The 115,343-nt window shown below is 45.1% G+C and carries 115 protein-coding genes, 3 tRNA genes and 1 pseudogene (2 of these 119 cut by a window edge); 59 read left to right on the top strand and 60 right to left on the bottom strand.

The features are described from left to right. From BUB52_RS03615 to BUB52_RS03535, 17 genes are all read left to right on the top strand, one after another. Positions 1-1,324: the 3' portion of a DDE-type integrase/transposase/recombinase gene (locus BUB52_RS03615; protein WP_009122623.1), read on the top strand. 734 nt of this gene lie to the left of the window's left edge; the window shows 1,324 of its 2,058 coding nt (coding positions 735-2,058); its start codon lies off the left edge, out of view; it ends in the stop codon at positions 1,322-1,324. A gap of 36 nt (positions 1,325-1,360) precedes the next feature. Then, on the top strand, positions 1,361-2,254 hold the full coding sequence (locus BUB52_RS03610; protein WP_009122622.1) for an AAA family ATPase: 894 nt from the start codon (positions 1,361-1,363) through the stop codon (positions 2,252-2,254). After that, on the top strand, positions 2,251-2,928 hold the full coding sequence (locus BUB52_RS03605) for a hypothetical protein (RefSeq protein WP_009122621.1): 678 nt from the start codon (positions 2,251-2,253) through the stop codon (positions 2,926-2,928). The genes BUB52_RS03610 and BUB52_RS03605 overlap by 4 nt, the downstream gene beginning before the upstream one ends. A gap of 31 nt (positions 2,929-2,959) precedes the next feature. Continuing rightward, a complete protein-coding gene (locus tag BUB52_RS03600) occupies positions 2,960-3,433 on the top strand; it encodes a hypothetical protein (protein ID WP_009122620.1) in 474 nt (157 codons plus the stop codon). Beyond that, on the top strand, positions 3,430-4,038 hold the full coding sequence (locus BUB52_RS03595; protein WP_009122619.1) for a helix-turn-helix domain-containing protein: 609 nt from the start codon (positions 3,430-3,432) through the stop codon (positions 4,036-4,038). The genes BUB52_RS03600 and BUB52_RS03595 overlap by 4 nt, the downstream gene beginning before the upstream one ends. Positions 4,039-4,040: 2 nt before the next feature. Beyond that, complete coding sequence (locus tag BUB52_RS03590; RefSeq protein ID WP_009122618.1) at positions 4,041-4,325, top strand: hypothetical protein; 285 nt, start codon at positions 4,041-4,043, stop codon at positions 4,323-4,325. 19 nt (positions 4,326-4,344) lie between these two features. Beyond that, positions 4,345-4,872, top strand: coding sequence for a host-nuclease inhibitor Gam family protein (locus tag BUB52_RS03585; RefSeq protein WP_009122617.1), 528 nt, complete (start codon positions 4,345-4,347; stop codon positions 4,870-4,872). Then, positions 4,850-5,023, top strand: a complete 174-nt coding sequence (locus BUB52_RS15705) for a hypothetical protein (RefSeq protein WP_157183392.1) — start codon at positions 4,850-4,852, stop codon at positions 5,021-5,023. Before BUB52_RS03585 ends, BUB52_RS15705 begins: the two co-directional genes overlap by 23 nt. Positions 5,024-5,374: 351 nt before the next feature. Next, on the top strand, positions 5,375-5,659 hold the full coding sequence (locus tag BUB52_RS03575; protein ID WP_009122615.1) for a hypothetical protein: 285 nt from the start codon (positions 5,375-5,377) through the stop codon (positions 5,657-5,659). Continuing rightward, positions 5,656-5,916 carry a hypothetical protein gene (locus BUB52_RS03570; protein WP_009122614.1) on the top strand — a complete coding sequence of 87 codons (261 nt, stop codon included), beginning with the start codon at positions 5,656-5,658 and terminating at the stop codon, positions 5,914-5,916. The genes BUB52_RS03575 and BUB52_RS03570 overlap by 4 nt, the downstream gene beginning before the upstream one ends. Further along, the gene (locus BUB52_RS03565) at positions 5,913-6,140 is read left to right on the top strand and encodes a hypothetical protein (RefSeq protein ID WP_009122613.1); all 228 of its coding nucleotides are present in this window, start codon (positions 5,913-5,915) and stop codon (positions 6,138-6,140) included. Before BUB52_RS03570 ends, BUB52_RS03565 begins: the two co-directional genes overlap by 4 nt. 20 nt (positions 6,141-6,160) lie before the next feature. Further along, positions 6,161-6,799, top strand: coding sequence for an HNH endonuclease signature motif containing protein (locus BUB52_RS03560; protein ID WP_009122612.1), 639 nt, complete (start codon positions 6,161-6,163; stop codon positions 6,797-6,799). A gap of 21 nt (positions 6,800-6,820) precedes the next feature. Beyond that, a complete protein-coding gene (locus BUB52_RS03555; protein WP_009122611.1) occupies positions 6,821-7,264 on the top strand; it encodes a hypothetical protein in 444 nt (147 codons plus the stop codon). A 56-nt stretch (positions 7,265-7,320) separates the two neighbouring features. Beyond that, positions 7,321-7,659, top strand: coding sequence for a hypothetical protein (locus BUB52_RS03550; RefSeq protein WP_009122610.1), 339 nt, complete (start codon positions 7,321-7,323; stop codon positions 7,657-7,659). Then, a complete protein-coding gene (locus BUB52_RS03545) occupies positions 7,656-7,838 on the top strand; it encodes a hypothetical protein (RefSeq protein WP_009122609.1) in 183 nt (60 codons plus the stop codon). Before BUB52_RS03550 ends, BUB52_RS03545 begins: the two co-directional genes overlap by 4 nt. A gap of 17 nt (positions 7,839-7,855) precedes the next feature. Beyond that, positions 7,856-8,074 carry a high-potential iron-sulfur protein gene (locus BUB52_RS03540; protein ID WP_009122608.1) on the top strand — a complete coding sequence of 73 codons (219 nt, stop codon included), beginning with the start codon at positions 7,856-7,858 and terminating at the stop codon, positions 8,072-8,074. Between the two features lie 123 nt (positions 8,075-8,197). Continuing rightward, positions 8,198-8,605, top strand: a complete 408-nt coding sequence (locus BUB52_RS03535; protein ID WP_239419920.1) for a hypothetical protein — start codon at positions 8,198-8,200, stop codon at positions 8,603-8,605. Position 8,606: 1 nt separating this feature from the next. Here BUB52_RS03535 and BUB52_RS03530 read toward each other — a convergent pair whose 3' ends face one another. The 6 genes from BUB52_RS03530 to BUB52_RS03505 form a co-directional block, all read right to left on the bottom strand. After that, positions 8,607-9,056: a hypothetical protein gene (locus tag BUB52_RS03530; protein WP_009122606.1), complete on the bottom strand. Its 450-nt coding sequence runs from the start codon at positions 9,054-9,056 to the stop codon at positions 8,607-8,609. Next, a complete protein-coding gene (locus BUB52_RS03525; RefSeq protein WP_039950949.1) occupies positions 9,053-9,529 on the bottom strand; it encodes a phage virion morphogenesis family protein in 477 nt (158 codons plus the stop codon). The genes BUB52_RS03530 and BUB52_RS03525 overlap by 4 nt, the downstream gene beginning before the upstream one ends. Positions 9,530-9,730: 201 nt before the next feature. Continuing rightward, positions 9,731-12,298, bottom strand: a complete 2,568-nt coding sequence (locus BUB52_RS03520; protein ID WP_009122604.1) for a phage portal protein family protein — start codon at positions 12,296-12,298, stop codon at positions 9,731-9,733. 11 nt (positions 12,299-12,309) lie between these two features. After that, positions 12,310-12,735 (bottom strand): hypothetical protein, encoded by a 426-nt coding sequence (locus tag BUB52_RS03515; RefSeq protein WP_009122603.1) that lies wholly within the window; start codon positions 12,733-12,735, stop codon positions 12,310-12,312. Between the two features lie 23 nt (positions 12,736-12,758). Next, entirely contained in the window at positions 12,759-14,378 is a 1,620-nt protein-coding gene (locus tag BUB52_RS03510; protein WP_009122602.1) for a hypothetical protein, read from the bottom strand. Positions 14,379-14,382: 4 nt separating this feature from the next. After that, positions 14,383-14,826 (bottom strand): hypothetical protein, encoded by a 444-nt coding sequence (locus BUB52_RS03505; RefSeq protein ID WP_009122601.1) that lies wholly within the window; start codon positions 14,824-14,826, stop codon positions 14,383-14,385. A gap of 167 nt (positions 14,827-14,993) precedes the next feature. On the opposite strand from BUB52_RS03505, the gene BUB52_RS03500 reads away from it, so the two are divergent. The 14 genes from BUB52_RS03500 (at position 14,994) to BUB52_RS03435 (ending at position 28,824) form a co-directional block, all read left to right on the top strand. Then, positions 14,994-16,013 (top strand): peptidase, encoded by a 1,020-nt coding sequence (locus BUB52_RS03500; protein WP_009122600.1) that lies wholly within the window; start codon positions 14,994-14,996, stop codon positions 16,011-16,013. A 30-nt stretch (positions 16,014-16,043) separates the two neighbouring features. Continuing rightward, on the top strand, positions 16,044-17,075 hold the full coding sequence (locus tag BUB52_RS03495) for a hypothetical protein (protein WP_009122599.1): 1,032 nt from the start codon (positions 16,044-16,046) through the stop codon (positions 17,073-17,075). A gap of 19 nt (positions 17,076-17,094) precedes the next feature. Further along, complete coding sequence (locus BUB52_RS03490) at positions 17,095-17,448, top strand: hypothetical protein (protein WP_009122598.1); 354 nt, start codon at positions 17,095-17,097, stop codon at positions 17,446-17,448. Then, the gene (locus tag BUB52_RS03485; RefSeq protein WP_009122597.1) at positions 17,445-17,846 is read left to right on the top strand and encodes a hypothetical protein; all 402 of its coding nucleotides are present in this window, start codon (positions 17,445-17,447) and stop codon (positions 17,844-17,846) included. Before BUB52_RS03490 ends, BUB52_RS03485 begins: the two co-directional genes overlap by 4 nt. Before the next feature lie 29 nt (positions 17,847-17,875). Then, a complete protein-coding gene (locus tag BUB52_RS03480) occupies positions 17,876-18,319 on the top strand; it encodes a hypothetical protein (protein ID WP_009122596.1) in 444 nt (147 codons plus the stop codon). After that, positions 18,285-18,593 (top strand): hypothetical protein, encoded by a 309-nt coding sequence (locus BUB52_RS03475; protein ID WP_167317659.1) that lies wholly within the window; start codon positions 18,285-18,287, stop codon positions 18,591-18,593. The genes BUB52_RS03480 and BUB52_RS03475 overlap by 35 nt, the downstream gene beginning before the upstream one ends. Positions 18,594-18,606: 13 nt before the next feature. After that, positions 18,607-19,104 (top strand): hypothetical protein, encoded by a 498-nt coding sequence (locus BUB52_RS03470; RefSeq protein WP_009122594.1) that lies wholly within the window; start codon positions 18,607-18,609, stop codon positions 19,102-19,104. Positions 19,105-19,109: 5 nt separating this feature from the next. Next, complete coding sequence (locus tag BUB52_RS03465) at positions 19,110-19,568, top strand: hypothetical protein (protein ID WP_009122593.1); 459 nt, start codon at positions 19,110-19,112, stop codon at positions 19,566-19,568. Between the two features lie 20 nt (positions 19,569-19,588). Then, a complete protein-coding gene (locus BUB52_RS03460) occupies positions 19,589-19,840 on the top strand; it encodes a hypothetical protein (protein WP_009122592.1) in 252 nt (83 codons plus the stop codon). A 33-nt stretch (positions 19,841-19,873) separates the two neighbouring features. Then, a complete protein-coding gene (locus BUB52_RS03455; RefSeq protein WP_009122591.1) occupies positions 19,874-23,539 on the top strand; it encodes a hypothetical protein in 3,666 nt (1,221 codons plus the stop codon). Beyond that, positions 23,536-23,994: a hypothetical protein gene (locus BUB52_RS03450; RefSeq protein WP_009122590.1), complete on the top strand. Its 459-nt coding sequence runs from the start codon at positions 23,536-23,538 to the stop codon at positions 23,992-23,994. The genes BUB52_RS03455 and BUB52_RS03450 overlap by 4 nt, the downstream gene beginning before the upstream one ends. Before the next feature lie 22 nt (positions 23,995-24,016). Beyond that, complete coding sequence (locus BUB52_RS03445; RefSeq protein ID WP_009122589.1) at positions 24,017-27,745, top strand: collagen-like protein; 3,729 nt, start codon at positions 24,017-24,019, stop codon at positions 27,743-27,745. A 106-nt stretch (positions 27,746-27,851) separates the two neighbouring features. After that, the gene (locus BUB52_RS03440) at positions 27,852-28,211 is read left to right on the top strand and encodes a hypothetical protein (protein ID WP_009122588.1); all 360 of its coding nucleotides are present in this window, start codon (positions 27,852-27,854) and stop codon (positions 28,209-28,211) included. 76 nt (positions 28,212-28,287) lie between these two features. Further along, the gene (locus BUB52_RS03435; RefSeq protein ID WP_009122587.1) at positions 28,288-28,824 is read left to right on the top strand and encodes a hypothetical protein; all 537 of its coding nucleotides are present in this window, start codon (positions 28,288-28,290) and stop codon (positions 28,822-28,824) included. Between the two features lie 31 nt (positions 28,825-28,855). On the opposite strand, the gene BUB52_RS03430 is transcribed toward BUB52_RS03435, so the two are convergent. The 3 genes from BUB52_RS03430 to BUB52_RS03420 all read right to left on the bottom strand — a co-directional run bounded on the left by BUB52_RS03430 (position 28,856) and on the right by BUB52_RS03420 (position 30,325). Continuing rightward, entirely contained in the window at positions 28,856-29,392 is a 537-nt protein-coding gene (locus BUB52_RS03430; protein ID WP_039950944.1) for a hypothetical protein, read from the bottom strand. Between the two features lie 72 nt (positions 29,393-29,464). Next, on the bottom strand, positions 29,465-29,830 hold the full coding sequence (locus BUB52_RS03425) for a hypothetical protein (protein WP_009122585.1): 366 nt from the start codon (positions 29,828-29,830) through the stop codon (positions 29,465-29,467). Positions 29,831-29,908: 78 nt separating this feature from the next. Beyond that, on the bottom strand, positions 29,909-30,325 hold the full coding sequence (locus BUB52_RS03420) for a hypothetical protein (protein WP_139259686.1): 417 nt from the start codon (positions 30,323-30,325) through the stop codon (positions 29,909-29,911). Between the two features lie 73 nt (positions 30,326-30,398). Here BUB52_RS03420 and BUB52_RS03415 point away from each other — a divergent pair, with 73 nt between their 5' ends. The 6 genes from BUB52_RS03415 to BUB52_RS03395 all read left to right on the top strand — a co-directional run bounded on the left by BUB52_RS03415 (position 30,399) and on the right by BUB52_RS03395 (position 34,027). Next, positions 30,399-30,992 carry a master DNA invertase Mpi family serine-type recombinase gene (locus BUB52_RS03415; protein WP_009122583.1) on the top strand — a complete coding sequence of 198 codons (594 nt, stop codon included), beginning with the start codon at positions 30,399-30,401 and terminating at the stop codon, positions 30,990-30,992. A gap of 220 nt (positions 30,993-31,212) precedes the next feature. Continuing rightward, the gene (locus BUB52_RS03410) at positions 31,213-31,455 is read left to right on the top strand and encodes a hypothetical protein (RefSeq protein WP_039950943.1); all 243 of its coding nucleotides are present in this window, start codon (positions 31,213-31,215) and stop codon (positions 31,453-31,455) included. A gap of 71 nt (positions 31,456-31,526) precedes the next feature. After that, the gene (locus BUB52_RS03405) at positions 31,527-32,171 is read left to right on the top strand and encodes a thymidylate synthase (RefSeq protein ID WP_039951008.1); all 645 of its coding nucleotides are present in this window, start codon (positions 31,527-31,529) and stop codon (positions 32,169-32,171) included. A gap of 164 nt (positions 32,172-32,335) precedes the next feature. After that, positions 32,336-32,461 (top strand): hypothetical protein, encoded by a 126-nt coding sequence (locus BUB52_RS15935; protein ID WP_009122580.1) that lies wholly within the window; start codon positions 32,336-32,338, stop codon positions 32,459-32,461. Next, positions 32,458-33,564, top strand: a complete 1,107-nt coding sequence (locus BUB52_RS03400; protein ID WP_009122579.1) for a GNAT family N-acetyltransferase — start codon at positions 32,458-32,460, stop codon at positions 33,562-33,564. Before BUB52_RS15935 ends, BUB52_RS03400 begins: the two co-directional genes overlap by 4 nt. Continuing rightward, a complete protein-coding gene (locus BUB52_RS03395) occupies positions 33,539-34,027 on the top strand; it encodes a formyltransferase family protein (protein ID WP_009122578.1) in 489 nt (162 codons plus the stop codon). The genes BUB52_RS03400 and BUB52_RS03395 overlap by 26 nt, the downstream gene beginning before the upstream one ends. A 343-nt stretch (positions 34,028-34,370) precedes the next feature. Here the strand turns inward: BUB52_RS03395 and BUB52_RS15700 are convergent. The 6 genes from BUB52_RS15700 to BUB52_RS03365 form a co-directional block, all read right to left on the bottom strand. After that, positions 34,371-34,474 (bottom strand) — tRNA-Gly (locus BUB52_RS15700). A 146-nt stretch (positions 34,475-34,620) separates the two neighbouring features. Further along, entirely contained in the window at positions 34,621-34,917 is a 297-nt protein-coding gene (locus BUB52_RS03390) for a nucleotidyltransferase family protein (RefSeq protein WP_004289515.1), read from the bottom strand. Beyond that, complete coding sequence (locus BUB52_RS03385; protein ID WP_009122576.1) at positions 34,896-35,282, bottom strand: HEPN domain-containing protein; 387 nt, start codon at positions 35,280-35,282, stop codon at positions 34,896-34,898. The genes BUB52_RS03390 and BUB52_RS03385 overlap by 22 nt, the downstream gene beginning before the upstream one ends. 142 nt (positions 35,283-35,424) lie before the next feature. Next, the gene (locus BUB52_RS03380) at positions 35,425-36,534 is read right to left on the bottom strand and encodes a hypothetical protein (RefSeq protein WP_009122575.1); all 1,110 of its coding nucleotides are present in this window, start codon (positions 36,532-36,534) and stop codon (positions 35,425-35,427) included. A 534-nt stretch (positions 36,535-37,068) separates the two neighbouring features. Then, entirely contained in the window at positions 37,069-37,707 is a 639-nt protein-coding gene (locus tag BUB52_RS03375; RefSeq protein ID WP_009122573.1) for a recombinase family protein, read from the bottom strand. Between the two features lie 364 nt (positions 37,708-38,071). Next, entirely contained in the window at positions 38,072-39,094 is a 1,023-nt protein-coding gene (locus BUB52_RS03365) for a DUF3871 family protein (RefSeq protein ID WP_009122571.1), read from the bottom strand. A 648-nt stretch (positions 39,095-39,742) separates the two neighbouring features. Here BUB52_RS03365 and BUB52_RS03360 point away from each other — a divergent pair. Further along, positions 39,743-39,988 carry a hypothetical protein gene (locus BUB52_RS03360; RefSeq protein ID WP_004289524.1) on the top strand — a complete coding sequence of 82 codons (246 nt, stop codon included), beginning with the start codon at positions 39,743-39,745 and terminating at the stop codon, positions 39,986-39,988. 210 nt (positions 39,989-40,198) lie between these two features. Then, the gene (locus BUB52_RS03355; protein WP_004289525.1) at positions 40,199-40,999 is read left to right on the top strand and encodes a hypothetical protein; all 801 of its coding nucleotides are present in this window, start codon (positions 40,199-40,201) and stop codon (positions 40,997-40,999) included. A 167-nt stretch (positions 41,000-41,166) separates the two neighbouring features. On the opposite strand, the gene BUB52_RS03350 is transcribed toward BUB52_RS03355, so the two are convergent. The 9 genes from BUB52_RS03350 to BUB52_RS03315 all read right to left on the bottom strand — a co-directional run bounded on the left by BUB52_RS03350 (position 41,167) and on the right by BUB52_RS03315 (position 47,873). Beyond that, entirely contained in the window at positions 41,167-42,969 is a 1,803-nt protein-coding gene (locus BUB52_RS03350) for a DEAD/DEAH box helicase family protein (RefSeq protein WP_009122569.1), read from the bottom strand. Beyond that, positions 42,947-43,120: a hypothetical protein gene (locus BUB52_RS15695; RefSeq protein ID WP_009122568.1), complete on the bottom strand. Its 174-nt coding sequence runs from the start codon at positions 43,118-43,120 to the stop codon at positions 42,947-42,949. The genes BUB52_RS03350 and BUB52_RS15695 overlap by 23 nt, the downstream gene beginning before the upstream one ends. 68 nt (positions 43,121-43,188) lie before the next feature. Then, the gene (locus tag BUB52_RS03345) at positions 43,189-43,671 is read right to left on the bottom strand and encodes a hypothetical protein (RefSeq protein ID WP_004289528.1); all 483 of its coding nucleotides are present in this window, start codon (positions 43,669-43,671) and stop codon (positions 43,189-43,191) included. Between the two features lie 256 nt (positions 43,672-43,927). Further along, positions 43,928-44,923: a hypothetical protein gene (locus BUB52_RS03340; protein ID WP_229094540.1), complete on the bottom strand. Its 996-nt coding sequence runs from the start codon at positions 44,921-44,923 to the stop codon at positions 43,928-43,930. Between the two features lie 69 nt (positions 44,924-44,992). Next, on the bottom strand, positions 44,993-46,207 hold the full coding sequence (locus BUB52_RS03335; RefSeq protein WP_073212600.1) for a site-specific integrase: 1,215 nt from the start codon (positions 46,205-46,207) through the stop codon (positions 44,993-44,995). A 116-nt stretch (positions 46,208-46,323) separates the two neighbouring features. After that, positions 46,324-46,396 (bottom strand) — tRNA-Gly (locus tag BUB52_RS03330). A gap of 8 nt (positions 46,397-46,404) precedes the next feature. After that, positions 46,405-46,487 (bottom strand) — tRNA-Tyr (locus tag BUB52_RS03325). A gap of 71 nt (positions 46,488-46,558) precedes the next feature. Then, positions 46,559-47,053, bottom strand: coding sequence for a 6,7-dimethyl-8-ribityllumazine synthase (gene ribH, locus BUB52_RS03320; RefSeq protein WP_009122566.1), 495 nt, complete (start codon positions 47,051-47,053; stop codon positions 46,559-46,561). Positions 47,054-47,189: 136 nt separating this feature from the next. Then, complete coding sequence (locus tag BUB52_RS03315; RefSeq protein WP_009122565.1) at positions 47,190-47,873, bottom strand: tetratricopeptide repeat protein; 684 nt, start codon at positions 47,871-47,873, stop codon at positions 47,190-47,192. 322 nt (positions 47,874-48,195) lie between these two features. On the opposite strand from BUB52_RS03315, the gene recF reads away from it, so the two are divergent. Beyond that, positions 48,196-49,332, top strand: coding sequence for a DNA replication/repair protein RecF (gene recF / locus BUB52_RS03310; RefSeq protein WP_039950939.1), 1,137 nt, complete (start codon positions 48,196-48,198; stop codon positions 49,330-49,332). Further along, on the top strand, positions 49,329-49,619 hold the full coding sequence (locus BUB52_RS03305) for a DciA family protein (protein ID WP_009122563.1): 291 nt from the start codon (positions 49,329-49,331) through the stop codon (positions 49,617-49,619). The genes recF and BUB52_RS03305 overlap by 4 nt, the downstream gene beginning before the upstream one ends. Positions 49,620-49,646: 27 nt before the next feature. On the opposite strand, the gene BUB52_RS03300 is transcribed toward BUB52_RS03305, so the two are convergent. The 7 genes from BUB52_RS03300 to gap all read right to left on the bottom strand — a co-directional run bounded on the left by BUB52_RS03300 (position 49,647) and on the right by gap (position 56,889). Then, positions 49,647-50,432 carry a histidinol-phosphatase gene (locus tag BUB52_RS03300; RefSeq protein WP_039950937.1) on the bottom strand — a complete coding sequence of 262 codons (786 nt, stop codon included), beginning with the start codon at positions 50,430-50,432 and terminating at the stop codon, positions 49,647-49,649. Continuing rightward, complete coding sequence (locus BUB52_RS03295) at positions 50,429-50,938, bottom strand: 5-formyltetrahydrofolate cyclo-ligase (RefSeq protein ID WP_009122561.1); 510 nt, start codon at positions 50,936-50,938, stop codon at positions 50,429-50,431. The genes BUB52_RS03300 and BUB52_RS03295 overlap by 4 nt, the downstream gene beginning before the upstream one ends. Further along, complete coding sequence (locus BUB52_RS03290) at positions 50,880-52,622, bottom strand: S41 family peptidase (protein WP_009122560.1); 1,743 nt, start codon at positions 52,620-52,622, stop codon at positions 50,880-50,882. Before BUB52_RS03290 ends, BUB52_RS03295 begins: the two co-directional genes overlap by 59 nt. A gap of 78 nt (positions 52,623-52,700) precedes the next feature. Continuing rightward, entirely contained in the window at positions 52,701-53,138 is a 438-nt protein-coding gene (locus BUB52_RS03285) for a dCMP deaminase family protein (protein WP_009122559.1), read from the bottom strand. Between the two features lie 14 nt (positions 53,139-53,152). Further along, on the bottom strand, positions 53,153-53,671 hold the full coding sequence (locus BUB52_RS03280) for a DUF4847 family protein (RefSeq protein ID WP_009122558.1): 519 nt from the start codon (positions 53,669-53,671) through the stop codon (positions 53,153-53,155). Beyond that, positions 53,668-55,725 carry a M3 family metallopeptidase gene (locus BUB52_RS03275; protein WP_009122557.1) on the bottom strand — a complete coding sequence of 686 codons (2,058 nt, stop codon included), beginning with the start codon at positions 55,723-55,725 and terminating at the stop codon, positions 53,668-53,670. The genes BUB52_RS03280 and BUB52_RS03275 overlap by 4 nt, the downstream gene beginning before the upstream one ends. 153 nt (positions 55,726-55,878) lie before the next feature. Further along, positions 55,879-56,889 carry a type I glyceraldehyde-3-phosphate dehydrogenase gene (gap, locus tag BUB52_RS03270; protein ID WP_009122556.1) on the bottom strand — a complete coding sequence of 337 codons (1,011 nt, stop codon included), beginning with the start codon at positions 56,887-56,889 and terminating at the stop codon, positions 55,879-55,881. A gap of 141 nt (positions 56,890-57,030) precedes the next feature. Between gap and mscL the strand changes: the two genes are divergently transcribed. Then, positions 57,031-57,465, top strand: a complete 435-nt coding sequence (gene mscL, locus BUB52_RS03265) for a large-conductance mechanosensitive channel protein MscL (protein WP_009122555.1) — start codon at positions 57,031-57,033, stop codon at positions 57,463-57,465. Positions 57,466-57,567: 102 nt separating this feature from the next. On the opposite strand, the gene BUB52_RS03260 is transcribed toward mscL, so the two are convergent. Next, positions 57,568-58,281: a DUF5039 family protein gene (locus tag BUB52_RS03260; RefSeq protein ID WP_009122554.1), complete on the bottom strand. Its 714-nt coding sequence runs from the start codon at positions 58,279-58,281 to the stop codon at positions 57,568-57,570. A gap of 254 nt (positions 58,282-58,535) precedes the next feature. On the opposite strand from BUB52_RS03260, the gene guaA (BUB52_RS03255) reads away from it, so the two are divergent. Beyond that, entirely contained in the window at positions 58,536-60,089 is a 1,554-nt protein-coding gene (gene guaA, locus BUB52_RS03255; protein WP_009122552.1) for a glutamine-hydrolyzing GMP synthase, read from the top strand. 40 nt (positions 60,090-60,129) lie between these two features. Next, the gene (guaA, locus tag BUB52_RS03250; protein WP_009122551.1) at positions 60,130-61,437 is read left to right on the top strand and encodes a glutamine-hydrolyzing GMP synthase; all 1,308 of its coding nucleotides are present in this window, start codon (positions 60,130-60,132) and stop codon (positions 61,435-61,437) included. Positions 61,438-61,524: 87 nt separating this feature from the next. Here the strand turns inward: guaA (BUB52_RS03250) and BUB52_RS03245 are convergent, their stop codons facing one another. Next, on the bottom strand, positions 61,525-62,211 hold the full coding sequence (locus BUB52_RS03245) for a Crp/Fnr family transcriptional regulator (protein WP_009122550.1): 687 nt from the start codon (positions 62,209-62,211) through the stop codon (positions 61,525-61,527). A gap of 176 nt (positions 62,212-62,387) precedes the next feature. Between BUB52_RS03245 and BUB52_RS03240 the strand changes: the two genes are divergently transcribed. Next, on the top strand, positions 62,388-62,984 hold the full coding sequence (locus tag BUB52_RS03240; RefSeq protein WP_009122549.1) for a MarC family protein: 597 nt from the start codon (positions 62,388-62,390) through the stop codon (positions 62,982-62,984). Here BUB52_RS03240 and BUB52_RS03235 read toward each other — a convergent pair. After that, positions 62,978-63,631, bottom strand: coding sequence for a rhomboid family intramembrane serine protease (locus BUB52_RS03235; protein WP_009122548.1), 654 nt, complete (start codon positions 63,629-63,631; stop codon positions 62,978-62,980). The genes BUB52_RS03240 and BUB52_RS03235 overlap by 7 nt on opposite strands. 172 nt (positions 63,632-63,803) lie before the next feature. Between BUB52_RS03235 and BUB52_RS03230 the strand changes: the two genes are divergently transcribed. Genes BUB52_RS03230 through BUB52_RS03220 form a run of 3 tightly spaced genes read left to right on the top strand, consistent with a single transcriptional unit; the run spans position 63,804 to position 68,457 of the window. Beyond that, positions 63,804-65,744 carry a glycogen debranching enzyme N-terminal domain-containing protein gene (locus BUB52_RS03230; RefSeq protein ID WP_009122547.1) on the top strand — a complete coding sequence of 647 codons (1,941 nt, stop codon included), beginning with the start codon at positions 63,804-63,806 and terminating at the stop codon, positions 65,742-65,744. A gap of 14 nt (positions 65,745-65,758) precedes the next feature. Then, entirely contained in the window at positions 65,759-67,024 is a 1,266-nt protein-coding gene (locus tag BUB52_RS03225; RefSeq protein ID WP_009122546.1) for a glycosyltransferase family 4 protein, read from the top strand. 17 nt (positions 67,025-67,041) lie between these two features. Next, entirely contained in the window at positions 67,042-68,457 is a 1,416-nt protein-coding gene (locus tag BUB52_RS03220) for a glycoside hydrolase family 57 protein (protein ID WP_009122545.1), read from the top strand. 448 nt (positions 68,458-68,905) lie between these two features. Here BUB52_RS03220 and BUB52_RS03215 read toward each other — a convergent pair whose 3' ends face one another. Beyond that, a complete protein-coding gene (locus BUB52_RS03215) occupies positions 68,906-70,522 on the bottom strand; it encodes a BamH family beta-barrel-assembly machinery protein (RefSeq protein WP_009122544.1) in 1,617 nt (538 codons plus the stop codon). Positions 70,523-70,545: 23 nt separating this feature from the next. Next, positions 70,546-71,370 (bottom strand): glycogen/starch synthase, encoded by an 825-nt coding sequence (locus BUB52_RS03210; protein WP_009122543.1) that lies wholly within the window; start codon positions 71,368-71,370, stop codon positions 70,546-70,548. Positions 71,371-71,615: 245 nt separating this feature from the next. On the opposite strand from BUB52_RS03210, the gene panC reads away from it, so the two are divergent. Both panC and panD read left to right on the top strand, forming a co-directional pair. Beyond that, positions 71,616-72,461 (top strand): pantoate--beta-alanine ligase, encoded by an 846-nt coding sequence (panC, locus tag BUB52_RS03205; protein ID WP_009122542.1) that lies wholly within the window; start codon positions 71,616-71,618, stop codon positions 72,459-72,461. 22 nt (positions 72,462-72,483) lie between these two features. After that, positions 72,484-72,837 (top strand): aspartate 1-decarboxylase, encoded by a 354-nt coding sequence (panD, locus tag BUB52_RS03200; RefSeq protein WP_009122541.1) that lies wholly within the window; start codon positions 72,484-72,486, stop codon positions 72,835-72,837. 75 nt (positions 72,838-72,912) lie between these two features. Here the strand turns inward: panD and BUB52_RS03195 are convergent, their stop codons facing one another. The 13 genes and pseudogenes from BUB52_RS03195 to miaA form a co-directional block, all read right to left on the bottom strand. Beyond that, positions 72,913-75,219 (bottom strand): bifunctional dihydroorotate dehydrogenase B NAD binding subunit/NADPH-dependent glutamate synthase, encoded by a 2,307-nt coding sequence (locus tag BUB52_RS03195; protein WP_009122540.1) that lies wholly within the window; start codon positions 75,217-75,219, stop codon positions 72,913-72,915. Between the two features lie 483 nt (positions 75,220-75,702). Further along, the gene (gene tnpA / locus BUB52_RS03190) at positions 75,703-76,155 is read right to left on the bottom strand and encodes an IS200/IS605 family transposase (protein WP_009122538.1); all 453 of its coding nucleotides are present in this window, start codon (positions 76,153-76,155) and stop codon (positions 75,703-75,705) included. A 440-nt stretch (positions 76,156-76,595) separates the two neighbouring features. Continuing rightward, complete coding sequence (gene serS, locus BUB52_RS03185) at positions 76,596-77,870, bottom strand: serine--tRNA ligase (RefSeq protein ID WP_009122537.1); 1,275 nt, start codon at positions 77,868-77,870, stop codon at positions 76,596-76,598. Between the two features lie 159 nt (positions 77,871-78,029). Then, positions 78,030-78,299 (bottom strand): 50S ribosomal protein L27, encoded by a 270-nt coding sequence (rpmA, locus tag BUB52_RS03180; RefSeq protein WP_009122536.1) that lies wholly within the window; start codon positions 78,297-78,299, stop codon positions 78,030-78,032. 22 nt (positions 78,300-78,321) lie between these two features. Further along, positions 78,322-78,639, bottom strand: coding sequence for a 50S ribosomal protein L21 (gene rplU / locus BUB52_RS03175; protein WP_009122535.1), 318 nt, complete (start codon positions 78,637-78,639; stop codon positions 78,322-78,324). Between the two features lie 404 nt (positions 78,640-79,043). Then, a pseudogene (locus BUB52_RS03170) lies at positions 79,044-79,751 on the bottom strand (HAD family hydrolase); the annotation flags it as partial. A gap of 61 nt (positions 79,752-79,812) precedes the next feature. Then, positions 79,813-80,325, bottom strand: coding sequence for a C40 family peptidase (locus tag BUB52_RS03165; RefSeq protein ID WP_009122532.1), 513 nt, complete (start codon positions 80,323-80,325; stop codon positions 79,813-79,815). 2 nt (positions 80,326-80,327) lie between these two features. Next, positions 80,328-81,086, bottom strand: coding sequence for an ABC transporter ATP-binding protein (locus BUB52_RS03160; RefSeq protein WP_039950934.1), 759 nt, complete (start codon positions 81,084-81,086; stop codon positions 80,328-80,330). A 25-nt stretch (positions 81,087-81,111) separates the two neighbouring features. Next, a complete protein-coding gene (locus BUB52_RS03155; protein WP_009122530.1) occupies positions 81,112-82,599 on the bottom strand; it encodes a DUF5687 family protein in 1,488 nt (495 codons plus the stop codon). Positions 82,600-82,677: 78 nt separating this feature from the next. Beyond that, positions 82,678-85,497 (bottom strand): M16 family metallopeptidase, encoded by a 2,820-nt coding sequence (locus tag BUB52_RS03150; RefSeq protein ID WP_039951007.1) that lies wholly within the window; start codon positions 85,495-85,497, stop codon positions 82,678-82,680. A 75-nt stretch (positions 85,498-85,572) separates the two neighbouring features. After that, the gene (kdsA, locus tag BUB52_RS03145) at positions 85,573-86,373 is read right to left on the bottom strand and encodes a 3-deoxy-8-phosphooctulonate synthase (RefSeq protein ID WP_009122528.1); all 801 of its coding nucleotides are present in this window, start codon (positions 86,371-86,373) and stop codon (positions 85,573-85,575) included. Between the two features lie 52 nt (positions 86,374-86,425). Continuing rightward, positions 86,426-87,352 (bottom strand): diacylglycerol/lipid kinase family protein, encoded by a 927-nt coding sequence (locus BUB52_RS03140; RefSeq protein WP_009122527.1) that lies wholly within the window; start codon positions 87,350-87,352, stop codon positions 86,426-86,428. A gap of 69 nt (positions 87,353-87,421) precedes the next feature. Further along, the gene (miaA, locus tag BUB52_RS03135; protein WP_009122526.1) at positions 87,422-88,342 is read right to left on the bottom strand and encodes a tRNA (adenosine(37)-N6)-dimethylallyltransferase MiaA; all 921 of its coding nucleotides are present in this window, start codon (positions 88,340-88,342) and stop codon (positions 87,422-87,424) included. Positions 88,343-88,749: 407 nt separating this feature from the next. On the opposite strand from miaA, the gene BUB52_RS03125 reads away from it, so the two are divergent. From BUB52_RS03125 to BUB52_RS03115, 3 genes are all read left to right on the top strand, one after another. After that, the gene (locus tag BUB52_RS03125) at positions 88,750-90,609 is read left to right on the top strand and encodes an SLC13 family permease (protein WP_009122525.1); all 1,860 of its coding nucleotides are present in this window, start codon (positions 88,750-88,752) and stop codon (positions 90,607-90,609) included. 226 nt (positions 90,610-90,835) lie between these two features. Further along, positions 90,836-93,589, top strand: a complete 2,754-nt coding sequence (locus BUB52_RS03120; protein ID WP_009122524.1) for a heparinase II/III domain-containing protein — start codon at positions 90,836-90,838, stop codon at positions 93,587-93,589. A gap of 13 nt (positions 93,590-93,602) precedes the next feature. Continuing rightward, positions 93,603-94,988: a glycosyl hydrolase family 28 protein gene (locus tag BUB52_RS03115; protein WP_009122523.1), complete on the top strand. Its 1,386-nt coding sequence runs from the start codon at positions 93,603-93,605 to the stop codon at positions 94,986-94,988. 34 nt (positions 94,989-95,022) lie between these two features. On the opposite strand, the gene BUB52_RS03110 is transcribed toward BUB52_RS03115, so the two are convergent. The 9 genes from BUB52_RS03110 to BUB52_RS03070 form a co-directional block, all read right to left on the bottom strand. Next, on the bottom strand, positions 95,023-96,240 hold the full coding sequence (locus tag BUB52_RS03110; RefSeq protein WP_009122522.1) for a hypothetical protein: 1,218 nt from the start codon (positions 96,238-96,240) through the stop codon (positions 95,023-95,025). 22 nt (positions 96,241-96,262) lie between these two features. Beyond that, positions 96,263-96,907, bottom strand: coding sequence for an ATP-binding cassette domain-containing protein (locus BUB52_RS03105; protein ID WP_009122521.1), 645 nt, complete (start codon positions 96,905-96,907; stop codon positions 96,263-96,265). A gap of 357 nt (positions 96,908-97,264) precedes the next feature. Next, positions 97,265-98,368, bottom strand: a complete 1,104-nt coding sequence (locus BUB52_RS03100; RefSeq protein WP_009122520.1) for a DUF4836 family protein — start codon at positions 98,366-98,368, stop codon at positions 97,265-97,267. A gap of 6 nt (positions 98,369-98,374) precedes the next feature. Then, the gene (locus tag BUB52_RS03095) at positions 98,375-99,073 is read right to left on the bottom strand and encodes a 16S rRNA (uracil(1498)-N(3))-methyltransferase (protein ID WP_009122519.1); all 699 of its coding nucleotides are present in this window, start codon (positions 99,071-99,073) and stop codon (positions 98,375-98,377) included. A gap of 6 nt (positions 99,074-99,079) precedes the next feature. Then, positions 99,080-99,658: a bifunctional nuclease domain-containing protein gene (locus tag BUB52_RS03090; protein WP_009122518.1), complete on the bottom strand. Its 579-nt coding sequence runs from the start codon at positions 99,656-99,658 to the stop codon at positions 99,080-99,082. Positions 99,659-99,662: 4 nt separating this feature from the next. After that, complete coding sequence (locus BUB52_RS03085) at positions 99,663-100,928, bottom strand: nucleoside permease (protein WP_009122517.1); 1,266 nt, start codon at positions 100,926-100,928, stop codon at positions 99,663-99,665. A gap of 240 nt (positions 100,929-101,168) precedes the next feature. Beyond that, positions 101,169-102,350, bottom strand: a complete 1,182-nt coding sequence (locus BUB52_RS03080) for a class I SAM-dependent rRNA methyltransferase (protein WP_009122516.1) — start codon at positions 102,348-102,350, stop codon at positions 101,169-101,171. A gap of 25 nt (positions 102,351-102,375) precedes the next feature. Next, on the bottom strand, positions 102,376-103,008 hold the full coding sequence (locus tag BUB52_RS03075) for a 3'-5' exonuclease (RefSeq protein WP_009122515.1): 633 nt from the start codon (positions 103,006-103,008) through the stop codon (positions 102,376-102,378). Between the two features lie 10 nt (positions 103,009-103,018). Beyond that, positions 103,019-103,567, bottom strand: a complete 549-nt coding sequence (locus BUB52_RS03070; protein ID WP_009122514.1) for a DUF5063 domain-containing protein — start codon at positions 103,565-103,567, stop codon at positions 103,019-103,021. A 110-nt stretch (positions 103,568-103,677) separates the two neighbouring features. Between BUB52_RS03070 and BUB52_RS03065 the strand changes: the two genes are divergently transcribed. From BUB52_RS03065 to trxB, 3 genes are read left to right on the top strand one after another with little or no spacing between them, the layout of a single operon-like run. Beyond that, on the top strand, positions 103,678-106,191 hold the full coding sequence (locus tag BUB52_RS03065) for an FtsK/SpoIIIE family DNA translocase (RefSeq protein WP_009122513.1): 2,514 nt from the start codon (positions 103,678-103,680) through the stop codon (positions 106,189-106,191). 20 nt (positions 106,192-106,211) lie between these two features. Continuing rightward, positions 106,212-106,844 carry an outer membrane lipoprotein periplasmic chaperone LolA1 gene (locus BUB52_RS03060; protein WP_009122512.1) on the top strand — a complete coding sequence of 211 codons (633 nt, stop codon included), beginning with the start codon at positions 106,212-106,214 and terminating at the stop codon, positions 106,842-106,844. Positions 106,845-106,871: 27 nt separating this feature from the next. Beyond that, complete coding sequence (gene trxB, locus BUB52_RS03055; RefSeq protein WP_009122511.1) at positions 106,872-107,807, top strand: thioredoxin-disulfide reductase; 936 nt, start codon at positions 106,872-106,874, stop codon at positions 107,805-107,807. 98 nt (positions 107,808-107,905) lie between these two features. On the opposite strand, the gene BUB52_RS03050 is transcribed toward trxB, so the two are convergent. Next, positions 107,906-108,607: a Crp/Fnr family transcriptional regulator gene (locus BUB52_RS03050; protein WP_009122510.1), complete on the bottom strand. Its 702-nt coding sequence runs from the start codon at positions 108,605-108,607 to the stop codon at positions 107,906-107,908. A 208-nt stretch (positions 108,608-108,815) separates the two neighbouring features. Further along, positions 108,816-111,005 (bottom strand): glutamine synthetase III family protein, encoded by a 2,190-nt coding sequence (locus tag BUB52_RS03045; protein WP_009122509.1) that lies wholly within the window; start codon positions 111,003-111,005, stop codon positions 108,816-108,818. Between the two features lie 191 nt (positions 111,006-111,196). Between BUB52_RS03045 and BUB52_RS03040 the strand changes: the two genes are divergently transcribed. The 3 genes from BUB52_RS03040 to rpsA form a co-directional block, all read left to right on the top strand. Continuing rightward, a complete protein-coding gene (locus BUB52_RS03040) occupies positions 111,197-113,494 on the top strand; it encodes a DUF5686 family protein (RefSeq protein ID WP_254302499.1) in 2,298 nt (765 codons plus the stop codon). Between the two features lie 58 nt (positions 113,495-113,552). Beyond that, positions 113,553-114,380, top strand: coding sequence for a type II pantothenate kinase (gene coaW, locus BUB52_RS03035; protein ID WP_009122507.1), 828 nt, complete (start codon positions 113,553-113,555; stop codon positions 114,378-114,380). 161 nt (positions 114,381-114,541) lie between these two features. After that, positions 114,542-115,343, top strand: partial view of a 30S ribosomal protein S1 gene (gene rpsA, locus BUB52_RS03030; RefSeq protein WP_009122506.1) — the 5' portion only. The gene runs 992 nt beyond the window's last position; only the first 802 of its 1,794 coding nucleotides appear in the window; the start codon lies at positions 114,542-114,544; the stop codon falls past the right edge of the window.

The following is a 115,343-nucleotide window of genomic DNA, read 5'->3' as shown; positions in this document are numbered from 1 at the left end:
TCCGGCTGTAATGCCGATGTGGTATGCAGCCGTATACGGCATGCAGAAGTGGAAAGCCAAGTACGCCAGTCTGATGAAGACCAGCCTCCCGCAGATGCGTGATGCATTATGGTATGGCGATGGTACCAAACTAAATCTCTACTACAAAAATGAACAAGGAAAGATGTGTACCACCAGCGTATATGAAGTGATGGACGCTTACAGTGAGACTTTGCTTGGGTATGACATATCCCCGAATGAGAATTTTGACAGCCAGTACCGGGCTTACCGTATGGCCGTTGAAGTTTCCGGCAGCCGTCCTTATGAGATTGTGACTGATAACCAGGGCGGACATAAGAAAGGTGATGCAGCAGGTTTCTTCCAACGTCTTACGATACTTCATCGCCCCACGATGCCCTATAACGGACAATCCAAAACGATCGAAAATGCTTTCTACCGTTTTCAGGCGCAGGTTCTTCATGCCATCTGGCATTTTACAGGACAGAATGTGAATACCAAAAAACTGAATAGTAAGCCCAATCTGGAATTCATAGAGGAGAATGCCTATGCGCTTCCCACACTCGAGGAACTGAAGGCTATTTACAAGGAATGCCGTAACCGATGGAATAATGAGGAAAAGCATTTCGCCACCGGTATTCCTCACATGGAGATGTATCGTATGAGTGAAAATCCCGGGGCTGTACCTGTTAACGAAATCGACATGATGCAGATGTTCTGGCTGTGTCATCCCAAAGCTGTAACATACACCAATTATGGCCTGCGGTTTGAGATTGACAAAAAGCAATACCACTATGATGTATATGCAACCGATGGTCTGCGCGATGAAGCCTGGGCGCTCCGCAATACCGGACGTGAATTCACTGTAATGTATGATCCCATGGACATGACCCGCGTGGAATTGTGGCGTAATACCGCCACCGGTGCCAAGTATAGCGCCACCGCCACTCCAAAAGTTTCTGTCAGCCGAGCCACCCAGGAACGTACTCCTGAAGAAAGCGGCTTCATGCGGCGTACCATTGAACGCAACAAGGAAACCATGGCCGCCATCCAACTGGAAGGCGAACGGTTTGACCTTGATGAGCGTATTGCTGCCGAACTTTTCGGCCTTTCCACCCCTAAACCTAAAAACCTCAGCAGGAAGAAAATGGACGAATGTCGTGAAAGGTATGACCATGGTAAACTTTCCGTTCCTCTCTCCCTACCGGAGAAACGCAAACAGGAGGAAACCGAAATCGATAATGAAGCCGATTATTCCACTGTAGGGGAATACACCAAGGCACTTTCCAATATGACACTGGATGAGCTGGCATTGGACAGATTTTAAACAATAATCAATAATCAATTAAATACTATTCAAACTATGAAAGGATTAACCAAACAAGACAAAAACGATATCCGCGATGCGCTGATGGGCTATTGTGAGAATTTTCCCAGCCGTAACCGCGCCAGCGAAAGCCTGCAGGGGGTTAGTGCGGCTGTAGTAAGCCAGATTTTAAACACCAAGTATGAAAGTATCTCCGATGATATGTTTAGCCGCATAGCGGCGCAAATCGGTTTCAGTTTTGAACGTTGGACCATTTGTGAAAGTGAGAACTACCGTCTCGCCACTTACGTGCTGGCCGATGCCCAAATGTACAAGAACGTTACCTGGATGGTGGGTGATGCAGGTTGTGGAAAGACTACTGCAGCCATAGAATTTCGTCGTACACATCGTAACGTGTTCTATATCCTTTGCTCGGAAGACATGAGACGTAGTGATTTTGTCCGGGAAATAGCCAAACAGGTAGGTGCGCCTACTGACAGCACCAACAATTTGCGTGACATGCTGGATTATGCTCTTGGCATGATTGGTTTCCTGCAGAACCCACTGCTTATTTTTGATGAGGGCGACAAGCTGACAGACTGCGTACTGAACTACTTTATCAGCATCTACAACCGTCTGGAGGGACGTGCCGGTATTGTATTCATGAGTACTGACTACATCAAGCGCCGCGTGGACAACGGACTGCGTTACAACAAGAAAGGCTACAAGGAAATCAACAGCCGCATAGGCCGCAAGTTTTTCGATTTGAATGCTACCAGCCGCAATGATATATACGCCATTTGTCAGGCGAACGGATTGACAAATGAAGCTGAGATAAAGCGTGTAATGAAAGATGTAGAGGCCTGTGATAATGACCTGCGCCGGGTTAAACGTGTAGTTCATGCACAAAAACGGCGTGCCGAGCAGCAGAAAGGGAGGGATGAAGAATGAATGTAAGACATGAAGATGCTGCAGGGGAAAAGGAGAAAAAGATAACCTTTGACCGAAACGCTAAAGGGGTACGTGAAATGCTTTCAATGAAGTTCGATACGCTGGATTTCAAAGATGCGTGGTATGACGCTTTCGGTACACCGGAACGCCGCGGGGTATGGTTTGTCTGGGGAAATTCCGGTAACGGCAAAACCTCGTTTGTAATGCAGCTCTGTAAGTACCTCTGCCGTTTCGGACGTGTGGCTTACAACAGTATGGAAGAGGGAGCATGTCTCACCATGCAGGACACGCTCCGGCGCTTCGGCATGATGGAAGTCAACCGCCGTTTTCTGCTAATCGACAACGAAAGTATTGAGCAGCTCAGTTTGCGGTTGAAGCGTCAGAAATCGCCTGACTTTGTGGTTATCGACAGTTTCCAGTACACGCAGATGACCTATCGGCAATATATAGAATTCAAGGAACAACACCGCAACAAGCTGATTATCTTCATCAGCCATGCCACCGGACGACTACCCACTGGACGCAGCGGTAAAAGTGTGATGTTCGATGCCACACTGAAGATATATGTCGAAGGATACCGCGCTTTCAGCAAAGGGCGTTTTATCGGACCTGTGGGACACTTTGATATCTGGCCGGAAATGGCGACGAGATACTGGGGAGAAAGCAACGAATGATTATTAATGTTCAGTGACAGACAGACCTATCATGAAAACGACCAAAAATAAATCCATTACGTCGCAGCAGCTCAAAGCCCTGCACGCCACTTTCCACCGCATCGGTATGGATGACGATGCCAGGCATGGATGTATCTATGAATTCACTTCCGGACGTACGGCAAGCAGCCGGGAACTGACGATGCATGAGGCCCGGCAGCTGTTGGAAAGGCTGAACCCACCGGATGAAAAAACAAGGGCGATGCAACTGGCGGAAGCGAAAAGTGTGTTCCGCGACATCTACCGCCTTTCTTTCATGATACCGCAGCTCAATCAGGGTTTCACCAGCGACAGTGAAGACGAATACCGGATGAACGTTGCGAAGCTCAACATGTGGGCCCGGAAATACAGCAAGGCGCGCAAGGATGTTACCGCCATGAAACTGTGGGAGTTACAGGATACCAAGAAGCAGCTGGAAGCTTGGATGCGGCGTGAGGAAAAGAAACAGAAAAATGAAACAATATGAGAACGAAAAATGAAATCAACCAGGCTGTGGCGATATTGACTCGTAAAGCCGACCGGCTCAGTCTTGTACAGGCTGAGGTATTGCAGGGTAGCATGACCGAACAACAGGTATTCCAGAAATACGTTATGGAAGTTGCAGAAGAGAATCGTGACGAGGTGGTTTTCTTCGCCGCCCGCGATGCTGCCCGGTTTTCAGCCGGACATATCGGTCTGGAAGAACTGATACCGGATGTACAGAATATGACAGCGGCGGACTTTGCCGCCGCCGGAGCATTGGGTGTAGTAGACGAAGAGAGTGATACGATAATGCTCTCACGCAAAGAGTTCAACTGTTTATTGGCCCGCATCGAACGCCTTGAACATTGGACAGGTTTACGCCGTAAAGCTGCTCCCGGTGATTGTACGCCTCTTCCATTGCCTGAGGATGCCGATATGGATGACCTGATGAAACAGAACGAGGCCTGCCGTTACCTCTCATGCGGCAAGAATACAATCAAGGGCTATGCCTCCCGCGGACTGGTACACAGTTATAAGAAAGGAAAGTTCACTTATTACAGCCGCCGGGAGCTGGATAAGAAAATCAGGAAACTTCGCGATACATTATAACCATGCCTGCTGCCTACAACACCACCGAACGTTACCGGGAATTGAAGAACCGGCTTTCCGAATGCCGCGGACGCATCAATATCCTGGAAGAAAAGCTGCTCGGAAGTCCCGTTCCTCTTCCGGTGGCCGAATTCGACCGGTTGCTTGACGAGTACAGGGCCGAGCAGATACGACTCGCCCATCTGGAACAGGAACAGGACGGAAACAGTACCCCGGCCAAGACGGCAGCCGCCAAGGAGCGCTGGCGTAAGCAGAACCGGGACCGAAGAAAAAAATTACATTATTAACCCTATAAAAACATTTATTATGGCAAGAACAAAGAAAACAGTAGTCAGCGGTATCACCCGCGAACAGGCGGAACAGGCGTTTGCAGACTTCGCAGCAGCCGATGCCAAAGTACAGAACCTCACCTCAAAAATGGACATTGAAATGACACGGATCCGCGAGAAATATGCGGATCAGTTAGCAGAACTGTCTGCCACGAAGGAAAAGAATTTCGACATCATGCAGGCATACGCCGTAGAAAACAAGGAAGAACTATTCTCCAAACGAAAAAGCCTCGAGAGTGCTCATGGCGTATTCGGTTTCCGTACCGGTACACCGAAGCTTAAGAACCTGAAAGGTTTTACCTGGGCGGCCGTAACCAACATCTGCAAGGAATTGTTGCCGCAGTATATCCGCACAACGGACGAGCTGGCAAAAGATAAGCTTTTGGCTGACCGGGATAACCCGGAAGTAGCTGAATACTTCCCGAAGATCGGCGTACAGGTTGTACAGGAAGAGACGTTCTATGTGGAATTAAAGAAAGAGAATGATGTGCAGCAATCTGCCTAAGGAATATTACGAATACCAGCCGCATGGCAGGAACTGGGTGGTGTATCGTATCCGACGTGACGCCACCGGTTCTACCGGAACCAAAGTCGGGCAATTCCTTACGAAAGAGGAAGCCCGGCGTGAGGTCTACCGGTTGAATGGCTGGAAATAATATAGTCATGAGCAAAATCCACCTATGTGAAAAGTGTAAATACTGTACACATTCACCGAATTTGTTTCAACCCTACTATTGGTGTTCATGGTATGGGAAAGAAGTAAGGTCACAAATTAACAGGTGTAATAACATAATCTTTAAAGCAGGAAAATCATGAATAAAATAAGACTAATACTTCGTTGGTTATTTATTCCGTTTTGGCTTGTACTGTTTTTTGTGTATTTGCCTATATGGTATATACAAATGAGCTGGTACTATTTTAGCTTCCAAGATTATTGGAGTGCCTATCTGATATTATGGGATAGAGTCATGCTGTTTATGAGACTAAAAACAAAATAAGAAAGAATAATGGCAAAGATAACTTATAAGTCAAGCATTCCCAATGACAAGCCGCTTTGGCTTCTCAAGCTCCAGCTGGCGGTCAGCCAGCTGGATACCACCGGACTGAAAGGAAATGAGCAGGATTTCCGTAATCTGAAATCATTCATCGACGCTGAAATCCGTTCGTTAATGGAAAAAGGCGACATCCGCCGCAGCTTTGTGGAAACCGAACTCCGGCAGGATGAAGGCAGGACGGTGATACATATCTTCCGCAACCACATAATTGTCCAAACCTATTATATCGAAGCATGAGTGAGAAGAAAGAAATATTGGTACTCAGTTCCCCGGACTTTGGCGTCGGTAAAGAAACCATAGGCTACTATACGGGGTACACCTGTGGTTACTGCCATGGTAACGGCTGGTTCTGGAATCCTGAAATCATTCATGAGCGGGTAAAGATACCCTGCCCAAAATGCGGAGGAACCGGACGGGTAAAAGGTATCGTTACAGTGGAGTGGGTCCCGGACGGGGAAGTGAAAACCTGTTTCGGTAAAAAGCAGGAAATATGACACCGCGCATCCCGAAAAACTACATCGTCCAAATAGGCAACTTCCATTTGGGCGAATTCATCTACTATTGGAACTATTACGAACAGCCCTGCTCACTTCTTCTGCAGAAACCTAATACGGAAGGTCTTACCGCTATCAAGCTGGTAGCCGACAGTGACGAAGCCGCCAGTTTCCTTTTAAGGGCAAAGGAGAAGACAGGCTGCAGGCTGTATACGGTAAAATAACTTTCAAAACCATAGCAATCATGAAAAAGCATATCTACACAGAGGTCGAGAAAACTGAAATTACCCGGTTGTACCCTCACTGTTCGACAAAAGAGATAGCCCGGTTTCTTGGAATGCCGGTTACCTCTGTTTATAATATTGCCAACCGTCTGGGGCTCAAGAAGTCTCCGGAGTATCTGAAAGTCCTGCGCAATGAGATGTCAAGGCAGCTTGCCGACAGTGGAACGGCACACCGTTTTCCAAAGGGTCACGTGCCGGCCAACAAAGGCAGGAAAATGAACGCCGGGGTATATGCCAAAGTTTCGGCCACCATGTTTAAGAAAGGGCACATGCCGGACAATACGCTTTATGACGGTGCCGAGACTATCCGTAAAGACAAAAACGGACACCGGTACGTTTATGTGCGTATCTCTTTGGGGAAATGGGTACCGAAACATGTGCTGTTATGGCAACAGGCGCATGGCCCGGTTCCGAAAGGCTACAATATCGTTTTCCGCGACGGCAATACGCTGAACTGCACACTTGAGAACCTGGAATGTATCAGCAATGCCGAGCTAATGCAGCGTAACAGCCTGCACAACCTGCCCGAAGAGGTAAAGGAACTTGTATATCTGAAGGGACGCCTTTCGAGGGCTATCAATGAATCAAACAATCAATAACCAACCAATAAACAATCGATTATGAATACACTCGAACGTTTGCAGGGGATGGTGAACAAACCATACCTGTACAGAAATGAAGAGGTTGTCGTACTGGGCTACTGCGATGGAACCGGTGATGACGGCGATGAGGTGGAAATCTACCTGAACAACGGCAAGACGCTTGTCTTCAATTACATCAATCTTCCGGCCAAACTGGAACAGTTCAAACCCGTTACGACACAAGTCATCGTGCTTGCCAACAAACGGTTGGATGCAGTATCAACGGTGAACCCCGGTATCATCCAAAAGCTCCGTGATACGGTACTCCAACAGATTGAGAATGTCAAATCCTCTCCGGAGCATGTCAGTCAGGCGAAGCAGGTATTCCAGGGTGTGAACACGCTGATAAACCTTGCCAAAACGGAACTGGAATACCGGAAATTCGTGAACGGAATGGAAAACGGCAACGAATATGGACAATAACAGACAACACAATGGCGATTGTGATAAATAAAAAGAATTAATATAAAAACACGATTATGAGTTACTTTATAGACTATGTCAAGACTTATGCAAATGTTAACAGGAAAGGCCGTGAGCTACAACTGTATGCAGAACAGTTTGACCGCCACCTGATAGAGGACGAGAGCTCGCTCCTGGCACTAAAATGCGATATTGAGCACAGGATAATGATGATGAATGAAAAGTATCCCCGTAGCCGTCCGGTCCGGCTGAACGTGTTCAGTGACGGCAGAACCGGCCAATGGACCATCCTTGTGGAACATGACAGCGACAGTATTGTCTGTATCATATCCTATAAGAAGGTTCTGGGGTGTTATGCTGCAAATAAGATGAACGATAAAAACAAAAGGCAATGAAACGATTTAAGACAGAAACATTTTTCGTTCCTCTGAAAATCAGTGAGGAACTTGGTGTGGCGTCCGTCAAGGGCAAGGACGGCAAAGAGAAGAGATTCAAGACGCGTAAGGCTGTCGAGAAATACTGCAGGGAGAATAGATGTATTTACGTAGAGCATAAATTTATATTCTACAGATAACAGAAAAAATAAAAATTATGGACAGAGAAAAAGATTTCAAGCTGACAGGTCCTGAGCTCCAAACCGAGCTGCTTAAACGTATGGAATACCGTGAAGAAACGAGGAAATGCGGTAACTGCAAATATTATTATCGTTCCATGGATGGGGGCAATATATCCAAATGCCGCCTGATTCCTTTTATAGATCTGGGTGTAAATGAGGACGGGTATTGCAGTTATTATCAACAGGCAGAGTGAGACAGTACCGTTTAAGCCCCGTAAAGAAGAGCAGCCGCTACAAGTACTCTTGTAACGGCTGCTTTATTTTCCCACCTTAGAAAGCGCCGTAATATTTGATATGGCGCTCTTTGTTGCATATATGTGTCATACTACGTATCTTTGTATCAGGTTTTCAGAGTATTCAGGGGTTACAATTCATTTTTTCAGGATATGGGCAGTCAGTTAGAACTTTTTCCATGCGGCAAGCTCGGTTTCAACGAACGGTGCGGCAAGCTTTCAAGCACTCCGTTGCGTCGCAGCGCTGCCAGTCGCGGCGAGCGTATCCGCCTGCGTAACCGTGTGATGACAGCCCGTTTGTACTACTGGCGCGAGATTATGCGCCGCCGTCTTGACGACGTAATGATCATTCTCGCGGAAAACGAGTTCTTCGTCGACGAGCGTACCATCAACAACGCCTGGCTTGAATGCGCCGATTTCTTCGAATGGCTCTGCAGCACCCATGCCACTGTCCGCCAGCTCCGCCGTATGTTTCCCAGTTGGAAATGGTAGTCTATATATTATCTATAAAATCGGCTATATATACAACCTCATAGACTTTGAGCCCGTCCGGTCTCTTCTGTGGCCTACACCGCGCTCTTCTGAATGACTTGGCGCAGTTCTCCATTTTGAATCCCTGTACCGCCCTGTGTAGCGCTTCTACCATATCGAGCCTTGCGAAAGCCGTCTCCTGTACCTGCAGTGGCTTGTTCACATTGAACGAGGCACAGTCGTTAAAGCCGATTTTCAGCTCCAGGGAAACCTGTACACGCTGCGTTCCGGGATGTGCCGCCGACATGTTTTCCGCTCCCGGATAGCTGAGCTCCATCAGGCAGCATGGGAATGCCACAGGCGGCCGGCTGTCCTGAAAATCCAGCTGCCCTTCGTCAGCATCCACCCAGCGCAGTTCCGGCACTTTTTCACGAATACGTTCCATTACTGTTTTCAAGATTTCTTTTTTCATCGTTCCATTGTATTTTTAAACAGTTGTTCCACATCTTTTTTTATGAGTGTTTCCAATTCATGGCTTTCTCCCATGAACCGGCGGCGGGGTACCAGCATTTTCCGGGTGTGCTGTTTCACCACGTACGGCTTCCCTTTTTTGGACACACGTTCATGGCTTCTTACCACTACGCTGCCGGAGAATCCCTCGTTATGGGCACGTGCATAAGGCACCCTGTCACCACCGGCAGTAATGACCACCCTGCGGGCGCTGATCTCGTCAATGTCGATACTCTTGCGCAGGGCTCCGCTCTGTACAAGCAGTGTCCCCCTTCCGGGCTTGTATCTTTTACCCCATGGCTTCCATGGTTCCCCGTCGAACGCCTTTTCCGAGAAACGTTCCAGGAAGTACCGTTTTGCAGTGGAAGCCACCGCCTCGGGCACCGCCTCTATGGCTTCTTTCACCCTTTGTTCCAATTCCTTGCTGAAATCCATTGCTTTACATTTTAAAATGGTTATATTTGCATCGAAGTCCTGTCCTGACGGGGAGACAACACGTATCCAACACCCCGGGGGTGCAAGGGGGATTTGCAAGGTCTGAGAATTGACAGCGCCAGGCAGGATCAGCCCCAAGAAGGAGTGCGACACCGGCTATCCAATCCAAACGGGCGGAGGAACGACGGAATCGTTCCACCTTTACGGTTCGGACGGACGCGAGGATGCGCTCCGACGCTTTTTTATCAGCAGCCCCCTGCGGCGTTTGTCCCATATCTCCTTTTTAAGGTTTACTTTCCGGTTCCCCGGTGTGCGTGTCTGCATGACATACCAGGTCTTCAGCACCAGCTTTTCCCCCTCTATCCGGTAGTTTACGGCCAACACCTCATCCCTGTAGTATTTCAGCAGGCAATAGGTATCAAGCAGGTCATGCTTTATCTCATCATTGAGCCACACCTCGTCCGGGGCGTGCAGGGCTTCCAGCATGGCATCCCAGTATCTTATGCGGTTGTCCCGTCCCTTGCCTGCAGTATGGCTGTCGAACTGTTTCTTCTCGACAACGACTTTCCGGCCATCATAATCCGTCAGTACGATTCTTCCGTCTTCGGCGTATGTTTCCCATACCTCCTGTTCACTCCGCCCACTGACAGGGATATTCCCTGAAGCGTCCCTCTTCATGGCCTGTACCCCGGGCAGGTTCCAGCGTTCTGCGGTCATGTCCTTCAGATAGGACGATGCCTGCTGCGGGAACTTGCGGATGTACATCTGGTCGGCTGTGAATACCTGTGCCGAGTCACAGCGGTTCACTCCCCAGCCTTGCGCCTCAGCCTTTTTCCATTCGGCCGTTTTCAGGAAGTCGTCCACACGCCGGCGCATCTCTTCAAGATCGACCTTTACCTGGTGTTTCATCCGTCCGGTCACGAGGCACCTGCAGGCCCAACCGTTCGGTGGGTATATTTTGTTCCACCGCGGGTCATTTTCGGGCAGGATGACCCCATGAAGCTTCATGTGTTCCTCACGTACCCTGCCGTCATTCACCGTCAGGTACTCCCAGAAAGGATATACCTTTTTCTTGGTCCGCAATTTCCGGTAGGTAGACATACCTTCGGCTGTGAGCACCGCCGTTTCGTATTCCGTCCTCTGCCAGGTCTTGTTAAACACTTCGGTGGTTTCCTTTGCCCTGCGGTGAAACTCACCAAAGCTCCCGCTTTCCCGGAAGAGCCTGTTCAGTTCCTGTATTTCCGCCAGCGTCTTGGCAGCGGAGAAATGGAACAGGTTCTGCTCCGTCGCCATACGGAACAGATCATCCGACAACTTGTATGCCACGCCCACATCGGCATTTCTCGGTCCTTCTTCAAATGCCGTTCGAACAGCCTTTAAAAAGTCTTCGGCAAAGAACCGGAAAAGTTCCGGACTGAAACCTGCCAGTTCACCGTTCCATACGGCAGCGATGAGCCTTTCATCCAGGGGGGAGGTATCACTCATGCGGATTATGCCAGCCCCGCCCGGATGCGGGGCCGCCACGAAAAAAGACTTTATCCTTTCCCAAAGCGTACGTTCATCGGCATTCTCCACCGTTCCTACCTGTGGTTTTACCGCTTTGGCCGGCCGGTCATCATTTCCCGTATCGGCCGGTGCACCCATGAACACTTCCTCACCGTCCTTCGGCTCAGGTATGCCGTATTTCTCATAGCCGTAACTACGGGGGATAGGAATCATCGTAGAGAGTGTTTTCAGGTCACTTACGGTAAGCTCGTCCTTCTTATCCACGAATGAGAACTTTCCACCATGCACCGGATAGCCTCTGCTTTCAAGCAGGGGTACAAAGTATTTGTTCAGCATGCGTATGACAAAACGCCGGTCACTGCGGTGCTTCTTCTCCTGTACTTCCATATGCACCTTGCTTTGCGAGAGCGACGCACCGTCCTTGGTGGTCATGGTCTGTCCCAGTACGGTTATGAGTATCTCCTCGTTGCATGCATTGCGGAAATCGTTGTAGAGCGCCCCGTTGCTGCTTCCGCTGAGGGTCGTCTGTTCCACGTCACTCTCTTTCGGGATGACAATGTATGGCGCCGAACCGGCTTCCTCGAACGCCTGTATGAGAAGCCTCCTGCTCTGTTCGTCCATGCTGTTGTACTTTCCTATGCGTTGCGGCATTCCGAAGAGTTCCACGAACTGTGCCCAGTCCCCGAATCCCCCGCGCTTGTATATCACATAGGGAGCCACTTTCAGCAAGAGTCCCAGATCATCATCCTCTCCCCACTGTATGATCATCCCGTCATCGCTGTAACTGATTCCGTCCGTATCGTACTGGCGCCGTAGTATCAGCTTCTCTTTGGGACGTATGTGCTTGCGCGGGATACTGTTGAAGTCGAACCCGTTCACGAAAGAATATTCGTCTACGGATATTCCCCAAAAAAGGGTCCACATGATCTCTTTCAGCTGGTTCTCGAACTCCACAGTGTCTATGAGTTCCGTCATCCGTGGTACTTCCTTCTTGTTTACCGTAAAATTAATGTCGCAGTCGGTTATCGCCTCTATGCGTTTGCCGATGGCGTCCGTTACAGTCCCGTCCATGAGGATATCCTCATACAGGTCGTATAGTTTGCTGCGCAGCCCCATGTCAGCCGCCCTGAGTGCGCTTTTCCATATGCCTATATCATTTATTCCCCTGTGCACGGGCTGCACCAGTATCTGATTATATACCGGCGTCACAATCTTTTTGGGCACAGCGCCTGCCTGCTGTTTTTTTCTCTTCCTGTTTGTCATAAGGTTTCCGTTTAAAAATGGTTGTCACGTTTTCTATTGCTTCCGAACGCTATTTCCCCGCAGTGCCTGCACTCTTGCTGTCCCGGCCGCTCCGGCGCTGCCGGCAGGTTCGGGTTCTGCCTGTTCTGATTGTTCCTGAGCCATTCAATGGCACGGTCGTAACGTTTTTCGCGCATTTCGATATCCACTCCGGCGTTGCAGATATTGCAGAAGTGCCAGGCGGCTATGTCCTTTACAAAAAGCAACAATATGGGATTGCGTTCTTTTCCCCTGGCGGCGAATATCTTTCCCGTGTCGTACTTGGTGAGATATCCCTGCACCTCCTCTATGGCGGCGTCTATGGCCGACATCATCGCCGCGTCATCGCCATGACTGATGACATCCATATCCTCCTCATAGATGTGGGTTGTCATTTCCTCGATTTCCAAATAAGCCATATATTTTCATGTTTAATGGTTTGTCACATTCTTTTTTTGTTATGGGGGCGTCTCCCTATCCAGTAGCTTCCGGCCTCCATGTGGGCGTTCAGTTGCTGGCACATGTAATATCCCCCTTCGATGGCATCCGGTCCGTCTGCCGGTGCCGGCAGCCCGTCATCGAACAGCCTGAACTGTTCCTCCAGCCGCTGCATGTCCGGGTTGTCCTTCTCCCGTATGTTGAAAACGAGCCTTCCCGCCCTGTTCAACGGTTCCAGGTTCCCTTCTATACGTACGAATTTGTCGGGTTTGTCACGCCCGTCGGGCGAGATATTGATGTAATGTCCTTTTTCCCTCCCTTTTGCAAGGAAAAGAGGAACGAATACCTGCTGGTAGAACGGATCCTGCAGTTTGTTATTCTCTATGTAGTTCCTCTGCTGAGTCCTTTCCCTTACGTAGTCCCGTTGATAGTAATACCAGTTCACGAACTCGTCGTTGGTGACATGCCGCAGATATCCCGTATATATGTACAGCGTTCCCTCGTATAGCCCCATGAGGAAATTCGCTTTGAAGGAGTTCTTCTTCGCCTTCTTGCCGGTGGTGTTGCTCGGTGCCGGGTCCCCGTAACTGACAATATATTTGAGCTTGCCTATGGGCGGGCATTCTCCCCAGCGTATCTCCTTGAAGTAGGAACCCTCCACCACCGGATTATTGAAACACTCCTTCTGCCCGCTGGCGAGGCTCACCTGTGCCAGCACCTCGTCTATCGTTTCCTCAGTGTTCTTTTCCGGCCATACGGACGTTCCGAACTGGTAATCCGCCTGCGGATCGGGATTGCCTATATCCACCATGCGTATATTGATGATGTCCCAGTTTCCGATAGGTTTCTCCCTTGCGGCCAGTTCCCTTGCCTTGTTACCGGCACGTGAGACACAACAGTCCTTCGCAATGACGTTCCCCGTCCAGATGGTAAGCAGCGCCTCGCTGATGGAGCGGGTGAAGAACAGCGCCTGCTCGAACCAGTTCCATTTGTTGTTCACTATCTCCGGATTGCGGCATTCCTCGTCGGTATCGTAGTCATCCATGAGCAATACGTCCGGGCGTACCTCGTCCATCTTGACTCCGCGCGGTGACTGTCCCCAGCCCATTGCCATGAACGACACGCGGGTGCTGAGGGTGAAATAGTCCTCCGTCCATTTGTCACCGATGAGGTTGCCGTAAAAATATTTCAGCCGCTCGTTCGCCTCGAACTGCGCCCGGTACTGGTTCAGCAGCTTCCTTGCGCCGTCATTGGTTGCCGAGGTCATGATGACGCACCGCTTGTTTTTCTTCACGATGACCAGGTACAGCACGATGAACATCACGATGGTGGACTTTGCCAGCTCACGCGCCCAGCTCAGCACTTCGTACCAGTTCCCGTCGGAATGCCCGATGATGCGCCTGATGGCTTTCTTCTGGAATCCTGCAAACTCATATTTGGCATATTTGTAGAACATGAACTTCGCCCATGCGAGAGGGTCCGCTTCCAGCTCGCGCAATTTCCTTGCCTTTTCTTCTCCGGTCATGGTGAAGTCAACGGCGGTCTGTGTACGTATCTGCCTCAGGGTTTCTTCCCAGTCGTCGGAGAGTGCCCTGTTGTTTCCTGTCAGTCTCTTTTTTGCCATGGCCTTACCTTAATTTCTCCTTTACAAATTCGTCAAAATAATAACTCAGTTCGATTGCCTTCTGCGGATCACGCTTGCGCAGCCAGAAAAGGATCTGTTTGCTCACGCTGATGATATCGGCGATTCCGTAGTCTCCTTCCATTTTGGCGATGGCGGCGGAGAGTTTGTTGATAGTATCGGCCTCGGCGGAAGTGGCATACTTGTCGCCGCGCTCGGCTATGGCCTTGTTCATTTCCGCTATCTGCATGTAGAGATTGCGTATCTGTTCCTCCCGCGTGGTGGTGACGGCCGCCCGCAGCATTTCCCAGTTACCCTCCTTGCTCCACTTGCTCATGGTGACAGGACTGACACCCACCTTTTCGGCTATCTGCCTGCTTTGCAGTTCCCCCTGCATGTAGAGCATCTTCGCCCAGTCCTTTTTCTGTTGGTTTGTTAGTGTCTTGGACATATTTATTCTCTTGATTATTACAGTACAAAGTTAGGCAGCGCATACCGATTAAAATAATCCGCCTGTAATGGTTTCCACCTGGCTTGTAACAGTTTCCAGCCGGAGGGAAACTGTTACAAGGGGATTTGCACACCTTCTTTTTATCCCTGAATTTTGCAGCAAACAAAATGAGAAAAGCAATGGGCAAGGCATATACATTCTGCGTACATGACGAATCCGTAAACACTTACGGTTTCCGCATGCTGACTTCGGGGGCCAACCTGGAAGAATTCAAAAAGAATCCCGTAGTACTCTATAACCATAATGACTGGGAAACCCCGATAGGGCGCGGCGAGAACGTGCGTGTGGAGGACGGCAGTATTCTCGTGGACGTTGTATTCGACGAGGAAGACGAAAAAGGACGTACGATAGCCGGTAAGGTGGAGCGCGGTTTCCTGCGCATGGCCAGTATCGGCGCCTGGCCGCCTGAAGAGGTCAGCGATGATCCCGCATTGAAACTTCCGGGACAGACGGGTCCCACCGCCACAAGGTGGACCATGCGGGAGATGTCTGTCTGCCCCATAGGTTCTAACCACAATGCCCTTGCCATGTATGACCGCGCGACAAACAAACGTATAGACTTGTCTGACAGGCAGGCGCTTGTCAGGCTGATGGATAAGGAATTCAGTATTAACCATAAAAGAGAGAACAATATGAGTTATTTGACACAGATGTTGAAATTGTCGGATTCCGCATCCGACCAGGCTATCCGGGAAGCCGTACAGGACCTGATTACCCTGCGTGACAACCTGCAGGCCGAGAACGCCACGCTCAAGAGCGAAAAACAGACATTGCAGGAACGTGTAACGGCCTTTGAGACGAAGGAGAAGGAAGCCGAAAAACAGAAAGCCGTCGCACTGGTGGACGCGGCAGTGAAAGACGGGCGCATTGACGCCAAAGGACGTGACAGCTGGCTGGAGGACTTTGCCGTTGATTTTGCAAAGGCCGAAGTACGTCTCAGTTCCATTTCCGTACGTCAGTCCGTCAGGTCCCAGGTACAGACCGAAGGAAAGGCCGGAGGAAACGTACAGCTGGCAGACATGACTTTCAAGGAAATCCTGGAGAAGGATATGCTCAAGGAACTTAAAAAGGACAGGGACCTCTACCGGGAGAAGTTCCATGAAGCCTACGGTAAGTACCCGGAATAATCATTTTATAAACATAAAGATAAAAAGACAATGAAGACAAAATTCATCTTTTCACTGCTCACAGCGTTGCTGTTCAATTTCGCCACCTCAGGCCTGTTTGCCCAGAGTATCGGCATCGACCACAACCTGATGTTCGGCATCCAGATGGGGCTTTCGCTGGTTCCGTTGCAACTTACCGGCTGCCTGGCGGAGGGCCTTAACAAGGAAATCTGGATTCCCGAGATTATCGAGAAGTTCTATCCGGAAACCTCGTTCGTTTCCGACTCGCGTGATTTCAGCATGTGGACCGATAACGAGTACCTGAACCTGCAGGAAGCGGGTATCGACCCCAGGGTATTTATTGACAATGAGGTATATCCGATACCTGTAGTCGCTCGTGGTGACAAGCCTTACAAAATTCCGATGAAGCGTTTCGATACGGAAAACACCGTACATATCAACGCCATTGAAATCGAAGAATCCGCCGAAAAACGTAGAAGCGTAGCCGCCGGACACCAGAAGTCACTGCAGATGCAGTTTTCCGAGCTGGCCATCTACAATTGGGCACCCACTCAGGATAGCGAGACTACTCCGGTCTTGAAAATCAACGACGGCAATGCCAGCAAGCAGGGCACCGGCTACGTGGCCATGACCTACGAGAAGATCCTGGCACTCTCCACGCAGCTCGACATGATGCTGGTACCCAAGGAAGGACGTATCCTGGCGTTGCATCCCTATCACGCTACCGACCTTCAGCTTCAGGACCTGGAGATGTTCAAGACGTTTTTCTCCACCGGTTCCATGTTCGGCTTCAAAATTCACGTCACTTCCATGGTGCCCAAATACAACGGCACTACAGGTAAGAAAGTGGAATGGGATGCTCCTGTCCGCGATACGGACGCCATTGCCTCTACTGTATGGTACCGTGATGCAGTTTGTCGTGCCAAGAGCATGGAGGACATGTACTACCGCCTGAATGATCCGGAATACCGTGGTGATGTCCTGGGCTTCAATATGCGCGGCATCGCATTGCCAATAACAGGCAAGTATCTGGGTGCCATGTTTACCACCAAGAAATCCTAACCCTAAAAATTAAAGAACAATGAGCTATATTAACATGAAATCGCGGAGAAGTTTTGACTTCTTCGCCCCCTATACAGAAGAAGGGGACCGTTGCGTACAGATACCGTTTCCGGTCGCTGTAACCCGTAAAGCTGAAGGTAAGTCGCTGGTACATGACTGCAATCCGCAAATAGTGGATATTGCAGCCGAAACCGCCGCAACCACTTTTGAACTGGATACCCGGGTGCAGGCAGGTTCGCTGCTCGTCATCAGAAACGCCAGTGCCAACGCCCAGACCATCGGCAAGGTTGCCTGTGCGGCAAGCAAAGTGACTACGTTGATGTATGACGGAAATGCCTACATCAGTATCGGAACCTCAACAATCGAAGAATGATGGCTGCACGGGGACTACGCAACAACAATCCGGGTAACATCCGCCTGTCACGTACGCTGTGGCAGGGGGAAATCCGGCCCTCTCAGGACAGGTCTTTCTGTCAGTTCCGTACGATGGCCTATGGCTATCGTGCCCTGATTAAACTGCTGCAGAACTACCGCCGCGTCAACGGCTGCCGTACGATAGCGGATTTTATCAACCGTTGGGCGCCACCTGTGGAAAACAACACTTCTGGCTATATCAGCCGGGTGTGCCGGGAGATGCAGGTACCGAATACTTACGTGCCCGATGTGGATGACAGAGCGACCATGTGCGCTTTTGCCGCCGCCATCTCACAGGTGGAAAACGGAGTGCCGGCAGTAATGGCGGACGTGGCAGCGGGATGGGAACTGCTCTGACAATTAATAACCCGTAATGATTTTCAGCCATGAATTCAGACCTGATAATGCAGATTCTCCAATGGCTTGTGCCGAGCGGCATTGCCGGTTCCCTTTGGGCATGGCTGAGACACCGGGAGAACAACAAGGTACTCGCCGCCAAGGAGCGGAACGACGCCTATAAGGAAATGTACGACAACCTGTCAGGAACATTAATAGACTTGCAGAATGAGAACATTAAACTCTACAAGGCAGTGCGGGAACTTAACCGTACCATTCAGAGGGCTTCTACTTGCCGGCATTATGCTGACTGCCCTATCCGTGGCGAGCTGCAGAAGTCCGGAGCCATTGGTGCGGAACGAGCACAGCCAAAAAGACAGCCTCTCGGGCAGAAGCGGGTTCGCTCTCCTGCAGCAGCCCGTTCCGCCCAGCATGGCGAAAACGAGATTTCCGACGGATATGCTGGACCTGATTCCGGTGGGCACAGGCTTTAGCCGGCGCAGCGGGCAGGCAACGGTCAATGTAAATCGGATATCGGAAGACTCCATTGAAGTGACCGCCACCTGTGACAGCCTGGCCCGTCAGGTACTCATCCTTACCGAAGAGAACATACGCATCCGTAATGAGCTCTTCAAGGAGAAAGAGAAACCGCCGCCCGAAGCGGTGCATGAGCCTACCGGCTTCCAGTGGTTCCAGATATGGATCGGGCGTACGGCCGTCGCCGCCCTTCTGCTGGGAATACTCAGACGGCGATTTATTAACCCTTAAACTTAGAATAAACATGGATAAATTAATTTTCGGGATGTCCCAGGTAAAATTCTGCGGTCTTGAAATCGGCTGGTTCGACGAACAGGGTGTCACCCCTGCGGGTACCGCCGCGACCCAGGTGGATATCTATGCCGCCCAGGTAAAGGACGGCCCGGTCGGGACAATTACAAGCAATCCCGGGAAAAAGGCATTTACCGGCAATCTGATCGACATGTCCGCCGAGAACCTTGTGAAGGTCATCGGAGGAACCAAGGATGAACAGGGTAACTGGGAACCGCCCGAGAAATGGGAAAAGACGGGCGTTATGGATATTGTCTGTGACAGCGGCCATACCATCCGCCTGTACAATGCGAAAGTCACCGGCAATGACTTCGGTGGCGGGGTGAACTCCCAGGGTGTACTCTCCATCCAGCTCAACATCGAGGTGATGAAAGACGAGGACGGCAAGCGGATGAAGATCTTCGCTCCCGGCATCGATCCCGAAACCGGCCAGCCTGCCGTTAAAGCGTGACACGTATGGACCGCCTTGAGATAGAAAGCCTTTCGGAGAGGATTATGCAGGACGGGGGCATCTCGCTCCCGCTGCGTCTTCCCGGCGGCAGGCATGTCCGCTGGGTGATGCGCATTCCTACTTACGCGAGCCTGCTGAATATCGGCAGGATGTACCTGAAACTGGGAGTCCGGTATGACGAGGTGAAAGAGTATGACTTCGAGCAGAAAGTGGAGTTCATTACCCGTCACGGTGTCAGTGTGAGCCGCATGGTGGCTTACGGTATCGTCCGGGGATGTATCTTCGGCCGGTTGTTGAACCGTCCCGTGGCATGGATGCTCCGTCACCGGATGCACCCGGTAGCCCTCGAGGAAGCCTGGGTGATAATCGTGCGCATGTTCAATACCGTCCCTTTAGAAAATATTATCAGATTGGCGGAGACAATCAACCCGATGTCGCCCGTCCTGAGCCGCGAAAAAAGATAGAACGGGAGTTAAGGGGGTACATGGAGCCTCCCCATAGCCCGTTCGGACTGGTCGGACAGATAGCCCGCGATACGGGCTGGAGCGTGAGGTATATCCTGCATGGGGTAAATTACCCGTCGCTCATGCTGATGTGGCAGGACTGTTCCAGGCACGTGCCTTCACGCAGAAAGACACCCGCCGAGCTTTCCCGGGAGATGTCTGCCCGCAGCGGCAGCCCCCCGAAAAACATGTCTCCCCTGGAGTTCTTCATGAGCATGGACGGGGAAGAATAAAAAAACGTTTACACACATAAACCGCTATAAGAAGTGCAACCTATCAAGCTTGAAATATTCCTGGATGACAAGACACTTGCCGGCATGAAGTCGGCCGAGGGCAATCTCGCTGCTCTGGAGAGCTTCAACAGGCAGATGGTCGAACGTCTGCAGGGTGAGCTCAAACAGCTGGAAAGACAGTACAAGCAGCTGCAGAAGCAGGGCCTTGCCGGTGACAGGGAACTCGCCGACATACAGGCGCTCAAAGGTGTCATCGGCAGTCTGAAGGATGAGATAAAGGCGTACGAGGCTGCCAAGAGACAGGCTAACGAGACACCCCTTGTGGCACACGACCCGGCGCCGAAACTGAACCAGGTCAAAATGACCATGGCACAGATCGCCCGGGAACTTCCCTCCCTGGCCATGGGGCCGCAGATGTTCTTTCTGGCCATATCCAACAACATCCCGATGTTTACGGACGCCGTGGGCAATGCCCGCAAGGAATACGAGCTCATGACGGCCGCAGGAAAGAAGGCGACCCCGGTATGGAAACAAGTGGCAGCTTCGCTGTTCTCCCCGCAAACGGCACTGGCGGCGCTTATTACGCTGACGGTGGTATACGGTAAAGAAATAGGAGAATGGATAAAGGGGCTCTTTGGCGGGAAAAACGCCATGGATGAACTGCGTGAATCCATGCGGGAAACCTATGAGGTGGAAAAAGAGGCGAATGCCACATTCGTGAAAAGCCGGTTTGAGATGGACAGGGTAATCAAGTCCGTAAGAGAGTTCAAGGGAAGCAAGGAGGAGGAACGCAAGAAGGTAACCGAACTCAACCGTACATACGGTGAAACGTTCGGTTACTACCAGACATTGAGCGAATGGTACGATACGCTTATGAAAAAGAGTTCCGACTATATCGAGATTCTCGTATTGGAGCAGAAGGCCCGGAAATGGCTTGACAAGGCTGTAGAGGAGAGCGATAAGGCCGACAAGCTGAAAGCGGAAGGTGTGGAATCCCACCGCCCATGGTTCGGTGCCGGCGGTAAAATCCACAAGTTCTTCGGCGGCGGTTCCACCGACCGGTTCGGTAGCGACCCTGCTTTAGTGGCTTACAACAAAATGCTCAAGGACATCTATGATGCGGAAGAGGACGCCCTCAAACGTGCGGAAGAGTTTCAGGATAAAGCCGCCCGTATCAAGGAGGGAACAAATATCAATACCGTGGTTTCCGGTTCGGTGGAAGAATTGGAAAACAGCATAGCGGAGAAACGCAAGGCGCTGAAGAAACTCACAAACAAGGAGGATTATGAGGCGGCCATGAAAGTGATAGAAGCCGAGGAGAAAAAGTTGGAAACCATTACGGGAAAGAAAAACAAGGACGGTGGCAGGAATGCTTCCGACTATCAGGATGCTCTTTCCGACGCCCGCCTGCGTGCACAACGCAAGCTGGAGGATGCCCGTATCGCCCTGATGGCGGAAGGCAGCGCCAAACGCAAGGCACTGCTCCGTCAGGAATACGAGCAGACACTTGCCGCCATCGACAAGGAAGAACGGGAGCTGCTCTCCAGGCTGGAGAAATCGAAAAAGGCCGGCAACCCGGTAGCCCCCGGGGAGGCCGGCCGGATAAGGCAGGACGCTTCCTCACAACGTGTGATTGCCGGTGTGCGGTATATGCAGGAAGTCTACGAAGAGGAGAAGCAGTTCCGGGAAAAGGACCGGCAGGCGTGGATAGACTACAACAGGGAGTATGGCAGCTACCAGGAGAAACGGCTGGCAATCACACAGGATTATGCCCTGAAGATTGCCGCCGCCGAAACCGAAGGTGAAAAGGCCATGCTGAAAAGACGGCGCGAGGACGAACTGAAAGAGCTGGATTTCGGTGAGTTCAAGAAGACCGTCAACCTCGCTGATGTGTTCGGCAATCTGGACACTCAAAGTACGGAGGCGCTCTCCGCACTTCGCGACAAGCTGAAGGAATACATCAGCGGGGCGGCCAAAGAACTACGCCCGTCGGATTTGAAGCAGCTTCAGGACGCACTGACGAATATCGACCTGAAGCTTGCCGACCGCAAGCCCTTCCGGGAACTGAAACGGTCTATGGATGAATACGCCAACGCCCAGGAAACTGCCCGGCAGGCACAGGAAGATTTGAACACCGTCATGGCGGGCGGAAAGGTTATCACCGGTCTGTACAGGGATGAGACGGGCAAACTCGTCACCGAACTGCTTACCCAGGAGCAGGCGGAGAAGAAACTGTCTGAGGCCCAGGAAAACCGCCGCAGGAAACGTACGGCAATGGCACAAAGTCTGCAGGGGGTTGCGGGCGAAATGTCATCCTACGGACAGGCTGCCGATGATGTCGTCAGTATGCTGGAAGGGTTCGGAGTGTCGGTGGACGAGAATGCCAAGCGGGTGATAGAGGGTTTCAATACCATGTCGGAAGGTATCGGCCAATTTGCGAACTCCATGCTTTCGGGTGACATCGGCGGCATGATAAGCGGAGTGGTGAATACAGCCGGTGGTTTTGTCAAGACATTGGGCAGCCTTTTCGGTACGGATTGGGGTGGTCAGCGTTCCGAAAGACGTTACCAACAGGCAAAGGAGCGTTATGAAAGCTATATGGCGGTGCTTGACAAAGTCATCGCTAAACAAAAGGAACTGGTGGCATCCATGGAGACCGATACGCTGGCGAATGCCAATAATTCCTACAAGAAAGCCGGAGAACTCCTGCAGCAACAGGAAGAATACGCCCGTGAGATGGGAAAGGCATATCTGAATGCCGGGGCGAGCAAGGGATTTCTCGGTATCGGTTCCAAGGCTTCCCACGGAACGAAACAAAGGGAGGGCATATCCTCTACCGCATGGGAACAGGCGCGTCGGGTGTTGGGAAGCGATTTTTCCAAAGTGGCCGACGGCCGTATGACCGGTCTCTTTGACCTGAGCTATGAGAAACTGGTGGAACTGCGTGATGAAGCCACCGGCTTCTGGAGTGAATTACATGAGGACACACGCAAATATCTGGAACAGATTATCGAGAGCGAGGAAGCCTGGCAGGAAGTGCAGGAAACACGCAAGGAAGCCATGACGGGCATTTCTTTCGAGAATGTGCGCAGCAGTTTTCTGGACATGCTCATGGATATGGACAGCAGCACGGCGGATTTTGCCGACAACTTCGAGAAATATATGCAGAAGGCCATGCTGAACAGCATGCTCTCGGAAAGCTATAACGAACGTATCAAGGAATGGTACGATTCGTTTGCCGAAGCCATGGAGGAAAAAACGGAATGGCGGACCGGTCAGGGCAGACGCGGACGTAGCAGGTACAAAGTTGTCACCGAGGCTGCCGGTGTGTTGAATGAGACGGAACATGACATGCTGAAAGAAGCCTGGGATTCGATAGTCAGCGATGCACTGGCCCAGCGTGACGCAATGAAAGAGATATTCGGCTGGCAGGGTGATTCGGCGGGCTCACAATCCGGGCGTAGCGGGGCCTTTACCACCATGACGCAGGAACAGGGCACACTTCTGGAAGGGCTGTTTACTTCCTTGCAGGATCATGCCAGCGGCATGCACAAACTTCTGGAAGAGCTCGCCAAATCAAGGAAGGAAGACCACGACCTGCTCGTCAGCATTGCTGAGAATACAGCCTACTGCCGGTATCTGGAAGGCATCAACGAGATTATGGAATATTTTAGAAACAATGGAATAAAAGTGTCATGATGTACGACCTGACAGGATATATGGTAATTAACGGCAAGGATGCCTGGACGGAATATTCGGCCTTCCTCTGTGAGGACAGGCCGGAAGACAGCACGAACGTGTCCGAACTGCTCAAGCCGCCCGAGATGAAGGAATACACGGCAGTGGATTTCAGGGAACGCAACGGTGAGGAATTACCCGAACAGCTTCCTCTTCCGTGCTGCAAGGCCCGTGACCTGACGCTGTATCTGGCCGTATGTGCTTCTTCACTACCCGAATGTGAGGCAAAGCGCCTTACTCTGATGAAGATATTCATGCAGGGCTGGGTTATTCTTCAGGTGAAAGGGATATCCACGGAATACAGACTCTACTACAAATCCGCCACATCGGCCGATATCCTGACCGACGCTTTTGACGGAAGTACCGTAGCCAGATGGAAAATAAAGTTCAGGGAACCGAAACCGGTTCTCTTTTAAATGACGTTTAAAGACTGCTCAAATGGAACTCAAAATCTATAATCAATCCGGCGGACTGAAGCTGACGGCCCCGGTCACTTCATCCTCCACATGGAACCTTGAGCTGATGACCGAGAATGCGCTCTCGCTCTCCTTTACGGTTCCGACCTGTGTGCCGTTACAGGTGAATGATTACATAACACTGGAGGGTGTGAGGTTCAGTGTGAAGAAAGAGTACAAGCCCAAGAAAAAGAACAGCCAGGAATACAGCTATTCCGTGAAATTCTATGCTCCCATACATGACGCCCAGCAAGTGATATACCTCCACCTGACTGACGGCCAGTATGAGCCGCAGTTCAGCCTTGACGGCAGCCCCCGGGAACATCTGCAGAAATGGGTGGACAACATGAACCGTATTTACGGTGAGGAGCGCTGGCGTATCGGCGATGTGATAGATGCACCGAACGGAAATATAGAGTATAACAATACCACCTGCTGGGACGCGCTGGCATCCATGACCGAGACTTTTTCAACCGAATGGTGGTCGGACGGCTTCTATATCAACCTGTGCCGCTGCGAGCGCGGGGAACGTGTGGAACTGGGATACATGCAGGGACTTACCTCGCTTACGCCAACGGAGAATAGCGATGACGTAAAATTCTTCACCCGGCTTATTCCGCTGGGAAGTACCAGAAACATAGACCGAAGCCGCTACGGTTTCTCCCGTCTGCAACTGCCGGACCGTGCCAGGTACGTGGACCGTAATACAGACTACGGGCTTTACGAACATGTGGAAGAAGAAGCCTTTTCGGGCATCTTTCCTCATTATACGGGAACTATATCCTCCGTACGTTCACAGGAGAAGACCGGGAATGACGGCAAACCCTTTACAGTCTATTATTTCAAGGACGAAGGTATGGAGTTTGACCCATGTGATTATGAGATTGCGGGACTTGTCAAACAATTGTCTTTCCAGAGCGGTGAACTGAACGGGCGGGATTTCGAGGCAAACTATCATTCGGAAAGCAAGGAATGGGAAATCATCAATACCTATCCGGATGAGGACACGCAGTTACCCGGTGGAAACCTTATACCGCATGCAGGTGACAAATATATCCCTTGGAACTTCCGTATGCCCGAAGCTTACGAAAAACAGGCCGAGCTGGATTACAAGGCGGCCGTTGATGACTTCCTCTCGTCATACAGCGAAGACACCACCAAGTACGGCGGCGATACCGATTACACCTATATTGAGAAACATTCCGTCCCCCTGCGGCTGGGACAGTCGGTAAGGCTGCTCAGCGAAGAGTATTTCCCCGGCAACGGTTACCGGGATACACGCATGACAAAGGTTACACGCAAGCTGGAAAACCTTTCCATGGCGACCGTTGAATGCACGAACCGTGTCGGCAAGGGCTGGAAACGCAGCCTGGAAAGTAACCTGAACGGATTGCAGTACGTTGTCGGCGGACTGCTGGACCGCTCGGTTATCGAGGTGCTTAAATCATGGGACAACCGTGAGGCCAGCGAATACAACGTTTTTTCGGCTTTACGCACAATAAAGGAGATAACCCGGCGTGCCATCAGCAAGATCGGTCCGGATGGGACATCCTTTCTTGTTTCCTTTCTGGCAGGTGCGGTATTCGGTAAGGAAGGGTTCGCTTCCGGATTGGCCGGATTCGGCGCCAAGATAGATGAGAACGGCAACGGTGAAATGCGGGGCTTGCGGCTTTGGGAATGGCTTGAGGTACCGGAACTCAGACGTAACCGCGTGGAAGTGTATGCCGGCATCAAATGGCGCACGCCGGGTGTCGGCATTGTTGAGAGTGTGGTGGCGGATACGGACAGTGAGGGAAACCCGCTTTCCACCGGTACCGTGCATCTCAAGCTGGAAGCCGGGGAAATGGGAGCGGTTGCGGCGGACGACATAAGCATGGGAATCATTCATTTTGAGGATGAGACGATGAATGCCACCAAGGATTCGGACGATAGTAAGGGAAATTTCAGTTTTGCCGGTTTCGGTACGGCATACTTCCGTATTACCGGAGTATCGGGCGAGGATAACGGCATATTCCGTTATTCCTTACGTCCGGGGACAACGCTGCATCCGCAGAAGTACATGCATTTCTCATGTTACGGCAACTTCACCAACCCAGACCGGCAGACATCCGTATATGAGACACGCACCTACAGCCGCATGCTCCGTAACCAGAACACCTGGGAAATATCGGCCGCCAACATCGCAATGCAGTCGGGTGACCTCTCAAACCTGAATGTACACGGCCTGGATATGACGGGATACTCCATGTACCTGAACAGCGTGTATTTTACCGGTACGGTACGGCAGCTGAAACCTGACGGTACGCCGGTATATACGGCCAATGACCGTGGAGAGTGGGTGTCCGGTGAAAATTATGCCTTTTATGACCGGATTTCCCATAATGGCGGCATTTGGCTGTGTGTAAGTGAGAGCGGCACTACATCTGAACCGGAAGAAGGAAATGCGGACTGGTTGCTGCAGGTGAAACCGGGAACTGACGGAACTGATGGCAAGAACGGTCAGGATGGCGCTCCGGGAACGGACGGCCAGGATGGTGCGCCGGGCAGGGATGGCGTGGACGGTGCACCGGGACAGGATGGTATTTCAGTCAGTAATCATGGCAAATGGCATACCGGTCTTGAGACACCCTACCTCGGATTGGTAAAAATGGGTGGAAAGATGTTTTTGTGCAAGGTTAGAAACGGAACGTCAAATCCGCCCATGTGGACAGTTACCACCAAGGATGGAAGACGTATACTTCAGACGCAGGACGGTGGAAAAACCTATGGTTATATACTGACCGGCGAGTATAACTCCGAAGAGTACGACATGGTGGTGGAAAACGGGGAGAACGGTCTGCAGGGATGTATACTCCGCAAGGCCGAATGGGTATCCGGCGTAGAGTGGCATAACGATGAATCACTGGCCGGCGGTACACGGTACGTCGATGTGGCACTGGTCAGGGATAACGGTACGGAGACCGGCTGGCGGGCCTACAAGTGCCGGGTGACGCATATAAGTAACGGTGGAAATGCGCCGGGTAACAGTACATATTGGGAAGAGTTCGGGCTGAATACGACAGCCATATTCACGTCGCTTATTGTTGCTAAAAATGCGATGATAGACTTCATGCAGGGGAACGAACTTCGCATTAAAAAAGATGACGGGACAGTGACAGCGGGACTCAGCGGCAGCCGGGAAGGAAAGAAAGTGAGAGTATGGGTAGGAAGTGATGATCCGGAGAACGCCCCCACACAGCTATGCGAGGAAGGAGATGGCAGGTTAGCAGGCGGAAATATCCATTGGGACAAGTACGGTAACACATTCTTCGATGGTTCCATAGTCAGGCATATGAAAACTTTGGAAGCGTCTGGTTATGACATCTATCTGGACTTCTCAACAGGCTTCAATTTCAATGTAGGCTCGATTATAACGACACCTAATGGGGAGGTTACTATTTATCTGCCTGATGCAACAGAATATGAAGGAGCGGAATGTACTCTCTTTTGGGGAAATCTGCGGACGAGATATGGTTCATCACCGGTAGTAAGAGTTACAGGCGGAGCCAACATGATGTCTGCAGATATCGTGGATGTTTACTTCAAGTCTTTTACATTCAACGATTATGGATTGGTACAGCTAAAAGCACTTCCGCATTGGAATGGATTGTCGCAGTCAGGAATTACATGGTACATCATAAACCCGGGAAATAACCTTATTATAGGAGACTAAAAAGAGGGAATAATTATAAATAATAAATTACAAATAGAGATAATTAATTGATTGTTAAATTAGGCGTAAATTCGTAACAGGAAAAACGCCCCTAAAAAGTAAAGTTATGGCAGAGGATATACGAGAAAATGAAATGCATGATTTTAAAACCGTTGATTATGTCAGAGTGATATCTGGCGTTGATAGTGGACGAGTTTCCGCAAATGATTTCATTAGAATTTTAAATATAATATCTTCAAATGAAGCATTATTACTGGATAGTAGTCATGATATGAATAATCTGGGTACTTGTGTCTTTTGGGCATATATAGAAAATACTCTTCCTGCAAATTCTCCTTATAACCGTTTTTCTGGGATTAGTATGCATATAGGTGGACACTGTTTTCAAATGGCATTTGAAACTAATGGTGGAATGAAATGTCGTGGTTCTTATAATTCAGGGCAGACATGGTCTCCATGGGTATAGAAATTTTATTGTCTTCAACTCAGTTTTAAGATACCAGGAGAAGTTCTATATCTCTTGCCCCTAAAAAGTATTAGGTATGGCAGAAGATATTAAGGAAAACGAAATGAATAGCGGAAAACCAGCCCGGTTGAGAGGCATAGATGCGGATGGAAACAGTGTATCTCCCACACTGCAAGAAGTCGTGGGTACAATGCCTATGGCTACAACCTATTCAGAAGGAATTATGCGTGCTTTTCACGCGAGAAAGGTTGAAGGAGTTGTATATGCAACAAGTGATAAAAACCTATTTGTATATAAAACAACATTAAACACATGGGATGATTTGTATGCAACCTTCAGAATCTGTGCATTGTATGCATCCGGAGAAATTGAATATGCAGATTGTTTTTTTGTCTGTGTTAATAAAGCCGGACAGATATACTTTAAGAAAGTAGGAGTTTTAACGGCAATTATCAAGTCATTTGTTTTACAAGGTATTGTCTATTTTTATATGGAATTCAAAACAGGATACGGTAGAGCGATTGTTTACCCGGATTTCAATTTGAGAAACTTTGAACTTACAGACATGACAGATATACCTACCGATGCCGAACATATAACGCCAATACAATGAGGAGACTAAAAGCTCCCCATTGTAATTATTACTAAAGTTCTGTAAAGTTTCCGGTAACATCCATTATTTGTGATATATCTTCATGATAACCCGTCAGAGCAATATACGCAGAACCATACTGATTCACCAGCACATCAATAGCAAAATAAACGTCCCCTTCATAATTTATTTGTCTCAAATTAGAAAAACATCCATATTCGACATGAGCGACATCACTTTGGAGTGTACCGGCTGGCGCATAGTGAACCTTGCACCAGCCGGGTAAGCAATGGTTATTCGAGTAAAACGGAATAGTAAATATTTCAAAGAAATTAAAATGAGACGTATTATAATCTTCTATTTTAAACAAGGTTATGGTCTTGGTTTCATTACCGCCAGTTGGTTTATGGATAGAGACGATAGGTTTAGGCAATGAATAATACACTCCTCTGTCGTACCTTTGTTCTCCCGGTAGTGCATCGGCGACTTCTTGCAGTGTGGGAGATATGCTGTTTCCATCTGCATCTATGCCTCTCATCTTGACCGGTACTCCGCTGTTCATTTCATTTTCTCTTATATCTTCTGCCATACTTTGCATATTTAAGGGGCAAAGAATATGGTTAAGACGTGAGAATTCTTTTCAATCAATACAATTGGTAATTTATATTTCCTTCCAATCACTCCAATAATGACTGAACCATCTATACCAACGGTTGTTAGTATATGGTTCGATGCATAGCTGATAATAAAAACCAGATGAGGTTAACTTAAATAAGAAAGCTAATTTATAATCAGTAAGCGGTGGAGCATTTTTAGTATCTTCATTTATCCAATATAGACCATTATTCTCATAAGTACCAAGACTATTGCAATCTTCAATAACTTCTGTATTATTCTGTAGAAATGATTCTTTAATTTCAGCCTTTATCAAATTTGCGAGAACACTCTTTTTAATTTTACCCTGACTACCATCCATTAATTCTATGTAGATATATTCACAATCCTCTACCTCTTGAAATGTGTTCATTTTAATACCCTCTACATTTTAGGGGCAAAGAATATGATTAAGACGTGAGACATCTTTTCAATCAATACAATTGGTAATTTATATTTTCTTCCAGTCACTCCAAAAGTCCCAAAGTTGTCTGATATAAAAATTCTGCGGCCATGCTTCAGCACACAATTGAAATCCAACCGAATCGGTGATTATTGTAAGAATACAGCCATGCGCAGCAGGATAATTATATTCGTTGTAATTTTCTTGGTGATAACGATAAAAACCATTAGGCAGATTATCAGCATTTATATTATTATTGTCAGATATAAGCCCAGAAAGGTTTTTTAAATCAGAGATGCCCATAAGACCTTTATACTCATTAGTAGCTGTGGCCATATTTATTCTTATTAGTTCCACCAAATCTGCTTTGGCTATTTTCCCAAGGCTCCCATCTGCTAATACTACTGTTATATATGCAGCATCCTTAACCTGTTGTACTTCATCAATTTTTATATCTTCTGCCATACCTTGCATATTTTAGGGGCGTCTGATATAAGTTTTGCTTACACAGATACTATCCTTACTTTTACAAGCAAAAATGATTTACGCTTACATCAGAGTATCAACAGACAAACAAACTGTTGAAAACCAGCGCTTCGAAATTGAGAAGTTTGCTCGTATTAGAGAATTGAACATTGATAAATGGATAGCTGAAACTGTGTCCGGCACAAAGTCTGCCAAAAAACGAAAACTCGGTCCACTTATTAAGAAATTAAAGAAAGGAGACACCCTTATTGCATCGGAAATCAGTCGTCTTGGGCGTCGATTAATGGAAGTCATGTCTATTCTAAACACTCTTATGCAAAAAAACATAACGGTACTAACAGTGAAAGAAAAATATGAACTGGGTAATAATATTCAGTCACAAATTCTCGCATTCGCTTTCGGACTATCCGCACAGATAGAATGCGATTTGATTTCACAGAGGACGAAAGAAGGTCTTGCCCGACGCGTGGCTGAGGGGCAAAAATTAGGTCGTAATAGAGGTGGGCATAATTCGCATTATAAACTGACAGGAAAAGAACCTCTTATAAAAACAATGCTTGAGTATGGATATAGTAAAGCAGCTATCTGCAGGAAGCTGAAATGTAATCCTAAAACACTTAATGAACACTTAAAAAGGATGGATTAAAATTCAGTACTTTCTCTTATATTTGTAGCTGTATAGAACTGCTGACTGTTTTTTGGGGGGAACAATAAAAAAAAGCCCCCGGCCCGTTAATATAGACGCCAATCATTTATTAACAATGCGAGCGAACCCGCACGACCGGGGGCATAGACCCTCTGTCGCAGGTCCGCTTTTCGCATTATTAATAAATGATTGGCATTGCAAAGATATAATTTTTTATTGTATGAAGGTGATTGAACTATTAAACTTTAATCGAGAGTTGTTGAAAAAACTCCAAGTAGCTGGAATCCGTCTGGAAGACACCATGTATATTGATTTATATGCAGACTATACTGGCCTGCTGAATCAAGGCGAAAAAGTATCATATATTGTGGCTGTATTGTCGGAAAAGTACTCGGTAAGTGAACGTAAAGTCTATACACTGATTAAACGATTTCAAAGCGGCTGTAAGGGTTTTGCAGTGTGAAGACATTGACTAATGCCGGTGACAGTGTTATTTCTCCTATCTTTAGGATATTTCAAACTAAGGAGGAAGAAATGGCTATGAACAAGTATTACTGTATCCTGGACAAAATTCTTGCCACAGGAAAGACACAGACTAACAAGAAGGGAAACATACAGTATCTTCTGAACGAGCAGTTGTCGCTTACGCCGGCAGATCTGCTTGATATATTCGAGGGGCATAATATCGCCCGTAAAAAACTCCGTAACGAACTTCAGCTGTTTATGCAAGGAGAACGTAACGTAGAAAAGTACCGAGAGGTTGGCATTAACTGGTGGGATTATTGTGGTTCTATCTTGGTGAACAGTTATCCTACCTATTTCGAGAAGCTACCGCCGTTAATAGCTAAAATAAACAGGGAAAAGCGCAATAGTAAAAACTATGTTCTTTTTCTTGGTGAGACCGGTGCAGAAAGTAATCAAGCGCCTTGTTTAAGTCTTGTACAGTTTCAGATTGACGATGGGGAACTGGTATTGTCGGCCTATCAACGCAGCAGTGATGCAAACCTCGGATTACCTTCCGATATCTACCATTTGTACCTCATGGCACGGCAGATAGAACTTCCTTTGAAATCAATTACCCTTTATTTGGGAAACGTACATATTTATGAGAATAACATTCCTGGCACTCGTTTACTGATTGCAGGTGACGAGACAGTCCGCTTTGAATTAAATGTATAGCCCATAAGTAAGAGTAGTCTATATTTCCCATTGTTCCTCATAGAGCCCGCCGAATAAAGTAAAGGAAAAGGGTGCAAAACTTGTGCAGTGTAACCTCTATTGAGTAGTTGTTATCCTGTTTTTCAAATTAATATCTTTGCATTCAAACAATAAAGGTGAAAAATATGGGTAAATACACTTATAAACCGCAGTATGGCGTGATTGTCATCTGCCAAGATGAGGAAGAACAGAAAACGATTTACGAGCGTTTGAAGAAAGAGGGATTAATATTAAAAATCGTGAGCGTATGAAGATAGAGATAAAACACCATTGCCGCGATTTTGATAGCTACCGTTCGGCAAGAGTCAAAAGTCTGTTTAACGCCGAAAACGGTTGTGATTGGGAAAAGACTGTTGAACTACCCATTGAAGGGAAAAAATGGCAAATAGGCCTAATAGTCGGGCCTTCCGGTAGTGGCAAAACCAGTATAGGCTCCAGGCTGTTCTCCGGTGTTGGAATTTATGACCTTTATTCCGGCTGGGAAAAGGATAAACCGATTATTGACTGTATTACACCAGATGGTGATTTTAACACCGTAACGGGAATGCTTTCAGCAGTAGGGCTCGGTGATGTTCCGGCGTGGCTTCGCCCGTTCCACGTCCTGAGTAACGGTGAAAAATTCCGTGCTGGTTTAGCACGTTTGGCTTCAGAGCGCCCAGACCGTGCAGTAGTTGACGAATTTACATCGGTAATAGACCGGCAGATTGCCAAAGTAGGAGCTGCCGCATTTGCCAAAACTTGGCGGCGCGGTAAAGGACAAATAGTCTTGCTTTCCTGCCACTATGATATTATTGAATGGTTACAGCCCGATTGGGTATATGATACAGCGGAGGCACGGTTTTACGACCGTGACTGTCTTCGGCAGCGTCCGCAACTCGAACTTCAAATTTATAAAGTCCGGGGAACTGTATTCCCAAGACTGTTTAAGCAGCATTATTATTTAGATTTACCCATGCCGGTAGCTGCAGAGTATTTTGTCGGCTTCATTAATAAGGAGCCTGTTTGTCATTTGGCCGTCACTCCTTTATTTACAGCCAAAGCGTACCGTTCGACACGCTTGGTCGTTCTTCCCGAATGGCAAGGGATTGGTGTCGGTACAAAATTTTTAGCGGCTGTATGTGAGTACCACCTTCAGGGTAATGGGAGATGTGGAAAAAAACTACCTGTGTTTTTCCATACTTCCCACCCGCAACTGTGTGGCGCGCTACGGCACTCTAAAAAGTGGATACAGACTGGAGCACTTTTATATGGTGAAAGCAGAAAACATGCTACTATCAGTTATGGCAAACATTTCAGGGCAATTCAGGCATTTAAATATATAGGCGACAATGATAATCAAGATATTAGGGAATAAGGAGACAAGAGCATACAAATTTACAGAGTTGTTTATTAGAGAAAAAGGATATCAGGTCTGGAGTGAAGGCCTTACCATGTACCATTTAGCTGTTGCCCCCCTCTTAACGGAAAAAATATCAGAAAAGGAACTGAAAATCCCAGTCCATGGAACATTGATATTCCATCCCTCCCCATTACCATACGGACGTGGTGCATCCTCTATCAAATGGGCTTACAAACGGAATGAACCGATAACTGCCGCAACATGGTTTTGGGCTGATTCTGGATATGACACGGGAGATATTTGCGAGCAGGAGATTATAAAAATAGACTACAATGTACGTCCCCGCACCTTTTATGAGAATGAAATTATCCCGGCAATGCTTCGTACCTTGAACAGATGTTTGGAGAATATAGGAAAGGGAATTATCCGTAGAATACCACAGATTGAGGTATATTCAAGTTATGATAAGAAGCTGTAAGCCCCTACCATATTTATAGATTTAGGCGCACATGCCTCTTTATATATACAAATATACAAATTTTATATGATTTGAGGTACTTTTAAGTACTCTTTGAGAGCTCTTTAATTTGTGTTGGAAAATAAATAGAAAAATCGCAATTCGTTTTGTGTTAATAGGTGTAAAACACTCACAAAATGATTTGGAGAAACATCACAAAACGTTTTGCGGTTTATATAAAGCGATGTGAAACGGTGAAGGGGGAAGGTGTAAACGGAATCTTTATATAAAGATTCTCATAAGTTGCTGAAAACAGAAAACCCCGATTGCTAATTTCTTAGCTATCGAGGTTTTCATTAAGAGCGGAAGACGGGGCTCAAACCCGCGACCCTCAGCTTGGAAGGCTAATGCTCTTCTACGGCTGCCAAAAGCTGCGCTTTCGTCAGCAACCAACTGAGCTACTTCCTTTTACAATAGTTATCTTTCTTACTGATTATTTTTAGAGTTTCTGCGGTTTAACTTTTGGTTTAACTTTAGGATGATACCAAGAATTGATTAATAAATATGTTAATAATCTGTTTTAAATACTGCTTCTCTTATTTTGTATCATTTATTTAGATAAGAATACCCGTTCTTGCAATGTCGCAGTAAAGAGGATTGTTCATATCCTCTATAAGCAAGACGGGTTCTATAAGGTTACTTATCTTACGTCTAAGTTTCCATAATAGAGGGGTGTCTTCAAAATAATTGTCGTTCAAACTCTCTACTACTACGGCAATGTCTATATCGCTATCCTCTCTGTAATTCCCCTTACTATACGAGCCATAGAGGTAGAGAGCCTTTAATGGTAATTTCTCTGCTACCATTTCTTTATATCGTTTGGCGAGGGCTATAGCTTGTTCTTTATCCATGACTGTAATTCTTTAGTTTGACTTAAAAGTCCTGTGCAATATTCTTTAGTCAGACTTTTCATCAATCTTTCTTTATAAGAGGGATAACGGGCTTCAATGTTGAGAGGCTCAAGTTTATCAATGAAATCCAACTGTTCTTCTGATAGTTCTTTATCTAATTCTGTTTTCTCTGCTAATCTGGATAGTGAATGTATCTTTAAAGGTACTTCTGTCAAACAGTTAGCCCAATATGCCTTGAGTATTTTTTCTATCGTTTGGTGACACATGAAGCCCACATAGAGATAACGACCTGTAAGCAACATCGCATCTGCTGTTTCCAAGTCATAATCTGACATTTCAATCCAATAGGTAACTTTACTATCCATGCTTAATATGTTTAATACAAAGATAATTATTCCCTTTTAAATCACAATGATTTAGTTGTGACATTTTAAAAAGACAGTAGATGAATTGCTTCAAATACTGTCTTAGCTAATGTGATTGTTATCGGATTACATATATTGTTTTTTATTGGTACTCTATTTTGCCATTTTCAATATTAATAATAAAATGAGTTTTTATTTTATCACCAGAATATTTAGCACCTTCGTATTCCATTTCCCACAAATTATCATTAACAGAAATCAGTTTTGATGATATTTTAACATCATAAGATGATGCAAAACTTAAAAAAGGATCAATTTGAGTTGACCATATAATTTGTTCCCATACTTGGGAATCTAAGGCTACTCTTAGAATATTTCCCCAATAGTGATTAAGTCCAACACCTATTACTTCTGTATAAGAACATGGATACCAAGCCTCTGAGTCAAACTGATCAAAAGCGTTTGGATTATGGAAAGATGTAATTAATTTACCTCCTTTGTCATAAATAAAACAGTCATTTTTACAATATTCTTCCTCACTCTGTATCAATATTGATTTATTATACCATGTTTTTAAACAAACTTTATCACGTGGAGTCAAAGATGATGAACTGATTTCATTATCATTAATGAAAACAACTTTATGATTTTTAGGATATAAAAGTAAACATAACCCATTTTCTGTTTGAAAATTATCAGTCTGTTGAAGATAATCAATATGAACGTCTTTGTAATTCCCATAACCAGTATTGGTAGAGACTACGCGTTTAAACTCACTATTATCTTTCCATTCTTTAACTTTCTCTTTCGTTTTGTTATTAAACAGACCAAACCATAAATTATTATTTTTTATTCCACCAATATATACAAATTGTTTATCAATAGTTTCTATCTTCACTCCCAAAGTACCTAGAACATCCTTTCTTATAACTTTATTTACCATGTTAGTATATATGTTTTCGACCTTTGTACTTATCTCATTAGGAGTACTCTCAGTATATCTAAGTTTTAAGTTTCCATTACGTAAAGATAGAGTACAATCATTTCCGTAATCAATTTGTCTTTTTGCATATAGTTCTTCAAAATCAGAGCCCAATTCAAATCCGTTTATATCATCAAATTTATATTCCAGCAAAGGTATCACTGAACTTTTTTCAATAATTCCTATTGCAACTTCATTTACGCTTACACTCTCATTACTACAAGCGAAAATAGTAAATAAAATGACTAAATATCCAATTGCGTATTTCATAATGTTTTTTATTAATTTAGTAAATAGATATTCGTAATTCAAATTATGTATTATTCTTTAGATAGTAGGTTATTAAAAATTTAGATAATTCAAAAACACAGCAATAGCTGCACACCATTTTAATAATTAGCTACATTAGAAAATAGTACTGTCTGTTTCTTGGCGATATGTATTGTAGTCAGTGTTCCCTACTGGCTGTTATACAAAAAAGAAGCGTGGGAACATTGAATATTATCTGTTCAGAGGTATCGCCAAACACCCACAACTCAAATAATAAACAATGCCCACGCCAAACGATATATAGTTCACTTGTTCAAGTGAATATATAACATTGACATGAGCATTCTTGTCTATCATCCTTGAGTTGTTCATTAATTTGGCGATTTTCTGAACAAGGATAATATGTCAAACGCTCTTTGTTAACTATGTCCTTTCAGCCTTAATTCATTAAGTGTCTGAAATTGCTGCAAAGTTACAATTTTACGTTTGATTAACAAGAACTATTGTTTATTAAAAGCGGATTACTATTGATATTTACATTCTTATAAACAGATTTTTAACTCTTTGAACTGTTGAAACGCCTATACCCTGTAATTTGGCAATATTCCTCACTGAATAACCTTTCTTTAGTAAAGCTATCGTTTCCCTGTATTCCTCCCTTTTCTTCTCCTCTGTCTTGACACTTCCCTGCTTTCTTCCCAGTCTGCCGCCTTTGGCAATGTAGTTTGCCCTTCCACTATTTAAACGGTAGGTAATATTTGCCCGTTCTATGTTAGCCATTTCAGCAAGTACAGTAACCATAATCGAAGCAATCGGGTTTACCTCTCCGTTTGGCTGCAATGTGTATAACCCCAAGTTCTGTATGTAAACGGATACCTTTGCCTCATGCAGTATCTCCAAAGAGCGAAGAACCTGCAATGTACTTCTTCCCAGTCTTGAAAGTTCGGATAACAACAGGTAGTTAACGTTCTCTTTAGTGCAGTATTCCAAACATTCCGCAAGTACCTGCCTTTCCTCAATCTTCTTTGCTCCGCTGATATGTTCTTGGAATATTCGCACTATCTCTATATCCTGCAATACGGCATATCTCTTTAAATCTTCTATCTGCCTTGTTGTGTCCTGTCTGTCATTTGCAGACGAAACACGTGCATAAATTACTGCTTTTGTTTTCATATTATTCTTTGAATTGGTTGATAACAGAAAGAAGTGTGTTCAAACCGTCTTTGCAGATTTATTTGAACACAACTTCCTTTTGATTACATTTCTATGCGTTACGCTCCTTGTTCCTGCGTATTCCGCTATAATACCTATGCTGTCTCCTCATTTCTTTTTCCGCTGCACGTTCGCTTTTCTCAATACTCCAATGTCTTATAGGTAAATAGAACAGTACAAACAATATGATAGGCACACAGCCTGTAAAAAGTGAGACAATTAACCAAAACAGCCAAACAAGCAATCTTTTATAGAACATAATTTTCTTCTTTAAATAGTTAATAAAAAGGAGAATACCCGTTTAAAAGAATATTCTCCCGTTCACTCAATCAATAAACCACCTGTAACGTTCCTCACCATGCAAAGCGGCATTTATCCCCGTTGCAAGTTCCGTAGCGTTATAAGCCCTATCCAAAAAGCTGTCTATATAACTGCTTTTGTTGCTTCCTGTCAACAGATTATAGAATTTCCACATGGACAATTCACTACCCAAACCGCCAAAATTATTATCACTGATATATGCCTTAGCCACTGCATTAACCTGTGTATCTGTAAGTAGCATACGTGGCAACCGCTTTTGATAGCCTTGTGGTAAACACTGGTACAAACGCATCTTACCCAATAATGTGGCAAACTGGTGCTCATTCATAAAGGTATCGCCCAAACTCTGCATCAGATGTATGTGCTTTGCGGGATTGTAGGCATGAAGCATTTCCAATACATCCCTATACAGGTCTTTTGTATTGGTTACTTCCAAATTGCTTAAATAGCCGTCAGTAGATACGCATAAGTTTGTACATACCTTACAAATAAAGCCTACAAACACCTTAAACCGTTCCATACCTTTTTTGCTATACAAGTTAGTGTGATTATAGGCACGAACACCGCCAACGGTCAAAGTAAGCCTGTTCCCGTTTACCGTCTCATAAACGGTTGGTATTTCTATCACAAAGGCACATCTTTCGTAATAAATGGTCTTGTCACTTTCCAACAGTTGGTTGGCTGGCTTGTGTATGGCTTCGGGTATTCTTCCCTTAATTACATGGGACACCCTTATATCGGGTAATCCAATCTTTTCACCTTGAAAGAATGTGCTTGCGGCATCCTGCACAGTCTCTATAAATGCAGGGTGGGACAAGGTGGCTTCATTATCCTTTGCAAATACGGGGATAATGCAGTCGTTCTTTAAATGCTCCATAGTAACGTCAACCGTATTGGCTTCAATGAATAGCGGTCTTTTCTGTTTTGCAGGTTCTTCTTCCGTTATTAAAACGGCTTCTTCCGCATAATCACCCAAATTTAACGTCTTTCTTTCCTGTGGCATACCGCCAATTACTAAATCGTTCATAATGAATTAATTTTAAATGGTTTATAAACTGATAGAATGAAATGATAAACATTTCGTTTATCTTCAAGTACTCTAAGGGGGTGTTAGAGCGTACTCAACACATATATGCGTAACTTTCAATCAGTAAACCTGTGGATAATCAAGCTGATATATATTCCAGCTTCAAGAAAAGGAGCAGGGGGGGGATTATATACAAGTACCCGTACTTTATTGTGTGTGTTTCCCTGTATTTTTACGGCTGTGGAAGAAATGGAGATATTGTGCAAATCCCGTTTCTGCGTGTATGCGTATTTTAAAGGATAACCGCCATTCGTTTTTTTACCTTATTAAAGATGACTATCTTTGTATATCCCCATGAAACGGACAATATTTTTCTATTCATGGTATAATCTTCCTATTTATTATTGATAGTTTCATTTGTAGTTTGACCTGTCCGTTTCACTGCTGATAAAAAATCTGCCAACAGTGTAAAAATCAATGGTGCTATATACAACGTACTAATAGGCATTATGGACTTTACACAAAAAAAGCCGCATTTGAGTATGATTAGACGTCTACTCTTGTGCGGCTTTTTATCATCCCTCTAAAACCTGTATCCAAGTAAAAATCAGATAATCTTATTTTTAAATCATTAAATCACAATTATCTATGAACGAAGCAACCATTTACACAGCCCCCGATGCCAATATAACCATTACGGACGATACGGTGGAGCATATCATCTACAACACCCATACTATAAAGATAGACAGAAACCGATTGAAGGAAATTACCCCCGAATTGCTCCGCCAATTGGCAAAAGTGGCAGAAAAGCTGGAGTTACTCCCTCAAAAGAACCTTGTAAAAAAACATAGGTGCGGTAATGTAAAAAAACATGGTGCGCTATACTATTAATTAAAAAGACAGTAACAAATAAGCATGGACTTCTTCCGAAGTCCGCATGACGTATTCATCTCAATTTCTATCCCATGTACATAAACCGACTGACTAAAGAAACCTATCGAAACAGGAAAGAAGCCAAAATCGCTCTTGGCACTTCAAGGTTCAACAGGATGTTTAAGGAACAGATGCTCTCTTTTGTTAACGATATACCATTTGCAAACTATGGGGTACGTACTAATACCGAAGAAAAAGATACTGGGGCTTACAGCCAATGAAGCATATACCTATTTTTGTTTGTTGACAAAATCAGATTACAATACATACGTATCCCATGTAAGGCTTGACACACTTTCGGAACTTACAGGCATAAATAAGGAATACATATCAACGCACATTAAAACACTAATATCCAAAGAACTAATCCTTTACAAAGACAAACAGCATCATACGGGTAACAAGGGATATTTTGACACCTGTACCTATCATCTTTATAAACCAGCTACGGAATGGGTACGTATCAGTACAGATTTATTACATGCAGACATACCGAATAAATTGAAAGGTTTCCTTATACTGCTGAAATGTATATGTCTGAGTAACACAAACTATACAGGGTATGGCAAATCTGCAATCAGCAAGCTGCTTCATATCTCCCGACCTACAATAAATGCCTATCTTGCCTTATGTACCAGATTACAATTGCTGCGTGAGGAAGAAAACGGTTACACACTTACAGACACAAGGCTCTTTATTGTAGATTTGGCAAAGACGGGGAAAGACGCTTTCTATATTTCCGTTCGTAACTACCTGTGCCAGCAAGGACTGATACCGCCCGCCTATGACAGACCTTCCGTATGGAAGATGATATACCACTTTAGCGGCAGTTCCGACTATATGGTCGATGCTTTAAAGAGGAAGAGAATACCCAAAGGCACAAATTGCACTTGGACATATCTTGCAAAAGTATTGAATGTGGACATTGCGGAAAAGCCACAAAAGGAATATCCGCCTGTGCTGTTATAAACCGCAGGCTTGCAAACGATATAAATCCGACCTTTTTCGGATAATTCCTTTTGAAGAAACCCTCTTTTCTGCAACCAAACCATGCTTTAGCTTTAAAGGTTAGGAGTGTGGGACATTTTTTGGTCGGGGACTATAAAAGTGTTTTCTTCAAAAAAATGTCCTTGTCCTTATATAATTTCACTGATGAGCAAATATCCTCTGTCTCCTCCAACCTTGCAGTCGGATACCGTAAAAAAGTCGCATATTGTTTTACTTGTAACGGCTTTCGGGGGATATATCTGTAACAGGTCATAAATCCGCAGGATTTCCTTTTTTATATATTTACGGGAATACTTGCTGCCTACTTGGAAGGAATTCTTCATTAGACGTATGACTTCCGTTCCTGTCGCTTTTTCATGGTATTGTTTCTGTATCATGGCTTCCGTAATCCTCTTTTTGGAATAGTTCAGTTGTTCAATGACAGCCTTGCCCACTGTATCGTAAGCATCGACGATAAACGGGTCAGCCGCAATCAAGTCCCTCTTATATTCCAGTTCCATTTCGGTGACGCATTCTCCAAGCATCTCCAACTGTCGGACAATTTCCCTACGTTTCTCCTTAAGTGATACCGACTTGTTCTCCCTTTTCAGACGTTCGCAGTCCCCTACGGAATAATAGAAGCCTTTTTTATATACGGTGAACGAAGTACAATTATTGTATGCGTCATAAAGGGTAGCTTCTTCATGATAGTAACCCTTTATAAGTTCCTCATCCATGTAGTTATCCATTGCAAACCAGTTCTCTTTACCGTCCCTGTCAAGCATACGGTTGAAGGGAAGGCTTTCCAGTGCGGCATGATATGCTTCGCGGGAAGCCCTGTCTGTGGCGCAGTTATAAAAGTTCTTCATTGTTTTATATATCTCCTTGCAACAGACGAGATAGCCTTTTATCTCTTCCTTTGTCCGCTGTGGTAATCCGTTGTTGGTATTGCTTATATGCGTGACAGAAGATATACCATTTCTGAAACGTCCGATTATCTGAATGGCATCCGTATGCGGGTCTATCATGGTGTGTTCCGCAAAGAAGACATCGGTCAGCATTATTACATGAGGTTTTTCTTCCAATTCCATATCCACAGCATTAAAAAAACGGCTTGTAAAGAAATTGTATTTCTTCATCCTGTCTGCTTTCCACTGCTCGTAAGCATTTTTAAATTTGTCTTTTTTCAGTTTGTCTACACTCTTGGAAGCACAGAACACCGCAGAGCACTCCAATAAATTTAGCTGCCTCATAACGGAATGGACTATATCCGTTGAGTTTATAAATATACAAACAGGAACTGGGTCGTATTCCAATGTGTCAAGCTGGAGTTTCAGCGTTTGCAGTGTATTGTTGGTATGATATATCCATAGTTCTTTCTTATAGTCGAAAGAGGGCTGTACCTCTATTGTTTGGAAATGCTGTTCCTTGAAACGGGGGTCATGCAACGGTATCGGTGTTGCGGAAACCAGTGCTTTATGTTCAAAACGGAAGAAATCATTCAACGGAAATATTATATCACTTCGATAATCCATATCTTTTACAAGTTTATGGCATTCATCAAAAAGAAGAAAACAGGTACTGTACATATCAGTCTCCATATCCTCAAAGGCAGCCTTAACCTTCTGAAAACTTTCGGGGGTAGTTAGTATCTTATAGTATTTCTTACCGCTTTTCTCTAAATATTTTACGATGTCATCTGTATATATGCCTTCATAAACTCCGAACAGGTTGTCATTCCGGTGTTTAGGGTCATTGCATTTACCGATAATTACAGGTACATTCGGTTCTATGATAATGGAGTTCCGTTTAGCCTTGATTTCACCGTAAGTCGCTCCAAGTCCTGTCAGTTTCTTATACAAGATTGTATCAGTCGGTATTTGGGGGAGGACTTCGGTAAGGTATTGTACCTTACCGAGTTCATTGACACTAATATTGATTGTCTTCGTCATTGTAATAATCGGGTATATTAATAAAATTCTTAAATTCTTCCTGCTTTATCATGTCGAAGTCGGGTGTTTCTTCTAAGGTCTGAACATGAGAGCTGGCTTCGTTGACAAACTGGGTTGCTGCCGCAAAGGTCGTAATTTTAATCTTTATCATAATATCTATCGTTTAAAATGTTTATGAATGTGAGGAAGGGAGTTTCCCTTCCCCTTTGGATAATCGGTTTATGCTATAAGTTCTCTTTCTGTTAAATCATCTACAAGTTCGGTAGTTCTTGATACACGAAAGAATATCTTTCCTTTCATGTAGGATGCGTATGCACTTATATATTCACCCTTTTCGCGAAACAGAGGGATGAACTGCAATCTTTTCGGTTCGTTTGCGATTAGCTGCATGAGGATTGCAAGCTGGATGTCTTTGTCCTCTTCTTCTGAATAGGCTTCAATGTTATTCGGGTTGAAGCCGAAATCTTCCGTTTCGCCTGTTTGCAGGTAAGTGCGCAACCAGTTCAGACCCTCTTGATTTAATATCAGTTTAAAGCCTGCTATCTTCTTGGACTCAATCCATGCGCAAGGAAAGTTGTCCTTGCTTGTATAGAATTTAACTGACAACTGCTCACCTCTGTTCATTATAACTTTCAATGCGTTCATTGCACTTGCGTTGTCATACTTCTTTTCAACCGTTTTTTCTGAAAAATTTAATACCATAGCTTTTAATTTTTTATTAATTAAACATTGAAATCTCGAACGAGGTGTGCACCATGTTTTTGATTACAGTGCAAAGGTATATGGTAGGATTGGCGTATGAAATGAAGAAAAAAACATAAAGAAATCCTTTTTTTTATGTTTTATTTTTTATGTGGAAGCGTAGTACGTAACTCTCTTATCTTTAATAAGATATGTATATAAAGGAATAGCCATGTAATTGAATACACAGCTATTCCTTTTTTTAATTTTATGTGTTTTACCAATAGGATTTCAGATGTTCAACGGGATTGTTGGGGGAGGTCTTGCATATCGGTATGTTCCACCAGTTGGGACGGACTTCATATTTTTGCAGGTTTCTGATAGTGGCTCGCAGGTTCAGTATGTCATTCTTGGGGCTGTCTTCATCAAGCAGTCCAAGATATTTCAGCAATTCGAGGATAAAGTTGCCCTCATTGTCTGTCAGCCCCTTACCTTTAATGGCAAAAGAGGAATGGCGTAGCAGGTTATAGACACTTAAGGTTACTGTGTCAAGTATCGCATTCTCCCGTTTTCTGCCTCTTTTACCGATGCTGGGATAATCCTTTTCAAGTTCTGTCTCCACTTCTTCCAAAGAGGAAACTCCCAAATACTTGTCAAGATAAGGAGTTATCATCTGAAGAAACCAGTTGTCGTCATTGGCAAGTTCTATCTTCTGTTTGTTGTATTCGATTGTAACGGTATCGTGCTTCGTCTTTTTCTTTTCGTGGAACATCTTGTAAAGACGCAGCATATCGGGACGGACGGAATAGGTGTATTGCAATTGCACAGGGTCTGCAATGTAATCACCGAAATCGAAATAACCGCATGTCTGTTTGTATTTATGGTAAATGCAGACAATAAGAAGAATGCCGTAAAATATGTCTTGGTCTTGCTGTATGCAGGTTTCATCCTCATTTGTATTATAGGTATTCCACAGCGTCTCAATGTATTCAGCCTGATAGCTGCCGCTTTCAAGTATAAGGTTCTTTCCAACGGTCATGCAGAACTCGTATATGTCCTCGTCTGTTCCCCTGTTGGGATACGGTATATTCTGTTCCTCTTTTCTTATTGACAGATACAAGTCCTGTACTTCTGCAAATTTCTTTGGCAGAAGATACACATCTGAAATGTAATCCAGTTCACAATGCAGCATTGAACGGCTGAAACCTGTTTCAGTCGTTAGCCATGTCTCAATACGCTTTATGCTTTCAATAGGTATTATCTGATATTCCATATTGTTGATTTTGTCTGTAAAGATAGGAAAATGCCACCTTATCATAAAGAGACAAAGCGGCATTTATTTTTACAGCAGGTTTTGCATGGCGGCATCTATCTGTTCGTTGTCGAAGCTGTCAAGATAGACTTGCGTTGTAGATAAGTCTGAATGTCCCAATGCTTCACTTATCAATGCTATACTTACACCTGATTTTTTTAGAACACTGGCGAATGAATGGCGTGCAACATAGGTTGTCATATTGGCATCAACATTTAATTGTGCTGCAATTAGCTTTAGGTTCTTATTGACGTTACCTAACATCTTATGTATTCTGTTCTGTTTTTGGAGTGGTGTCTTGTGAATATTGGCATTTAAAATGGGGAACAGATAGCCTTTACTTTCGCTCTCATATTTTTTTATGATTTGCATAGCTTCCTCTGATATACCTAATTTTATCAGTTTGCCTGTTTTCTGACGTATATAGTGTATCCTGCCATTTGTGATATTGGCTTTTGTCAGATTTGCGATGTCTGTAAAATTAATACCGCCACACAGATAACTGAAAATAAATATGTCTTTGCTAAGTTGGACGTATTGCCGTTTACCAATGTAATCAACTTCTTTAGTGAATTTCAATATTTCTGTTTTGGCTATTGCACGTTTCTGTGTTTTCGTATCGAACTTATTGATTTTATATTCGTCAAAAGGATAATCAGATTTACGGGCACATTTAGCTTTTATGGCTTTATTGTATGCACTACGGAGAGTACGGAACATTAAGCTCATGGTTGTTTCCTTATTGCATTTTGAACGTAACCATTTCTCATATTTATTGAGCCACGATATGTCTATTGCGCTGAACGGTATATCCAATTGATTTTTTGTAAATACTTTCAAAGAGTTATAAGAACTTTTATAGATAAGTCTGTTGCCGCATTTATCATTGTTTTTGTATTGTTCGATTAGTTCTTGATAGAATTGACAGACTGTTTTCAATTCAAACTTTTTGTTTTTGTCATTGAGTAGAGTAGTGGTAGTATATTCTTTCTGTTCAGAGTTGAACTCTAACACTCGTTGTTGTAACTCTGTTTGTTTATCAAGAATGATTTTCTGAATATACTCCTTATTGGGACAGTTTGGTTTTGGCTTATTTCGTGTAAAGTCCCAATGACGGGGTAGGACAGATATACCTAAACTTTGGTATTTCTTCTTTCCGTCTTTACAGATACGGAGCATTAATGGATATTCGCCATTTGATAGTGTCTTTGACTTGTAACATACCACTGAAATTGTAGCGTTCATACTGATTTTGGTTTAACTCTCGGTTTAACTCATGCGGTTAAACCATAGCCAAATCGGAAGTGCCTAAAAACAAAAATCAGATAGAAATCTTGCGATAACTATCTGATTTTCAGAAGAGCGGAAGACGGGGCTCAAACCCGCGACCCTCAGCTTGGAAGGCTAATGCTCTATCAACTGAGCTACTTCCGCAATTTTAGTGGGCAAAGATGGATTCGAACCACCGAAGGCGTAAGCCAGCAGATTTACAGTCTGCCCCATTTGGCCACTCTGGTATTTGCCCTTTTGCTACCGAGAACTCCTTAAATCTCTCTTTAAGCAGCTTTGTTTCTCAATTGCGGTGCAAATATACGACTATTTTTGTAAACTCCAAGCAAAATCTATCATTTTTATTGCAGTAATTGCACATTCATCGCCTTTGTTACCCAGCTTGCCGCCTGCACGGTCCTCTGCTTGCTCCATTGTATTGGTGGTAATTAATCCGTAAATTACTGGAACATCGCCACTTGCGTTTAATTGGGTGATTCCTTGCGTTGCGCCCATGCAAACGTAATCAAAATGCGGTGTATCTCCACGAACTACGCAACCAATCGCAATTACAGCATCGACTTCGCTGTATTCTATAATTTGATTGGCGCCGAAAGTCAACTCGAAACTGCCGGGTACGGTTTTTATCATGATATTTTCGTCTTTCGCTCCGTGTTTTTTTAAGGTATCGACCGCTCCTTTTAAAAGAGCGCCGGTGATATTGTAGTTCCATTCGGATACTACGATGCCGAATTTCATATTCTCTGCACTGGGTACTGAATTGAAATCATAATCCGAAAGGTTGTGATAAGCTGTAGCCATGATGAATTAAAGATTAAGAATTAAATAATAGGAAAGTATAAAAGAGGAGCACGGATTACACGGCGCTCACGGTTTTGACTTCCGTGTATATCCGTGTAATCCGTGCTCGAATATCTTATATATGATAAGGTATAAATTACTTCTTCAAGAGCTTGGCTTGTTCGATGTATTTATCAATGTCCATAGCCTGATATGAACGGAAGTATTTATCCTTAATGGAAGTATATGCCTTGATAGCATCGTCGTACTTACCCTGCTTAACCAGGATTTCTCCGGCTTGCTTCAAGTAGATGGGGCTGAGCGTATTGTTATCGGCTTCGTCGGCGGCTTTCAGCAACATGGAAGATGCCTTGTCGAGTTGACCGAGCTGAGCGTAGCAGTTACCCATGGCGCCTTTCATGGCGGGAGCTACCATCTGGTCGTCTCCGTCAAAGCTGTCCAATGCTTTTACGGCTTCGTCGAATTTGCCGAGATGTGCATAGCAAAGACCTGCGTAGGCTTTTGCAAGGTTGGCTGCGTCTGTACCGCTGTATTGGTCGGCTATCTTGATGAAACCTACGTAACCGATGCTGTCACCGTTCAAGGCTTCTGCGAAAGCGTCGGCTTCAAAGTATTCCTGTCCTTTGAAAAGAGCTGCCTGCGCTTTTTCCTCACGAGGTTCCGCATAGAGGTTCTTGTACATTACTATACCTGCTATAATGATGATTATAGCCAAAATAGCACCGATGATTGCCTTTTTGTTCTTGATGAGAAATGCCTCTGATTGTGTAAGTGCGTCTTCCACGTTTAAGGCTTCGTTCGTCTTCTTTTGTTCTGCCATTTTTTATATATTCTTTTTGTTATTATTCATTAATAGCTGATTCGACCCGCAAAAGTAAGTTTTTTATAGCTATCAACGAAATTTAGCGGCATCTTTTTTTATTTTACATCTCAAAACCGCGGAATTATTTTGCTTTGTATTCTCTTTATTTAAAAATGAAGAGAAGCCGCACTTCGGCAGAATAAGATGAATGACTTCGTTTTATTCTGCTCTCGGTTTAAATGAATTCTTCACGCTTGTAAGAGGAAACAAGTATCCTCTTGACTTACTTAATCGGAATTTTGCATTATCTTTGCGTGGAAAAGCAAAGATAAACCGTCATATGATACTGAAGCGTATATCCATACTCAATTATAAGAATCTGGAGCAAGTGGAACTCGCGTTCTCTCCGAAGCTGAATACCTTTTTCGGACAGAACGGAATGGGAAAGACTAACTTGCTGGATGCCGTTTATTTCCTTTCTTTCTGCAAGAGCGCGGGCAACCCCATTGACTCGCAGAATATAAGGCATGACGCGGACTTCTTTGTGATTCAGGGATTTTATGAAGCTGCCGACGGTACGCCGGAAGAAATTTACTGCGGCATGAAACGACGGCAGAAAAAGCAGTTCAAACGGAACAAGAAGGAGTACACGCGTTTGTCCGACCATATCGGTTTCTTGCCGCTGGTAATGGTATCTCCCGCCGATTCGGCATTGATAAACGGAGGCAGTGACGAGCGCCGCCGCTTTATGGATGTCGTGATTTCACAGTACGACAAAGAATATCTGGATGCGCTGATTCGTTACAACAAGGCATTGGCGCAGCGAAATACATTGCTTAAAAGCGAAACGCCGGTAGAAGAAGAACTTTTTCTGGTGTGGGAAGAGATGATGGCGCAAGCCGGTGAAGTGGTGTTCCGTAAGCGGGAAGAGTTTATCAGGGAATTCATTCCGATTTTCCAGTCTTTTTATTCGTTCATTTCACAGGACAAGGAGAAAGTCGGGTTGACTTATGATTCGCATGCCCGTGACGCTTCCCTGCTGGAAGTGCTGAAAGAGAGCCGTACGCGCGATCAGATTATGGGATTTTCCCTGCGCGGCGTACATAAAGACGAACTGAATATGTTGCTGGGTGATTTCCCTATCAAGCGGGAAGGTTCGCAAGGGCAGAACAAAACGTATCTGGTAGCTTTGAAGCTGGCGCAGTTCGACTTTTTGAAACGGACAGGTACTACGGTTCCGTTGTTGTTGCTCGATGATATTTTTGATAAACTGGATGCTTCGCGCGTGGAGCAGATCATCAAACTGGTAGCAGGCGATAATTTCGGGCAGATTTTCATTACGGATACCAACCGCGAACACTTAGACCGCATTTTGCATAAGGTAGGCAGCGATTATAAGATGTTTCGCGTAGAGAAAGGAGCCGTTTCCGAAATGGCTGGAAACCAAATATTGACCGATGAGGAGAGTGAAGCATGAAACGGAATGATGCCGAACAGATAGGTAAACTGATACGGAGCTTCCTGCGGCAGGAAAGCTTGGAATCGCCGCTGAATGAGCGGCGGCTTATCAGTTCATGGGCTGAGGTGCTGGGACCGACCATCGCATCTTACACGCGCGAACTTTATATTAAGAACCAGGTGCTGTACGTGCATCTTACTTCCGCCGCTCTCCGTCAGGAACTGATGATGGGACGGGACTTATTGGTAAGGAATCTGAACCGGCACGTAGGAGCGCAGGTGATTACCAATATCATATTCCGGTGATATGTGTACGCTTTACGCAGCTTTCTTTTAGCGCATCATTCTTAGCGTGTCTGTTGTTTTAATCTTCAAATTTTTCAGTTCCTGTACGGCGCGTCCGTAATAAACGGGAGTTTCAAAATCTTTATTATTGTGCGCATCCATTCCGATAATGGCTGTACATCCCTCGTTGGCAGCAATGCGCCAGAAATCCGGACAGGGATAAGTGGTCAATCCATGCGCTTCGTTGTAGGCCACATAGCCTATATTATATTCCAGCGGAATATTGAGACGCGCCGCAGCCCGGCAGATATGGCGGCTGATTGCGGTGCAGTGGTGGTCGAACCGGGGATAAGAGCGCATGAACAGGTCGGGGTGGGCAAGGCAACTGTACAGGCCGCTTTCCATGCCTTCGACGGCGCTCTCCTCGTACAGGTCGAGCATATCCCGGCTGTCTGTGTGGTGTCCGAAGTAAGGGAACTTCTCGTCCGTATGGAAATGGTGGTTGCCGAAAATGATATAATCCAGCCGATATTGTTTAATCTGTTCTTTCAGCCAGGGAATATAGTCGGGGAAGTATTCGCATTCCAACCCTATCTTTATCCGGATTTGCTCTTGATACTTCTCTCGCAGATGTTGCAGGCTTTCGATATAACCCGGCAGTTCTTCGGGAAGCATACGCATATCGGCTACGTAGTCGGTACGGTATTTCCAGGGAGTGTGGTCTGAGAAACCGAGTATTTGAAAACCGCCTTTGATAGCGCTGAGAACGTACTCTTCATCGCTTCCGACGGCATGCATGCAGCGTGTGGTATGAGTGTGATAGTTAGTTTTCATTGTTGTGTTATGACTTCATCCATACGGATGTCGAAAGGCTCCGCAGGAACTTCTTCTACGAGTTGAAACGGGAAACAGATGCCGGCTTTGTATGCAGAGGGTATGCGGGGAAGCAGTCGGTCGTAATATCCCTTCCCGCGTCCTAAACGATTTCCGTTGCGGTCGAACGCTACGCCCGGAACAGCGATAAAGTCTATTGCGGCGTAGTCGGTGAACAATGTTCCGGTAGGCTCCTCAATGCCGTATGCTCCCAGGGTGAGGTCTGCGGGGCCTGTATAGACGCGAAGTTCCAAATCGTCACCTACGACGACGGGCAGAAGTATCTGTTTCTTTGTGCTCCATTTTCGGATGAAGTCGTGCGTATCTACTTCATCCGGTAAGGAGTGGTACAGTAATATTATGTTTGCCGCCCTGAAAGCCGGGTGCGTTTCGAGGGCGGCAAGTATCTCAGCAGACTGCGACTGATGCGTAATGGTAGATTTGTGAAGGGTCTTCAACAAAGCCATACGCTTGCGCAGTTCTTTTTTCTTTTCCATCAGCATTCTCTTCTTCTTGGCCGGCTTGTAGCGGAGCTTTCGGGAAAGCCTCGTCACGTTCCAGAATTTCCAACGCTTTCTTTACGGTAGCGTCGCTCTCGTTGACATACCGGATATAGGCTTCTTTACCCAATGTATTGTAGATGATATTGCCGTAGAGGTTTCGTTCCAGCAGTTTATAGGAACGGTGTATCAGCAGATTGCGCCTTTTTACTCCTTTGGAATCGGCAAAACGTATGAATTGCTCTACGATACCTTGGTGACGTAGGTATTTCAGTAAATCCTGTTCATTCTCGAACGTACTCAACTTGGCACGGTTGCGGTCGGTATATTGGAAGCTGAACTGTATAATCAGCCCTTTGTTGCCGACCTCTATCAGATAGGAGGATACTCCGGTCGTGTCTTGCGGTACGAATACGTCGGGCATGATGCCGCCGCCGCCATAAACGGGGCGTCCCAACCCGGTGGAGTAGCGCAGGTTTTCGTCGAGCTTGATACTGTCTTTAGAGAAGAACTCTCCATGTTCGTAGCGTGTCAGCCAGTCCATTTCGTATTTGGAGTCTTTTCCGCTTTCGTAGGGGCGTTGGATGCAACGTCCGGACGGGGTGTAGTAGCGGGCGATAGTCAGGCGGATGGCCGAACCGTCACTGAAGTCGATAGGTTGTTGCACCAAACCCTTACCGAACGAGCGACGGCCTATGATGGTTCCCCGGTCGTTATCCTGAATGGCGCCTGCAAAGATTTCGCTGGCAGAGGCCGAGCCTTCGTCCACCAATACTACGAGCGGTGTCTTTTGGCAACTGCCCGTACCGTTGGCATACTCTTCCATACGGGGATATTTACGTCCCTGTGTATATACGATAAGCTTTCCTTCCGGAAGGAATTCGTTTACCATACGTGTGGCAGCTTCCATGTAACCGCCGGTATTGCCGCGCAGGTCGATGATGAAACCCTTGCACTTCTGGTGACTCAGTTGGGCTATGGCATTCAGCAACTCCACGTGTGAGGTACGTCCGAACTTGCTGACTTGTATGTAGCCGAAATCATCGTTGAGCATATAGGCGGCGTCAATCGTGTTTTGAGGAATGTCTCCGCGTGTAATGGTAAAGTCCAGCAACTCTTTTTCGGTGGCGCGCTTTACTCCTAATTTCACTTGTGTGCCTTTAGGGCCTTTCAGGTTGCGCATGGCTTTTTCATTAGTCAGCCCTTTGCCGACGAACAAGCTGTCGTTGACCATGACGATGCGGTCGCCTGCCATTAGTCCTACCTTTTCGGATGGGCCGCCCTGAATAACGCTGTTCACGTGTATGGTATCTTCCTGTATCGTAAACTGGATACCGATACCGCTGAAACTGCCTTCCAACTCGGAATTGACTTCTTCCAGCTTCTGTGCGGGAATATAAGTGGAGTGGGGGTCAAGCTCCGCCAATATCTGCGGCATGGCTTTTTCTACCAAGTCGGTCATGTCGACACTGTCTACATACTGGTCGTCCACCACTCGCAGCAAGGCGTTCAGCTTGTTGGACGAGCCGTTGATAATACCCAAACGGTTTCCTGCGAAGTGTTTGGCATAAAACGTTCCGATAAGGATACCCGCTACTACACTGATTGCAATAATAAGCGGTGTGAAACGGGAAGAGTTCTTTGTACCCATAATGATATGTACTATTTTACAATTTACTATTTACTGTTTTGGCTGCGCATGAGGTTGGAGGCTGTCGACTTTCAGCTTTCAATGCTCCGCTGAAACAAATATTACCTCGATGCCTGCTCGTTTCAGCAGTTCGATACCGTCTTCCAGCCGATATTTTTCGGAGTATACGACACGCTTGATACCTGCCTGGATGATGAGCTTGGCACATTCTATGCAAGGGGAAGCCGTGACGTACATGGTGGCTCCGTTACTGCTGTTGTTGGAGCGCGCTATCTTGGTAATGGCATTGGCTTCGGCGTGGAGTACATACGGTTTGGTGACATTGTTTTCGTCTTCGCATACATTCTCAAAACCGGATGGCGTGCCGTTGTATCCGTCCGAGATAATCATTTTATCTTTTACGATGAGTGCGCCTACCTGGCGGCGTTGGCAGTAAGAGTTTTCCGCCCAGATGCTTGCCATGCGTATATAACGCTTGTCCAACGCTTCTTGTTTGCTTCTCGTAGTCTCGTCCATATCTTCAGTTGTATTTAGCGGGCTGTGAATCCCATGACTTTCGTTGTATTTCCGTCTTTAAAGTAGAGGGTCAGATTGTGTATATCCCCCTCGTACTTGAATACGTTCAGCACGCCGTTGATGAATACCTTTGCCAGTTTATCGCTTTCCGTACCGATAACTTTTCCGCTGATGTTTATGGTATGTTCCTTGCCGTCTATTTTCAGGGTAGCGTCATCGATGCTTGATTTGGCGGCATGGGCGCTGACGGTACCGGTTACTTCTCCGTTTACTTCGGCGCAGTTGAAGTTCAAAGTGAAGTTTCCATCTGTTTTGAGCAGTTCACGACTGGCTTTCTCTTCGGCTTCGTTATTCCACAAACCTTGATAGAATTGTTCTTTCCCTTTTTCGGTGGCTATGCGGCTCAGCTTCCAGGTTTTGTTGTTGAAGATTTCCATTACATCGTCCTCATTGTTGCAGGCGCTGAAACCGAGAAGTATAGCCAGCAGCATCAGGCTGCAGCCTATCGTCTTTATATTTATTTTCTCTTTCATTGCTTTATTCCGTTTCTGATTAATAGTGCGTCTATGGTCGGCTCTTGTCCGCGAAAACGTTTATAGAGTGTCATCGGATGTTCCGTTCCGCCCTTCGATAGGATGTTTTTGCGGAAAGAGCCGGCTACATCCGGATTGAAGATACCACGCTGTTTAAAGAGTGAGAACGCGTCTGCATCCAATACTTCCGCCCATTTATAGCTGTAATATCCGGCAGAATATCCGCCGGCAAAGATATGTGAGAACTGGGTGCTCATACAGGTTTCCTCCACAACGGGAAGGATTTGAGCTTTTTTCCAAGCCTGTTTCTCATAGGCTTTGACGTCTCCTTCGAATGGCGTGTTACGCGTGTACCATGCCATATCCAGCAATCCGAAACTTACTTGGCGCAAGCAGGCATAGGCTACGTTGAAATTCGATGAGTCTACGATGCGCTGTACCAATTCGTCGGATATGAGTTCTCCGGTTTGGTAGTGGCGGGCAAAGGTGTGCAGGAACTCTTTTTGGGTGGCGAAGTTCTCCATGAACTGAGAAGGCAGTTCCACAAAATCCCAATAGACGTTTGTGCCGCTCAGGCTTTCGTAAGTGGAGTCGGCGAATATTTCGTGCAGGCTGTGCCCGAACTCGTGCAGGAAAGTTTCCACTTCATTGAAAGTCAGCAGGGCGGGAGTGTTCTGCGTGGGCTTGGTGAAGTTCATTACGATAGATACGTGCGGGCGGCTGTTTTCGCCGCTTGCTTCGTCTATCCACTGCCCTTTATAGCTCGTCATCCACGCCCCCGAACGTTTCCCGGTTCTGGGATGGAAGTCGGTATAGAGCACGGCAAGATATGTGCCGTCCTTGTCGAATACTTCGTAGGCTTCCACATCTTTGTGATAGACGGGAATATCTGCGTTTTTCTTGAAGGTGATGCCGTATAGCTTGCTTGCCAGTCCGAATATACCTTCTTTTACTTTGCTCAGCTCAAAGTAGGGGCGGAGCATTTCGTCGTTGATGCTGAACTTCCGGTCTTTCAGCTTTTGAGAGTAATAACTCCAGTCCCACGGCATCAGGATAAAGTCGGCTCCTTCTTCACTGCGTGCCAATGCCTGTACTTCGTCATATTCTTTTTGTGCGGTGGGCGTATAGGCTTCCAACAATTGATTTAACAGTTTGTATACGGTATCGCTGTTTTGAGCCATTCGCTCTTTCAGGTTGTACTCGGCAAAGTTATCATAACCCAGCAGCCGGGCTATCTCCATGTGGATGTTGGCAATCTTCTTTACGATTTCCAGATTGTTGCAGGCATTGTCGTGCGTACACTTCGTATTATATGCCATGTACAGCTCACGGCGTAGGTCGCGATTGTCGGCATACGTCATAAAAGGGCTGTAGCTTGGAGCGTGCAAGGTAAATACCCAACCCTCTACACCTTTTTCCTGTGCGGTTTCTGCGGCGGCGTCAATGGCGCTTTCAGGTAAGCCGGAGAGTTGGGACTTCTCGGTGAGCACCAATCGGTAATCGTTCGTTTCTTTCAGGGTGTTTTCACTGAATTGAAGTGTCAGCAGGCTCAGTTCCTTGCATAAGTTGCGGTACTGTTCTTTGGCGTCTCCTTGCAAGTTTGCCCCGTTACGTACGAAGCCGGTATAAATATCTTCCAATAATTTGGATTGTTCCGGGGTAAGTTTTGCCTTGTCAGCCAGCTCATATACGGTTTTGATGCGGGCAAACAGCTTTTCGTTGAGGCTGATGTTGTTCTCATGCTCGCTCATCAGCGGCATGATTTCCCGTGCGAGCTCCTGTAATTCGTCGTCGGTTTCAGCACTGAGCAGATTGCCGAATACGGTATTGACACGATGCAGTAATTCACCGGACTTTTCATAGGGTACTATCGTATTCTCAAAAGTCGGTGCGTCGGGATTATTGATGATGGCGTCTATCTCTCCATTTTGCCGGCGGATGCCTTCGTGGATGGCAGGCGCATAATGTTCGGTCTTTATCAGGTTGAAAGGAACAGTCCCGTGCGGAGTAGAATAAATTTCAAAGAAAGGGTTTGAGGCTTGTATCTTGTTCATGATTAATAATGCAAATTAAATGTTAGTTCGACTATACTTACCTGTAATTTATCCAATTTATCAGGTAAAGAATATTCTAACTGCAAATGTGCAAAAAAAATAGGCGACTTCATAAAAGAAGCCGCCTATTTTTTATTATTTTCTAACTGTATATTAGCAGTTAACAGATGCCATGTGAGCGATCAGGTCAAGAACCTTGTTAGAATAACCGATTTCGTTGTCGTACCAAGATACAACTTTAACGAAAGTGTCAGTCAAAGCGATACCAGCCTTAGCGTCGAAGATAGAAGTACGAGTGTCACCCAAGAAGTCAGAAGAAACCACTGCATCTTCAGTGTAACCCAGAACACCCTTCAATTCGCCTTCAGCAGCTTCCTTCATGGCAGCGCAGATTTCAGCGTAAGTAGCCGGTTTAGCCAAGTTAACTGTCAAGTCAACTACAGAAACGTCCAAAGTCGGAACACGCATAGACATACCGGTCAGTTTACCGTTCAAAGCCGGGATAACTTTACCTACAGCCTTAGCAGCACCTGTAGAAGAAGGGATGATGTTACCTGCAGCGGCACGACCACCTCTCCAGTCTTTCATAGAAGGACCGTCAACTGTTTTCTGAGTAGCAGTTGTAGAGTGAACGGTAGTCATCAAACCGTCAGTGATACCCCATTTGTCGTTCAATACTTTAGCGATAGGAGCCAAGCAGTTAGTAGTACAAGAAGCGTTAGATACGAATTGAGTACCCTTAACGTAAGTCTTCTCGTTAACACCGCAAACGAACATCGGAGTGTCATCCTTAGAAGGAGCAGACATTACAACGTATTTTGCACCTGCTTCGATGTGAGCCTGAGCTTTGTCTTTGCTCAAGAACAAACCTGTAGATTCAACTACGTATTCAGCGCCTACTTCGTTCCATTTCAAGTCAGCCGGATTTCTTTCAGCAGTGATGCGGATAGCCTGACCGTTAACGATCAATTTGCTGTTTTCAACATCAGCTTCGATAGTACCGTCGAATTGACCGTGCATTGTATCGTACTTCAACATGTAAGCCAAGTAATCTACCGGGCAAAGGTCGTTAATACCAACGATTTGGATATCGTTTCTTTTCATTGCAGCGCGGAATACGAAACGTCCGATACGTCCGAATCCATTAATACCTACTTTAATCATTTTGTTTAAACTTTTAAGGGTTTTATAATGTTTAAAAAATAAACTTTCAAACTTTTCCTACAATTCTTTTGGAATTGCGGTGCAAAAGTAAGAAAATGTTTTTATATTCGTACTTAAAATCATAATTAAATAATTGAAAAGATGGGAAAAAGTTCATTTTTACAGGAATTTAAGGCTTTTGCCATGAAAGGTAATGTGGTGGATATGGCTGTCGGTGTCATCATCGGCGGTGCGTTTGGCAAAATCGTGTCTTCTGTCGTGGCCGATGTGATTATGCCACCTTTGGGTTTGCTGATCGGTGGCGTAAATTTTACCGACTTAAAGTGGGTGATGAAGCCTGCCGAAGTGGTAGACGGTAAGGAGATTGCAGCCGTAACGCTGAATTACGGTAACTTTCTGCAGGCTACTTTCGACTTCCTCATTATCGCTTTCTCCATCTTTATGTTTATTAAGCTGATAACCAAGTTGACGGAAAAGAAGAAAGCGGAAGCACCTGCTGCTCCTCCTGCACCGCCCGCACCGAGCAAGGAAGAAGTGTTGCTGACTGAAATCCGCGATATCTTGAAAGAAAAATAATCATTGGTCCTTTATTTGTAAGGACAGTTCATGGGATGTGTCAAAATCGATGATTAATCGTCATTTTGACACATCTTCTTCATTGGATAAAAAGATTGTTATTTAGTCTTCCTTCAAGTTGTATTTCAGTCTTTGATATTTGCGGGTGGTTTCCCGTTGAAGGCCGCTAAGCGTACTGATTTCAATGGATAGTTGTTGAAGGTCGGGATTGGTTTCTTTAAGAATGCGTTCTGTCTTATAATTGTAGATTTCCGGAACGATTTCCCGATTCTTTTTACATTCATTCAATAAATAGTAAGCGCAGGCAATGTAATGTTCCTTGATGGCTTTGCGTCTTTTTTCAAGTAAGGGGCGGTAAGCTTTATCCTCCTTGTATATACGCTGGTAGAAACCATCCAAAGCAACTTTACGGTCTTTCTTCTGCTCTGTGGTGATAGCTCTTTTATATAAGGAATCAAGGGTTATGTATTCGGGATAGGATTCCAGTAATGCGTCAAATTCTTTTTTTGCTTCTTCGTAAGCCAATCTCAACGGTTCCAGTTCTTGCGGTTTGATGGTGGTGGCAAGTTGTACTAACCGGGGTTCCTGATTGAAGTTTGTGATTCTGGAGAGCTTCTTGCAATACTCTATATACTTTTCCGTCAGTTCCCAATTGTACTGTAAAGTTTTCTCTTGTAAGTCGGCTTGTATATTTGTCAATGCATTTTCCAATAAAGCGATTTCGTTCTGTAATGAATCTGCCTTGGAGAGCGTTTGGGCTGTTATCGGTAATAGACAGCAAACAGCAAAGGTTAGAGATAGGATGCTTTTCTTCATGATAGTAGATTTACTTTGGTTAGTTATTTCGAGGGCAAATATAAATTCTTTACTTTATAAATCCAATAAATTCTTTATATTTTAGGTAAATATAGACTCCATTCGCAGGTAAAGTGTATTCTTTCCATACTGAAGTGTGGATATACTTTCCGGGAAGGCGGGAAAGGCGATACGAAGAATTCTCCCGCAATATTTCTTTCAGTTTTAGAAATAATCGTATCTTTGTGCTCCAAATTATTAACACCTCTGTTTCTATGCAAGAAAAGATTATCATTCTTGATTTCGGTTCGCAAACTACGCAGCTCATCGGCCGCCGGTTACGCGAACTAAATGTCTATTGCGAGATTGTGCCTTACAACAAATTTCCTCAGGGAGATGCGAGTGTAAAAGGAGTTATCCTTTCGGGTAGCCCCTTTTCTGTTTATGACAAGAGCGCATTCAAGGTGGATTTGAGCGATATTCGCGGGAAATACCCCATTTTGGGTATCTGCTACGGTGCGCAGTTTATCTCTTATAGTAACGGCGGACGGGTGGAGCCGGCAGGAACCCGCGAGTATGGACGTGTTCATCTTGGCTTCTTCGATTCGGAGAACATCCTTTTCAAAGGGATAAGGAAAAATACCCAGGTATGGATGAGTCATGGAGATACGATTACTGCCATTCCCGATAACTTCAAGGTTATAGCTTCTACGGATAAGGTGGCGATTGCCGCCTATCAAGTGACCGGCGAGAAAATCTGGGGAGTACAGTTCCATCCGGAAGTGTATCATAGTGAGGACGGTACGCAGATGTTGCGCAACTTTGTGGTGGACGTTTGCGGTTGCAGCCAGAGTTGGAGTGCCGCATCGTTTGTAGATACCACTGTCGCCGAACTGAAGGGGCAGCTTGGCAATGACCGCGTTATTCTGGGACTGAGTGGCGGTGTGGATTCTTCGGTGGCCGCCGTATTGCTGCATCGTGCCATCGGCAAGAATCTGACCTGTATTTTTGTAGATCACGGTCTGCTCCGCAAGAACGAATTCAGGAATGTGATGCGCGACTACGAGTGTCTGGGACTGAACGTGATTGGCGTAGATGCCAGCGCGAAGTTTTTCAAGGATTTGGAGGGAGTGACCGAGCCCGAACAGAAGCGTAAAATCATCGGTCGTGATTTTATCGAAGTATTCGATGCCGAAGCGCACAAGATAACCGATGCCCGCTGGTTGGCGCAAGGTACCATTTATCCCGACCGCATCGAGAGCTTGAACATTACGGGCAAGACTATCAAAAGCCATCACAATGTGGGTGGTCTGCCCGAGGAGATGAATCTCCGTCTGTGCGAGCCGTTACAATGGCTGTTCAAAGATGAGGTTCGTCGCGTGGGACGTGAATTGGGAATGCCCGAACATTTGATTACCCGTCATCCTTTCCCCGGCCCGGGATTGGCAGTCCGTATTCTGGGAGATATAACGCCGGAGAAGGTACGTACCCTGCAGGAAGCCGACGATATTTTCATTCAGGGCCTGCGTGACTGGAAGGTTCAGGATACTGCAGGAAACGAGACATCACTCTACAATCAGGTTTGGCAGGCGGGCGTCATTCTTCTGCCGGTGCAGAGTGTGGGTGTGATGGGCGACGAGCGTACCTATGAACGTGCGGTGGCTTTGCGTGCCGTTACTTCCACCGATGCCATGACGGCGGACTGGGCGCATCTGCCCTACGAATTTCTGGGCAAGGTATCCAATGATATTATAAATAAGGTGAAAGGCGTGAACCGCGTAACCTATGATATATCTTCAAAACCACCCAGCACAATAGAGTGGGAATAAGACCGACTGAAATTATTAACTTAAAAAATAATATAGAAGAATGAAGCAGGATATGATTGTGATTCTGGATTTGGGAAGTCACGAAAACACGGTGCTTGCCAGAGCGATTCGTGCGTTGGGAGTATATAGCGAAATCTACCCGCATGACATTACCGCCGCCGAACTGAAGGCCTTGCCGAATGTGAAAGGCGTTATCATCAACGGTGGTCCCAATAATGTGATTGACGGGGTATCCATCGACGTACTGCCCGAGATTTATGAAGCGGGATTCCCTGTAATGGCTGCCGGTCATGATAAGGCTTTGTGCGAAGTGAAACTTCCCCGGTTTACAGATGATGTGGAAGCTATTAAAAATGCGGTCAAGTCTTTTGTATTCGATACTTGCAAGGCTGAAGCCAACTGGAATATGACAAATTTCGTCAATGACCAGATAGAACTGATACGTCGCCAGGTAGGTGACCGTAAGGTACTGTTGGCGCTGTCCGGCGGTGTGGATAGTTCTGTGGTGGCTGCGCTGTTGCTAAAAGCTATCGGTGACAATCTGGTGTGCGTACATGTGAATCATGGACTGATGCGTAAGGGTGAGTCGGAAGCCGTTATTGAAATTTTCAAGAATAAGCTGAACGCTAACCTTGTTTATGTGGATGCTACAGATCGTTTCTTGGATAAGCTGGCAGGCGTAGCCGACCCCGAGCAGAAGCGTAAGATTATCGGTGGCGAGTTTATCCGTGTCTTTGAGGAAGAGGCCCGTAAGTTGGACGGCATCGACTTCTTGGGACAAGGCACTATTTATCCTGATATTGTAGAGAGCGGTACCAAGACTGCCAAGATGGTGAAGTCTCATCATAATGTAGGCGGTTTGCCTGAAGATTTGCAGTTTGAATTGGTAGAGCCGCTGCGTCAGTTGTTCAAGGACGAAGTACGCGCTTGCGGTCTTGAACTCGGCTTACCGTATGAAATGGTGTATCGCCAGCCTTTCCCCGGACCGGGTCTGGGTGTACGCTGCCTGGGAGCTATCACACGTGACCGTTTGGAGGCAGTCCGTGAGTCGGACGCTATCTTGCAGGAAGAATTCCGGTTGGCAGGTCTGGATAAGAAGGTATGGCAATATTTCACTGTTGTACCCGATTTCAAGTCAGTAGGTGTACGTGATAATGCCCGTTCTTTTGACTGGCCTGTCATTATCCGTGCCGTCAATACGGTGGATGCCATGACTGCCACTATCGAACCGGTGGATTGGTCTGTCCTGATGAAGATTACCGACCGTATTCTCAAGGAGGTGAAGAATGTCAACCGTGTTTGTTATGATATGTCTCCGAAGCCCAATTCTACCATTGAATGGGAATAAAATTATAGACTGATTATTTTCAGACGCGCGCTGACGCGGATGACACAGACTTTTTCTTCTTGGGCTGCGTCATTCGCGTCATCTGCGTTAAAGAGATAGCAGATATAAGTTTTCAGACAGCTTCTCCGCATCGGGTATTACGATTTCTCCGCGATGTAATTCCGCCAATCCCTTGGCTTGCATACTATTGAGAGCTTTTGATACTCCTGCCCGGGTATCGTTGACGATTTGCGCCAAGTTTTCCATTTTTATTTTCAGTGCTTTCTCGCCCGATAAACGTTCTACATGGCTGAGGATGAAGTGGGCGATGCGGGCTTCGAGGTTATCACCGGACACAGCCCATAAACGGTTATGCAGCATTTGAGTACGGTTACTGACTATATTCATATAGTTCAAACGGAATATCTCATAATTAAAGAGTTCTTTCATGACGAACGCCTTGCTGATGCTGACGGTGTGCGCTTCCGTTTTTGCCCGATATGTAGAAGCATAATGCGTTTTCATACCGAACATCGAGTAAGCCTCAATCAGGTAGGGAGCCGGAAAGTATTCTGTAAAGCTGTAAGAAGAATCGACGGATGAGGTGGAAGATGCGACTTCTCCTTTTAGAACGAAGACCAGTTCATGACAGGAAGTCCCTTCTTTTAAAAGAAGTTCGCCCGGCTTATGTTTTGTGAAGTGCAATTTGACTTTTTCCAAAATACGGGTAAAGTCTTCCTGGGCAAGTCCTTGAAAGAGGGGTAGTTGTAATAGCGTATCAAACATTGTTTCCATATCATTCTCATCTTCTGGTTTACGAGCAAAAGTAGATATAATCGAAGTCTGCCGTAAACACTTGCCCTCTCTTTTTGTTTTTTTTATTATTTCTTAAACGTGCTATTCATTCGCTTTTAAGAAATTTTGCGAAATGCATAAAAATAGATTATCTTTGCAGAAAAAAGGAGGGACGTATGTTTTCAGCATTTAATTGGCAACAGATGACCAGCGCTTTTATCGTGCTGTTTGCCGTGATAGATATCATTGGTTCTATTCCTATTATCATTAACTTGAAGGAGAAAGGAAAAGATGTAAACGCATTGAAAGCCACATTAATATCGCTTGGCTTGTTGATTGGCTTCTTCTATGCGGGTGATATGATGCTGAAATTGTTCCATGTGGATATTGAATCATTTGCCGTTGCCGGTGCATTCGTCATATTTCTGATGTCATTGGAAATGATTCTTGATATTGAAATCTTTAAAAACCAAGGGCCGATTAAAGAAGCAACGCTGGTTCCGTTGGTTTTTCCGCTATTGGCTGGAGCAGGGGCTTTTACTACTTTGCTTTCTTTGCGTGCCGAATATGCCAGCGTCAATATCATTATAGCGTTAGTGCTGAATATGATATGGGTATATTTTGTTGTCAGTATGACAGGACGGGTTGAGCGATTCTTAGGTAAAGGCGGTATTTATATTATCCGTAAATTCTTTGGTATCATTCTATTGGCTATATCGGTACGTCTGTTCATGGCAAACATCTCATTACTTTTGGAGAGCTTCCATCAATAAGGTTGTTTTGTTTCTTCTTCAGAGGAGGCTTCTTCCTCTTCCTCATCAATGTCTTCCTCGTCTGCGAAAGGTTCCGGGCGTTGAGGACCGTATTTCATAAAAGCGATGGAACAGAGCGTTCCTGTTATGGCACCGCTGAGATGTCCTTCCCAAGAGGTCGTTTCTTTGGCGAACTGTGGAAACATGTTCCATACCAATCCTCCATACAGAAAAGTTATTAATAGAGAAATTGCTATGAGTGGTACGTGTTTTCGTAATAATCCGCTAAAAAACAGGAAGAATGCCAAGCCGTAAATAATACCGCTTGCGCCGATGTGCCATCCCGGTTTGCCTATAAGAAAGGTGAATACTCCGCAACCTATCCAGATTGTAAAAAAGATATAGGGCGCAATATCCCGATAGAAATAAAACAAACACCAGGACAAGAAGAAAAAAGGAATCGTATTGGCAAAAAGATGTTTAAAACTACTGTGTACTAACGGATGTGCAAATATACCGAATACTCCTCGCTTTTCCATTGGATAAACTCCCAGCTTTGTAAAGTCCCAATCCATGCCTGTTTCCAAGAATTTCAGTATATACAGGATGAATAGTAGAAATAGCGGTATAATCGCAGCCAGAACTATTCGTTGCACGTCACGCTTCATATATTGTACAGGGATTTGTTATTTTCGTACAATGCTACGAATTATTTACTTGAAAAACGAAAAAAAACTGACTTTTTATTTTGCGTATAGGCTTTAATTCGTATTTTTGGGCATCGCTACAAGCTTTGTAGCGCATATACCTGAATAATTAACCTTTAAATAATGCACAACTATGAGTTATTTACGATTTGACAAGACCTTGATGGTTAATCTGCAAGAATCTTTGCCAAGGGAGATACTTCGGACTAACAAATCGGGGGCCTATCATTGTACAACGATTGTAGATTGTAACACACGCAAATATCACGGCTTGTTGGTGATTCCTGTTCCCAACCTGGATGATGAAAACCATGTGCTGCTGTCTTCTTTGGATGAAACGGTAATTCAGCACGGTGCGGAGTTTAATCTGGGGTTGCATAAGTATCAGGGAAATAACTTTAGTCCGAATGGACATAAGTATATCCGTGAATTTGATTGCGAGCATATCCCGGCGACTACCTACCGTGTGGGAGGTGTTATCCTCCGTAAAGAGAATGTTTTTGTACATCACGAGAACCGGATTCTGATTCGTTACACCTTGGTCGATGCCCATTCGGCAACAACGCTCCGGTTCCGTCCTTTCCTGGCATTCCGCAGCGTACGCGAATACACGCACGAGAATGCGCAGGCAAGCCGTGACTACCAGTTGGTGGAAAATGGCATTAAAACCTGTATGTATCCCGGTTATCCGGAACTTTATATGCAGCTGAACAAAAAGAATGAATTTCATTATCAACCGGATTGGTATCGCGGCATTGAATATCCGAAAGAACAGGAACGCGGATATGATTTTAATGAAGACTTGTATGTACCCGGTTATTTTGAAGTAGATATAAAGAAAGGTGAAAGCATTGTTTTCTCTGCCGGTATTTCAGAGATTTCACCGCGTAAACTGAAACAGGCCTTTGAGGCCGAAGCCGCAGACCGCACTCCGCGCGACAGTTTCTATCACTGTTTAAAGAATTCCGCTCACCAATTCCACAATAAGCAAGGAGAAGAACATTATGTACTTGCAGGTTATCCCTGGTTCAAATGTCGTGCACGCGACTTGTTTATTTCCTTACCGGGACTAACTTTGGCAGTGGACGAACAAGATGAATTCGAAGATGTTATGAATACGGCGGAAAAAGCTATCCGTAATTTCATAGAGGATAAACCGGTAGGTTATAAAATCTATGAAATGGAACATCCCGACGTGCTTTTATGGGCAGTGTGGACTTTGCAACAATATGCTAAGGATACATCGCGCGAACAATGCCGCTTGAAGTACGGTAAGCTGTTGGAAGACATCATGAGATATATCCGTGACCGTAAGCATGACAATCTTTTTTTGCATGAAAACGGCTTGCTTTATGCAAATGGCAAGGAAAAGGCCGTTACATGGATGAACTCTACGGCTAACGGACATCCCGTAATTCCTCGTACCGGATATATCGTTGAGGTGAATGCGTTGTGGTACAATGCTCTGCGTTTTGTTTCGGATATTGTACGTGAGGGAGGAAATGACATTCTTGCGGATGAGTTGGATACTCAGGCGGAGATAACGGGTAAATCTTTTGTGGAGGTTTTCCGCAATGAGTACGGTTATCTGTTCGATTATGTAGACGGCTATATGATGGATTGGAGTGTTCGTCCCAACATGATATTTGCCGTAGCTTTTGATTACTCACCGTTAGACCGCGCGCAAAAGAAGCAAGTTCTTGATATTGTGACAAAAGAATTGCTGACTCCGAAAGGTCTGCGTACGTTGAGTCCTAAGAGCGGAGGGTATAATCCGAATTATGTCGGTCCTCAGACCCAGAGAGATTACGCTTATCATCAGGGTACAGCCTGGCCGTGGCTTATGGGCTTTTACATGGAGGCGTATTTACGTATCTATAAGATGAGTGGTATTTCGTTCGTAGAACGTTATTTGATTGGTTTTGAAGATGAGATGACGAGCCATTGCATAGGTTCTCTGCCTGAATTGTTCGATGGAAACCCACCGTTTAAGGGAAGAGGCGCAATATCGTTTGCCATGAATGTAGCGGAAATTCTGCGCATTTTGAAATTATTGTCTAAGTATAATTTATAAGAGGAGGAACGAAGATGAAAGTTTTAATGTTTGGTTGGGAATTTCCTCCCAAAATATATGGCGGTCTTGCAGTTGCATCATACGGAATAACTAAAGGATTGAGCTTGCAGGGGGATGTGGAAACGACTTTCTGTATGCCCAAGCCCACAGGTGAAGAAGAGCAATTCTTGAATATAATCGGCATGAACCAAGTGCCTATCGTATGGCGTGACGTCGATTATGATTATCTGAAGTCGCGTTTGTCGACAATGAGTCCGGAACAATACTACGCTCTGCGTGACCATATCTATTCGGATTTCTCTTATATGCACGTCAACGACCTTGGCTGTATGGACTTTGCCGGCGGTTATCCGGGAAATTTGCACGAAGAAATCAATAACTTTTCGATTATAGCCGGAGTGGTGGCGCGTCAACAGGAGTTTGACATTATCCATGCACACGACTGGTTGACCTATCCGGCCGGTGTACATGCGAAAATGGTAAGCGGCAAGCCGCTCTGCATTCATGTTCATGCCACTGATTTTGACCGTTCGAGAGGAAAGGTTAATCCTACTGTCTATTCTATGGAAAAGAACGGAATGGATTACGCCGATTGCATTATGTGCGTATCGGAGCTTACCCGTCGCACAGTTATCAATGAGTATCATCAAGATCCAAGAAAGGTATTTGCCATGCACAATGCTGTGTATCCGCTGTCGCAGGAGCTTCAGGATATTCCGCGTCCGGATCATTCTAAAGAGAAGGTGGTGACTTTCCTCGGACGTATCACCATGCAGAAAGGACCGGAATACTTTGTGGAAGCTGCTGCGCTGGTATTGCAACGTACCCGTAATATCCGTTTTGTAATGGCCGGTTCGGGTGATATGTTGAATGCCATGATTAACCTGGCTGCCGAACGCGGTATTGCCGACCGTTTCCATTTCCCCGGTTTTATGAAAGGCAAACAGGTATACGAGGTTTATAAAAACAGTGATGTGTTCGTTATGCCTTCTGTTTCCGAGCCTTTCGGTATCGCTCCGCTGGAAGCCATGCAGTGTGGAACTCCATCTATTATCTCCAAGCAGTCCGGATGCGGTGAAATCCTTGATAAGGTGATTAAAACCGATTATTGGGATATTCACGCTATGGCCGATGCTATCTATTCCATCTGTATCAATCCGTCTCTATTCCATTATCTTCAGGAAGAAGGAAAGAAAGAAGTGGACGGAATTACTTGGGAAAAGGTGGGCTTGCGAATTCGCGCTCTTTATGAGGATGTGTTAAGAAACTATGGTAAATAATAAAACAATAAATACTAATGAGAACTATCTGTCTTTATTTTGAGATACATCAAATTATACATCTGAAACGTTATCGTTTCTTTGATATCGGTACAAATCATTATTACTATGATGATTATGCTAATGAAACAAGTATAAATGAAGTTGCCGAACGCTCGTATATTCCTGCACTGAATACGCTTATCGAAATGGCGAAGAATTCGGGCGGCGCGTTTAAAGTGGCTTTATCTATCTCCGGCGTGGCATTGGAGCAACTGGAAATCCATGCGCCTGCTGTAATCGATTTGCTGCATCAGCTCAATGATACAGGATGCTGTGAGTTTTTAGCCGAACCGTATTCTCACGGACTTTCTTCTTTGGCCAATGAGGATTGCTTCAAGGAAGAGGTTATGCGTCAGAGCGCTAAGATGAAACAGATGTTTGGCAAAGCTCCGAAAGTGTTCCGTAATTCCAGCTTAATTTATAATGACGAGATTGGCGCTGTGGTGGCCAGCATGGGCTTTAAAGGTATGCTGACTGAGGGTGCTAAGCATGTACTTGGTTGGAAGAGCCCGCACTATGTATATCATTGCAATATGAATCCGAATTTAAAATTGTTGCTACGCGATTTTAAATTATCTGATGATATCAGCCTGCGCTTCTCTAATTCGGAATGGAGTGAATATCCTTTGTTTGCGGATAAGTATATCAATTGGATTGACGCGTTCCCGCAAGAAGAACAAGTTATCAATATATTTATGGAGCTTTGCTCGTTGGGAATGTCACAACCTCTGTCTTCCAATATTCTGGAATTCCTGAAGGCGTTGCCTGCATGTGCTAAAGAAAAAGGCATTACTTTCTCAACTCCTACGGAGATTGTTACCAAACTGAAATCCGTATCGCAACTGGATGTTCCATATCCTATGTCATGGGTTGATGAAGAAAGAGACACAAGTTGTTGGCTGGGTAATGTAATGCAGCGCGAAGCTTTCAATAAACTGTATAGTGTGGCCGAACGCGTACACATCTGTGACGACCGCCGCATCAAGCAAGACTGGGATTATTTGCAGGCAAGTAATAACTTCCGCTTTATGACGACTAAGAATAGCGGGGTGGGTCTGAATCGTGGTATTTACGAATCACCTTATGACGCTTTCACCAATTACATGAATATTTTAGGAGATTTCATCAAGCGTGTCGATTCCTTATACCCGGTAGATATTGATAATGAGGAATTGAATGCCTTGCTGACTACAATCAAAAATCAAGGGGATGAAATAGAGGAACTTCATAAAGAGTTGGAAAAAGCGCAGAATAAGCTGGAGAAGGAAAAGGCCGCTGAGAAGAAGAAAGAAGCGAAAGCTGCTCCTAAGACTGCTGCGAAACCTGTTGCCAAATCTACTGCAAAAAAAGCCGCATCAAAGAAGAGCACCGCGAAGGTCACCAAAGAGTAAAGTTTGACTTACAATAATGTGAGAAGTCCTCCATGCTTTGTTAAAGTACGGAGGACTTTCTTTTTGTTCTTTTATTCCCTATTCTCCGGTTAGATTTATAACCTGATTAGATAAAATAATATGTTAATCTGATATCCAGTGCAATACGAGTACCAACTTTATACCACTCTTTGGCAGTTGTCGTACCAACGCTGGGCACTTCTCCTACCAAAGGGTGATATGCATCATATCGAGCATTGGTATCTCTTGTACCAGACGTTGGTATGGAAGGTATCAAGTAGGGAAAGTGAGGAATAGACAGGGACTATTTTCTTTTTATATGCAGATTATATAAATCTTGGAAAGAGAGTTTTTAGTTATGCTATTGCTTCATGACTGATTGAATAGAATAAGCCCTTCAAAAATAATCATTTTGAAGGACTTATTTATTTCTATGAAGTATTTCGCTTTATTTGTTGAAAGAAGTATAGGTAACTTCTATCTGCAAGTTGCTTCCGCCATAGGTCGGATCTCCGCCTTTTAGCTTGGCATACGTAGGTTTCAGGTCATGCTGAATGCCAATCATGGAAGGAGTGGTGCTGTTCGTATCATACGTCACGACTACGGGGATTAATACAACCTTATCCCAGTTCTCCCCTTCACCGCCGGGCTGGCTCCATGCCGCTTCCCATGCCGCTTCATCCCACGCTGCGCCTGCGTCTTCTTTTGCTTTCTGTTTGGCGGCCTTTTTCTCGTTGATACAAGCGGAGACTAAACGGGCGATATTCTTAAATGTATATTGGTTCGTCTCCACACTGTTGTGAGTGGCGACAAAAGAGGTAACATTGTCCGTAAGTTCGTTATTGACAAAGAAAGTGTCCATGTCTTTCTTGCGCAATAGCAAAACCGTTTCCGGCGCACTCATGCTGAACTTATATTTGTTGTTATTCTCCTGATTATAATTCGTGAAAGTCAGTTTAACGGCATTCAGCGTGTCGTTGGTCAACTCTTCATGTATTTTATCATAGGGCAAAGTAGCCTCTGTGAAGATGCCGGCGGGCGATTTGAGATAACTCCAGCCTTTCTCGCTGTCGCTGGTCACTTTCTTTTTCAGTTGCGGGGAGTTCTCGAATCTGTTGGCTTGGACAACTTCTTTCGTAGAGGCAAATACGGTTGCCGTACTGTAATATAAAGAGTCGGCGGGTTTGCCTTCCGCATTCAATGTACCGTCTTTCTTAGTGAGTTTTACCCCTAAGCTGTCCACATAATGGAAACGGAATTGCATTTGTAAGTCCACGCGGTCGACATATAGAATGGTTCCATCGCCATAATCGGTTTCAATATATACGCCTTTCAATACATTATCGATAAACTTATCCGAGTTCTTGAAGAAGTCGTTCTCTCCTCTCTGATAAGCTCTGTTTAACTGCAGCAGCTCGTTACCGAACTCTTTGCTTAAAGGCAGGGTTACATTCGGATAGAAAAGACTGTTACCATTGGAATCGGTGGCGTTTCTTACCGAATCGGGTACGGAAGTATCGTAGGCCGTATACGCTTTGTGCAGTTGGAAATATCCGGTTGTAAAGTTCGGCTTATTCGCTGTTACCTTGCTGAAATAATCTTCCGGATTAATATCGGTATAGTGGTTGTTCGTTAATCTTCGGTTCAATTCGTATACCGACATTCTGCATGGATTCAAAGAATCTCCGTACCATGAAGCGTAGTATATTGTCAGTTGGGCGGAAGATACGGTATCGCCGGCCATCGTTCCCGTATGGGTCTCGTCGTTGTATTCCGCAGGAAATCTAAAGTCATCGGCGCAGTTCAACTCTGTCAGAAAACTGGCTTTATAATTCCCGAAACCGTTCGGATCGGGGTCGGTGAACGTACCGACGTATCCCGTGCTCGTCTTGGCATAAACAGGTCCTGCGAGAATGGATTTTGTAGAAACCTCGAAAGTCTTGGTTTGGGCGGAAATACCATCCGAATCGGGCAGCATACCCATACCCAGTGTTCCGGTATTGTCATCGCATCCGTAGAAAGCCAGAAGTGCCAAAAGCAATATCCCTAAATATTTTACTTTCATAATTCTTCGTCTTGAAATCAACTTTATTCTTGTTCTACTCCCCAAACCCGGTCGTAGAAGTCGTTGCAGGCATCCGCGAAGTTTTCGGGAGATTGATAGCCTAAGATAGGCTTACCGATTTGACGGGCATACTCCATGACTTCCTCATTCACGTGTTCGCTTTGCTGGATAACACCGTCGGAATAGTCTACCGCTAATTTGCAGAGAGCCGTATAATCAATCGGTTCTTTCAAATCGGCGATATCTTTCTTACTGATGCCCTTCAATAGGAGCTTGCTGGCAAAATCGGGATGGAACGGCTCTTTAAAGTCATTGTCATACAGTGAAAAGACAACTTTTGCATCTCTGAACGATGGTTCGTCTTTATACGCTTTCTTGATATACAGCGGCGCCAATGCGGTCATCCAGCCATGACAGTGAATGACGTCCGGACACCAGCGTAATTTCTTAACCGTTTCCAGTACGCCGCGGGCATAGAAAATAGCGCGTGCGTCGTTGTCTTCATACTCAACGCCGTTCTCATCAACCACTTGCAAGCGGTTCTGGAAGTAATCGTCGTTGTCGATGAAGTAAACTTGCATGCGGGCAGACTGTATGGAAGCCACTTTAATGATAAGCGGATGGTCGGTATCGTCGATGATAAGGTTCATACCGGAGAGACGTATCACTTCGTGCAACTGGTTCCTGCGCTCATTGATGTTTCCCCATTTGGGCATAAACGTTCTGATTTCTCTGCCTTTTTCTTGGATTGCTTGCGGCAGGTTTCTGCCAACAAGGGACATCTCGGATTCTGAAACGTAAGGGGTAATTTCTTGTGTTATAAATAAAACCTTGTTCGCCTTTGTCATAATAACAATGTTCTCAATTATTCTGCAAAGATATAAAAAAAATCGGGCAATAAAGCAAGACGAGCTCGTCTATAATTCCTTATGAATTGTTAAGCGGTTGTGTATCAGTGATAAATGCGTCTACTGACATCTCTTGGTACAGGGTAACTTTTGCATTAATTTACGATATTTCTTCTTTATATGGTAAATAATAGCTTATTTTGCACCGTTTTTGCGAACAACCAAGTTATTATATAACCGAAAAAATGGAAATAGTACATACTATCAAGGACTTGCAGGCCGGACTTTCGGCTATGAGAGCCCAAGGTAAGAAGGTGGGTCTGGTACCTACGATGGGAGCCTTGCATGCCGGTCATGCTTCATTGGTAAAACGTTGTGTGGCGGAGAATGATGCCGCTGTGGTAAGTGTTTTTGTAAATCCTACTCAGTTTAATGACCGGAATGATTTAATCAAATATCCCCGTACGCCGGAGGCCGATTGTCGTTTGCTGAAAGAATGCGGGGCGGCGTTTGTCTTTGCTCCGGCGGTGGAAGAGATGTATCCGGAACCGGATACCCGCAGGTTCAGCTACGCGCCTTTGGATACGGTAATGGAGGGAGCTTTCCGCCCGGGACACTTCAACGGTGTATGCCAGATTGTGAGCAAGTTGTTTGATGCGGTGCAGCCGGACCGCGCTTATTTCGGTGAAAAGGATTTTCAGCAATTGGCTATAATCCGTGAAATGGTGCGTCAGATGAGTTATCCGCTGGAGATTGTGGGTTGTCCTATCGTACGTGAGGAAGATGGCTTGGCTCTGAGCAGCCGTAATGCCCGTTTGTCCGCCGAAGAACGTAAAAATGCCTTGAAAATTTCGCAGACTTTATTTGAAAGTCGTACCTTTGCGGCCTCGCATACGGTTGCCGAGACACGGAAGTTTGTGGAAGATGCCATTGCGGCCGCTCCCGGCTTGCGTCTGGAATACTTTGAGCTGGTGGACGGCAATACGTTGCAGAAGATTGCCGATTGGGAAGACACTGCGTATGCCGTAGGCTGCATTACGGTATTCTGCGGAGAAGTCCGTCTGATTGACAATATCAAGTATAAGGAGTAATAAACATAAAAAAGCCAATCTTATGATGATTGAAGTGTTGAAGTCGAAAATCCATTGCGCCCGCGTCACGGAGGCTAATCTCAACTACATGGGAAGCATTACGATTGACGAGGACTTGATGGATGCCGCTAACATGATTGCCGGCGAAAAGGTTTATATTGCCGACAATAATAACGGTGAACGTTTTGAAACTTATATCATTAAAGGCGAGCGCGGTTCGGGTAAAATCTGTTTGAACGGCGCGGCGGCCCGTAGGGTTCAACCGGATGACATTGTTATTATCATGTCGTATGCATTGATGGACTTTGAAGAAGCCAAGACGTTTAAGCCGACGGTGATTTTTCCCGATCCGGCGACAAATAAGGTGGTGAAGTAGTCCTTTATCAGATAGAAAGAAAAAGTCCCGTTTGCCGAATGGCGAACGGGACTTTCTTTTTATGGTGAAGTAACTTTAGTGCTTCAACTGCTCATTCATGGCTGCGGCGGCTTTTCGGCCGTCACCCATGGCGAGGATTACGGTAGCGCCACCACGAACGATGTCGCCGCCGGCATAAATGGTCGGGATGGACGACTGCATACTGTCGTTTACGGCAATTGTTCCTTTACGTCCCAATTCGAGCCCTTTGATAGAGCTGGGAACGATAGGGTTCGGGGATACGCCTACGCTGACGATGGCAAGGTCTATGTCAATCGTTTCGGTGGCTCCCGGAATGGGCACAGGACTGCGGCGTCCGGATGCGTCGGGTTCGCCCAATTCCATTTTTTGGAGAACTACCTGTTTTACTTTTCCTTGTTCATCGGCAATGTATTCTATCGGGTTGTGGAGTGTCAGGAATTCTACTCCTTCTTCTTTGGCATGTTTCACTTCCTCAATGCGTGCGGGCATCTCTTCTTCCGAACGGCGGTAGATAATCATGGCACGTTCGGCACCCAGGCGACGGGCCGTGCGGACGGAGTCCATGGCCGTGTTGCCGCCGCCGATGACGGCTACGCATTTGCCGAAAGGCACAGGTGTGTCGGAATCCTCGCTGGCAGCGTCCATAAGATTGACACGTGTCAGGTATTCGTTGGACGACAGAATGTTGATGGAATTTTCACCGGGGATATTCATGAAGTTCGGCAGTCCGGCGCCGGAAGCGACGAATATGCCTTTGAAATCTTCTTCTTCCAGTTGCTCCACGCTTAATGTCTTACCGATGATGCAGTCCTTGATGAACTTTACACCCATTTGGGCAAGGTTCTCGATTTCGACATCCACTACCTTGTTGGGCAGACGGAATTCGGGAATACCGTATTTCAGTACACCGCCGATTTCGTGCAGTGCTTCAAATACGGTAACGTCGTAGCCGTATTTCGCCATATCCCCTGCAAAAGACAGGCCGGCAGGACCCGAACCGATTACGGCAATCTTGATGCCGTTCTTTTCTTTGATTTCCGGTACGGAGATTTGTCCGCTTTCACGTTCATAATCTGCAGCGAAGCGTTCCAGATAGCCGATGGCAACCGGCTTTTCGTTCATCTTTAAGTGGATACATTTGGACTCGCATTGCTTTTCCTGCGGACATACGCGACCGCAAACAGCGGGCAATGCGCTGGTTTCTTTCAGTGTCTTGGCGGCTTCCAGAAACTCGCCGCGTTCTATATTCTTGATGAAACGGGGGATATCTATACCCACGGGACATCCCTCGGTACAGCCCGGATTGGCACAGTCCAGACAGCGTTTGGCTTCTGTTAAGGCCTGTTTCTCGGTCAATCCCCGGTTTACTTCTTCCTTACGGCTGTGTGAGCGGTATTCGGCGTCCAACTCGTTCATTTCCACGCGGGGAATGGCGGTACGCTCTTTTGCTTTCATGGATTTGCGCAGCTCTTGACGCCAAGCGGCATTACGGCTTTTTTCGTCCTCTTCCGGGGTGTTTTCTCCGGTTGCCTGACAAGTTTGCGGTTCTTCCAGCTTATGCATTTCTTCGCGTTCGATGTTTTTGAATGCGCCCATACGCTTCAGCATTTCATCGAAATCTACCTGATGGCCGTCAAATTCCGGTCCGTCTACGCATACGAATTTGGTTTTACCGCCGATAGTGATGCGACAGGCGCCGCACATTCCTGTTCCGTCTACCATGATGGTATTCAGGGATACATCGGTAGGTATCTCGTATTTCTTCGTCAGCAAACAAACGAATTTCATCATAATGGCCGGACCGATGCAGAAGCATTTGTCTACTTTCTCGCGGTTGATGACGCTTTCCACGCCTTCCGTAACCAGCCCCTTATTGCCGTACGAGCCGTCGTCTGTCATGATAATGACTTCATCGGAACTTTCCCGCATCTCTTTTTCGAGGATAATCAGCTCTTTGGTACGGCCTGCCAATACTGTAATCACACGGTTACCGGCAGCTTTCAATGCCTGTACGATAGGAAGCATCGGAGCTACGCCCACACCGCCACCGGCGCAAACAACAGTTCCGAAGTTCTCGATATGGGTGGCTTGTCCCAACGGACCAACAACATCGGTTATATAATCACCCTCGTTCAGCTCGCACAAACGGGTAGATGAGAGACCTACCTCTTGTACAACCAAAGTGATAGTTCCTTTTACAGGATCGGCGGAGGCGATGGTCAGCGGCATACGCTCGCCTTTTTCGCCTACACGTACTATTACAAAGTGTCCTGCCTTGCGTGATTTAGCAATTAACGGTGCTTCGATTACTAACTTGAAGACCTTTTCTGAGAAATGTTCTTTGCTAATGATTTTATTCATTATCTTATAATTTTGTTGGTATAATTACGTAATCTCTTTCAGAATGATAGATTTTGCAAAGATACGGGTTATTTATTAATAACAAAGAATGTATAGGGAAAAAAGAGTGCGGTGGGAGTGGATAAGGCGATTTTGAAGATAGAGAATAGTTTTCTGGGAGAGGGGTGCTTGGGGGAGTAAAGTTGTTTTGGGAGAGAATAGCTATTTTGAAATAAGGTTACTTATTTGCTTAAAGGTTTTATTGGCCTGAAAAATATTATTGGCTTGAAGAATCTTAATTTGCTTAAGAGCTTTTATTTGCTTAAAGATTTTTATTTGCTTGAATAATCTTATTTGATTAAAAACTTTTATTTGCCTAAAGAAGCTTATTTGCTTGAAGAATCACTTTTATACAGGAAGGCTGGAAGCCTTCTATCTTATAGCCCGGGGTATCACCCCGGGGGAGTATATATTTCTCTTTTGCGCCCTGAAAGGGCATAAGAATCAACTCCACAAATATTCTTCTTTATATTCAATTTTATAATTTTTTAGGAACTCCACTAATTCTTCTTTAAAACTTTTCTTTGTATGATGCTCTTTCTGGTTTTGGATATAATTGGTGACGGTATCCACTTTTGATTGGCTGACTGAAAATGCGGCATAACCGTTTTGCCATGCAAAGTTGGGATGTTGGGGGTAGGCGCGTTTTATCCATTTGGAGGAGCTTCTTTTGATTTCTTGTAACAGCATGGCGGTAGAAACGGTGCTTGTCAATTCACAAAGAATATGTATGTGGTTGGCGGTACCGCCTATGATAATGCTTTTACATAGGTTTTGATTGATGATTCCTCCTATATAAGAGTGTATTTCATTCAGATTTTTTTCGGGTAATAAGTCTTCGCGATTTTTGGTGGAGAAGATGATATGTATGTAGATTTTGTTTAAGGATTGTGACATGATGTGGGGTTTTGCCCTTTCAGGGCGTAAATAGAAAATAGGGGGGATGATTTGATAATTACCCCAGGGTGTTACCCTGGGCTGTAAGATATAAGGCTTTCAGCCTTCAGTTCTGTATTTCAGCTTTTCAGTTCAGTGTTTTCAGTCTTCAGTTCTGCACCTCAGCCTTCAGTTCTGTATTTCAGCCTTCAGTTCTGTATTTCAGCTTTCAGCCCAGTATTTTCAGTCTTCAGTTCTGCATCTCAACCTTTAATTCTGCGTTTCAACCTTCAGTCTGGTATTCTTAGCTTTTAACGTCATGGCTTTTTGTTCTAATTTTCATGACTTTTATCCTTATTGCTTTACCAGTCTTAGTTTTTGTATAAAAAAGGTGCGTCAGAATATGAAATTCCTATATTCTGACGCACCTTTTATTATTTTGAATTTGAAATGACGCTTCTTCAGTCAATCATTTCGAATCCTGTATACGGAACCAACGCTTTCGGAATACGGATACCTTCCGGAGTCTGGTTATTTTCCAATAAAGCTGCTACGATACGCGGCAGTGCCAGTGCGGAACCATTCAAGGTGTGGCAAAGCTCTGTCTTCTTTTCTGCCGTACGGTAACGGCATTTCAGTCGGTTGGCCTGGTAAGTATCGAAGTTGGATACCGAACTTACTTCCAGCCAGCGTTTCTGTGCTTCGGAATATACCTCGAAGTCGAAGCAAAGGGCGGCGGTAAAGCTCATGTCGCCACCGCACAGACGCAGGATACGATAGGGTAATTCCAATTTCTGAAGCAATCCTTCCACATGGTTCAGCATTTCCTGATGAGATTCTTTGGAATGTTCCGGCTTGTCGATGCGTACTAATTCTACTTTGGAGAATTCGTGCAGACGGTTCAGGCCGCGTACGTCTTTACCGTATGAACCTGCTTCGCGACGGAAGCATTGTGTATAAGCGCAGTTTTTGATAGGCAACTGCTTCTCGTCGAGGATAACGTCGCGATAAATATTCGTTACGGGAACTTCGGCGGTCGGAATCAAGTACAAATCGTCTACCTCGCAATGATACATCTGACCTTCTTTGTCGGGCAACTGGCCTGTACCGTAACCGGAAGCGGCATTAACCACCGTCGGAGGCATTATCTCGGTATAGCCGGATTTGCGTGCTTCGTCCAGGAAGAAGTTGATAAGCGCGCGTTGAAGTTGTGCGCCTTTGCCTTTGTACACGGGAAAACCTGCGCCTGTAATCTTAACGCCCAGGTCAAAGTCTATCAGGTCGTACTTCTTGGCCAATTCCCAATGGGGGAGCGCGTCTTTGGGAAGTTCGGTCTCCATGCCGCCCATTTTCTCTACCACGTTGTCGTCGGCGCCTACGCCTTCGGGTACGCTGTCGTAAGGAATATTGGGGATTGTATACAGTAAATTCTGTAAATCGGTTGCAGCCTGATCCATTTCTTCCTGCAACGCTTTGTTGGCTTCTTTCAATTCGGCTACGCGGCTTTTTGCGGCTTCCGCTTCATCTTTCTTACCCTCTTTCATTAACAGTCCGATAGACTTGGAAAGGGAGTTTACTTCCGACAGGTTCTTATCTAAGATTGTTTGGGTATTGCGTCGTTTGTCATTGGTTTCCAGCACTTGCCCGATGGTTTCTTGGGCGTTTTTGAAGTGCTTTTTCTCCAGTCCACGGATTACCGCGTCGGTGTTGTCTGTAATTTGTTTAATGGTAAGCATATCTTATACTTGTTTTTATGATACTCGGGATTTGCGAGGGCAAAGATAGTGCAAATCAAAAGTAATACAAAAAAGAAACTTGCTTATTTTTAAGTATAAAAAGAAAGGGATGCAATCAATCGGATTGCATCCCTTCGCTTTATTTTTTTGTCCGGAAACTTATGCTTCTGCGCTTTCAGCGGGAATAACAGAAACAGAACGTCTGTCTGCTCTACCTACTTTGAACTGTACAGTTCCGTCTACCAAAGCGAAAAGAGTGTGGTCTTTACCCATACCGATGTTTTCACCCGGATGGAATTCAGTACCTCTTTGACGAACGATGATGTTACCTGCCTTGCAAGCTTCGCCACCAAATATCTTAACGCCTAATCTCTTACTCTGTGATTCGCGGCCGTTCTTAGAACTACCGACACCTTTTTTATGTGCCATTTCTTCTTACTTTTTTAATTGATTAAGCTACTACTTCCTTAATTGTTAACTCTGTGAATTGTTGACGGTGACCGTTCAGTTTGCGATAACCTTTTCTTCTTTTCTTGTGGAAAACAAGAACTTTGTCGCCTTTTACCAGACCTGAAACAACTTCGCAAACTACTTTTGCGCCTTCTACGGTAGGAGCACCTACAGTGATGTTACCGTCTTTGTCTACCAAAAGAACTTTCTCAAATTCTACCGTTGCACCGGCTTCTGCATTTTGCATGTGGTGTACAAACAGCTTTTTGCCAGCTTCTGCTTTGAATTGCTGACCGTTGATTTCTACAATTGCGTACATTTCTTATATATAATGTATAAGTTAGCTCCGTCGGGTGGTCTCTAATCACTTAGAAAGCACTTAATTAAACCCGGTGCGGAATAATCGGGCACAAAAGTACCTCTTTTATTTGTAATGGACAAATCTTTCTTTCTCTTTTTTAAGACAATTAATACTTTATAAGTAAGGCCATAAGAATTGATTCCTATCAAGAGCATCTGTCATTCGGAGCGTGGCGCTAAGCGGCGGAGATACGACTGTTTATTCGTTCCATCATGGTGAACATTTTGTTCCGCTGTGAGGGAAGTTTTGTTCCACCATGGTGGAACAAAACTTTCTCCATAGTGGAACGATTTAATTATAGCAAGGAAATTCCTTGAACGTCATACCAAGGTGAGAAAGCAAATGAGGGCGGCGAATGCGGCGAAAAGTACTAACAGAAGTACGATACGGCGTACACCTATATTCTTCGGCGATGCGGCGGGTAATGGTTCCCGTTCCAATAATTCTTCCAGACTGCTCATTATTTTCTTGTGCGGGTATTGCCGCAGTTCTTCGGCGGTAGTCATGCCATGCGTGATACCTGCAAAATCCACTCCTGCCTTTTGTGCGGTTTCTGCGTCTACCGTACTGTCACCGATGTATAATGTCTCGGCTTTGGTAGCATGGAGTTGCTTGATGGCAAGCAACAAACCTTCCGGAGACGGCTTAGGGGTTTTTACATCTTCTCCGCCGATAATGATGTCCAGAAAATCATCGGGAAAGTGCTGATTCAGTAATTCCTTGATGCGGTAACGAAATTTGGTGGAGATGATTCCGATACGGGCTCCGGAATCTTTTAACGCCATCAGCACGGATTTGGTTTCGAGGAAAAGCACCGTATTGACAGTCATATGTGTATCTGCCTCTTTTACATATTCCTTTTTGAATTCTGCAAGCTGCTGAGGGTCGGTTACACCGGAAAGAATGGAAAAAGAATCTTCCAAAGTCTTGCCGATAGTACGCTTGATGTCGTCGTCAGTGGGGTGAATGTAGCCGTGACGGTTCAGTACATTGCGGAAACAGGTAACGATGCCGCGTGAGGAATCGGCAAGCGTATAATCGAAGTCGAAGAGGTAGGTTGTATAATTCATATGCCTTTTTGCGGCAAAGTTATGAATAAATTGGCATTTTATATTTGTTTGTTACTCTTTTTCATTTTACTCTTCCGCCGCAAAGCCAGTGTTGCGTGTAATATTTCTCCTTGAGACTGCTCACGATAACTCCTTGGCTGGTACTGGCATGGATGAATTTTCCGTCTTTCAGATAGATGCCTACGTGAGCTACTTTTTTACGGGACGAGCGACTGGTGAAGAATACCAAATCACCTTCACGCAAGTTGCGGCGGGCTATTTTATTGCTTTCTTTTAATTGTCCGTCCGTGCTGCGCGACAGACGCATACGGTAGGTCTTTTTATAAAGCTGGGATACCAAGCCCGAACAATCCGTCCCATGCCTACTGTCGCCACCCGCACGATAGGGAGTGCCTATCCATTCGGCGGCATTGACATACAATTTATGGTTGTCCGTCAGCTCGATATCCATACCCAGACGTACCGAGGCTTGCGCCAGAGCTTTATAATCGAGACGGGGAGCAGAAGTATGGCAGGAACTTAAACAGAACATTAGTCCGAGAAGGACAATTATATAAGAAAAGGATTGCTTCATGTTTATTCTTCTGTCGATATTTCTTCGTCCGTATTATTTTCAACTTCAACGGCTTCTTCTACGCTGACATTGAAATAGGCTTCCAATTCTTTCTCAGCCGAATTGTTTTCGTTTTGTATGTCACGGATAATGACGCCGTGCTCCAACAAGGCGATACGAGGACATACGTCTACCGTATGGTTAAGGTTGTGGCTGGAGATGATGACGGTCGCTCCGTGCTCCTCGTTGTACTTTTTCAGCAGTTGCTTGATGATGGATTGCGAGCTGGGGTCGAGGAAATTGAAAGGTTCGTCCAGTATCAGTAGTTGCGGATGGTGCAACATGGCGGAGATAATGCCTATCTTTTGTTTGTTTCCCGCAGAGAAATTGCGTATGAACTTTTTCTGTCCCATGACCTCGCCGTTCATAAAACGTTCGAAAGGAGCGATGCGTTCATCTACTTCTTCTTTTTTCAGGCCGTACATCTTGCCGATGAAATGGAAATATTCTTCCGGGGTGAGATAGTCTATCAGGAAGCCGTCGTCAATGAAAGCGCCGGTAAAGTTCTTCCAGTCTTCACTTTTGCACACGTCTATATCTTTGATGGTGACATTTCCGCGGTCAGCTCGCAACAAATCCAGTATCAGGCGGAAAAGGGTGGTCTTTCCGGCTCCGTTATTACCTACCAAACCCAACATATCACCTTGATTGATGATGTAATTGTCAATATTTACAGCGGTCTTTTCGCCGAATTTCTTTTGCAAATTATTTATCTGAATCATAACCATAAATCTTAAATAATAAATCTTACTGTCTGCTGTCTCTGAATCCTTCCATGTTTTTGTAGCGCCGCTTCATAAAGCGGTGATATACATTTTTCAGCCAAAAGCGGGAAGTGAGTATGAAGCCCGCGCCGATAACAATCAATATCCAGGCTGTGACTGTGGGGCCGAAAAAGGTTGTCAGCACAAAGTTCATAAGCAGAGGTACGCCGAATGCTGCTCCGGAAATCAGATTTTGCAATCCGGTTCCCATATTCTGGCGATTGGTCATTTTAGCATTCAGGTCTACGGTCTTGTTATTGTAGACGGCCAATTGGAACAGGCAGAAATACACACCGCCGGCAACGAATATAGCCCAGGCAATACAGCTCAGGACGGACAGTTTACCGGTTGCCATAGCCGGTATCATCAAGATTAGAGGTATGAGTATGGCGATGCTGTATAGAATATATTTGGCGCGGAGCAATGTGTAGATGGATTCCTTACGGCTCATCAGGCCATCGATGTAGTTGCCTTCGTAACTCATCAGGCTCGATAAAAACAGAATACCGAAAATCACAAAGTTGTAGACCATGATAAAGTTTTTCATTCCCTGGCCATCGTATGCTTCGGTAAAACTCAGGATACAGGTGAAAGCGACGACTACCAGGAATACCGTGCGCAGAGCTGTCTTGCAGACTTTGTTGCGCAGTAACATTTTCAGTTCCAATCGCATGTATTCGCCGATTTCTCCGTAACGGTCCAGGAATTTGTATTCGGATACGTGTTTGACTTTGGTGTCTTCCACTTTATTGATTTCATTATAAATCAATTTTATCATCAGTCCGCGGTTGATGAGCCATAGTGCCACGATAGCCGCGAATGTTCCGATGAAAGTAAGAAAGTGTCCGAGGATAAATCCTTCTCCCAGGTCGATAGACCAGTCGAACAGCGGGCTGTCATCCGGTATGAACATTCCGGCAGCGATAATCCCGTATACCAGTATAGGCAGGATTATCCACCATACACGCTCGTTCATCAATGTCCGGCATAGCAGGAACCAATAATTGTTGAGTATCATCAATAGCCAGATTCCGATGCTGTAGGTCAGTACCCCTGTTATTCCGTAAAATTTAGTAATGCTGATGATAGCGAACGGAACAAAGAAAAACAGCCATATCAGGTTGAAGCCGTTCAATCCGGAGCGTGTCAGCAGGAAATCGATAAGACGGTTGCGCTTTACCGGTAATAGCAGATAAGGCTTTACTTCCTGAGCGGGTGTTTTCTGAAATGGAAAGCGCATGAGAAAGTCCAGGAGCAATACGAATATCAGTCCGCTGTTCAAGACATGATATGCTTCCGTTGCCCCGTCGCCGAATGCAAAAGCGAAAGTCGTTCCGAAGAATATCAGGTAGCCGGCCCAGAACACTGCCATGAAGTACATCCAGAACTTTCCGAATTTGTTCTTCTCATACATCGGATTCCGTTTGGCAGCCAACTTTCCGTGCTTACGTAATTCAATAAAGAGGCTCATAATGGATGGGTGGTTAATGTATATGAAAAAGGCTGCGCTGCTTCACGAACAACGCAGCCTTTGGGTAAGCTCTATTTTTTATTTCTTTTCGGGACTGATCATTGAAACTGTGATTTGATTCTGCTGCTTCAGGAGCTCATTGGCAAATTGACGGACATCTTTTGCTGTGATGCTGTTGACGATTTGCTCGTAGTCCTTCACCGGGTCGATGCCTGTATACAGATATTCGTCTATGCTGTTCAGCCAGTAGCCGTTTTCTTTCAAATCCTCGTTATGTTTCTTCAGCATATATTCTTTCACTTTGTTCAAGCTGGCTTCATCAGGACCGTTCTTGGCGAAAGCGTCCGCTTCGGCATAGATAATCTTCATCAGTTTTTCCTGCTTTGCGGGGGCTGTGTTGAAGAAGATTTGCAGAACGGCTCTTTCGACAGGGTATTTAACGAGTTGCCCCATAGGATATACACCGTAAGTACCGCCTTCGTCTTCACGTACTTTCTCCGTATAGATTAAGTTGAGAAGCTGGTCGGTCATGCTCATAAGGATGTCGTTGCGGAGATTATATTGGCAGGTGCCGCTATAACAGATGAAGTTGTTTACTTTCGGAGTTTCCTGTTGGCGGATAAACTCGTTTTTGTAGATACCCTTACGCATGGCGATATGGTTGTCCTTGAATGTCTCTTTACGGTTGATGGAGGGTAATGAACCCAGGTAAGACTCAATCAGAGGTTTCACAGTTTCTACATCGACATTACCTACTAAAATAAAGGTAAAGTCGCTGGCATCTTTGAAACGGTCTTGGTACATGGACAGAATCTTGTCATAATCCATCTTGTCTACCATATCGGCTTTCATTCTTAACGTTCTGGGATGCTTCATGTAGAGAGTGGACGTGATGGAGTCGCTAAAAGAGGAACTTGGATTCAGGTCCATATTCTGCAGTTCGGCCTTGCTGCGGTTTTTGTAAGACGCAAAGGCGTCGTTGTCGCGTCTCGGAGCTGTGAAAGTCAGATAGGTGAGTTGCATCATTGTTTCAAAGTCCTTGGGAGAGCAACTGCCGGTTACGGCTTCGGTCTTGTCGCCGATGCCATAATTTACGGAAGCCTTTTTGCCGGCCAGAACTTTTTCCAGTTCAATAGCGCTGAAATTGCCAAGACCGCCTAATGCTACCGCGTCCAGTCCGTTGATATTGATGATTTCCGAGTCGGGGAAGAGTGAACTGCCACCCATACTTACACCTTTCATACGGATTTCGTCGGCTTTGAAATCTGTCTTTTTAATGATAACCTTAACTCCGTTGGACAGTGTCAGCATGGTGGTTCCGAAGATATCGTCTTTCTTTTCAGAAACGATTTTACCGCCTTTCGGGGCTTCTTTCATCAAAGGCTCGTTAGATACTTTGTCTACATACGGAGTAAGCTTCTCTGATTTCACTTCTTTCAGGAGATTCTTGATATCTTCCTCTGTCGGGAGTTTCAAACCCTCTTTCTCAGGACCGAACAAAGCTACTACCTGGTTACTGTCTGTCACCATTTGCTGCATCATCTGGTTCAGGGCGGTTACCGGAATGGCCGGCGCTATCTGGTTGATGATAGTATATTCGTTGGCGATTCCCGGAATAGGCTCGTTATCGAGGAAATGGCGGACGTATTCTTTTACGTAATTCTCATTTTTGCGTTTGTCGCGTTCCTGGAAAGCCGATTCCAACTGGCGCAGATATTCTGCGCGGGCGCGACTGTATTCTGTTTCGGTGAATCCGAATTGGCGGGCACGCTCTATTTCACGGAGGATGGTTGAGATACCGTTCTCAATCGCATCTTCTTTGCAGACTACAATGCCGGTGAAGGCGTCCTTTGTCTTGGCTACGAAGAAATCGTCATCATAAGTCGCGGCATAGATGTAAGGTGGATTGGCGGCCTGGAGCAATTCGTTCAAACGTGCGTTCAGCATATTGGTAATCAAGGTTACCGCGTAGTCCTGCATCAGATAGCCTACGTTATTCTTTTCTTCTCTGGGAGTGGCTTCGTGCTTGTTGAAGATAAAGGTCTGCACGTATGGCTGTTCCTTATCGCGGGCAACCAGCACGATAGGTTCCTTGTTGTCGTTTACAGGATAGTATTCGCGTTTGGCGCCGTTAGGCTGTGCCGGAATATCGGCGAACATCTTTTTGATTTGAGCTTCGACGGCATCTACATCGATGTCACCTACCACTATTACGCCTTGCAGGTCGGGACGATACCATTTCTCATAATAATCCCTTAATGTTTGAGGTTTGAAGTTCATTACGACGTCCATTGTTCCGATAGGGAAGCAGTTGGCGTATTTGGTTCCGGCAAACATAACCGGAAGCATCTTTTCCTGAAAACGCTGCATGGCGCTCATACGGGTACGCCATTCTTCGTTGATAACACCGCGTTCTTTGTCGATTTCTTTCGGGTCCAGAGTCAGGTCGTTGCTCCAGTCATGCAGAATCAGCAGGCAGGAGTCGATAGCCCCCGGAGTGTTGACCGGTACGTTGGAGATATTATAAACCGTTTCGTCTACGGAAGTATATGCGTTCAGGTTTTCACCGAATTTTACGCCGATACGTTCCAGATACTGTTTCAAGGCATCTCCGGGAAAATGGGTCGTTCCGTTGAAACACATGTGCTCGAGGAAGTGGGCAAGACCGCGCTGGTTGTCCTCTTCTTGTATGGAACCTACTTTTTGGGCGATATAAAAGTCTGCCCGGTTGGCGGGAAGACTGTTTTTACGGATGTAATAAGTCAATCCGTTATCCAGCTTGCCGATACGGACATCTTGGTCGACGGGAATGGGCGGTAATTGTTGCGCAAATACCTGTTGGAAGTTACAGCATGCGATGAGTGCAACAATCCATAAGTTACGTAATAAATGTTTCATCATTATTTGATTTTAAAATGTTTTGCCTTATCTGTCGGAGTGATAAATAATAAATCACAAAAGCGTCTTGTTTTTTTATTTAATAGCTTCCCGTATGCGCACCAATTTGGTTAAAAGTCCTTCCAGCAAATCCAACTTCAACATATTGGCGCCATCGCTTTTGGCTACGGCGGGATTCTCGTGTGTCTCGATAAACAGGCCGTCCGCACCCACGGCGATACCGGCTTTCGCTATGGTTTCAATCAGTTGCGGCATGCCGCCTGTGACGCCGCTGGTCTGATTGGGCTGTTGCAGGGAGTGGGTAACATCCAGGATAACGGGGAAACCGAACGTTTGCATTTCCGGTATTCCGCGATAGTCTACTACGAGGTCTTGATAGCCGAACGTTGTTCCGCGTTCTGTAATCATAACGTTCTTATTTCCGGCCTCTACCACCTTGTCTGCCGCAAAACGCATGGCAAGCGGAGAGAGGAACTGTCCTTTCTTTATATTGATGACTTTGCCGGTTTTGGCTGCGGCTACCAGCAGGTCGGTCTGCCTGCAAAGGAAAGCGGGAATTTGCAGGATGTCTACATATTCGGCGGCCATGGCGGCTTCTTCGGCGGCATGGATGTCCGTCACGGTGGGTACTCCGAATGTATCGTGCACTTTCTTTAGGACTTTCAATGCTTTTTCATCGCCTATTCCCATGAATGAGTCCAGACGCGAACGGTTGGCTTTACGGTACGAGCCTTTGAATGCGTAAGGAATCTGTAATTTTTCGGTAATGGCTGCCACGCGTTCGGCGATACGCATTGCCATATCTTCTCCTTCGATAACACAAGGACCTGCTAACAGAAAGAAGTTGCCGGCAGGATTATTTTTCAGTTCAATCATACGTTTTTATGAATTATGGGTTATGGATTGCGAGCTATGAAAAGGTCATATCTCAGTTTGGTATAATCAATGTTATCGCTTCGTGCAACACGCCGATGTCCAATGGAAAATGGCGGTCGAGGATGCGTCCGTCCAAATCGACGGAAGCATTTTGTGCACGTAGTACTTTTATCTTTTGAGTGCGGTAGGGCTTTACTACTTTATGGTTTAGAATCCGTCCTTCCATCAGCATCCATATTCCCGAAAAGAGTTGCAATAATTCGGGACGATAGATAACCGATACGTCCAGCCAGCCATTGTAGGGTACTGCGCTGGGGGCTTGTCCGTATCCCCATGCACTGCCTATACACACCGTCATAATGCGTCCGCGTATATGCTCACCGTTGATTTTAAGGTGCATACGATATAATTTCCGTTCAAAGATTAAGGAGATGAATGCCATAAAATAGGAGAGGAACTTTACGCCCCAGAAGCGTTTGCATTGGTCGGTGATTTTTACAATGCTGGCGCCGAGACCGATGTTGATGGCATTCAGGAAATAGCGGGTCATATGTTTTTCACCGTCATAGTAGTAGCAGGTGCCTACGTCTATTTTGCGGCGGCGATTATTTATGATACAATCTACGGCTTCCTTGTATTCCGAACTCATCTCCCAATATTTGGCAAAGTCATTTCCGATGCCGTTGGGAATAATGCCGATGGCGATATTCTCTTTATCTTCCGCATTGGAAAGCATAATGCCGTTGATCGCGTCGTTCAGTGCGCCGTCACCGCCTACCACGACAATGGTGCGGTAACCGTTGTTGGCAAGTATGCCCGCCAGGCGCTCTACCGAACCGAACCCTTCGGACTGTACGTAGTCATAAGACACGCCTTTGCTATCCATATACGCCTTAATCTCTTTCCACCGTTTCTGCACTTTGCGCGTTCCGGCTTTGGGGTTATAGATTACGCCCCATTTATCGGGTTCTACACTCATATATCCGTTCCTTTCAATCAGTCCAATATTTTCATAATCCGCCGTTAATCGGCGCCGCCGTCAAAGATACTAAATCTCTTTGAGTTTTGACTTTACAAAAGCTATCTTTTCTTCCATAGGCCACCGGGCATCCATCCAATGAATGGTAAAGCCTCGTCTCTCCATTCCCCGGAACCAGGTCATCTGGCGTTTGGCAAACTGATGGATGGCTATTTCCAATTGGCTGAACATTTCGTCGTAGGTCAGTTGGCCGATGACGTAAAGTGTCAGGTATTTGTATTCCAATCCATAGTAGATAAGGTCGTCCGGATGAATGCCTTGGGCTATCAGCCGACGTACTTCGTCTACCATCCCTTCGTCCAATCGTTGGCGCAGGCGACGGGTGATTTTCTCACGCCGAAGCTCCCGGTCTATGTCTACACCGATGATGAGGCTGTTCAGTTGTGGAAACGAACGCTCGTCTACCGGAGTATGAGCATAATATTCTTCGATTTCAATAGCGCGGATGGCGCGTTTCACCGTATCTACATCCGTTGTATTGTGCAGGCTTTTATAGGTTGCCAATACCTCTGTTAGCTCATCCAATGATTTATTCGCCAGACGGTTGCGTAATTCCGGATTCTCGGGTACAGGCAGTAGCTTGTATCCTTTGAGTACGGATTCCAGATACATTCCCGTTCCGCCGCATACAACGGGCAGGCTGCCTTTTTGTTTAATGCTTTCGTAGGCATTCAGGAAATCGTGCTGGTATTCAAATACATTGTATTTATATCCCGGGTCGGCTATATCGATAAGGTGGTAAGGTACTTGCTTTCCGTTCACAATGTAATCGGCCAGGTCTTTACCGGTACCGATATCCATACTTCGGTATATTTGCCGGGAGTCGGCGCTGATGATTTCTGTATTGAGTTCTGCTGCCAATGCGGCGGCAAATGGAGTTTTGCCGGATGCTGTAGGGCCTAATATGGCGATTAAATCATAGTCAGGCATATAAATAAGTATTTATTAATTTGAATACAAAGATAATGTAATTTGCGGGCAGAATAAAAAGAACCGGTTCATTTTATTCCGTGAAGGCACAACTTATTTTTACATTTACGGCTTACATCTGAAAAAGGAAGTAAAAAAAAGAATGCAGCTTCTTAAAAGGTGTTATAAAACATATCTTTTCCCTTGGATAATTTGCAGAAATGCCAAAAGTCCGTACCTTTACAGTGTGTTTTTCATAGTATTAGATTTAAGGTTAACAAAGGTTGGAGTACAGCGGTACTCCTTTTTTTTGCTCTAAACTTTCCTTTTTTTGTCTTATACTGCTTCGGAAAAGGCGTCTTCAACAATCAAACATTGCGGAATGCGTCGTAAATGTGTATATTTGTAGAGTTTTTAAACCTTTATTTATGCTGATAACCCTTATAATTCTTGTTCTTTCCGCCGCTTTCTTTGTAGCCGGTAAAGTCCGTTCGGATATTGTTGCACTTTGTGCATTGATTGGTTTGCTTGTTTTTCAAATTCTGACTCCGGAAGAAGCCCTGTCCGGATTTTCCAATTCGGTTGTGATAATGATGGTGGGACTGTTCGTGGTAGGCGGCGCCATCTTTCAGACGGGCTTGGCAAAGATGATAAGTTCCCGTATATTGAAGCTGGCGGGTAAAAGCGAGTTAAGACTTTTTCTGCTGGTGATGCTGGTAACATCGGCCATAGGCGCTTTTGTCAGTAATACGGGAACGGTGGCCTTGATGCTTCCTATTGTTGTGAGCCTGGCGGTGAGCGCCGGTATGAATCCGGGACGATTGTTGATGCCTTTGGCTTTTGCCAGCAGTATGGGTGGTATGATGACGCTTATCGGTACGCCACCGAACCTTGTTATTCAGAATACGCTGACGGGTGCGGGGTTCGAACCTTTGTCTTTCTTTTCATTCCTGCCCGTCGGTATCGTTTGCGTGATCGTAGGTACATTGGTGCTGCTACCCCTGACCAAGTGGTTTCTTTCTAAAAAAGGAAAAGGTGAGAGCGCATCCTTATCCGGCAAATCCTTGAACCAACTGGTGAAAGAATACGGATTGTCGAATAATCTGTTTCGTTTGCGCGCCATTAATGATTCACGTTTGATAGGGAAAACGGTTATCGAGTTGGATATTCGTCGTAAATATGGGCTGAATATCCTGGAAGTACGCCGTAGCGAGGCTTCACAGCACAAATTCTTGAAAACGATTACCCAGAAACTCGCATCGCCCGATACCACGATATGGGTAGGGGATGTGCTTTACATTACAGGAGACGTCGCAGATGTAAATCGCTTTGCCGGAGATTATTTGTTGGAAATGATTGACGGTCATACCACCGAAGAAGCGGTCAAGGCAGATAACAAACTTGACTTCTATGACATCGGGATAGCGGAGATAGTATTGATGCCTTCCTCTAATATTATCAACCAGACGGTAAAGGAAGCCGGATTTCGTGATAAGTTCAATGTCAACGTATTAGGCATCCGCCGTAAGAAAGAGTATATCTTGCAGGATTTGGGACGCGAGCATATGCATAGCGGCGACGTATTGCTGGTGCAGGGGGCATGGCAAGACATCGCGCGTTTAAGCAAGGAGGATACGGAATGGGTGGTGCTGGGACAACCTTTGGATGAGGCCGCCAAAGTAACGCTGGATTACAAAGCTCCCGTAGCCGCAGCTATCATGGTGTTGATGGTAGTGATGATGGTATTCGATTTTATTCCCGTAGCTCCTGTTACGGCTGTGATGATAGCGGGATTGCTGATGGTATTGACCGGATGTTTCCGTAATGTGGAAGCTGCATATAAAACCATCAATTGGGAAACTATCGTACTTTTTGCAGGTATGTTGCCGATGTCGTTGGCGTTGGAGAAGACCGGCGCTTCGGAATATATATCCAATAGTCTGGTAAGCGGGCTGGGAAGTTACGGACCGATTGTGTTGATGGCAGGCATTTATTTTACCACTTCATTAATGACGATGTTTATCAGCAATACGGTGACAGCCGTTCTTATGGCTCCTATTGCGCTTCAGAGTGCGATACAAATCGGCGTCAGTCCTGTACCTTTCTTATTTGCGGTAACGGTAGCGGCAAGCATGTGTTTCGCTTCTCCCTTCTCTACACCGCCCAATGCGTTGGTGATGCCGGCAGGACAATATACTTTTATGGATTACATAAAGGTGGGACTTCCTTTGCAGATTATTATGGGAGTAGTAATGGTATTTGTACTCCCCTTGCTGTTTCCTTTCTGAAGAAGCGGGATAGAAAAAAGTTTCAACGGTTGGTACCGGAAGTTTACCCCGTTGATATTGTTAGCATTTCTCCAGTTCTTTCCGCGAGAAATATGGAATGTCGCCGAAAGAGTATATGAACCAGCACCGATAATATCATTTTGAGAACGGAAGGATACTAAAAATACCTTGACGGTTGAGTGTGAGAGGCAGGTTATACGTATTCCTTTTCAAAACGAATTAAGAGATGAGAAAAGCTATATTACTTTTACTGTTACCGGCAGTTACGGCATTGCAAGCGCAAATCGATATCCGTACCCTGCAACTTCCCCAATCGCATCCCCGTTATCTGACGAATGCAGATGGGAAGCAGGATACGCGTGATTTAATCGAAAATGAATCATGGGCAAAAGATGTATTCGGTAAGCTGAAAGCAAAGACTGATGCCTATACCCGCCTGACAGAGGCGCAACCGGACTGGCTCTTGTCGCGTCTTGCCATGTACTGGGATTCTCATGCTACCGATGTGTATATAAAAGGTGAAAGTTTCGACCACGCCGGCGGAGCGAAGGCTCCCGTGCCAACGGTGCGCTATACCGGAACACGCGGTACATTCGCTACTCACGGACGTCCCAAGCTGGCAGATATCATTCCATACGATGATGATAAGGACGGTAACGTTACCTTTCATAACAATTCCCTTCCCGGCCGGCCTTTGGAAAAAGTTCATCCCGCCAAAACAGGGCGTAACATCGAAAGTCTGAACCGTGAGATTATGGGAATCGCCCGTGATGCGGCTTTCCTTTACTGGTTGACCGATGAAGAACAATATGCCCGCCTGGCAGCCGGTGTTTTCGATACCTATATGCAAGGTATCTATTATCGCAATGTCCCCGTCGACTTAAATCACGGCCATCAGCAAACATTGGTCGGTATGAGTTCGTTTGAGGTAATCCATGAGGATATACTTTATGATATTGTTCCTCTGTACGATTTCTTACATGGATATCTGGTTGCTTATTATGCCGATAAAATGAATATTTATGCCGGGGCTTTCAAGAAATGGGCGGATAATATCATTGCTAACGGAGTCCCCCATAATAATTGGAATCTGATGCAGGCGCGTTATATAATGGACATCGGTATGATACTTGAAGATGATAATCATTATGCCGACGGTAAAGGACGCGGATACTATATAGATTATGTGCTCAATCAATCCAGCATCCGACAATGGAGCTTGAAAAAACTTGCCGACTACGGATATGACCCTCATACGGGCATTTGGGCGGAATGTCCCGGTTATAGCGGCGTGGTGATGAATGACTATGCCAACTTTACTAATCTTTTTGACCGTAACCTGCATTGCGACTTGACAAAAGAGTTGCCGGTGCTTCCCACAGCCGTTGCGGCTACTCCCCAGTATTTATTTCCCAATCGGATGATATGCGGTTTTGGAGATACCCATCCGGGGTATCTGAAAACCACACCTGTTATTCGGATGATTGAAAACGCCCAGGTTAATGGAAAAAAAGAACAGGAGAGGTATTTTACCGCTCTATTGAAATGTCTTGACCCTGATGCCGGGAAAGCTGCGGCAAAGAAAGATGTGCGCGTATCCATCAATTCCTTCTTTGACGACAAGCCTTTGGAATTGAAAGAAGATGTCCGGGCGGGCAAGATGGAAGACTATGTATCTCCTTTATTTTACGCTCCAAACGTATCGTGGCTGGTACAGCGGAATGGTATGCATCCGCGTAACAGTTTGATGATTTCTCTGAATGCCAGCGAAGGTAATCATATGCATGCCAATGGTATTTCAATGGAGCTTTACGGTAAAGGATATGTGTTAGGTCCTGATGCCGGTATTGGCTTATATCTGTATAGCGGATTGGACTATGCTGAATATTATTCACAGTTTCCCAGCCATAATACGGTATGTGTCGATGGAATCTCCAGCTATCCGGTGATGAAGAGTAATCATTCATTCGATTTGCTGTCCTGTTTTCCTGCATCTTCCGCGGCTACGGCGGTAAAGGAAAAATTTCCTTCCGTAACGTACAGCGATGTTTATTTCCGTGAACCGGAAAGCCGTTCGGACCAGACACGTATGATGAGCATCGTTACCACCGGTCCCGAAACCGGTTACTACGTAGATGTTTTCCGTAGCCGTAAAGAACGTGGCGGAGATAAAATGCACGATTATTTCTATCATAACCTGGGACAGGAAATGACCTTGACCGCTGCAGATGGCACTGATTTGCATCTGCAACCTACCGAAGAGCTTGCCTTTGCCGGCGCGCATCTGTATGCCTATTCTTACTTGTTCGATAAGAAATGTGCCCGGACAGGTAAAGATGTAAAAGCTGTTTTTACAATCAAGATGTCCGATAAGGATGATATCCTGATGAATATGTGGATGAAGGGTGAAAAAGACCGTACGGTGTTTTCTGCTCTCAGCCCTATGACCGAAGGATTGAGCCGTACGCCGGGAATGCCTTATAATATTAAGGAACAACCCACCCTTACCTTTGTAGCCCGTCAGGAAGGTGAAGCATGGAATCGTCCTTTTGTAGCCGTTTATGAACCTTCGACTGTAAAGGAAGCCGAACGGATTTCTTCCGTTACTTTTCCGGAAGTGGAGTGTAAACAGCCGGGCAGCCATGTGGGGATTTGCGTAAAACAGAAAAACGGTCGCATGGACTATATTCTGTCTTCGGATAGCGCTGCATATCTTTGTTCGATGAACAATGGTATGAAAGCCTCTTCTACCTACGCTTTATGGGGCAACCGGCGAGGAGAGGATTGTACTTTCTTTTTAGGGAACGGCACGTTGTTACAAACTCCCGCTATATCAATTAAGGCTGACGCTCCGGTGAATGTGTTGCTCGAGAAAGAATCGAACGGATGGTATTATACGGCTTCCGGCGCTTGTACAATCACCTTGAATGGAAAGACATATAAGATAAAGAAGTGTGTGATGGAGAAAACGAAGCTCTAGAGAAAGATATGCAATGAAACATTTATTATTAGTAGTATTGATAAGTTTCGGCATGGCGGTCCAAGCGCAGTTGAAAACTTATCCGGTAGGATTGCATACGGGTATGCCTCACAATGATGATTATACGGTTCGTGTCCGTATGCTTGGCGGGGAATGGCAGGACGTGTTTGAATATAAAGTGCAGGTCGATTTGGATAAGCCGCAAGATGCTTCCATGGTGCAGTTCGATATGGGAAGCCCTGTGGAAGTTATGGTAAAAAAGAATAACGGTACGGTGCGTGAGGTTTCCATACGCCCTCTGAATAATAATATAGCCTGTCGGCAAGTACAAAACGCCGTCTTTTTCACTTTGGACAAGCCTCAAAATCTTTCAATTGAGTTTAACGGAGACCGTTTGCACAATTTGCATCTTTTTGCCAATCCAATGGAAGAAGAGGTTTACTCGGAGGAAGCAGAAGGCGTTATGTTCTTTGGGCCGGGGATACATCGTCCGAAAGATTTACCTAATAATCAGATACGCATACCAAGCAATACTACGGTCTATTTGGCTCCGGGTACAGTGCTGAAAGCTAAACTGTTGGTTGATAATGCTGAAAATGTGCGTATCATTGGTCGCGGAATATTAGATCATCCTGTCCGCGGTATTGAAATAACCGATGCCAAGAATGTACTGATTGATGGAATTACGGTTGTAAATCCCGAGCACTATACAGTGTTCGGTGGCGGTTCTTCGGAGATAGTTATCCGTAACTTGAAAACTTTTAGTTGCAAAAGCTGGAGTGATGGCATTGACATGATGTGTTGCCGTAAAGTACTTGTTGATAATGCTTTTCTTCGTACGGGGGATGATTGTATTGCGCTCTATAATCATCGCTGGAACTGGTGGGGTGGTTCAAGCGATATTACCGTACGGAATTCCGTGCTGTGGGCGGATGTTGCGCATCCTATCAATATAGGCGGCCATGGCGATCCGGATTCTTTAACGGGCGAGGTGATTGAAAATTTGACGTTTCACAATATTGATATTCTGGAACACGATGAAGATGATCCGCTGTATCAGGGGTGTATGACGGTAGATTGTGGCGACAAGAATTGGGTGCGTAATGTCTTGTTCGAGGATATCCGTGTAGAGAATATTCAGGAAGGCCGTCTTTTCTATGTGAAAGTCCGTTTCAATCCTAAGTACGATAAGCAACCCGGTAACGGTATTGAAGGGATTACGTTCCGTAATATCACTTATACAGGAGTTGGTGAGAACGCTTCTTTGGTGCAAGGGTTGGATAAGAATAGATGTGTGAGAAATGTAGTTTTTGATAGTATTATGATCAATGGTGTGAAAATGAAGCACCTGAAAGGGATTATAAAAAATGAGTTTATAGAAGACATTGAGATTAAGTGATTGGTAGTTTAATAACACTGTCTTCGTGTGAAACCTATTTTATTGTTTTATTACTTCCGCTCCAAATGCTTGTAATTTTCCTGCGTATCATCATAATATTCAGTAAAGACACTGCGAAAAACAGGGTACAGCCTATTATCCAGCATGGAAGTAACGTTCCTGTTTCCAATTGTGGAAAAAGCGTGCTGATGATTTTCGTGTAATAACCACGCAGCCATGCTACTCCACCGACAGACAGTACCAACACTAATAGATTTAAACCGGCTGTCAGTATATTGTAGGGAAGCGCTACGCGATTCGGACTATATCCTATAAGAAGCAGATTCTCCAGTTTTCCTGTATTCTTTTGCAATAATAGGAAGATACTTAGCATCAGGATGTAAAAGGATAAAATGCTGATGAATAATCCTACTCCCATGACAATACCGGTGATGAGACGCAGGAAATAAGTTGTTTTTCCGGCATCCAGACCGTCACCTTCGGTTTCGTAATGCTTTTGTTGAAAGTAGTTGCTGATGGCTGTGTCGGTAGGGTTCTTTACTTCAACGATGAGGCGGGAAGGTTGGGCTTCTTTGCCGGGAGCAAAGCTCTTGTTTGCCCAGTCCATAAATGTTTGGGGAACAAGAATTGTATTCAGACGATTGGAGAAGCCTACAATTTTACCTTTGAATTGCTCTACACGTCCGTTACCCCGTAGACTGATATCCATTTGTATAAGGTTCATGAGACCTTCGGAAAGTTTTGGTAGACTGCGACTTTGTGCAAAGCCGAAGTTATATAAATTCAGGTAATTACGAGGAATGATGATAGGAATGACTTGAGAAAACTCATCAAAATGCCATTTATCTAAGTTTACATCTACATATTCATCGGGTACCGACTCAAAAAACATTTCGGTGGAGAGGTGTATTCCGGCTTCCTGCATACCTAAACCTGCGGATACTTTGAATAAGGAAGGGGTGAAAGCTCCCACGCTTTTAGTGAAAGATTGCGCTTTCATTTCTTCGATATCCTTTAGGGAGAAAGTATTACTTCTTCCGGTAAAGCTGCCGAGTGTACTGATTCTTTTGGTGGCGATGATATAATTCTTCTTCATGAAGCTGTCTCCCTGTGTGAAAATGGGGAGTACGTCCCGATAGAATTGTACGCTCAGCAATACAATCAGCATACCGAAGAGGTTGGCGAGAAAAAAACCGGTCAGTTGGCCTATACTGATATGTTGACGGAGAAGTTTCCAAACAAGTTTGTTCATGATTTGAATGATGGTTTATGAATTATAGACGGAAAGTTTCATCGTATTCAAGCTCCGGATGCTTTCCAATGGATGTTACAATAACTCCTGCTCCTTGCTTTCCTGCTTCTTCCATGAGCAAAGCACTCATAATGACACTGTTTTCATTATCGAGGTGGCTAATAGGTTCATCCAAAAAGATAAAGTCGAATGGTTGGCAAAGGCTGCGTATAAAAGCAACGCGTTGCTGTTGGCCGAAAGAGAGTTTTCCGGCTCTTTCATTAATCTTATCGGGAATACCGATTGCTTCGAAAAGAGTAATAATCTCTTTATTCTTCTTGTAGTTGGTCAGGCGATTTTTTAATAAGATATTTTCAAGTGCAGTCAGTTCTGGGAAAATACGAAGTTCCTGAAAAAGAATACTGAGCGAGTGTTTTCGTATATCTACCCATTCGTTAACGGAGAATGAACGGATATTGCGTTCATCAAAATTAATGATACCCTGATAGTCGCGGCGATACCCGTAGATATAACTGCATAGAGATGATTTACCGGTACCTGAAGCAGCTTCTATCAGATAACGTTTTCCTTTGCTGAAAATTATGTCCTGATGCCATATTTGTGAAGTGATGGCATCGCGACGGGCAAAGGCTTGAGGCAAAGTCTGCTGTAAACGAATGTGGTTCATTGGTTGTTCAAGTATGTTTTATTATCTTATCCAATCTGTCATTCAAAGCGTAGCGAAGAATCTATTGATAATTAAGCTGATTTGACAAATTCTAAGGCTGAAAGCCTTCTATCTCTAAGCCCGGGATAATACTCCAGGGATAAATGTTCTCAGTGTTCTGTGTTAAAGGCAAAAGACTAATATTCGGAGATTTTGCCCTTACAGGGCGCAATGTTAGTCATATTCGCATTCCCGGGGTGTTACCCCGGGCTTAGAGATAGAAGGCTTTCAGCCTTAGGTTACTTTATTATTAACTTCTGATTCGTATTAATTGCTAATTATTAATTATTAATTACTGACTACTAACTACTGCTGCTACTACTTTATCCCCGCGAACAGTTTGGCGAAGTCGATAAGTTGTTTCAGGGCATTTTCATTCTTCTCGTTCAGAACAACTGTAAAGTTTGTCCGATTCTTGTCTCCCCGCAGGTTCAGTTCTTCTATTTTCATGATTAGCATATAAAGGATATTGATTTCCGGTTCGTCCGACGCATATTCCATAAGAACACGAAGATTGCTTAAGGTCAACAATTCATCGCTGGTTAATGAGATGTTGAAAGCTCTTCCATGTATCATACTCATCATGGCTTGTTGTAACTCTCGTGAGTTTTGAGGATGGAAAGGCTGATTGCTTTCTTGAGTCTCTCCTTTAAAGTCGGCGCTTTGCAAGGTAGCGTATATACGTCCGTTCTCAAACAGGACATAACCCAGTAATTGTGTGCCATGCGGCCAGTTCAGTACACCACGGACATCCATGGGGAGAGCATCGGGAGTTGCCAATAGCCGTATATCTCCCTTTTGTTGCATCATCGGGGTGAAATATTTATTTGTATGGATACTCTTGTCGGCTGGTTGTTGCATGAGGGCGGTGATAGCCGGTTGCAGCTTCTGCAGTTGTTCGGAGCTGCCTCCGTAAACCACAAGCAGAGTACCGTCGTTGTAGGCAAACAGTACTCCTGTATCTTTTATTTCAATACTTCGGTAACCATCGGCTTTTACCGGGTCGGTACAGAATTGTTCTTGAACAAATATTTGAAGCATGGCTTCAAATTTCTTTAAATCGGCAATCTTCAAAGTGACTGCAGTATTGTGTAGCGTAGGAGCTTCGAATACGTAAACCGGAGCGCTCCAGTCTATTCCACTTTTGGCGGGATCTTTCAGAAGAGGTTCCATTTCTTTTTTCAGGTTGGCGTTTCCGCTTTCGAGAAGCAGGCCTAACAACTTTTGCAAGGTCACTTGGGTGTCTGAATTGTTCAGACCTGCTTTATCGACAATGCTTGTTAAGTCAAGTGCCGCCACTTCTGTGGCATTAGCGGGAATCGCATGGGTATATTCTGTCTTTTTCTCGGTTTTACTACATGAGCTTAGGCATAGTACTATAAATAAGAACGGCAGTAAATAGAAGGAAATACTCTTTCTCATATTATATTATTGGTTTTGTAAGTTTACTATGTGGCAAGCAACGAGGGCTGCTGTTTCAGTACGTAAACGGGAACGACCGAGACTTATAGGCTCGAAACCGTTTTCAATGGCTTTTTTCACTTCTTCTTCGCTAAAGTCGCCTTCCGGTCCGATGAGTACCAACGCATCTTCTCCCTTACGAACAATATCTTTTAATAAAGGTTTCTCTCCTTCATAACAATGTGCAATGAATTTGCGGCCGTTGAAAGATTGGCTGATGAATTTATTAAAATCAGTCATTTCATTCAGTCGGGGCAAACGCGCTTTTAACGATTGCTTGATGGCAGATACCAATATCTTGGCAATACGCTCCGTTTTGATTATTTTGCGTTCCGAAAAACGACAGTTCAGAAAGGTAAGTTCATCGAAGCCTATTTCAGTAGCTTTTTCTGCGAACCATTCTGTGCGGTCCATATTTTTAGTGGGAGCCATTGCGATGTGCAAATATCCGCTCCATAAAGGTGCCTGAGGGGTGGTTTCCAGTATGTTGACAAGGCAACGTTTATTGGTGGCAGTGCTGATTTCCGCACGATAAAAATTGCCTTTGCCATCAGTTAATGTTACTTCGTCACCTGTTTGTAATCTCAATACACGGATTGCATGAACAGCTTCTTCTTCGGGTAATTCAGTGTGCGATTGTATATCGGGAGTATAGAATACGTGCATGGTCGTTTATTGTTTCTTGTGTTGATTGATAATGTCCCTTAGTTGTGCAGCCCGTTCGTAGTCTTCTTCGTCTATGGCGTTTTGAAGGGCAGTTTTTAACTGTTCTAAAGTCTTTTGCTGTGTAGCGGGGGCTTCATCGGGATCTTGTTCTTTCATAGGAGTGATGCTATGCTCTGTTTTTAAGCATTCGGCTTCTAAAATATCATCGTATACGAAGATAGGGGCATCCATACGTAAAGCGAGAGCTACGGCATCACTGGTACGTGCATCGATGCGCAGGATTGTTTCTTCCGCTTTCATATATAGATATGAGTAGAAAACGCCGTTATCTACTTTATAGATGAGTACACGTAATAAATTTGCTCCCAGAACTTTGAGAACCGATGCGAATAACGTATGTGTCAACGGTCGAGGCGGAACGATTCCTCTCATTTCAATCATCATGGATTGCGCTTCGGCACTGCCTATGATAACAGGTAATTGTCGCGGGCCGTTTATCTCGCCCAGCACCATAGCGTAGGCACCGGCTTGTGCCTGGCTATTTGAAATATTCAATACTTGCAGTTCAATCTTTTTTTTGTTCATTCTATCATTTTACCACCTTGTCGGTTTCTTTTTCCGTAGTATGCTTATAACGGAATACGATTCCGAATAAAATTCCAATAACTAATGCATAAGCCGCAAATATAAGCCATACGGGAGTCCACTCACGACTTACCAAACCGCCGCCGGGAGCATATACGGAGAATGCGTCTACTACGGCACCGCTGGCATATCCGCCAATGATTGCTCCCAACCCGTTTGTCATCATAAAAAATAATCCTTGCGCACTGGCGCGAATACTCGGATGAGCTTCCATCTCTGTGAATAATGAACCCGATACATTGAAGAAGTCAAAAGCCATACCGTATACAATCATGGACAGGATGAGCATCCATAAGCCGCTGCCGGGGTCACCCAGGCCAAATAGTCCGAAGCGGAACACCCAGGCAAACATACTGATAAGCATAACACGCTTGATTCCGAAATGTTTCAAGAAGAAAGGGATGGCGAGGATGAATAATGTTTCGCTCATTTGTGAAATGGACAGTAGAATTACAGAGTGTTTTACTCCGAAAGAATCTGCATATTGGGGAATGGAAGCGAAAGAGCTTAAGAACAAATCTCCATAGGTGTTTGTGATTTGTAACGCCGCACCTAACAACATGGAGAACAAGAAGAAAACGGCCATTTTCTTACGTTTGAAAAGTACTAATGCATCGAGACCGAAAGCGGAGAGCATTGTCTTTCCTTCGCTGCGTGCCGGCGGGCAACCGGGAAGGGAAAAAGCATAAAGTCCTAAAATGATAGCTGAAATTGCTGCTACATAGAGTTGTGCGGGGCCTGTCTTGAATCCGGTGAGGTCTACAGCCCACATGGCACAAATAAAACCTACGGTTCCCCATACCCGTATGGGCGGGAAATCTTTTATCAAATCCAGTTTGTACTGTTCCAATGCATTGTACGAAACTGTATTGGCTAATGACAGCGTAGGCATATATACGAGCATATTGAGTAACATTGCCCAATACATATGACTATATGTCGTAGCAGTGGATGCGTAAATCAGAGCACCGGCGCCGATAAGGTGAAGTATACCGTAAAGACGTTCGGCATTTATCCATTTGTCGGCGATAATTCCCATGAGGCCGGGCATGATAAGAGAGGCAATTCCCATGGTCGCAAAAATAGCGCCAATCTGGCCGCCTTCAAAATGTAATGTACCGCCCATGTAACCACCTAATGAGATAAGCCACGCTCCCCAAATAAAGAATTGAAGAAATTGCATAGCCGTGAGTCGGAATTTGATGCTCATAATATTAGTTTTTGAATATTGTTGAATTGTGTAATAGGTGCAAATGTACGACGCAGACGGCAGAAAAACAAGAAGTGTATATAAAAAAAGAAGGCTATCTATCCCAGACAGCCAATCTTTATTAACCTTAAATCTAATACCATGAAAAACACAGTGCAAAGATAAAGGGTTTTATGTTATAAAACATAACGCTTTACTAAGTTTCTTCTTTATATTAACATGATTTAAAATTTTAGCCGTTTATTCTACATATAATACAAGTCCTTTCAGATATTCGCCTTCGGGATGATAGATACTTACAGGGTGGTCGGCAGGCTGCGTCAATTGATGTAGAATACGTACACTGCGGCCGGACATGGCAGCGGCGGTGAATACGGCTGTACGGAAATTCTCTTTGCTGACAGCTTGTGAACAAGAGAAAGTAAAAAGTATACCGCCCGGTTTGATTTTCTCAAAAGCTTTGACGTTGAGTTTCCGATATCCTTGAAGGGCATTGCGCAATGCATCACGATGTTTGGCAAATGCCGGTGGGTCCAAAACAATAAGGTCGTATTGGTCACCCATACGGTCAAGATATTTAAAAGCATCCTCAGCATAAGCTGCATGGCGGTTATCACCGGGGAAATTCAATTCGATGTTCTTGTTTGTCAAGTCAATGGCCTTGGCCGAACTGTCTACGGAATGTACCAGTTTGGCATTACCGCGCATGGCGTAAACGGAGAAACCGCCGGTGTAACAGAACATATTCAGTACACTGCGACCATTGGCATAACGTTCCAGTAGCGAACGATTCTCCCGTTGGTCTACAAAGAAACCTGTTTTCTGACCTTTCAGCCAGTCAATATGGAACTTCAGACCATATTCCATGGCGATATTATCCGTACTTCCGCCTTTCAGAAAACCGTTTTCCGGATAAAGGTCGGCTTTGAAAGGCAGGGTTGTTTCGGATTTGTAGTAAATATTGTCGATTTTATCACCCATAACCTCGGTCAGAGCATCGGCTATTGCCATACGGTCGAGGTGCATGCCGGCAGAATGCGCCTGCATCACGGCCGTACGAGCGTAGATATCAATTATAAGTCCCGGCAGGTTGTCACCTTCGCCATGTACCAGACGATAAGTATTGTTGGTAGGGTTTCCGGCTATACCAATGCTGCGTCGCATATCGTAGGCTATGCTGAGCTTACGTTTCCAGAAGTCGGCATCGATGGTTTCATCCTGAATGAAGCTAAGCACACGAACGGCGATACTGCCAATTTGAAAGTGACCTTTAGCTATGAATTCTTTCTTGGATGTATAGATTTCAACAACTTCTCCTTCCTCGGGTTCTCCGTCGAAGTGTGCGATGGCACCGGAAAACACCCAAGGGTGGAAACGTTTTAATGATTCTTCTTTGCCTGACTTTAGATATACTTTATACATAAATTATGATTAAGATGTGGTAATATTATAATGTGGTTGTGCGGCAACTTTCTTCAGCGGCCATTTCAAAGTCACCGGTGCGTTTCAGTTCCTGTAACCGATTGTATATGTTTAAGCAAGCCCATGCATCGGTGGCTGCATATTGTTGCTGAGACGGTGTCAGTACTTCGGCTTCCCAGTTGGAAAGACGCTGGCTCTTTGAAATTTTTTCTTTAAAAAGAATCGCATATATCTTTTGCAAGCTTTTGTCTTGAATGCCGAATGTGCGGACGTATTCTTGTAATTCGATACAAGCGCGTTGTTCAAACGGAGCGCGTTTGTGCAACATCATGAAATCATCGCGCAGGGAAAGTCCGACTTTGGTTACACCGGGATTTTCAAGTAACATGATAATCGGAAGAGTCAGACCGGTGAGATTGAGGCGGAAAAGAAAACAGTGTTCTTCCGATGAAATCTGCAATAAGGCCACTTTATGAGATTGTCCCTTGGTGAAGGACGGACGTGTTTCGCTGTCAATGCCCAGTATGGAACATTGTTTCAGATAAGCTACGGCACGTTCTGCCTCTTGGGGGGTCTGGATAACATGTATCTGCCCCGGAAAGAAAGCTTTCGGCATGTCCTTTACTTCTTCTTTATCTATACTTCTTCTGATAATCATAGTTTAAAGTTTATTCATCATCTTCTTCATTATCTTCTTCATCCGGTTGGTTGTACTTTACGTCATGTAAGGCACGCAGGGTATTCACCAACTTTTGTCCCCAGTATAGGGCGAAGTGTTCCTGACAGACGGCAAGTGAATCGTTCATCGTTTCATTGAGTCCCAACTGGAATACGAAAATAAAATCTCTGATGTCTTGATATATATCGGCCAAGTCTTCGGAAATGTTTTTTGTGATAGGCTGGTCGCTGTATTTCATATCCGATACGAATACATCCAGATAGTCGTCCTTTTCGGCGAGAATACCTGCCAGATTCATACGGAGTATTTCATAAGTTTCTTCTGTTACGAATGTTTCGAGGGCTTCATCGCCTATCGTTTCGCATTGGGGCAACATGGATGCTTTGAGATAAAGTAAGGGAAGTATCTTTAAAGATGTATCGACAAAGGCGGAACGTTTCATCGTTTCCGTCTGTTCCAAGAACTTGCAGAACTCGGCGGCTACGGTTACGAATTCCACAACATTACGGTCGAATATCACTTGACTTTCTTTTTTCATATCTTCTTGATTTGAAACGCAAAGGTACGAAAAAGGTTTGAAAGCATTACTGCATAAGCTTTTTTTTGTTACTTTTGCGTCATTATACGGATATTAGCGGAATACATTTTATGGTCAAAAAAAATACAACTAAAGATACAGAGCGGTCTATCTCTTTTTTCGGAAAGATAGCAGCGGTTTTAAAGAATGAAACCGTCCATTTCGTTGCCGGTCTGATACTGGTAATCTTTTCGGTTTACCTGCTGTTGGCCTTTTCGTCTTTCTTCTTTACAGGGGCGGCAGACCAGAGCATTATAGATTCCGGAAATGCGCAGGATTTGATTTCTACGCATAACGGCGTGAAAAACTATGCCGGTTCACGTGGAGCCCAACTTGCCAGTTATTTAATAAACGAATGTTTTGGCATATCCTCTTTCTTTATTCTGATATTTTTGGCCGTGGCCGGATTAAAGCTGATGCGTGTCCGTGTGGTACGTTTGTGGAAGTGGTTTATAGGGTGCTCATTACTGTTGATTTGGTTCTCGATATTCTTTGGTTTTGTGTTTGTAGACCAATACAAGGATTCTTTTCTCTATTTGGGCGGCATGCATGGATATAACGTCAGCAATTGGTTGGTATCTCAGGTGGGAGTACCGGGAGTGTGGATGATATTGCTGATTACCGCTATATGTTTCCTTATATATTTGAGTGCTCGTACTGTTATTTGGTTGCGTAAACTTTTTAGCCTTAGTTTTTTAAAACATAAAGAAAAGACCGGAAGCGTGTCTGGTGAGACTCCGGAAGAATTTACGGACTCTTGGACAGTGAAAGGAAAGAAGATGCCGGTCGCAGCAGAAACGACTTCTGATACGAAAAAAGAAGAGACACTCGAGAATCCGGAGGAATTTGGAAAAGAAGAAGAGGAAGATGATGGCACTCACGAGATTATGCTTGACTTGGGAAATGCAGCAAAGGATAAAGTTGCGATAGCCAAAGAAGAAGGTGAAGTACTTATGACAATTGAAACTCCACCGTCTGATACAGCTTCAACTATTCCGGTATCAGGGCAGCAAGGGGGAAAAGAACCTGCTTTTGAAGTGGAGACAGTGGAAGATGAAGAATATCACGGTCCGGAGATAGAACCTTATAATCCTTGTCTTGATTTGGAAAACTATCATTATCCGACCATTGACTTGATGAAGCATTATGATAATGCCGAACCTACGATTGACATGGCAGAGCAGAATGCCAATAAGGATAAGATTATTAATACGCTACGCAGTTTCGGTATCGAAATCAGCACTATTAAGGCTACGGTCGGTCCTACGGTGACGTTGTATGAGATTACACCGGAACAGGGGGTTCGTATTTCTAAAATACGCGGCCTGGAAGATGATATTGCGCTTAGCCTTTCTGCATTGGGTATCCGTATTATTGCTCCGATACCCGGAAAAGGAACAATCGGTATTGAAGTGCCTAATTCCAACCCGAAGATAGTTTCGGGTCAGAGCATTATCGGTAGCAAGAAATTTCAGGAATCTACGTACGACCTGCCTATTGCGTTGGGTAAGACTATTACCAATGAGGTCTTTATGGTGGATTTGTGTAAAATGCCCCACGTACTTGTTGCCGGAGCTACCGGCCAGGGTAAGTCGGTGGGATTGAATGCTATCATCACTTCTTTATTGTATAAGAAGCACCCCGCAGAATTGAAGTTTGTGCTGGTAGACCCGAAGAAAGTGGAATTCAGCATCTATTCGGTGATTGAACATCATTTCCTAGCCAAGTTGCCTGACGGCGAGGATGCTATTATAACGGACGTAACCAAAGTCGTTCAGACTTTGAATTCTATCTGTATTGAAATGGATACCCGTTACGACCTGTTGAAAGCTGCGCATGTACGTAATATAAAAGAATACAACGAGAAGTTTATCAACCGTCGTCTAAATCCCGAAAAGGGACATAAATTCATGCCATATATCGTGGTAGTGATTGACGAGTTCGGTGATTTGATTATGACAGCCGGTAAGGATGTGGAGTTGCCTATCGCCCGTATCGCCCAGTTGGCACGTGCTGTAGGTATACATATGATTATTGCTACCCAGCGTCCTACAACGAATATTATTACGGGTACGATCAAAGCTAACTTCCCGGCGCGTATTGCCTTCCGGGTATCGGCTATGGTGGACTCCCGTACTATCCTTGACCGACCGGGAGCTAACCAGCTGATCGGTCGCGGTGATATGTTGTTCCTGCAAGGTGCCGATCCTGTTCGCGTGCAATGTGCGTTTATCGATACGCCGGAAGTTGCGGAGATAACAAAGTTCATAGCTCGCCAGCAAGGCTATCCTACGGCATTCTATCTGCCTGAGTATGTGGATGAGAATGCGGCAGGTGATTTGGGCGATGTTGACATGGGACGTCTTGACCCGTTGTTTGAAGATGCCGCCCAGTTGATTGTTTATCAGCAGCAAGGCTCTACTTCACTTATTCAGCGTAAATTTGCTATCGGTTATAACCGTGCGGGGCGTATTATGGATCAGTTGGAGAAGGCGGGAATTGTAGGTCCGGCCCAAGGCAGTAAGGCGCGTGAGGTATTCTGTGCAGACATAACGGATTTGGAAGCGCGGTTGAACAATTTGTAATAAATCAACGTTTGAATTACATGAAAATCAAAAGTCTTTTATTTACTTTTTGGGTGCTCTGCCTGGCTTTTCCTATGGTTGCGCAGCAGCCGGATGCCAGAGACATACTTGATCGTGCGGCAGATGCTTTCCGTAGAGAGGGGGGAATAAAAATCACTTTCTCCGTGCGTGCGCCCGAAGGAAATTCTAATGGTTCTATTCGTTTGAAAGGTGATAAGTTTCTTTTGGAAACAGAAGGCGTGACGACATGGTTTGACGGACGTACGCAATGGAGTTATCTTGCTTCAAGTGATGAAGTGAATGTTTCCGAACCTGCGCCGGAAGAATTGCAGAGCATTAATCCTTATTCATGGTTGTCGCTCTATAATCAGGATTATAAACTGAAAGTGGTTAAAGTAGGCAATGCCTCAGATGATACGACCTATAAAGTGGTAATGACTGCCACCAAACGCAGCCAAGATATGCAATGTGTTATCTTGTATATAGAAAAAGGGTCATTCCGCCCTTTAAAACTTAGTATGGTTCAACGAGGAAGTAAAGATGCGGTAATAGTGTTTATAAACTCTTATCAGACAGGTAAGAATTATGACGACAGCCTCTTTGTGTTTGACAAGCAGGCTTATCCTACTGCTGAGATCGTTGATTTAAGATGATAAAGTGTAATTAATAAAAAGAATAATATGGAAACAGAAAAAGTAAAGTGTTTAATAATAGGTTCCGGCCCTGCCGGATATACCGCAGCTATTTATGCTGCACGCGCCAATCTTTCTCCGGTGCTTTATGAAGGCTTGCAGCCCGGTGGACAATTGACTACCACCACCGATATCGAGAATTTTCCCGGATATCCGGAAGGTATCAGCGGTACACAGATGATGGAGGATTTGCGCAAGCAGGCTGAACGTTTCGGTGCAGACTTGCGTTTCGGTGTGGCTACGGCTGCCGATTTGAGTAAATCCCCATATAAGATAACCATTGATGAAGAAAAGGTTATTGAAGCGCAAACTATTATTATTGCAACCGGAGCCGCCGCTAAATATTTAGGACTGGAAGATGAAAAGAAGTATGCAGGCATGGGTGTCAGTGCTTGCGCTACTTGTGACGGTTTCTTCTATCGCAAGAAAGTTGTAGCGGTAGTCGGTGGTGGTGATACGGCTTGCGAGGAAGCTTCTTATCTGGCCGGTTTGGCAAGTAAAGTATATTTGATTGTCCGTAAGCCATTCTTACGTGCTTCTAAGATTATGCAGGAACGTGTAATGAACAATGAGAAAATTGAAGTATTGTTTGAACACAATGCGGTAGGATTGTACGGAGACAATGGTGTAGAAGGCGTACATTTGGTAAAACGTATGGGTGAATCGGATGAACAACGCTATGATTTGGCTATTGACGGTTTCTTCCTGGCTATCGGTCATAAACCTAATTCTGATATATTCAAGCCTTATGTCGATACGGACGAAACAGGGTATATCCTGACAGAGCCCGGTACTCCCCGTACAAAAGTTCCCGGTGTATTTGCTGCAGGAGATGTTGCCGATCCTCATTATCGTCAAGCTATCACAGCAGCAGCTACAGGATGTATGGCAGCGATTGAGGCGGAAAGATTCTTGTTAAATTGAGAATTGAGAATTAAGAATTAAAAAATAGGCTGCGCGGTATAAATGTTATATAACAAATACCGCGCAGCCTATTTTTTAATTCTTAATTCTCAATTTCCTCACCCTATTTTACTTATCTTCTTCAACTTCTCTTCATCGATAATTTTGATTTTTCTTCCGTCAATGGTGATTAGGCGTTCCGTGGCGAATTGTGAGAGGGTACGGATGGCATTGGATGTTGTCATGTTGGAAAGGTTGGCTAAATCTTCACGGGACAGGTAGATACTCAAAGTAGAACCGTCCTCTTCCAAGCCGTAACTTTCTTTCAAGAAAATAAGTGATTCTGCCAAACGGCCGCGAATATGTTTTTGGGTGAGGTTCACAGTACGCTCATCAGCGATACCGAGGTCGATAGATAATTGTCTGATGAAGAACATTGCCAGTTCGTTGTTTTGTGATAGCAATGTCATAATGGCGGTCATGGGTATCAGACATACTAATGAAGGTTCGAATGCGCAAGCTGCGGTTACATAATCCGCTTTTGCGAAGTAGGGACGATATCCAAAGTATTCGGTGGGTTTAATCATGCGGATAATTTGGCTTCTTCCACCTACACCGTCTTTATAAATCTTGACTTTCCCGTTCAACAGACACATCAAGCAAGTGGGTGTCTCGCCCTCACAATGGATAATCTCGTTTTTCTTATAATTCTGGAGCGTAAAATGGTTAGCGAGAAACTCTCGCTGTTCTTCATTCAGGGGTGACCATATATCGGGAATCAACTCCGGAACATTAATATCGGATAAATTTACTTTTACCATAACTGCTGCAAAACTGTGTTGTACAGCACAAATGTAAAAAGAAAAAATTAAAAATGACACATTTGTATCAAAAAAGTGCAAGAAAGAGGGGAGGAATAATAAATTATGAATAGTGGATTATGAATGATGAATCGCCGTTCGGCATAGCAGTGCGGCTGATTCATCATTCATAATTTATAATTCATTTAACGGCAAAGCCGTTAAATTATCATTTAGTGAATAACAGTTCCCTATATTTGGGTAACGGCCATATCTCGTCGTCTATTTCCATTTCAAGATTATCGATATGTTCACGGATACTTTCCAGATAAGGACGTACAGTTTCTTCGTATGCAAAGGCTTTGTCTTTGTAATTATCCATGTGGTTGGCAACTTTACGGGCTTCCGTCATCTCACGTACCTGCATTTTGATAGCGGTTACACGGTGGGAAATTTCACGTATCAGTTCCTTGCGGTCGGCACTAAGTACTTCATACTCTTCCGGAGTGAAAGTTTCGCGCAGTCCTCGTAAGTTTTCCAGCAAGCGGTTTTGATAAATAACGGCAGTCGGTACGATGTGATTAATGGCAAGGTCACCCAAGACACGGCTTTCAATCTGTACTTTCATCGTGTACTTCTCTAACTCTACTTCAAGGCGGCAGGCAAGTTCTGTTTCGTTGAAGATACGTTCGCCGATGAGTACGGAACGAGCCTGATCGTCCATATAACGCATTAAGGCTTCCGGTACATGGCAGATATTAGTCAGTCCGCGGTTGGCGGCTTCCTGTTTCCATTGTTCGGAATAGCCGTCTCCCTCAAAACGAATGGGTTCCGAAGCAATGATTGTTTCTTTCAAAATACGGAAAATAGCTTCGTCTTTGCCAACTCCTTCTTCCATGAGTTTTTCAATGGATACTTTGAATTCGTTCAGCTGATTGGCCATTGCTGCATTTATGGCAATCATGGCAGCGGCGCAGTTGGCCGACGAGCCGGCAGCACGGAATTCAAAACGATTACCCGTGAAAGCGAAAGGAGAGGTGCGGTTACGGTCTGTCGTATCTAATAGAATCTCAGGGATACGTCCGATACCCAGCTTTAAAGTAGTCTTTTCCTCGGCTGTCATCTTACTGTTGCTTACCTGGCGGGCTATCTCATCGAGGATGGAAGATAACTGCTTGCCCAAGAATATGGATAAAATAGCAGGAGGAGCTTCATTGGCGCCTAAACGGTAGCTGTTCCCGGCGCTTGCAATGGACGCGCGGAGCAAATCCTGATTCTTGTATACCATCATCAGTACATTCACAAGGAATGTGAGAAATAGCATATTACCTTTCGGATTTTTTCCCGGAGCAAAAAGATTTATCCCCGTATCGGTGCAGAGCGACCAGTTGTTGTGTTTACCCGAACCGTTCACGCCGCTGTATGGCTTTTCATGCAGCAGCACGGCAAAGTTGTGTTTGCGTGCAATGCGTTTCATCAAATCCATAACCAGTTGGTTGTGATCGTTGGCAAGATTGGCGTTCTCAAAGATGGGAGCCAGTTCAAATTGGTTGGGAGCTACTTCGTTGTGGCGCGTCTTTACGGGAATGCCCAGTTTGTGGCACTCAATTTCCAACTCTTTCATAAAGGCCGTAACACGCGGTGGAATGGAACCGAAATAGTGGTCTTCCAACTGTTGGTCTTTAGCGGAAGAGTGTCCCATCAATGTACGCCCTGTCAGGCATAAGTCGGGGCGTGCGTTATAGAGGGCAGAATCAACGAGGAAGTATTCCTGTTCCCAGCCTAAATTGGTATATACGCGTGTTATGTTTTTATCGAAAAGCTGGCAGACATCCGTCGCGGCTTTATCCACCGCAGCGAGTGCTTTGAGCAAAGGAGTTTTATAATCCAACGCCTCACCTGTATAGGAAATGAAGATTGTTGGGATGCAGAGCGTAGTTTCCACGACGAAAGCCGGTGAAGAAACGTCCCATGCCGTATATCCGCGCGCTTCGAATGTGTTGCGGATACCGCCGTTGGGGAAAGAAGAAGCGTCCGGTTCCTGCTGGATGAGCAGCTTTCCGGAAAAACGTTCAATAACATCTCCGTCTTCTCCGAATTCGATGAAGCCGTCATGCTTTTCGGCTGTACCGTCTGTCAGGGGTTGGAACCAATGAGTGTAGTGGGTGACGTTCAGGGATTTAGCCCAGCTTTTCATACCGTTGGCTATTAAATCGGCCATTTCCCGATTAATGGGAGTTCCTTTTTCGATAGCGTCTGTTACAGCTTTATAAGCTTCTTTAGGCAGGTATTCCTGCATCTTTTTACGGTCAAAAACATGGCTGCCGTAGTAATCGGACAACTTGTTTGAAGGAGTAATAACTTCAAGAGGACGACGATTGGCGAGCTCTTGCAAAGCAAAAAATCTCATTTTTGACATACTTGTCTCTTCTTTTATTGATTGTTGGGCGCAAAATTATATGTTTTTTCTGAATTACCCCCTATTTAAAAGGGGGTAATCTTGAATTTTTATATGTTTTTTGGAGATGTACCCCCTTGAAAAGAGGGGTAATCTTGAAAATATGCATTTCTAAAGAAATGGCGGTCCCGGAAAATGAAAATGGAATAAAGATGGAAGTTATTACTTTTTTTCTATATTTGTTCCCATATAAAAAGATATTGCGGTTGAAACATTTTATATGCATATGGATAGGAGCCTGTTTCCTGTGTGCAAGCTTGCAGAAGGCGGGTGCTACGGCTGTTCCCAAATCGTATGCGGGACAGAGGGCTTACGCGGATTCCATTATGGACAAGGTTATCTTTTTTGCGCCTTTTTATGAACGTATTGTCGATGAGTATAAGGCGGAACTCTATATAAAAGGATGGGCAAACATCCGTAAGAAGAATCATTTGCTCCGTTTTATCCCTTCCATGTTTCGTATGAAGAAAGGGGTGCGGGAGTATATGATGGAAACATACAGCGAACTGCATTATACCGCTCCCGATATTTACGACCAGAAAGTGACAGCCAGTGTGGGAACTTCTTCCGAACTTTGGGAGCTGGACGGTCGTTTGCTCGAATATTTCCACATAAATATTTATTCCTCCACTTTATTATATGATAAGTTGCTGTCTCCATTGGCTTCCAATGCGAAGAAATTCTATACTTACTATGTAGATTCCATAATGGGCGAAGTGCATAATCGGGAGTTCCGTATCCGGTTTATGCCGAAGAGCAAGAGCTTCCAACTTGTGGGTGGCTATATGATTGTCAGCGATAACGTGTGGAGCGTGCGGGAGATTCGTTTTTCCGGCCGTTCCGAAATGCTTCGCTTTAATAATCTGGTAAAAATGGGGCAGGTGGGAAGTGAGGACGAGTTTCTGCCTGTGCATTTTAATGTCGATGCCACTTTTCGTTTGCTCGGCAATGTGATAGACGGCAGTTATACGGCGGTGCTCGATTATAAAGATATTCATCAGAAAGATCCTGCTGTCGTAACCGGACGCAATCGGACAAAGAGTAAATACGACCTGTCCGAGTCCTATACTCTGCTGACAGACACCAACGCCTATCAACGTGATACAGCCTATTTCAACAAACTGCGGCCTATTCCGCTGACTTCGCATGAGCAGAAGTTATACGAGGATTTCTTTTTGCGTCGTGATACGCTTCTCTATAAGAAGAAGCCCAAGAACAGGCGGCTGGAGTTCTGGGGGCAGATAGGAGATGCATTGGTCAGCAGGTATACGGTAGACCTTGCCAAGATGGGAAGCGTACGTTGTTCACCTCTTATCAATCCTTTGTTGTTGAGTTATAGTAAGAGCAATGGTTTCTCGTATCGTCAGGAGTTCAAATACAACCGTTTATTTGCGGGTGACCGTCTGTTGCGTGTAGTTCCAAAGCTGGGTTATAATTTCAAGCGGAAAGAGTTCTATTGGTCGGTCAACTCCGATTTCGATTACTGGCCTCGCAAACGCGCCGCCCTGCACGTCAGTGTAGGTAATGGTAATCGTATTTACAGTAGTGATGTACTGGATGATTTGAAAGCTATTCCCGACAGCATCTTTGATTTTGACCAGATTCACCTGGACTATTTTAAGGACTTGTATTTGCATATACGCCATAGCTGGGAGATTGTTAACGGTTTGACTTTGGATGTAGGTCTTTCCTTGCACAAACGTACAGAAGTGGAACGTTCCAGATTCGTTCTTGTCTATCCCAATACTCCGAATGTCATGTCGGCAGGTACTACATCGATTTACCCGGGATTTGACCCTTCGATTCTGAAGAAGTTCCGTCACAGTTATAACAGTTTCGCGCCTCGTGTACGTGTAACGTGGACTCCCGGTCAATATTATTATATGAGCGGTGACCGTAAAATCAATCTTCATTCCAAATATCCGACTGTCTCGGTAGACTGGGAGCGCGGCATCAGCGGAATTATGAACAGTACCGGAAAGTACGAACGTATTGAAGTGGATTTCCAGCACAATATTCCGTTGGGGTTGATGCGCGATATTTATTACCGGTTCGGCTGGGGAGCTTTTACGAATCAGAAAGAGCTCTATTTTGTGGATTTTGCCAATCTGGCACGTTCCAATCTTCCTGTCGGTTGGAATGATGAAATCGGCGGAGTATTCCAGTTGCTCGACGGACGTTGGTATAACTCGTCCCGCAAGTACATCCGCGGGCATTTTACGTACGAAGCTCCTTTTCTGTTACTTCGCCACCTGAAGAAATATACTCAATATGTGCTGAATGAGCGTTTGTACCTGAATGCTTTGGTCGTTCCTCATTTGAATCCTTATCTTGAAGTGGGATATGGCATCGGTACGCATATTTTCGATTTTGGTGTTTTTACGAGCTTTGCAAATTGGAAATATCAGGAAGTGGGCGTCAAGTTTACGTTTGAGTTGTTCAATAGGTAAGCCGGAATGGAAGATTATAGGAATTTATGCTTTATCTTTGTCGCAAAATTTTAAGACTATGGGAATCGTAATAGGCATAGACGTAGGTGGAAGTACCACTAAAATCGTTGGAATCAATAAAGGAAAGATACAGTCTCCGATGTTCATAACGGCGACCGATCCGGTGACTTCCCTGTTTGGCGCATTCGGTAAGTATATTTATGATAATGGAATCCGGCTGTCCGATGTGGAACAGGTGATGCTGACCGGTGTGGGCAGCGCCTTTGTGGACAGCCCGCTTTACGGACTTCCTACGCGTAAGACGGATGAGTTCATAGCCAACGGGCTGGGTGCGCGCCATGCTACGGATATAGACCGGTTGATTGTTGTCAGTATGGGTACGGGTACATCTTTTGTGAAAATCAACGGAGATGAAATCCAGCATATCGGTGGTATGGGTATTGGCGGTGGGACTTTGCAAGGGCTTTCACGCCTGTTGCTCAAGACGCACGATATTCATCAAGTGGCCGATTTGGCTGCAAAAGGCGATGTGACCCGTGTCAATCTGCAAATCGGTGACATCTGTAACAACGCATTGCCCGATTTACCCGTGTCCGCCACTGCCTCATTGTTCGGAAAAGCCGACAGTAACGCTTCGCAGGAAGATATAGCCTGCGGTATCATCTATACCGTGCTTCAAACCATAGGCGGTGCGGCTGTCCTTTCCGCTTTGAACAGTCCGGTGAAGGATTTTGTATTGATAGGCAACCTTACCCAACTGCCGCAATGCAGGGAAGTGTTCCCGAAAATGGAAAGCATCTACCATGTCCGGTTTCATATCCCGCCTTATGCGGAATATCGTACGGCTATCGGAGCGGCTTTGGCATATATCAAAGAGAATTCCTGATATATATTAAGGTATAAATCTTTAGAAATCGGGCGTAAAGACCGGATATTTTCAGAAAGAACTTTTTGTCATTCAAGAAAATACTCCTATCTTTGCGCCCGATTTAATATGAGTCAACATAAAGTCTCACTTAATTAACGAGTTAAACAATTTATTTATTAATGGAAAATTTAAAAAATGTTGCTCCCATTGAAGACTTCAACTGGGATGCTTACGAAAACGGTGAAACCGTAACAAACGCAAGTCACGAAGACTTGGAGAAAGCGTATGACAACACGCTGAACAAGGTTAACGACCGCGAGGTAGTTGACGGAACCGTAATCGCAATGAACAAGCGTGAAGTAGTTGTGAACATCGGTTACAAATCAGACGGTATCATTCCTTTGAATGAATTCCGCTACAATCCCGACCTGAAAGTAGGTGATACGGTAGAAGTATACATCGAAAACCAGGAAGACAAAAAAGGACAGTTGGTTCTGTCTCACCGCAAAGCTCGTGCTACCCGTTCTTGGGATCGCGTTAACGCTGCTTTGGAAAATGAAGAAATTATCAAGGGTTACATCAAGTGCCGCACTAAGGGTGGTATGATCGTTGACGTATTCGGTATCGAAGCATTCTTGCCGGGTTCTCAAATCGACGTTAAGCCTATCCGCGACTACGATGTATTCGTTGGCAAAACAATGGAATTCAAGGTTGTTAAAATCAATCAGGAATTCAAGAATGTCGTTGTATCTCACAAGGCTCTTATCGAAGCCGAACTGGAACAACAGAAGAAAGAAATCATCGGTAAACTCGAAAAAGGACAAGTTCTCGAAGGTACCGTTAAGAATATCACTTCCTACGGTGTATTTATCGACCTGGGCGGCGTAGACGGTTTGATTCACATTACAGACCTCTCTTGGGGCCGCGTTAGCGATCCGAAAGAAGTGGTTGAGCTCGACCAGAAACTCAACGTTGTTATCC

The sequence above is a fragment of the Bacteroides clarus YIT 12056 genome, from assembly GCF_900129655.1.
GTDB classification, from domain to species: domain Bacteria; phylum Bacteroidota; class Bacteroidia; order Bacteroidales; family Bacteroidaceae; genus Bacteroides; species Bacteroides clarus.
The sequence above is the reverse complement of the archived record's forward strand: the minus strand, read 5'-3'. Positions and strand labels throughout refer to the sequence as shown.

Bases quoted from the DNA above. Each gene is read 5' to 3' on its own strand.
- BUB52_RS03610 (WP_009122622.1), top strand. From the start codon at position 1,361: ATGAAAGGATTAACCAAACAAGACAAAAACGATATCCGCGATGCGCTG.
- BUB52_RS03605 (WP_009122621.1), top strand. From the start codon at position 2,251: ATGAATGTAAGACATGAAGATGCTGCAGGGGAAAAGGAGAAAAAGATA.
- BUB52_RS03600 (WP_009122620.1), top strand. From the start codon at position 2,960: ATGAAAACGACCAAAAATAAATCCATTACGTCGCAGCAGCTCAAAGCC.
- BUB52_RS03595 (WP_009122619.1), top strand. From the start codon at position 3,430: ATGAGAACGAAAAATGAAATCAACCAGGCTGTGGCGATATTGACTCGT.
- BUB52_RS03590 (WP_009122618.1), top strand. From the start codon at position 4,041: ATGCCTGCTGCCTACAACACCACCGAACGTTACCGGGAATTGAAGAAC.
- BUB52_RS03585 (WP_009122617.1), top strand. From the start codon at position 4,345: ATGGCAAGAACAAAGAAAACAGTAGTCAGCGGTATCACCCGCGAACAG.
- BUB52_RS15705 (WP_157183392.1), top strand. From the start codon at position 4,850: ATGATGTGCAGCAATCTGCCTAAGGAATATTACGAATACCAGCCGCAT.
- BUB52_RS03575 (WP_009122615.1), top strand. From the start codon at position 5,375: ATGGCAAAGATAACTTATAAGTCAAGCATTCCCAATGACAAGCCGCTT.
- BUB52_RS03570 (WP_009122614.1), top strand. From the start codon at position 5,656: ATGAGTGAGAAGAAAGAAATATTGGTACTCAGTTCCCCGGACTTTGGC.
- BUB52_RS03565 (WP_009122613.1), top strand. From the start codon at position 5,913: ATGACACCGCGCATCCCGAAAAACTACATCGTCCAAATAGGCAACTTC.
- BUB52_RS03560 (WP_009122612.1), top strand. From the start codon at position 6,161: ATGAAAAAGCATATCTACACAGAGGTCGAGAAAACTGAAATTACCCGG.
- BUB52_RS03555 (WP_009122611.1), top strand. From the start codon at position 6,821: ATGAATACACTCGAACGTTTGCAGGGGATGGTGAACAAACCATACCTG.
- BUB52_RS03550 (WP_009122610.1), top strand. From the start codon at position 7,321: ATGAGTTACTTTATAGACTATGTCAAGACTTATGCAAATGTTAACAGG.
- BUB52_RS03545 (WP_009122609.1), top strand. From the start codon at position 7,656: ATGAAACGATTTAAGACAGAAACATTTTTCGTTCCTCTGAAAATCAGT.
- BUB52_RS03540 (WP_009122608.1), top strand. From the start codon at position 7,856: ATGGACAGAGAAAAAGATTTCAAGCTGACAGGTCCTGAGCTCCAAACC.
- BUB52_RS03530 (WP_009122606.1), bottom strand. From the start codon at position 9,056: ATGAAAAAAGAAATCTTGAAAACAGTAATGGAACGTATTCGTGAAAAA.
- BUB52_RS03525 (WP_039950949.1), bottom strand. From the start codon at position 9,529: ATGGATTTCAGCAAGGAATTGGAACAAAGGGTGAAAGAAGCCATAGAG.
- BUB52_RS03520 (WP_009122604.1), bottom strand. From the start codon at position 12,298: ATGACAAACAGGAAGAGAAAAAAACAGCAGGCAGGCGCTGTGCCCAAA.
- BUB52_RS03515 (WP_009122603.1), bottom strand. From the start codon at position 12,735: ATGGCTTATTTGGAAATCGAGGAAATGACAACCCACATCTATGAGGAG.
- BUB52_RS03510 (WP_009122602.1), bottom strand. From the start codon at position 14,378: ATGGCAAAAAAGAGACTGACAGGAAACAACAGGGCACTCTCCGACGAC.
- BUB52_RS03505 (WP_009122601.1), bottom strand. From the start codon at position 14,826: ATGTCCAAGACACTAACAAACCAACAGAAAAAGGACTGGGCGAAGATG.
- BUB52_RS03500 (WP_009122600.1), top strand. From the start codon at position 14,994: ATGAGAAAAGCAATGGGCAAGGCATATACATTCTGCGTACATGACGAA.
- BUB52_RS03495 (WP_009122599.1), top strand. From the start codon at position 16,044: ATGAAGACAAAATTCATCTTTTCACTGCTCACAGCGTTGCTGTTCAAT.
- BUB52_RS03490 (WP_009122598.1), top strand. From the start codon at position 17,095: ATGAGCTATATTAACATGAAATCGCGGAGAAGTTTTGACTTCTTCGCC.
- BUB52_RS03485 (WP_009122597.1), top strand. From the start codon at position 17,445: ATGATGGCTGCACGGGGACTACGCAACAACAATCCGGGTAACATCCGC.
- BUB52_RS03480 (WP_009122596.1), top strand. From the start codon at position 17,876: ATGAATTCAGACCTGATAATGCAGATTCTCCAATGGCTTGTGCCGAGC.
- BUB52_RS03475 (WP_167317659.1), top strand. From the start codon at position 18,285: ATGCTGGACCTGATTCCGGTGGGCACAGGCTTTAGCCGGCGCAGCGGG.
- BUB52_RS03470 (WP_009122594.1), top strand. From the start codon at position 18,607: ATGGATAAATTAATTTTCGGGATGTCCCAGGTAAAATTCTGCGGTCTT.
- BUB52_RS03465 (WP_009122593.1), top strand. From the start codon at position 19,110: ATGGACCGCCTTGAGATAGAAAGCCTTTCGGAGAGGATTATGCAGGAC.
- BUB52_RS03460 (WP_009122592.1), top strand. From the start codon at position 19,589: ATGGAGCCTCCCCATAGCCCGTTCGGACTGGTCGGACAGATAGCCCGC.
- BUB52_RS03450 (WP_009122590.1), top strand. From the start codon at position 23,536: ATGATGTACGACCTGACAGGATATATGGTAATTAACGGCAAGGATGCC.
- BUB52_RS03445 (WP_009122589.1), top strand. From the start codon at position 24,017: ATGGAACTCAAAATCTATAATCAATCCGGCGGACTGAAGCTGACGGCC.
- BUB52_RS03440 (WP_009122588.1), top strand. From the start codon at position 27,852: ATGGCAGAGGATATACGAGAAAATGAAATGCATGATTTTAAAACCGTT.
- BUB52_RS03435 (WP_009122587.1), top strand. From the start codon at position 28,288: ATGGCAGAAGATATTAAGGAAAACGAAATGAATAGCGGAAAACCAGCC.
- BUB52_RS03430 (WP_039950944.1), bottom strand. From the start codon at position 29,392: ATGGCAGAAGATATAAGAGAAAATGAAATGAACAGCGGAGTACCGGTC.
- BUB52_RS03425 (WP_009122585.1), bottom strand. From the start codon at position 29,830: ATGAACACATTTCAAGAGGTAGAGGATTGTGAATATATCTACATAGAA.
- BUB52_RS03420 (WP_139259686.1), bottom strand. From the start codon at position 30,325: ATGGCAGAAGATATAAAAATTGATGAAGTACAACAGGTTAAGGATGCT.
- BUB52_RS03415 (WP_009122583.1), top strand. From the start codon at position 30,399: ATGATTTACGCTTACATCAGAGTATCAACAGACAAACAAACTGTTGAA.
- BUB52_RS03410 (WP_039950943.1), top strand. From the start codon at position 31,213: ATGAAGGTGATTGAACTATTAAACTTTAATCGAGAGTTGTTGAAAAAA.
- BUB52_RS03405 (WP_039951008.1), top strand. From the start codon at position 31,527: ATGGCTATGAACAAGTATTACTGTATCCTGGACAAAATTCTTGCCACA.
- BUB52_RS15935 (WP_009122580.1), top strand. From the start codon at position 32,336: ATGGGTAAATACACTTATAAACCGCAGTATGGCGTGATTGTCATCTGC.
- BUB52_RS03400 (WP_009122579.1), top strand. From the start codon at position 32,458: ATGAAGATAGAGATAAAACACCATTGCCGCGATTTTGATAGCTACCGT.
- BUB52_RS03395 (WP_009122578.1), top strand. From the start codon at position 33,539: ATGATAATCAAGATATTAGGGAATAAGGAGACAAGAGCATACAAATTT.
- BUB52_RS03390 (WP_004289515.1), bottom strand. From the start codon at position 34,917: ATGGATAAAGAACAAGCTATAGCCCTCGCCAAACGATATAAAGAAATG.
- BUB52_RS03385 (WP_009122576.1), bottom strand. From the start codon at position 35,282: ATGGATAGTAAAGTTACCTATTGGATTGAAATGTCAGATTATGACTTG.
- BUB52_RS03380 (WP_009122575.1), bottom strand. From the start codon at position 36,534: ATGAAATACGCAATTGGATATTTAGTCATTTTATTTACTATTTTCGCT.
- BUB52_RS03375 (WP_009122573.1), bottom strand. From the start codon at position 37,707: ATGAAAACAAAAGCAGTAATTTATGCACGTGTTTCGTCTGCAAATGAC.
- BUB52_RS03365 (WP_009122571.1), bottom strand. From the start codon at position 39,094: ATGAACGATTTAGTAATTGGCGGTATGCCACAGGAAAGAAAGACGTTA.
- BUB52_RS03360 (WP_004289524.1), top strand. From the start codon at position 39,743: ATGAACGAAGCAACCATTTACACAGCCCCCGATGCCAATATAACCATT.
- BUB52_RS03355 (WP_004289525.1), top strand. From the start codon at position 40,199: ATGGGGTACGTACTAATACCGAAGAAAAAGATACTGGGGCTTACAGCC.
- BUB52_RS03350 (WP_009122569.1), bottom strand. From the start codon at position 42,969: ATGACGAAGACAATCAATATTAGTGTCAATGAACTCGGTAAGGTACAA.
- BUB52_RS15695 (WP_009122568.1), bottom strand. From the start codon at position 43,120: ATGATAAAGATTAAAATTACGACCTTTGCGGCAGCAACCCAGTTTGTC.
- BUB52_RS03345 (WP_004289528.1), bottom strand. From the start codon at position 43,671: ATGGTATTAAATTTTTCAGAAAAAACGGTTGAAAAGAAGTATGACAAC.
- BUB52_RS03340 (WP_229094540.1), bottom strand. From the start codon at position 44,923: ATGGAATATCAGATAATACCTATTGAAAGCATAAAGCGTATTGAGACA.
- BUB52_RS03335 (WP_073212600.1), bottom strand. From the start codon at position 46,207: ATGAACGCTACAATTTCAGTGGTATGTTACAAGTCAAAGACACTATCA.
- ribH (WP_009122566.1), bottom strand. From the start codon at position 47,053: ATGGCTACAGCTTATCACAACCTTTCGGATTATGATTTCAATTCAGTA.
- BUB52_RS03315 (WP_009122565.1), bottom strand. From the start codon at position 47,873: ATGGCAGAACAAAAGAAGACGAACGAAGCCTTAAACGTGGAAGACGCA.
- recF (WP_039950939.1), top strand. From the start codon at position 48,196: ATGATACTGAAGCGTATATCCATACTCAATTATAAGAATCTGGAGCAA.
- BUB52_RS03305 (WP_009122563.1), top strand. From the start codon at position 49,329: ATGAAACGGAATGATGCCGAACAGATAGGTAAACTGATACGGAGCTTC.
- BUB52_RS03300 (WP_039950937.1), bottom strand. From the start codon at position 50,432: ATGAAAACTAACTATCACACTCATACCACACGCTGCATGCATGCCGTC.
- BUB52_RS03295 (WP_009122561.1), bottom strand. From the start codon at position 50,938: ATGGCTTTGTTGAAGACCCTTCACAAATCTACCATTACGCATCAGTCG.
- BUB52_RS03290 (WP_009122560.1), bottom strand. From the start codon at position 52,622: ATGGGTACAAAGAACTCTTCCCGTTTCACACCGCTTATTATTGCAATC.
- BUB52_RS03285 (WP_009122559.1), bottom strand. From the start codon at position 53,138: ATGGACGAGACTACGAGAAGCAAACAAGAAGCGTTGGACAAGCGTTAT.
- BUB52_RS03280 (WP_009122558.1), bottom strand. From the start codon at position 53,671: ATGAAAGAGAAAATAAATATAAAGACGATAGGCTGCAGCCTGATGCTG.
- BUB52_RS03275 (WP_009122557.1), bottom strand. From the start codon at position 55,725: ATGAACAAGATACAAGCCTCAAACCCTTTCTTTGAAATTTATTCTACT.
- gap (WP_009122556.1), bottom strand. From the start codon at position 56,889: ATGATTAAAGTAGGTATTAATGGATTCGGACGTATCGGACGTTTCGTA.
- mscL (WP_009122555.1), top strand. From the start codon at position 57,031: ATGGGAAAAAGTTCATTTTTACAGGAATTTAAGGCTTTTGCCATGAAA.
- BUB52_RS03260 (WP_009122554.1), bottom strand. From the start codon at position 58,281: ATGAAGAAAAGCATCCTATCTCTAACCTTTGCTGTTTGCTGTCTATTA.
- guaA (WP_009122552.1), top strand. From the start codon at position 58,536: ATGCAAGAAAAGATTATCATTCTTGATTTCGGTTCGCAAACTACGCAG.
- guaA (WP_009122551.1), top strand. From the start codon at position 60,130: ATGAAGCAGGATATGATTGTGATTCTGGATTTGGGAAGTCACGAAAAC.
- BUB52_RS03245 (WP_009122550.1), bottom strand. From the start codon at position 62,211: ATGGAAACAATGTTTGATACGCTATTACAACTACCCCTCTTTCAAGGA.
- BUB52_RS03240 (WP_009122549.1), top strand. From the start codon at position 62,388: ATGTTTTCAGCATTTAATTGGCAACAGATGACCAGCGCTTTTATCGTG.
- BUB52_RS03235 (WP_009122548.1), bottom strand. From the start codon at position 63,631: ATGAAGCGTGACGTGCAACGAATAGTTCTGGCTGCGATTATACCGCTA.
- BUB52_RS03230 (WP_009122547.1), top strand. From the start codon at position 63,804: ATGAGTTATTTACGATTTGACAAGACCTTGATGGTTAATCTGCAAGAA.
- BUB52_RS03225 (WP_009122546.1), top strand. From the start codon at position 65,759: ATGAAAGTTTTAATGTTTGGTTGGGAATTTCCTCCCAAAATATATGGC.
- BUB52_RS03220 (WP_009122545.1), top strand. From the start codon at position 67,042: ATGAGAACTATCTGTCTTTATTTTGAGATACATCAAATTATACATCTG.
- BUB52_RS03215 (WP_009122544.1), bottom strand. From the start codon at position 70,522: ATGAAAGTAAAATATTTAGGGATATTGCTTTTGGCACTTCTGGCTTTC.
- BUB52_RS03210 (WP_009122543.1), bottom strand. From the start codon at position 71,370: ATGACAAAGGCGAACAAGGTTTTATTTATAACACAAGAAATTACCCCT.
- panC (WP_009122542.1), top strand. From the start codon at position 71,616: ATGGAAATAGTACATACTATCAAGGACTTGCAGGCCGGACTTTCGGCT.
- panD (WP_009122541.1), top strand. From the start codon at position 72,484: ATGATGATTGAAGTGTTGAAGTCGAAAATCCATTGCGCCCGCGTCACG.
- BUB52_RS03195 (WP_009122540.1), bottom strand. From the start codon at position 75,219: ATGAATAAAATCATTAGCAAAGAACATTTCTCAGAAAAGGTCTTCAAG.
- tnpA (WP_009122538.1), bottom strand. From the start codon at position 76,155: ATGTCACAATCCTTAAACAAAATCTACATACATATCATCTTCTCCACC.
- serS (WP_009122537.1), bottom strand. From the start codon at position 77,870: ATGCTTACCATTAAACAAATTACAGACAACACCGACGCGGTAATCCGT.
- rpmA (WP_009122536.1), bottom strand. From the start codon at position 78,299: ATGGCACATAAAAAAGGTGTCGGTAGTTCTAAGAACGGCCGCGAATCA.
- rplU (WP_009122535.1), bottom strand. From the start codon at position 78,639: ATGTACGCAATTGTAGAAATCAACGGTCAGCAATTCAAAGCAGAAGCT.
- BUB52_RS03165 (WP_009122532.1), bottom strand. From the start codon at position 80,325: ATGAAGCAATCCTTTTCTTATATAATTGTCCTTCTCGGACTAATGTTC.
- BUB52_RS03160 (WP_039950934.1), bottom strand. From the start codon at position 81,086: ATGATTCAGATAAATAATTTGCAAAAGAAATTCGGCGAAAAGACCGCT.
- BUB52_RS03155 (WP_009122530.1), bottom strand. From the start codon at position 82,599: ATGAGCCTCTTTATTGAATTACGTAAGCACGGAAAGTTGGCTGCCAAA.
- BUB52_RS03150 (WP_039951007.1), bottom strand. From the start codon at position 85,497: ATGAAACATTTATTACGTAACTTATGGATTGTTGCACTCATCGCATGC.
- kdsA (WP_009122528.1), bottom strand. From the start codon at position 86,373: ATGATTGAACTGAAAAATAATCCTGCCGGCAACTTCTTTCTGTTAGCA.
- BUB52_RS03140 (WP_009122527.1), bottom strand. From the start codon at position 87,352: ATGAGTGTAGAACCCGATAAATGGGGCGTAATCTATAACCCCAAAGCC.
- miaA (WP_009122526.1), bottom strand. From the start codon at position 88,342: ATGCCTGACTATGATTTAATCGCCATATTAGGCCCTACAGCATCCGGC.
- BUB52_RS03125 (WP_009122525.1), top strand. From the start codon at position 88,750: ATGCTGATAACCCTTATAATTCTTGTTCTTTCCGCCGCTTTCTTTGTA.
- BUB52_RS03120 (WP_009122524.1), top strand. From the start codon at position 90,836: ATGAGAAAAGCTATATTACTTTTACTGTTACCGGCAGTTACGGCATTG.
- BUB52_RS03115 (WP_009122523.1), top strand. From the start codon at position 93,603: ATGAAACATTTATTATTAGTAGTATTGATAAGTTTCGGCATGGCGGTC.
- BUB52_RS03110 (WP_009122522.1), bottom strand. From the start codon at position 96,240: ATGAACAAACTTGTTTGGAAACTTCTCCGTCAACATATCAGTATAGGC.
- BUB52_RS03105 (WP_009122521.1), bottom strand. From the start codon at position 96,907: ATGAACCACATTCGTTTACAGCAGACTTTGCCTCAAGCCTTTGCCCGT.
- BUB52_RS03100 (WP_009122520.1), bottom strand. From the start codon at position 98,368: ATGAGAAAGAGTATTTCCTTCTATTTACTGCCGTTCTTATTTATAGTA.
- BUB52_RS03095 (WP_009122519.1), bottom strand. From the start codon at position 99,073: ATGCACGTATTCTATACTCCCGATATACAATCGCACACTGAATTACCC.
- BUB52_RS03090 (WP_009122518.1), bottom strand. From the start codon at position 99,658: ATGAACAAAAAAAAGATTGAACTGCAAGTATTGAATATTTCAAATAGC.
- BUB52_RS03085 (WP_009122517.1), bottom strand. From the start codon at position 100,928: ATGAGCATCAAATTCCGACTCACGGCTATGCAATTTCTTCAATTCTTT.
- BUB52_RS03080 (WP_009122516.1), bottom strand. From the start codon at position 102,350: ATGTATAAAGTATATCTAAAGTCAGGCAAAGAAGAATCATTAAAACGT.
- BUB52_RS03075 (WP_009122515.1), bottom strand. From the start codon at position 103,008: ATGATTATCAGAAGAAGTATAGATAAAGAAGAAGTAAAGGACATGCCG.
- BUB52_RS03070 (WP_009122514.1), bottom strand. From the start codon at position 103,567: ATGAAAAAAGAAAGTCAAGTGATATTCGACCGTAATGTTGTGGAATTC.
- BUB52_RS03065 (WP_009122513.1), top strand. From the start codon at position 103,678: ATGGTCAAAAAAAATACAACTAAAGATACAGAGCGGTCTATCTCTTTT.
- BUB52_RS03060 (WP_009122512.1), top strand. From the start codon at position 106,212: ATGAAAATCAAAAGTCTTTTATTTACTTTTTGGGTGCTCTGCCTGGCT.
- trxB (WP_009122511.1), top strand. From the start codon at position 106,872: ATGGAAACAGAAAAAGTAAAGTGTTTAATAATAGGTTCCGGCCCTGCC.
- BUB52_RS03050 (WP_009122510.1), bottom strand. From the start codon at position 108,607: ATGGTAAAAGTAAATTTATCCGATATTAATGTTCCGGAGTTGATTCCC.
- BUB52_RS03045 (WP_009122509.1), bottom strand. From the start codon at position 111,005: ATGTCAAAAATGAGATTTTTTGCTTTGCAAGAGCTCGCCAATCGTCGT.
- BUB52_RS03040 (WP_254302499.1), top strand. From the start codon at position 111,197: ATGGAAGTTATTACTTTTTTTCTATATTTGTTCCCATATAAAAAGATA.
- coaW (WP_009122507.1), top strand. From the start codon at position 113,553: ATGGGAATCGTAATAGGCATAGACGTAGGTGGAAGTACCACTAAAATC.